This is a genomic window from Mesorhizobium sp. M2D.F.Ca.ET.226.01.1.1, assembly GCF_004022705.2.
In the GTDB taxonomy this organism is placed as follows: Bacteria; Pseudomonadota; Alphaproteobacteria; order Rhizobiales; family Rhizobiaceae; genus Mesorhizobium.
This window is the reverse complement of record NZ_RZOY02000010.1, coordinates 53,260-161,895: the sequence shown is the minus strand read 5'-3', so window position 1 is coordinate 161,895 and position 108,636 is coordinate 53,260. Positions and strand designations below refer to the sequence as shown.

General features: G+C 64.3%; 118 protein-coding genes, 1 pseudogene and 1 riboswitch. Of the genes and pseudogenes, 53 read left to right on the top strand and 66 right to left on the bottom strand.

What is annotated here, in order from left to right:
* Positions 1 to 387: 387 nt before the first annotated feature.
* The 5 genes from EN869_RS23090 to EN869_RS23070 form a co-directional block, all read right to left on the bottom strand.
* Complete coding sequence (locus EN869_RS23090; RefSeq protein ID WP_127228297.1) at positions 388 to 1,194, bottom strand: ABC transporter permease; 807 nt, start codon at positions 1,192 to 1,194, stop codon at positions 388 to 390.
* Between the two features lie 4 nt (positions 1,195 to 1,198).
* On the bottom strand, positions 1,199 to 2,032 hold the full coding sequence (locus EN869_RS23085) for an ABC transporter permease (RefSeq protein ID WP_127228296.1): 834 nt from the start codon (positions 2,030 to 2,032) through the stop codon (positions 1,199 to 1,201).
* Positions 2,033 to 2,054: 22 nt separating this feature from the next.
* Complete coding sequence (locus EN869_RS23080) at positions 2,055 to 3,170, bottom strand: ABC transporter substrate-binding protein (RefSeq protein ID WP_127228295.1); 1,116 nt, start codon at positions 3,168 to 3,170, stop codon at positions 2,055 to 2,057.
* A gap of 68 nt (positions 3,171 to 3,238) precedes the next feature.
* Positions 3,239 to 4,333 (bottom strand): ABC transporter ATP-binding protein, encoded by a 1,095-nt coding sequence (locus EN869_RS23075; RefSeq protein ID WP_127228294.1) that lies wholly within the window; start codon positions 4,331 to 4,333, stop codon positions 3,239 to 3,241.
* Positions 4,334 to 4,622: 289 nt separating this feature from the next.
* A complete protein-coding gene (locus tag EN869_RS23070; protein ID WP_127228293.1) occupies positions 4,623 to 5,510 on the bottom strand; it encodes a LysR substrate-binding domain-containing protein in 888 nt (295 codons plus the stop codon).
* Positions 5,511 to 5,607: 97 nt separating this feature from the next.
* Here EN869_RS23070 and EN869_RS23065 point away from each other — a divergent pair, with 97 nt between their 5' ends.
* The 3 genes from EN869_RS23065 (at position 5,608) to EN869_RS23055 (ending at position 9,044) form a co-directional block, all read left to right on the top strand.
* Positions 5,608 to 7,188, top strand: coding sequence for an amidohydrolase (locus EN869_RS23065; RefSeq protein WP_245489571.1), 1,581 nt, complete (start codon positions 5,608 to 5,610; stop codon positions 7,186 to 7,188).
* Positions 7,189 to 7,219: 31 nt separating this feature from the next.
* A complete protein-coding gene (locus EN869_RS23060) occupies positions 7,220 to 8,152 on the top strand; it encodes a dimethylarginine dimethylaminohydrolase family protein (RefSeq protein WP_127228291.1) in 933 nt (310 codons plus the stop codon).
* 166 nt (positions 8,153 to 8,318) lie between these two features.
* Positions 8,319 to 9,044, top strand: coding sequence for a 3-keto-5-aminohexanoate cleavage protein (locus EN869_RS23055; RefSeq protein WP_127228290.1), 726 nt, complete (start codon positions 8,319 to 8,321; stop codon positions 9,042 to 9,044).
* A 6-nt stretch (positions 9,045 to 9,050) separates the two neighbouring features.
* Here EN869_RS23055 and EN869_RS23050 read toward each other — a convergent pair whose 3' ends face one another.
* The 3 genes from EN869_RS23050 to EN869_RS23040 form a co-directional block, all read right to left on the bottom strand.
* Positions 9,051 to 9,452, bottom strand: a complete 402-nt coding sequence (locus EN869_RS23050; RefSeq protein WP_127228289.1) for a GFA family protein — start codon at positions 9,450 to 9,452, stop codon at positions 9,051 to 9,053.
* Positions 9,453 to 9,474: 22 nt separating this feature from the next.
* Positions 9,475 to 10,533 (bottom strand): Gfo/Idh/MocA family oxidoreductase, encoded by a 1,059-nt coding sequence (locus tag EN869_RS23045; RefSeq protein ID WP_127228288.1) that lies wholly within the window; start codon positions 10,531 to 10,533, stop codon positions 9,475 to 9,477.
* Between the two features lie 102 nt (positions 10,534 to 10,635).
* Positions 10,636 to 11,421 carry a ThuA domain-containing protein gene (locus tag EN869_RS23040; RefSeq protein WP_127228287.1) on the bottom strand — a complete coding sequence of 262 codons (786 nt, stop codon included), beginning with the start codon at positions 11,419 to 11,421 and terminating at the stop codon, positions 10,636 to 10,638.
* Between the two features lie 214 nt (positions 11,422 to 11,635).
* Between EN869_RS23040 and EN869_RS23035 the strand changes: the two genes are divergently transcribed.
* Positions 11,636 to 12,394: a DUF4239 domain-containing protein gene (locus tag EN869_RS23035; RefSeq protein WP_127228286.1), complete on the top strand. Its 759-nt coding sequence runs from the start codon at positions 11,636 to 11,638 to the stop codon at positions 12,392 to 12,394.
* Positions 12,395 to 12,396: 2 nt separating this feature from the next.
* Here the strand turns inward: EN869_RS23035 and EN869_RS23030 are convergent, their stop codons facing one another.
* Positions 12,397 to 13,644, bottom strand: coding sequence for a glycosyltransferase (locus tag EN869_RS23030; RefSeq protein WP_127228285.1), 1,248 nt, complete (start codon positions 13,642 to 13,644; stop codon positions 12,397 to 12,399).
* Positions 13,645 to 13,886: 242 nt separating this feature from the next.
* Positions 13,887 to 15,449 carry a tlde1 domain-containing protein gene (locus tag EN869_RS23025; protein ID WP_245489572.1) on the bottom strand — a complete coding sequence of 521 codons (1,563 nt, stop codon included), beginning with the start codon at positions 15,447 to 15,449 and terminating at the stop codon, positions 13,887 to 13,889.
* 268 nt (positions 15,450 to 15,717) lie between these two features.
* Here EN869_RS23025 and EN869_RS23020 point away from each other — a divergent pair, with 268 nt between their 5' ends.
* Complete coding sequence (locus EN869_RS23020) at positions 15,718 to 15,933, top strand: hypothetical protein (RefSeq protein ID WP_127228283.1); 216 nt, start codon at positions 15,718 to 15,720, stop codon at positions 15,931 to 15,933.
* A gap of 130 nt (positions 15,934 to 16,063) precedes the next feature.
* Here the strand turns inward: EN869_RS23020 and EN869_RS23015 are convergent, their stop codons facing one another.
* The 6 genes from EN869_RS23015 to EN869_RS22995 all read right to left on the bottom strand — a co-directional run bounded on the left by EN869_RS23015 (position 16,064) and on the right by EN869_RS22995 (position 22,205).
* Positions 16,064 to 16,543, bottom strand: a complete 480-nt coding sequence (locus EN869_RS23015; protein WP_167498642.1) for a DUF2231 domain-containing protein — start codon at positions 16,541 to 16,543, stop codon at positions 16,064 to 16,066.
* 167 nt (positions 16,544 to 16,710) lie between these two features.
* Positions 16,711 to 17,964 (bottom strand): NAD(P)/FAD-dependent oxidoreductase, encoded by a 1,254-nt coding sequence (locus EN869_RS23010; protein WP_127228282.1) that lies wholly within the window; start codon positions 17,962 to 17,964, stop codon positions 16,711 to 16,713.
* Positions 17,961 to 18,683: a methyltransferase domain-containing protein gene (locus EN869_RS23005; protein ID WP_127228281.1), complete on the bottom strand. Its 723-nt coding sequence runs from the start codon at positions 18,681 to 18,683 to the stop codon at positions 17,961 to 17,963. Before EN869_RS23005 ends, EN869_RS23010 begins: the two co-directional genes overlap by 4 nt.
* The gene (locus tag EN869_RS23000; RefSeq protein ID WP_127228280.1) at positions 18,680 to 19,747 is read right to left on the bottom strand and encodes a type III polyketide synthase; all 1,068 of its coding nucleotides are present in this window, start codon (positions 19,745 to 19,747) and stop codon (positions 18,680 to 18,682) included. Before EN869_RS23000 ends, EN869_RS23005 begins: the two co-directional genes overlap by 4 nt.
* Before the next feature lie 235 nt (positions 19,748 to 19,982).
* Complete coding sequence (locus EN869_RS34530) at positions 19,983 to 20,141, bottom strand: hypothetical protein (RefSeq protein ID WP_167498643.1); 159 nt, start codon at positions 20,139 to 20,141, stop codon at positions 19,983 to 19,985.
* A 162-nt stretch (positions 20,142 to 20,303) separates the two neighbouring features.
* Positions 20,304 to 22,205: a DUF4396 domain-containing protein gene (locus EN869_RS22995; RefSeq protein WP_127228279.1), complete on the bottom strand. Its 1,902-nt coding sequence runs from the start codon at positions 22,203 to 22,205 to the stop codon at positions 20,304 to 20,306.
* A 193-nt stretch (positions 22,206 to 22,398) separates the two neighbouring features.
* Between EN869_RS22995 and EN869_RS22990 the strand changes: the two genes are divergently transcribed.
* Together EN869_RS22990 and EN869_RS22985 are read left to right on the top strand one after the other, a co-directional pair.
* Positions 22,399 to 23,925 (top strand): multicopper oxidase family protein, encoded by a 1,527-nt coding sequence (locus tag EN869_RS22990; RefSeq protein ID WP_127228278.1) that lies wholly within the window; start codon positions 22,399 to 22,401, stop codon positions 23,923 to 23,925.
* Complete coding sequence (locus EN869_RS22985) at positions 23,922 to 24,482, top strand: cytochrome c (RefSeq protein WP_127228277.1); 561 nt, start codon at positions 23,922 to 23,924, stop codon at positions 24,480 to 24,482. Before EN869_RS22990 ends, EN869_RS22985 begins: the two co-directional genes overlap by 4 nt.
* A gap of 112 nt (positions 24,483 to 24,594) precedes the next feature.
* On the opposite strand, the gene EN869_RS22980 is transcribed toward EN869_RS22985, so the two are convergent.
* The gene (locus EN869_RS22980) at positions 24,595 to 25,077 is read right to left on the bottom strand and encodes a DUF2127 domain-containing protein (RefSeq protein WP_127228276.1); all 483 of its coding nucleotides are present in this window, start codon (positions 25,075 to 25,077) and stop codon (positions 24,595 to 24,597) included.
* 40 nt (positions 25,078 to 25,117) lie between these two features.
* Between EN869_RS22980 and EN869_RS22975 the strand changes: the two genes are divergently transcribed.
* The 9 genes from EN869_RS22975 (at position 25,118) to EN869_RS22935 (ending at position 30,617) form a co-directional block, all read left to right on the top strand.
* Positions 25,118 to 25,660 carry a phosphatase PAP2 family protein gene (locus EN869_RS22975; protein WP_127228275.1) on the top strand — a complete coding sequence of 181 codons (543 nt, stop codon included), beginning with the start codon at positions 25,118 to 25,120 and terminating at the stop codon, positions 25,658 to 25,660.
* Between the two features lie 95 nt (positions 25,661 to 25,755).
* Complete coding sequence (locus tag EN869_RS22970; RefSeq protein WP_127228274.1) at positions 25,756 to 25,989, top strand: hypothetical protein; 234 nt, start codon at positions 25,756 to 25,758, stop codon at positions 25,987 to 25,989.
* Between the two features lie 101 nt (positions 25,990 to 26,090).
* Positions 26,091 to 26,237 (top strand): hypothetical protein, encoded by a 147-nt coding sequence (locus EN869_RS34525; RefSeq protein ID WP_167498644.1) that lies wholly within the window; start codon positions 26,091 to 26,093, stop codon positions 26,235 to 26,237.
* 363 nt (positions 26,238 to 26,600) lie between these two features.
* Positions 26,601 to 27,851 (top strand): sensor domain-containing diguanylate cyclase, encoded by a 1,251-nt coding sequence (locus EN869_RS22965; RefSeq protein ID WP_127228273.1) that lies wholly within the window; start codon positions 26,601 to 26,603, stop codon positions 27,849 to 27,851.
* Between the two features lie 189 nt (positions 27,852 to 28,040).
* Complete coding sequence (locus EN869_RS22960) at positions 28,041 to 28,256, top strand: hypothetical protein (RefSeq protein WP_127228272.1); 216 nt, start codon at positions 28,041 to 28,043, stop codon at positions 28,254 to 28,256.
* A 78-nt stretch (positions 28,257 to 28,334) separates the two neighbouring features.
* Positions 28,335 to 29,039, top strand: a complete 705-nt coding sequence (locus EN869_RS22955) for an SOS response-associated peptidase (protein ID WP_127228271.1) — start codon at positions 28,335 to 28,337, stop codon at positions 29,037 to 29,039.
* Between the two features lie 215 nt (positions 29,040 to 29,254).
* The gene (locus EN869_RS22945) at positions 29,255 to 29,437 is read left to right on the top strand and encodes a transposase (RefSeq protein WP_127228270.1); all 183 of its coding nucleotides are present in this window, start codon (positions 29,255 to 29,257) and stop codon (positions 29,435 to 29,437) included.
* The gene (locus EN869_RS22940) at positions 29,434 to 29,613 is read left to right on the top strand and encodes a hypothetical protein (RefSeq protein WP_127228269.1); all 180 of its coding nucleotides are present in this window, start codon (positions 29,434 to 29,436) and stop codon (positions 29,611 to 29,613) included. The genes EN869_RS22945 and EN869_RS22940 overlap by 4 nt, the downstream gene beginning before the upstream one ends.
* A gap of 419 nt (positions 29,614 to 30,032) precedes the next feature.
* Positions 30,033 to 30,617 (top strand): hypothetical protein, encoded by a 585-nt coding sequence (locus EN869_RS22935; protein ID WP_127228268.1) that lies wholly within the window; start codon positions 30,033 to 30,035, stop codon positions 30,615 to 30,617.
* A 555-nt stretch (positions 30,618 to 31,172) separates the two neighbouring features.
* Here the strand turns inward: EN869_RS22935 and EN869_RS22930 are convergent.
* Both EN869_RS22930 and EN869_RS22925 read right to left on the bottom strand, forming a co-directional pair.
* A complete protein-coding gene (locus EN869_RS22930; RefSeq protein ID WP_127228267.1) occupies positions 31,173 to 31,433 on the bottom strand; it encodes a hypothetical protein in 261 nt (86 codons plus the stop codon).
* Positions 31,434 to 31,436: 3 nt separating this feature from the next.
* Entirely contained in the window at positions 31,437 to 31,697 is a 261-nt protein-coding gene (locus EN869_RS22925) for a hypothetical protein (RefSeq protein WP_127228266.1), read from the bottom strand.
* Positions 31,698 to 31,845: 148 nt separating this feature from the next.
* Here EN869_RS22925 and EN869_RS22920 point away from each other — a divergent pair, with 148 nt between their 5' ends.
* Complete coding sequence (locus tag EN869_RS22920; protein WP_245489573.1) at positions 31,846 to 32,013, top strand: hypothetical protein; 168 nt, start codon at positions 31,846 to 31,848, stop codon at positions 32,011 to 32,013.
* Positions 32,014 to 32,069: 56 nt separating this feature from the next.
* Here EN869_RS22920 and EN869_RS22915 read toward each other — a convergent pair whose 3' ends face one another.
* Complete coding sequence (locus EN869_RS22915; RefSeq protein ID WP_127228264.1) at positions 32,070 to 32,486, bottom strand: helix-turn-helix domain-containing protein; 417 nt, start codon at positions 32,484 to 32,486, stop codon at positions 32,070 to 32,072.
* Positions 32,487 to 32,586: 100 nt separating this feature from the next.
* Between EN869_RS22915 and EN869_RS22910 the strand changes: the two genes are divergently transcribed.
* Complete coding sequence (locus EN869_RS22910; protein ID WP_127228263.1) at positions 32,587 to 33,171, top strand: dihydrofolate reductase family protein; 585 nt, start codon at positions 32,587 to 32,589, stop codon at positions 33,169 to 33,171.
* Between the two features lie 48 nt (positions 33,172 to 33,219).
* Here the strand turns inward: EN869_RS22910 and EN869_RS22905 are convergent, their stop codons facing one another.
* The 6 genes and pseudogenes from EN869_RS22905 to EN869_RS22885 form a co-directional block, all read right to left on the bottom strand.
* Positions 33,220 to 33,471, bottom strand: a complete 252-nt coding sequence (locus tag EN869_RS22905) for a hypothetical protein (protein WP_127228262.1) — start codon at positions 33,469 to 33,471, stop codon at positions 33,220 to 33,222.
* 113 nt (positions 33,472 to 33,584) lie between these two features.
* Positions 33,585 to 35,087, bottom strand: coding sequence for a tetratricopeptide repeat protein (locus EN869_RS22900; RefSeq protein WP_281015782.1), 1,503 nt, complete (start codon positions 35,085 to 35,087; stop codon positions 33,585 to 33,587).
* A pseudogene (locus EN869_RS35545) lies at positions 35,076 to 35,402 on the bottom strand (tetratricopeptide repeat protein); the annotation flags it as partial. The gene EN869_RS22900 and the pseudogene EN869_RS35545, both read right to left, overlap by 12 nt.
* 15 nt (positions 35,403 to 35,417) lie before the next feature.
* Entirely contained in the window at positions 35,418 to 35,900 is a 483-nt protein-coding gene (locus tag EN869_RS22895) for a tetratricopeptide repeat protein (RefSeq protein WP_127228260.1), read from the bottom strand.
* Positions 35,897 to 37,723 carry a tetratricopeptide repeat protein gene (locus EN869_RS22890; protein ID WP_167507127.1) on the bottom strand — a complete coding sequence of 609 codons (1,827 nt, stop codon included), beginning with the start codon at positions 37,721 to 37,723 and terminating at the stop codon, positions 35,897 to 35,899. The genes EN869_RS22895 and EN869_RS22890 overlap by 4 nt, the downstream gene beginning before the upstream one ends.
* Positions 37,724 to 37,896: 173 nt before the next feature.
* Positions 37,897 to 39,156 (bottom strand): cytochrome-c peroxidase, encoded by a 1,260-nt coding sequence (locus EN869_RS22885; RefSeq protein WP_127228258.1) that lies wholly within the window; start codon positions 39,154 to 39,156, stop codon positions 37,897 to 37,899.
* Positions 39,157 to 39,361: 205 nt separating this feature from the next.
* On the opposite strand from EN869_RS22885, the gene EN869_RS22880 reads away from it, so the two are divergent.
* On the top strand, positions 39,362 to 40,894 hold the full coding sequence (locus EN869_RS22880) for an acid phosphatase (RefSeq protein WP_127228257.1): 1,533 nt from the start codon (positions 39,362 to 39,364) through the stop codon (positions 40,892 to 40,894).
* Positions 40,895 to 40,964: 70 nt separating this feature from the next.
* Here EN869_RS22880 and EN869_RS22875 read toward each other — a convergent pair whose 3' ends face one another.
* Together EN869_RS22875 and EN869_RS22870 are read right to left on the bottom strand one after the other, a co-directional pair.
* Positions 40,965 to 43,400, bottom strand: a complete 2,436-nt coding sequence (locus EN869_RS22875; RefSeq protein ID WP_127228256.1) for an EAL domain-containing protein — start codon at positions 43,398 to 43,400, stop codon at positions 40,965 to 40,967.
* Between the two features lie 256 nt (positions 43,401 to 43,656).
* Entirely contained in the window at positions 43,657 to 44,115 is a 459-nt protein-coding gene (locus EN869_RS22870; RefSeq protein ID WP_127228255.1) for a MarR family transcriptional regulator, read from the bottom strand.
* Positions 44,116 to 44,218: 103 nt separating this feature from the next.
* Between EN869_RS22870 and EN869_RS22865 the strand changes: the two genes are divergently transcribed.
* The 6 genes from EN869_RS22865 (at position 44,219) to EN869_RS22835 (ending at position 50,699) form a co-directional block, all read left to right on the top strand.
* A complete protein-coding gene (locus EN869_RS22865; RefSeq protein WP_127228254.1) occupies positions 44,219 to 45,052 on the top strand; it encodes a p-hydroxycinnamoyl CoA hydratase/lyase in 834 nt (277 codons plus the stop codon).
* Positions 45,053 to 45,132: 80 nt separating this feature from the next.
* On the top strand, positions 45,133 to 46,623 hold the full coding sequence (locus EN869_RS22860) for an AMP-binding protein (RefSeq protein ID WP_127228253.1): 1,491 nt from the start codon (positions 45,133 to 45,135) through the stop codon (positions 46,621 to 46,623).
* A 147-nt stretch (positions 46,624 to 46,770) separates the two neighbouring features.
* Positions 46,771 to 47,193 (top strand): OsmC family protein, encoded by a 423-nt coding sequence (locus EN869_RS22855; RefSeq protein WP_127228252.1) that lies wholly within the window; start codon positions 46,771 to 46,773, stop codon positions 47,191 to 47,193.
* Positions 47,194 to 47,198: 5 nt separating this feature from the next.
* Positions 47,199 to 47,726 (top strand): hypothetical protein, encoded by a 528-nt coding sequence (locus EN869_RS22850; RefSeq protein WP_127228251.1) that lies wholly within the window; start codon positions 47,199 to 47,201, stop codon positions 47,724 to 47,726.
* Positions 47,727 to 48,002: 276 nt separating this feature from the next.
* On the top strand, positions 48,003 to 48,746 hold the full coding sequence (locus EN869_RS22840; protein ID WP_127228250.1) for a 2OG-Fe(II) oxygenase: 744 nt from the start codon (positions 48,003 to 48,005) through the stop codon (positions 48,744 to 48,746).
* Between the two features lie 330 nt (positions 48,747 to 49,076).
* A complete protein-coding gene (locus EN869_RS22835) occupies positions 49,077 to 50,699 on the top strand; it encodes an ABC-F family ATP-binding cassette domain-containing protein (RefSeq protein WP_127228249.1) in 1,623 nt (540 codons plus the stop codon).
* A 9-nt stretch (positions 50,700 to 50,708) separates the two neighbouring features.
* Here EN869_RS22835 and EN869_RS22830 read toward each other — a convergent pair whose 3' ends face one another.
* The 7 genes from EN869_RS22830 to groES form a co-directional block, all read right to left on the bottom strand.
* Positions 50,709 to 51,836 carry a serine hydrolase domain-containing protein gene (locus EN869_RS22830; RefSeq protein WP_127228248.1) on the bottom strand — a complete coding sequence of 376 codons (1,128 nt, stop codon included), beginning with the start codon at positions 51,834 to 51,836 and terminating at the stop codon, positions 50,709 to 50,711.
* 249 nt (positions 51,837 to 52,085) lie between these two features.
* Positions 52,086 to 53,978: a molecular chaperone HtpG gene (gene htpG / locus EN869_RS22825; protein ID WP_127228247.1), complete on the bottom strand. Its 1,893-nt coding sequence runs from the start codon at positions 53,976 to 53,978 to the stop codon at positions 52,086 to 52,088.
* 59 nt (positions 53,979 to 54,037) lie between these two features.
* Positions 54,038 to 54,340 (bottom strand): DUF982 domain-containing protein, encoded by a 303-nt coding sequence (locus EN869_RS22820; protein ID WP_127228246.1) that lies wholly within the window; start codon positions 54,338 to 54,340, stop codon positions 54,038 to 54,040.
* On the bottom strand, positions 54,321 to 54,716 hold the full coding sequence (locus tag EN869_RS35150) for a helix-turn-helix transcriptional regulator (RefSeq protein WP_245489574.1): 396 nt from the start codon (positions 54,714 to 54,716) through the stop codon (positions 54,321 to 54,323). The genes EN869_RS22820 and EN869_RS35150 overlap by 20 nt, the downstream gene beginning before the upstream one ends.
* A gap of 69 nt (positions 54,717 to 54,785) precedes the next feature.
* Positions 54,786 to 55,007, bottom strand: a complete 222-nt coding sequence (locus EN869_RS22810) for a hypothetical protein (RefSeq protein WP_127228245.1) — start codon at positions 55,005 to 55,007, stop codon at positions 54,786 to 54,788.
* A 66-nt stretch (positions 55,008 to 55,073) separates the two neighbouring features.
* Entirely contained in the window at positions 55,074 to 56,702 is a 1,629-nt protein-coding gene (groL, locus tag EN869_RS22805; RefSeq protein ID WP_127228244.1) for a chaperonin GroEL, read from the bottom strand.
* Positions 56,703 to 56,763: 61 nt separating this feature from the next.
* On the bottom strand, positions 56,764 to 57,078 hold the full coding sequence (gene groES, locus EN869_RS22800) for a co-chaperone GroES (protein WP_127228243.1): 315 nt from the start codon (positions 57,076 to 57,078) through the stop codon (positions 56,764 to 56,766).
* A 212-nt stretch (positions 57,079 to 57,290) separates the two neighbouring features.
* Between groES and EN869_RS35665 the strand changes: the two genes are divergently transcribed.
* The 5 genes from EN869_RS35665 to EN869_RS22775 all read left to right on the top strand — a co-directional run bounded on the left by EN869_RS35665 (position 57,291) and on the right by EN869_RS22775 (position 61,209).
* The gene (locus tag EN869_RS35665; RefSeq protein ID WP_348630870.1) at positions 57,291 to 57,755 is read left to right on the top strand and encodes a hypothetical protein; all 465 of its coding nucleotides are present in this window, start codon (positions 57,291 to 57,293) and stop codon (positions 57,753 to 57,755) included.
* 13 nt (positions 57,756 to 57,768) lie between these two features.
* Complete coding sequence (locus EN869_RS22790) at positions 57,769 to 58,047, top strand: usg protein (RefSeq protein WP_127228242.1); 279 nt, start codon at positions 57,769 to 57,771, stop codon at positions 58,045 to 58,047.
* Between the two features lie 235 nt (positions 58,048 to 58,282).
* Entirely contained in the window at positions 58,283 to 58,759 is a 477-nt protein-coding gene (locus EN869_RS22785; protein ID WP_127228241.1) for an Hsp20 family protein, read from the top strand.
* A 78-nt stretch (positions 58,760 to 58,837) separates the two neighbouring features.
* On the top strand, positions 58,838 to 59,347 hold the full coding sequence (locus EN869_RS22780) for an Hsp20/alpha crystallin family protein (RefSeq protein WP_127228452.1): 510 nt from the start codon (positions 58,838 to 58,840) through the stop codon (positions 59,345 to 59,347).
* 437 nt (positions 59,348 to 59,784) lie between these two features.
* Positions 59,785 to 61,209: a hypothetical protein gene (locus EN869_RS22775; RefSeq protein ID WP_127228240.1), complete on the top strand. Its 1,425-nt coding sequence runs from the start codon at positions 59,785 to 59,787 to the stop codon at positions 61,207 to 61,209.
* 33 nt (positions 61,210 to 61,242) lie between these two features.
* Here the strand turns inward: EN869_RS22775 and EN869_RS22770 are convergent, their stop codons facing one another.
* Positions 61,243 to 62,136, bottom strand: coding sequence for a hypothetical protein (locus EN869_RS22770; protein ID WP_127228239.1), 894 nt, complete (start codon positions 62,134 to 62,136; stop codon positions 61,243 to 61,245).
* A gap of 192 nt (positions 62,137 to 62,328) precedes the next feature.
* Between EN869_RS22770 and EN869_RS22765 the strand changes: the two genes are divergently transcribed.
* A complete protein-coding gene (locus tag EN869_RS22765) occupies positions 62,329 to 62,778 on the top strand; it encodes a hypothetical protein (RefSeq protein ID WP_127228238.1) in 450 nt (149 codons plus the stop codon).
* Positions 62,779 to 62,782: 4 nt separating this feature from the next.
* On the opposite strand, the gene EN869_RS22760 is transcribed toward EN869_RS22765, so the two are convergent.
* Positions 62,783 to 64,438, bottom strand: a complete 1,656-nt coding sequence (locus EN869_RS22760; protein WP_127228237.1) for an acyl-CoA synthetase — start codon at positions 64,436 to 64,438, stop codon at positions 62,783 to 62,785.
* A 105-nt stretch (positions 64,439 to 64,543) separates the two neighbouring features.
* Complete coding sequence (locus tag EN869_RS22755; protein ID WP_127228236.1) at positions 64,544 to 65,242, bottom strand: YafY family protein; 699 nt, start codon at positions 65,240 to 65,242, stop codon at positions 64,544 to 64,546.
* A 148-nt stretch (positions 65,243 to 65,390) separates the two neighbouring features.
* On the opposite strand from EN869_RS22755, the gene EN869_RS22750 reads away from it, so the two are divergent.
* Together EN869_RS22750 and EN869_RS22745 are read left to right on the top strand one after the other, a co-directional pair.
* Positions 65,391 to 65,795 (top strand): VOC family protein, encoded by a 405-nt coding sequence (locus EN869_RS22750; RefSeq protein ID WP_127228235.1) that lies wholly within the window; start codon positions 65,391 to 65,393, stop codon positions 65,793 to 65,795.
* Positions 65,796 to 65,861: 66 nt separating this feature from the next.
* The gene (locus EN869_RS22745; RefSeq protein WP_127228234.1) at positions 65,862 to 67,415 is read left to right on the top strand and encodes a serine hydrolase; all 1,554 of its coding nucleotides are present in this window, start codon (positions 65,862 to 65,864) and stop codon (positions 67,413 to 67,415) included.
* A gap of 148 nt (positions 67,416 to 67,563) precedes the next feature.
* Here the strand turns inward: EN869_RS22745 and EN869_RS22740 are convergent, their stop codons facing one another.
* Positions 67,564 to 68,499, bottom strand: coding sequence for a hypothetical protein (locus EN869_RS22740; RefSeq protein ID WP_127228233.1), 936 nt, complete (start codon positions 68,497 to 68,499; stop codon positions 67,564 to 67,566).
* 74 nt (positions 68,500 to 68,573) lie between these two features.
* Positions 68,574 to 68,894, bottom strand: a complete 321-nt coding sequence (locus tag EN869_RS22735; protein WP_127228232.1) for a hypothetical protein — start codon at positions 68,892 to 68,894, stop codon at positions 68,574 to 68,576.
* 138 nt (positions 68,895 to 69,032) lie between these two features.
* Between EN869_RS22735 and EN869_RS22730 the strand changes: the two genes are divergently transcribed.
* Positions 69,033 to 70,193 (top strand): KamA family radical SAM protein, encoded by a 1,161-nt coding sequence (locus EN869_RS22730; RefSeq protein WP_127228231.1) that lies wholly within the window; start codon positions 69,033 to 69,035, stop codon positions 70,191 to 70,193.
* A 379-nt stretch (positions 70,194 to 70,572) separates the two neighbouring features.
* On the top strand, positions 70,573 to 71,454 hold the full coding sequence (locus EN869_RS35540; RefSeq protein WP_281015780.1) for a BA14K family protein: 882 nt from the start codon (positions 70,573 to 70,575) through the stop codon (positions 71,452 to 71,454).
* Positions 71,455 to 71,671: 217 nt separating this feature from the next.
* Here EN869_RS35540 and EN869_RS22715 read toward each other — a convergent pair whose 3' ends face one another.
* Positions 71,672 to 73,063, bottom strand: a complete 1,392-nt coding sequence (locus EN869_RS22715) for an FAD-binding oxidoreductase (RefSeq protein ID WP_127228230.1) — start codon at positions 73,061 to 73,063, stop codon at positions 71,672 to 71,674.
* A 109-nt stretch (positions 73,064 to 73,172) separates the two neighbouring features.
* On the bottom strand, positions 73,173 to 73,607 hold the full coding sequence (locus EN869_RS22710; protein ID WP_127228229.1) for a hypothetical protein: 435 nt from the start codon (positions 73,605 to 73,607) through the stop codon (positions 73,173 to 73,175).
* 264 nt (positions 73,608 to 73,871) lie between these two features.
* Between EN869_RS22710 and minC the strand changes: the two genes are divergently transcribed.
* From minC to minE, 3 genes are all read left to right on the top strand, one after another.
* Complete coding sequence (minC, locus tag EN869_RS22705; protein ID WP_127228228.1) at positions 73,872 to 74,762, top strand: septum site-determining protein MinC; 891 nt, start codon at positions 73,872 to 73,874, stop codon at positions 74,760 to 74,762.
* Positions 74,763 to 74,918: 156 nt separating this feature from the next.
* The gene (gene minD, locus EN869_RS22700; RefSeq protein ID WP_127228227.1) at positions 74,919 to 75,734 is read left to right on the top strand and encodes a septum site-determining protein MinD; all 816 of its coding nucleotides are present in this window, start codon (positions 74,919 to 74,921) and stop codon (positions 75,732 to 75,734) included.
* Complete coding sequence (gene minE / locus EN869_RS22695) at positions 75,731 to 76,003, top strand: cell division topological specificity factor MinE (protein WP_127228226.1); 273 nt, start codon at positions 75,731 to 75,733, stop codon at positions 76,001 to 76,003. Before minD ends, minE begins: the two co-directional genes overlap by 4 nt.
* Before the next feature lie 151 nt (positions 76,004 to 76,154).
* Here minE and EN869_RS22690 read toward each other — a convergent pair whose 3' ends face one another.
* Genes EN869_RS22690 through EN869_RS22675 form a run of 4 tightly spaced genes read right to left on the bottom strand, consistent with a single transcriptional unit; the run spans position 76,155 to position 81,224 of the window.
* Complete coding sequence (locus EN869_RS22690) at positions 76,155 to 77,948, bottom strand: ABC transporter ATP-binding protein (RefSeq protein ID WP_245489575.1); 1,794 nt, start codon at positions 77,946 to 77,948, stop codon at positions 76,155 to 76,157.
* On the bottom strand, positions 77,945 to 78,976 hold the full coding sequence (locus EN869_RS22685) for a glycosyltransferase (protein ID WP_127228225.1): 1,032 nt from the start codon (positions 78,974 to 78,976) through the stop codon (positions 77,945 to 77,947). The genes EN869_RS22690 and EN869_RS22685 overlap by 4 nt, the downstream gene beginning before the upstream one ends.
* The gene (locus EN869_RS22680) at positions 78,973 to 80,082 is read right to left on the bottom strand and encodes a glycosyltransferase family A protein (RefSeq protein WP_127228224.1); all 1,110 of its coding nucleotides are present in this window, start codon (positions 80,080 to 80,082) and stop codon (positions 78,973 to 78,975) included. The genes EN869_RS22685 and EN869_RS22680 overlap by 4 nt, the downstream gene beginning before the upstream one ends.
* On the bottom strand, positions 80,079 to 81,224 hold the full coding sequence (locus EN869_RS22675) for an acyltransferase (RefSeq protein WP_127228223.1): 1,146 nt from the start codon (positions 81,222 to 81,224) through the stop codon (positions 80,079 to 80,081). The genes EN869_RS22680 and EN869_RS22675 overlap by 4 nt, the downstream gene beginning before the upstream one ends.
* Positions 81,225 to 81,832: 608 nt before the next feature.
* Here EN869_RS22675 and EN869_RS22670 point away from each other — a divergent pair.
* The 3 genes from EN869_RS22670 (at position 81,833) to EN869_RS22655 (ending at position 84,424) form a co-directional block, all read left to right on the top strand.
* Complete coding sequence (locus EN869_RS22670) at positions 81,833 to 82,708, top strand: EamA family transporter (RefSeq protein ID WP_245489576.1); 876 nt, start codon at positions 81,833 to 81,835, stop codon at positions 82,706 to 82,708.
* Positions 82,709 to 83,046: 338 nt separating this feature from the next.
* On the top strand, positions 83,047 to 83,481 hold the full coding sequence (locus EN869_RS34520; protein WP_348632024.1) for a hypothetical protein: 435 nt from the start codon (positions 83,047 to 83,049) through the stop codon (positions 83,479 to 83,481).
* A gap of 352 nt (positions 83,482 to 83,833) precedes the next feature.
* The gene (locus tag EN869_RS22655; RefSeq protein ID WP_245489577.1) at positions 83,834 to 84,424 is read left to right on the top strand and encodes a hypothetical protein; all 591 of its coding nucleotides are present in this window, start codon (positions 83,834 to 83,836) and stop codon (positions 84,422 to 84,424) included.
* 267 nt (positions 84,425 to 84,691) lie between these two features.
* On the opposite strand, the gene EN869_RS22650 is transcribed toward EN869_RS22655, so the two are convergent.
* Together EN869_RS22650 and EN869_RS22645 are read right to left on the bottom strand one after the other, a co-directional pair.
* Entirely contained in the window at positions 84,692 to 85,336 is a 645-nt protein-coding gene (locus EN869_RS22650) for a response regulator transcription factor (RefSeq protein WP_127228219.1), read from the bottom strand.
* Positions 85,333 to 86,730 (bottom strand): sensor histidine kinase, encoded by a 1,398-nt coding sequence (locus EN869_RS22645; protein ID WP_127228218.1) that lies wholly within the window; start codon positions 86,728 to 86,730, stop codon positions 85,333 to 85,335. Before EN869_RS22645 ends, EN869_RS22650 begins: the two co-directional genes overlap by 4 nt.
* A gap of 486 nt (positions 86,731 to 87,216) precedes the next feature.
* Between EN869_RS22645 and EN869_RS22640 the strand changes: the two genes are divergently transcribed.
* The 3 genes from EN869_RS22640 to EN869_RS34515 all read left to right on the top strand — a co-directional run bounded on the left by EN869_RS22640 (position 87,217) and on the right by EN869_RS34515 (position 88,515).
* Positions 87,217 to 87,402, top strand: a complete 186-nt coding sequence (locus EN869_RS22640) for a hypothetical protein (protein ID WP_127228217.1) — start codon at positions 87,217 to 87,219, stop codon at positions 87,400 to 87,402.
* A 391-nt stretch (positions 87,403 to 87,793) separates the two neighbouring features.
* Entirely contained in the window at positions 87,794 to 88,174 is a 381-nt protein-coding gene (locus EN869_RS22635) for a YkvA family protein (protein ID WP_127228216.1), read from the top strand.
* Positions 88,175 to 88,353: 179 nt separating this feature from the next.
* Complete coding sequence (locus EN869_RS34515; protein ID WP_167498637.1) at positions 88,354 to 88,515, top strand: hypothetical protein; 162 nt, start codon at positions 88,354 to 88,356, stop codon at positions 88,513 to 88,515.
* Positions 88,516 to 88,636: 121 nt separating this feature from the next.
* Here EN869_RS34515 and EN869_RS22630 read toward each other — a convergent pair whose 3' ends face one another.
* A complete protein-coding gene (locus tag EN869_RS22630; protein ID WP_127228215.1) occupies positions 88,637 to 88,849 on the bottom strand; it encodes a hypothetical protein in 213 nt (70 codons plus the stop codon).
* Positions 88,850 to 88,908: 59 nt separating this feature from the next.
* The gene (locus EN869_RS22625) at positions 88,909 to 89,091 is read right to left on the bottom strand and encodes a hypothetical protein (protein ID WP_245489578.1); all 183 of its coding nucleotides are present in this window, start codon (positions 89,089 to 89,091) and stop codon (positions 88,909 to 88,911) included.
* Between the two features lie 243 nt (positions 89,092 to 89,334).
* Here EN869_RS22625 and EN869_RS22620 point away from each other — a divergent pair, with 243 nt between their 5' ends.
* A complete protein-coding gene (locus tag EN869_RS22620; RefSeq protein WP_112100506.1) occupies positions 89,335 to 89,484 on the top strand; it encodes a hypothetical protein in 150 nt (49 codons plus the stop codon).
* 112 nt (positions 89,485 to 89,596) lie between these two features.
* Here EN869_RS22620 and EN869_RS22615 read toward each other — a convergent pair whose 3' ends face one another.
* Together EN869_RS22615 and EN869_RS22610 are read right to left on the bottom strand one after the other, a co-directional pair.
* A complete protein-coding gene (locus EN869_RS22615) occupies positions 89,597 to 89,932 on the bottom strand; it encodes a hypothetical protein (protein ID WP_127228214.1) in 336 nt (111 codons plus the stop codon).
* A 133-nt stretch (positions 89,933 to 90,065) separates the two neighbouring features.
* Positions 90,066 to 91,010, bottom strand: coding sequence for a GNAT family N-acetyltransferase (locus tag EN869_RS22610; RefSeq protein ID WP_245489579.1), 945 nt, complete (start codon positions 91,008 to 91,010; stop codon positions 90,066 to 90,068).
* A gap of 88 nt (positions 91,011 to 91,098) precedes the next feature.
* Between EN869_RS22610 and EN869_RS22605 the strand changes: the two genes are divergently transcribed.
* Both EN869_RS22605 and EN869_RS22600 read left to right on the top strand, forming a co-directional pair.
* Positions 91,099 to 91,356: a metal-sensing transcriptional repressor gene (locus EN869_RS22605; RefSeq protein WP_127228213.1), complete on the top strand. Its 258-nt coding sequence runs from the start codon at positions 91,099 to 91,101 to the stop codon at positions 91,354 to 91,356.
* 8 nt (positions 91,357 to 91,364) lie between these two features.
* Positions 91,365 to 92,678 carry a cation diffusion facilitator family transporter gene (locus EN869_RS22600; RefSeq protein WP_127228212.1) on the top strand — a complete coding sequence of 438 codons (1,314 nt, stop codon included), beginning with the start codon at positions 91,365 to 91,367 and terminating at the stop codon, positions 92,676 to 92,678.
* 9 nt (positions 92,679 to 92,687) lie between these two features.
* Here the strand turns inward: EN869_RS22600 and EN869_RS22595 are convergent, their stop codons facing one another.
* From EN869_RS22595 to EN869_RS22585, 3 genes are all read right to left on the bottom strand, one after another.
* A complete protein-coding gene (locus EN869_RS22595) occupies positions 92,688 to 93,314 on the bottom strand; it encodes a hypothetical protein (RefSeq protein WP_127228211.1) in 627 nt (208 codons plus the stop codon).
* Positions 93,315 to 93,320: 6 nt separating this feature from the next.
* Positions 93,321 to 94,061 carry a CbtA family protein gene (locus tag EN869_RS22590; protein ID WP_127228210.1) on the bottom strand — a complete coding sequence of 247 codons (741 nt, stop codon included), beginning with the start codon at positions 94,059 to 94,061 and terminating at the stop codon, positions 93,321 to 93,323.
* A gap of 101 nt (positions 94,062 to 94,162) precedes the next feature.
* Positions 94,163 to 94,372, bottom strand: a complete 210-nt coding sequence (locus EN869_RS22585) for a CbtB domain-containing protein (RefSeq protein WP_112100494.1) — start codon at positions 94,370 to 94,372, stop codon at positions 94,163 to 94,165.
* Positions 94,373 to 94,516: riboswitch (adenosylcobalamin (AdoCbl) riboswitch) on the bottom strand.
* Between the two features lie 83 nt (positions 94,517 to 94,599).
* On the opposite strand from EN869_RS22585, the gene EN869_RS22580 reads away from it, so the two are divergent.
* Positions 94,600 to 95,172: a histidine phosphatase family protein gene (locus EN869_RS22580; protein ID WP_127228209.1), complete on the top strand. Its 573-nt coding sequence runs from the start codon at positions 94,600 to 94,602 to the stop codon at positions 95,170 to 95,172.
* A 116-nt stretch (positions 95,173 to 95,288) separates the two neighbouring features.
* On the opposite strand, the gene EN869_RS22575 is transcribed toward EN869_RS22580, so the two are convergent.
* On the bottom strand, positions 95,289 to 95,657 hold the full coding sequence (locus tag EN869_RS22575; RefSeq protein WP_127228208.1) for a hypothetical protein: 369 nt from the start codon (positions 95,655 to 95,657) through the stop codon (positions 95,289 to 95,291).
* A gap of 363 nt (positions 95,658 to 96,020) precedes the next feature.
* Between EN869_RS22575 and EN869_RS22570 the strand changes: the two genes are divergently transcribed.
* Entirely contained in the window at positions 96,021 to 96,293 is a 273-nt protein-coding gene (locus tag EN869_RS22570) for a PilZ domain-containing protein (protein ID WP_127228207.1), read from the top strand.
* A gap of 231 nt (positions 96,294 to 96,524) precedes the next feature.
* Here EN869_RS22570 and EN869_RS22565 read toward each other — a convergent pair whose 3' ends face one another.
* Positions 96,525 to 97,046, bottom strand: coding sequence for a DUF6428 family protein (locus EN869_RS22565; RefSeq protein WP_127228206.1), 522 nt, complete (start codon positions 97,044 to 97,046; stop codon positions 96,525 to 96,527).
* 42 nt (positions 97,047 to 97,088) lie between these two features.
* On the opposite strand from EN869_RS22565, the gene EN869_RS22560 reads away from it, so the two are divergent.
* From EN869_RS22560 to arsC, 3 genes are read left to right on the top strand one after another with little or no spacing between them, the layout of a single operon-like run.
* Positions 97,089 to 97,439: a metalloregulator ArsR/SmtB family transcription factor gene (locus EN869_RS22560; protein ID WP_127228205.1), complete on the top strand. Its 351-nt coding sequence runs from the start codon at positions 97,089 to 97,091 to the stop codon at positions 97,437 to 97,439.
* Entirely contained in the window at positions 97,436 to 98,128 is a 693-nt protein-coding gene (locus EN869_RS22555; protein ID WP_127228204.1) for an MIP/aquaporin family protein, read from the top strand. Before EN869_RS22560 ends, EN869_RS22555 begins: the two co-directional genes overlap by 4 nt.
* Entirely contained in the window at positions 98,125 to 98,529 is a 405-nt protein-coding gene (gene arsC, locus EN869_RS22550; RefSeq protein WP_127228203.1) for an arsenate reductase (glutaredoxin), read from the top strand. Before EN869_RS22555 ends, arsC begins: the two co-directional genes overlap by 4 nt.
* Before the next feature lie 100 nt (positions 98,530 to 98,629).
* Here the strand turns inward: arsC and EN869_RS22545 are convergent, their stop codons facing one another.
* Entirely contained in the window at positions 98,630 to 99,229 is a 600-nt protein-coding gene (locus EN869_RS22545) for a GNAT family N-acetyltransferase (RefSeq protein WP_245489580.1), read from the bottom strand.
* On the opposite strand from EN869_RS22545, the gene EN869_RS22540 reads away from it, so the two are divergent.
* Positions 99,195 to 100,388, top strand: a complete 1,194-nt coding sequence (locus tag EN869_RS22540; RefSeq protein ID WP_245489581.1) for an MFS transporter — start codon at positions 99,195 to 99,197, stop codon at positions 100,386 to 100,388. The genes EN869_RS22545 and EN869_RS22540 overlap by 35 nt on opposite strands.
* Positions 100,389 to 100,394: 6 nt before the next feature.
* On the opposite strand, the gene EN869_RS22535 is transcribed toward EN869_RS22540, so the two are convergent.
* From EN869_RS22535 to EN869_RS22500, 8 genes are all read right to left on the bottom strand, one after another.
* Positions 100,395 to 101,345: a S1/P1 nuclease gene (locus EN869_RS22535; RefSeq protein ID WP_167507119.1), complete on the bottom strand. Its 951-nt coding sequence runs from the start codon at positions 101,343 to 101,345 to the stop codon at positions 100,395 to 100,397.
* A gap of 149 nt (positions 101,346 to 101,494) precedes the next feature.
* Positions 101,495 to 101,779 carry a PRC-barrel domain containing protein gene (locus EN869_RS22530; protein WP_127228199.1) on the bottom strand — a complete coding sequence of 95 codons (285 nt, stop codon included), beginning with the start codon at positions 101,777 to 101,779 and terminating at the stop codon, positions 101,495 to 101,497.
* A gap of 138 nt (positions 101,780 to 101,917) precedes the next feature.
* On the bottom strand, positions 101,918 to 102,403 hold the full coding sequence (locus EN869_RS22525; protein WP_127228198.1) for an SRPBCC family protein: 486 nt from the start codon (positions 102,401 to 102,403) through the stop codon (positions 101,918 to 101,920).
* On the bottom strand, positions 102,400 to 102,717 hold the full coding sequence (locus EN869_RS22520) for a metalloregulator ArsR/SmtB family transcription factor (RefSeq protein ID WP_127228197.1): 318 nt from the start codon (positions 102,715 to 102,717) through the stop codon (positions 102,400 to 102,402). Before EN869_RS22520 ends, EN869_RS22525 begins: the two co-directional genes overlap by 4 nt.
* A 527-nt stretch (positions 102,718 to 103,244) precedes the next feature.
* Complete coding sequence (locus EN869_RS22515; RefSeq protein WP_127228196.1) at positions 103,245 to 103,565, bottom strand: DUF2934 domain-containing protein; 321 nt, start codon at positions 103,563 to 103,565, stop codon at positions 103,245 to 103,247.
* 78 nt (positions 103,566 to 103,643) lie between these two features.
* A complete protein-coding gene (locus EN869_RS22510) occupies positions 103,644 to 104,753 on the bottom strand; it encodes a mandelate racemase/muconate lactonizing enzyme family protein (RefSeq protein ID WP_127228195.1) in 1,110 nt (369 codons plus the stop codon).
* A gap of 5 nt (positions 104,754 to 104,758) precedes the next feature.
* Complete coding sequence (locus EN869_RS22505; protein ID WP_127228194.1) at positions 104,759 to 107,197, bottom strand: FAD-dependent oxidoreductase; 2,439 nt, start codon at positions 107,195 to 107,197, stop codon at positions 104,759 to 104,761.
* Positions 107,198 to 107,342: 145 nt separating this feature from the next.
* Positions 107,343 to 108,341, bottom strand: a complete 999-nt coding sequence (locus EN869_RS22500) for a L,D-transpeptidase (protein ID WP_127228193.1) — start codon at positions 108,339 to 108,341, stop codon at positions 107,343 to 107,345.
* Positions 108,342 to 108,636: the final 295 nt, after the last annotated feature.

The window sequence follows — 108,636 nt, the reverse complement described above, 5'->3', positions numbered from 1 at the left end:
GAGGGGCCTTCGTCCGCGCGGCGCCGGGATGGCGCGGAACCGCGAACAGACGGGCCGCGCGGCGGCGCCCGCCCGCGTTTTTGGTATAATTTGGAACCACCCGGCTGTGCCAGTCGGGATGGTTCATCACATTTGCTTGAGAGGCGCTGCCTCGAAATTAGCCACCTCCTGCAAACTATTGATGGGACAGGGGTTTCTCACGCAGGCGACCGATGCGCTCGGCCGAAGATTACAGATTTGTAAGTGGCCGGTCCGAGACCCGTTGGCTAATTTCGAGGCGATCCACCCCCGGATCATGACGGTGCCGAGCTTCCACTTCGGCTCCGTAAGAGGCTCGCCGCTCCCGGCGGGCCTCTTTCGTCTCAGCAATGAAAACTGCACAGCGGTCTATGCCGACGCCTTGCGGCGCGTGATCAGGCTGCGCGCGACGAGCACCAGCACGGTGATGATGATCAGAATCACCGATAGGGCCGCGATCGCCGGATCGATGTTGTCGCGCAGGCCCATCCACATCAGGCGCGGCAGCGTGATGGCGTTGACCGAGGTGATGAACAATGTCACGCCGATCTCTTCCCAGGAGAGCACGAAAGAGAGCAGGGCGGCGGTGACGATGCCGAACTTGATGTTGGGCATGATGACGCGCGTCGCGCGTTCCCACACGCTGGCGCCAAGTCCGCGCGCGGCAAGGTCGATGCGCCGGTCCAACTGGCTGAGCGACACCAGGATGAGCACTGTGGCGAACGGCACCGTCATCACCGAATGCGCCATGGCCACACCCAGCCAGGTGTCGTAGCCGAAGAACGAGGTGAGGCCGGAGACCGAGGTGAGCAGGAAGTAGAGTGTCACCGCCGAGACCACCGGCGGCACCACCATCGGCAACAGCACGAAGCCGACAAGGGCGGCGGTGAAGCGCGGCTGGAACATCCAGACGCCGAGGCTGAAAGTCAGCGCGAGTGCCGTCGACAGCATGCTGCTGACGATACCGATCCGGAGCGACAGCAGGATGGAGTCCAGCCAGCGCGGGTCCTCGATCAGCGAACGGTAGTGGCGCAGCGACAATTCACCGGTCGGCATGGTCAGCATGCGGCTCGGCGTCAGCGACACCGGGATGACGGCAAGCAGCGGCATCAAAAGGAACAGCGCCACCAGCACGGCGAGGGCGAGCGAGACGGGGCCGGGACGGTAGGTCGGCATCGCGCTACGCCAACTGCTTCGGTTTGACGTAGCGGAACAATAGCGCCATCAGCGCGCCGACGAACACCACCAGCACGACGCTGATTGCCGCGCCAAGCCCCCAGTCCGGGCTCTGGAAGATGCGCAGATAGATGAGCTCCGCGATCATCACGCTGCGGCCGCCGCCGAGGATCGCCGGCGTGACGAAGAAGCCCAGCGAGAACACGAAGGTGATCAGCGCCGAGCCGATGATGCCGGAGCGCGTCATCGGCACGAACACCGTCCAGAAGGTCCGAATGCGGCTGGAACCCAGCCCACGCGCCGCGAGCAGCACGCGCTCGTCTAGGCTGCGCATGGCGGAAGCCAGCGGAAACACCGCAAAGGGGATCAGAAAATGCGACATGCCGACGATGACGCCGAACTCGTTGCGCACCAGGGTCAGCGGTTCCGAGATAAAGCCGATCGATTGCAGCCATGTGTTGATCAGGCCGCGGTTGGAGAGCAGCGCCACCCAGCCGAAGGCGCGCGTCAGCACCGAAATCCAAAACGGCACCAGGATGCAGAACTCGGCAAGCACGCGCTGCACCGGGCTGCCGCGCACCCAGACCACGGTGATGGCGTAGGCGGCGGTCACCGAAACGACGGTGACGATCGCCGCGATGCGCAGCGTGCGGATGAACACCGACTGCACCAGGCCATCGGTGAGCAAAGCGTGGTACTGGCCGAGCCCGGGCGTGGGGAGCGTAAAGCTCCACTTCACCACGCCGAGGAACGGCCAGGCATAGGCAAGGATCAGGAACAGGAGCAGCGGCGCCATCAGCAGCGCCGCGCCTGTCCTGTCGGAGAGGGTGCCTCTCATCGTCAAGAAAGTCTCCGCCCGATCAGGCGGAGATGATCTTGGTGTATTCGTCGAGCGCCTTGCCGTAGTTCTTGGCGTACCAGTCCATGTCGAGCGGAATCTGCTTCTTCATGTTCTCCGGATCGACCGGGTTGATGCGCTTCTTGTCGGCCGGGATCAGCGCGTCGGCTGCCGGGTTCGCCGGGCCTTGGCCGAGCTTGTCGAACATCACCAGTTCCTTCTGCGGATCCTGGGTGCTGGCGATGAACTTCATCGCCGCGTCCTTGCCGCCGGGGTTGTTCTTCAGCACGGCGAGCGCGCCGGGCGAGATCAGGCCCTGGTCCCAGATGAACTTGATCTGGCCGCCGGAGTCCTGCTCGATCAGCGAGGCGCGGGTCGACCACACGATCGCCATCGAGGCTTCGCCGTTGAGCAGCACGCTCTGGCTCTCGGCGCCGCCGCCCCAATAGGAGACGACGTTTTCCTTGAAGGCGGCGATCTTGTCATGCGCGCGCTTCAGATCCAGCGGATAGAGCGAGGCGGGCGCAACGCCGTCCGCGAGAAGTGCTGCCTCCCAGCTCGACACGCCCCATTTGTAGAGCGAGCGCTTGCCCGGGAATTTCTTCACGTCGAAGAAGTCGGCCATGCCGGTCGGCGCGTTGGAGCCGAACTTCTTCGAGTCATAGGCGATCACATAGGAGAAGAAATAGGTGGACGCCGCATATTCCCAGCCGAAGCCCGGCCGCATCTTGCTCTTGTCGACGACCTTGTAGTCGATCGGCTCGAGCATGCCCTGGCCGCCGAGCGTGATGGCCGAGAACGGATCGACGTCGACCAGATCCCAGGTCGGCGCGCCGCTCTTGAACTGCGCAGCGATGGCGCCTTCGGTCGGGCCCGAGCCATCCATCTTGACCGGGATGCCGGTATCCTTGGTGAAGGCCTGGCCGTAAGCGGCGTCGTAAGCCGTGATGGCATCGCCGCCCCAGTTCACCAGCACCAGCCCTTTCGTTTCGGCGAAAGCGCCGGTCGAGCGCAACAGCATCGGCGTGCCCGCCAGCACGAGGCCCGCAAGCTGCGCGAACTGGCGCCGCGAGATTTCGCCGCGCTTCGCCCGCCCGGCAAGGTTTTCCATCGCCTGTTTCTTCGTATCGTTCGTCATGTCAGTTCCCCTTGTTGTCGTTGATCTGATCCGGAAGCCGGTGCGGCGAATTCAGGCCGCAGCAGCGCTCATTGTCCTCCGTCCGGAAGGAGGAAGCCTTTTTCGGCCGGCCAGGTCAGCCAGACGGAATTGCCTTTGCTCAGAGCCGCGGCCGCGACCTCGTTCGGCACCGAGACGGTGACCTTGGCGCCCTGGCGCGTGGTGAGGTCGAGCTTGGTCGCCGCGCCCAGATAGGTCGAGGCGACGGCGGTCGCGGCAATGCCGTTCTGGTTGACTGACGCTTCCGGCGCGATCGACATGTCCTCGGGGCGGATCGCGAGGATCGCGTCGCCCTTTATCGCTTCGGCCTTGCAGCGCATGTTGACCGCGCGGTCTTCGCACAGCCCGGTGGCGCCGTTGTCGGCGGGGCGCACGCCCTTCACCGGCAGCATGTTGATCTCGCCCAGGAACTCGGCGACGAAGCGGTTCGCCGGTCGGTCATAGACCTCGTCCGGCCTGCCGACCTGCAACAGCTTGCCGTGATTGAAGATGGCGACGCGCGACGACAGCGCCAGCGCCTCGCTCTGGTCGTGGGTGACGAAGACGAAGGTGGTGCCGGTCTCCTGGTGCAGCCGCTTCATCTCGGCCTGCATCTGGCCGCGCAGGCTCTTGTCCAGTGCCGAGAACGGCTCATCGAGCAAGAGCACGCCAGGTTCGAACACCAGCGCGCGGGCCAGAGCCACGCGCTGCTGCTGGCCGCCGGAAAGCTGCGCCGGCAGCTTTTTCTCATGGCCCTTGAGACCGACGCGCTCGATTATCTCGCCGACACGGTTCTTGATCTCGGCGGCGGATTTCTTGCGCACTTTGAGCGGGAAGGCGATGTTCTGTTCCACACTCATATGCGGGAACAAGGCATAGCCCTGGAACACCATGCCGGCGGCGCGCTGCTCGGCCGGCCGGTTGGTGATGTCGACGCCGTCGCTGAAAAGCTTGCCTTCGCTCGGCTGCACGAAGCCGGCAAGGATCATCAGGAAGGTGGTCTTGCCCGAGCCGGAGGGGCCAAGCAGCGTCAGGAACTCGCCGCGGCCGATATCGAGCGACAGATTGTCGAGCGCCCGGAACGAGCCGAAGCTCTTGCCGATCCCGTTCGCCTTGATTTCTGCGGCCCGGCCGGGTTGCTGCATCCTGGCTCTTTCCTCAGTTCCCGATGAAATCGTAGGCACGGCGCGCGTTCACCGCAACCGAATAGTTTTCCCCTGATCGGCAAATTTGATTCACCGGTGAAGCGGCGAAGCCCTAATCTCCCCCTCGAGGGGGAGATGTCGCCGAAGGCGACAGAGGGGGTCGCCGCGCGTGAAGCGCCAACGCCACTCGCGACGCGCAATGGCGTCGGCGTTCTACGCGCTAGGACCCCCTCTGGCCGCTTTGCGGCCATCTCCCCCTCAAGGGGGGAGATTAGCGCCCTCAATCCGCTTAAAGCCTGCTCTCCGACAGCTTCGCCCTCAGCCAGTCGCTGAAGGCGTTGAGCACCGGGTGCCTGGCCTTCGCATGCTCGAACACCAGGTAATAGGAGCGCGGCGAGGGGACTGTCGCCTCGAAAGGCTTGACCAGCCTGCCTTCGCTCAGCGCCTGGCGGCCGGTCAGCTCGTCGCCCAGCGCAATGCCCTGTCCGGCGATCGCCGCCGAGAAGACGAGGTTCATGTCGGAAAAGAAGATGCCGCCTTCGGTATCGGGATTTTCGACCTTGGACAGCGCCAGCCAGCGCGCCCAGTCCTCGGTGTCGCTGAGATGCAGCAGGCTGGCGCGCAGCACGTCGGCGGGTTTGGAAAAGCCGCCGACCTTGTTGAGCAGTCTCGGGCTGCAGAGCGGCGTGAAGGAGACCTCGCAGAGCAGCTCTACAGCCCGGTTCGGCCAGTTGCCGACGCCGAAGGCGATGAAGGCGTCGGCATCCGGATTTGAGACGTCGTCGAGCCGTCGCGGCGTGAGCACGGAGAGCGTCACGTCCGGATACATCTGCTGGAACTCCCCGATATGCGTGCACAGGAACATCGAGGCGAAGCCCGGCGGACAGGAGATGGCGAAGGAGCCGCCGACCCCGGCGCCGCTGTTTTGCGTCCTGGCGTCGCCCAGCACGGTCAGCGCCTTCCTGACATCGGCCGCGTAGCGCTGGCCGCGCGGCGTCAGCGCCACGCCCTTGCCGATGCGCTGCAACAGATCGAAGCCGAGGTCGCGTTCGAGCAGCCGCAGCTGATGCGAGACAGCGCTTCGGGTGAGGTGAAGCTCGTCGGCGGCGCGCCATACGCTGCCATGACGGGCGAAGCTGTCGAGGGCGCGCAGCGCCTGCGTGGATGGTATGCGCAAGGGGCCTCAGGTGAACCGAATTTGCACGAGCCGGGAAAACATATCACTTTTTGACGAGCCGCTTCACTGCTTTCTTTGCGGCATGGACAAACCGGTGATGAGTTCCGCGCAGGAGACCGCGCTTGCCTGCATCGACAGCATCCAGCCGCTGCTGTCGGCCTGGACGCGCACCATCTTCGATTTCGGCGAAACCGCCTGGCGGGAGTACCAATCGGCGGCCTGGTATGTCGACCGGCTGAAGCGCGAAGGCTTTTCGGTCGAGGTAGGCTCAGGCGGCATGCCGACGGCCTTCTGCGCCCATTGGACGAATGGCGACGGCCCGGTGATCGGCATGTATGGCGAGTACGATGCCGTGCCCGGCAATTGCCAGGACGCGGCCACCGTGAAACGTCCGCGCGACGGCCTCGGCGCAGAGGCGGGCGGCCACACTGACCCACATTCGGGCCTCGGCATCGGCAGCCTCGGCGGGCTTCTGGCCACCAAGGCGGCGATGCTGGAGCATGGCATCAAGGGAACGCTGCGCTTCACCGGCGAGCCGGCGGAGAAGGTGAGGGGCTCGAAGCCGATCCATGCGGCAAAGGGCTATTATGACGGCCTTGCCGGCATGATCTCCTTCCATCCTTTCTACATGCTGCCGCTCTGCAACACCGCGCGCTGGGACACGCATTGCGGCGCTGCCTATTCGATGATCTACCGCTTCGTCTGCGACGAACCCGAGAGCTGGGGCCGTGCGGCAAACGATGCAGCACCCATCCCGCAGGCGCATTCGGCGGTCAGAGCGCCCGGCGCCAACGATGCGCTGATGATGATGTACATGGCCTCCAAGGCGCTGCGCGATTCCATGCTCACCCATCAAGGCGGCTGGTCGATCAGCGAGGCGATCCTGACGGCGGGGCAGGCGACGGCAGATAACTTGCCGGCCGGCCTTGCCGAGATCCAGTACATGATCCGCGTGCCGACCATTGCCATGGCCGAGCAGGTGACCGCCGTGCTCGACCGCAATGCGGAAGCGGCGGCAAAAATGAGCGGCTGCCGGTACGAGCGCCACTGGGTTTCGAAGTCGCGGCCGGGGCTCGCCAACCACGCCATGGCCAACATCACCTATCAGGCGCTGTCGACCGTCGGCGCGCCGCAATGGAACGAAGAGGCGAGGGCCATCGCCCGCGAAGTCCAGGTCAATGCCGGCGGCGAGGCGACGGAAAACCCGTTCATCGACGAACTGGAGCGGCTGATAGCGCCGCAGGAGGCCGAAGCGATCCTGCGCCGCGACCTGCCGCCGTCGCAGGTGAACTCCACCTCGGACGATTACACCGACATGAGTTGGCACGCCCCGACATCGCGCTTCTACGTCGCCCGTCCGGCGCTGCGCGCGGCCAAGGGCCATACTTACCCGGCCTGGGTGATGAACGCGCTGGGCGGCATCCCCGCCACCATCGACCCGATGGTCACCTGTGCTTCCAAAACGGTGGCGCTCACGGCGCTGCGCCTGCTTGAGGACAAGGCCGCGCGCGATGCCGCGATGGACGAATTTGTCGAGCGCACGGGCGGCGGCGTCGGCGGCGCGAACTGGATCGCGCCGCTTTGCGACTACGAACCCCCGATCAATTTCCGCTGGCCGGAATATGTCACCACGCCGCGTGGGCGCGACTGGTGGATCCCGGCCGCTTCCACCGCATGACACGAAACAAACCAGCTCGAGGAGAACCCCCATGACCGTCCATGACCGCATCGTCGCCGAGCCATTCTCGCTGCAGCGCCGCAACCCCAATGGCGGCACCAAGCCGCTGACCGCCTGGGGCTTCGCCAACGAAACCGATGTGCTGACCGACGTGCTGCTCGGCTCGCCCAATTTCCTGCGCCATCTGTCGACCAGCTCGTTGTCCAGAAAACATCTGCGCGAGGCGCCCTGCAACGTCCAGATCGCGCAGGCGCAGCACAAGGATCTCGTCGCGGCTTACGAGCATTTCGGCGTCAACATCCATTGGCACGAGCCGACACCCGAACTGCCGATGCAGGTCTATTCGCGCGACTCCAGCGTCATGACGCCCTACGGCGCCTTCATCACCGCAATGGCCAACTGGTGGCGGCGCGGCGAGAACTACGCCGCGATCCGTACCTATGAGAAGCTCGGCATCCCGATCTACGACATGGTGACGGCCGGCACCTTCGAGGGCGGCGACTTCAACGTCATCGAGGACGGCGTGGTGCTGATCGGCTGCGGCGGCGCCCGCACCCAGGAAGAGGGCGCCCGCCAGGTGCAGGCCTGGTTCGATAAGGAAGGCTGGGAGACGCGCCTCGCTTTCATCGACGAGTATTATGTCCACATCGACCTGATGGTGGTGCCGATTGCCGAGAAACTCACCGCCGTTTGCCTCGCCTGCACCGAGCCCGGTATCGTTGACTGGCTGAAGGGCAAGGGCCACGAGATCATCGACGTGCCCTTCCAGGACACGATGGCGCTCGGCTGCAACTTCATGTCGCTCGGCAAGGACAGGGTGATCGCGCCGACCTCCAGTAAGAGCCTCATCGGCCAGTTGAAGGCGCGCGGCTTCGAGGTCGCGGCTGTCGACATGAGCGAGATATCCAAGACCGGCGGCGGCATCCACTGCATGGCGCAGGCGCTGAAGCGCGTGCCGGCGTAACGGGCTTTCAGTCCGAAACCACCGAAGGGGAACGCTTACCCCCTGGCTGTCGGGCCAGGGGGATTTTTATTTGTAGCTCCGCATGTCAGGAGACTTCGTCATATCCATTCCTGTCGTCCTGGCACTGCGTTAGCTTCCGGCCACCCGAAACAGGATTGCCGCAAAGATGATCGTACAGGCCTGCATCAACGGCGCCCGCCCCGCCACCTTCCATCCCGCATTGCCGCTCGCTCCTGAGGCGATGGCGCGCGACGCCGCCGCTTCAGTCGCGGCGGGCGCGGCCGAGCTGCACGTCCATGCGCGCGGCGCCGATCGCCAAGAGAGCCTGGCGCCGGAAGCGATGGACAGGACGGTCGCGGCACTGCGCCGCGCCTGCCCGGGCACGCTGATCGGCGTCTCCACCGGCGCCTGGATTGAGAAGGATGATTTGCGCACCCTGGTTGCCATCTCCGGCTGGCGCGAGCTGCCCGACTATGCCTCGGTCAATCTCAGCGAGGCGGCGGCGCCCGTCGTCATGGAAAGCCTGCGCCAGCGTGGCATCGGCATCGAGGCGGGGCTGGCGTCCATCGCCGATGCCGAACGGCTGGTCGGCCTCGATCATGGCGGCCGGGTGCTGCGCGTGCTGATCGAGATTTCCGAGCAGACGATTGATCAGGCCTTCGCCGTTGCCGACGGCATCGAGAAGGTGCTGGAGCGCGCCGGTGTCAGGCGCTCGATCCTGCTGCATGGCGAGAACGCCACCATGTGGCCTTTCGTGGAAAAGGCGGCGGCGCGGAAACTTTCGACGCGGGTCGGACTGGAGGACGGCAAGGCGCTGCCGGACGGCAGCGTGGCGGACGGCAACGCCGCGCTGGTCGCCGCGGCCGCGCAAATTTTCAGGGCCGCGCGCTGACCGGGATCAGCCGAACTTCGCCAACGGCTCGGCGCTTATCTCGACCCACTCGCAGCGGCGGCTGTCGTGGTAGAAGGACTGGAAGGGCGGCGGAAACGACGGGTCCGCGAACGCGCCGACCGGAATGGCGGTAAGGCCAGGCTGCGTGTCGATGCGATAATGAATGGTGGTCCCGCAATCCGGGCAGAAGCTGTAAATGACGCGGCCGCCCAGTTCGCCGACGCGCGTGAACTGCAGGGCGCGCCCTTCAATCGACACGTCGGCCTCGGCAAACCGGACGTTGTAGCTGAAGGCGCTGCCGGTGCGCCGTTTGCAATCGAGACAATGGCAAACCGAAATGCGTACAGGCTCGCCCGAGCAAGTGGCTGACAGCTGACCGCAGGAACATTCGGCGCGACGCGTGACCATGCAGGCTCCTCCCTGCGGGACATTACTGCGTATCCGCGTTGGCCCTCAACTCGGCGCGCTTCTCATCCGACACCACGGCGAGGTCCAGAACCTTCTGCAGGCCTGCTGCGCGCCGGAAGGTTGGCTCGGTCTGCACGCCGCTCTTCACCGCCTCGACGAAGCGCTGGTAGTTGGTCGGCACCGTGCCTGCATCGAGCTCCTCCCATTTGGCGCTCTCAATGTTGTCGCCGATACAGGCCTTCAGCGCCGAGCCTTCGAGATTATGCACCACCTCGACGCCGCCCTTGTCGCCGTAGATGCGCAGGCGCAATTCGTTGATGTGGCCGGTGGCCCAGCGGCTGGCATGCACCACGCCGAAGGCACCGTTGGAAAAATCGAGCGTCATGGCGAAGCTGTCATTGGCGTCGAGCTGGTATTCGCCGATGCGGTTGCCCGGCGCCTTGTCGAAGGCGCGCAGCCGGCAGAAGACATGGTCGATGTCGAGCGCGGCGCCATAGCTGGCGAAATCGAGGATATGGATGCCGACGTCGCCCAGCACGCCGTTCGAGCCGTGGCCGCGCGACAGCCGCCACAGCCATTTCGGATCGGTGCGCCAGTCGCCCCAGAATTTCGACACCAGCCAGCTCTGCAGATAGGATGCCTCGACATGACGCACCGTGCCGATCTCGCCGGCCTGTACCATCTGGCGCGCCTTCTGCAGCGCGGCCACGTTGCGATAGGTGAGGTTGACCATGTTGACGATGCCGGCGGCCTCCGCGGCATCAGCCATCTCGCTGGCCTTGCCGAAATTCTCGGCCAGCGGCTTCTCGCACAGCACCGGCTTGCCGGCGGCAATCAGCGCCATTGTGGTCGGATGGTGGATGCGGTCGGGCGTGACATTGGCGACCGCGTCGAAACCGCCCCAGTCGAGCGCCGCCTCCAGCGAGGTGAAACGCTTCGGGATCTTGTATCCGTCGGCAAATTCGCCGACCCGCTTTTCATCGACATCGGCGGCCGCCGCCAGTTCGACCCCCTCGATGGCGCCGAAGCGGCGGGCGTGTTCCTGCGCCATCCAGCCCGTACCCAATATCAAAAGCCGCATCTTTTAGATCTCCAGGCAATTTGGTTCGATTCAATATGTGAGTCGAATGTGACCCAGACGCTATTTCCACGCAATCTCGAGTGAAGGAGAGAAGCGCCTTTTTTAGCGGAAGCCGGCCTCGCCATGCGCGTGCAGCTTTGGTCCGCGCTCCTCGATCGGCTCCAGCGCCTTCTCGACCGGCACGTTCGGTGCATTCAAAATGGCGGGCTTCGACCCTTGCGGGTTATGCGCCCACTTCACCGCGTTGCGCAGCACTTTCTGGACCGTCGCATCGTGATAGGTCGGATAGGTTTCGTGTCCGGGGCGGAAGTAGAAGACGTTGCCGGCGCCGCGCCGGTAGGTCAGCCCGGAGCGGAACACCTCGCCGCCCTGGAACCAGGAGATGAAGACCGTTTCCAGCGGCTCCGGCACGGCGAACTGCTCGCCATACATCTCCTCATTCTCGAGCTCGAAGAACTCGCCGACGCCTTCGGCGATCGGGTGGCTGGGGCTCGTCACCCAAAGCCGCTCGCGCTCGCCGGCCTCGCGCCATTTCAGCGTGCAGGGCGTGCCCATCAGCCGTTTGAAGATCTTCGAGAAATGGCCGGAATGCAGCACGATCAGCCCCATTCCTTCCCAGACGCGCTTTGCAACACGCTCGACCACCTCGTCGGCGACCGCGCCATGGTCCTTGTGGCCCCACCAGACCAGCACGTCGGTTTCGGCGAGGCGGGCTTCCGGCAGGCCGTGCTCCGGCTGCTCCAATGTCGCGGTCGTAGCGGAGATCGCCTTGTCCGCATTCAGCGCATTGGCGATGGTCGCATGCATGCCCTCCGGATAAATGCCGGCGACCACCTCATTGATCCGCTCATGGATGTTCTCGCCCCAGACGACAGCGCGAATTGTCATGAATTGCCTCGTGAGTGATTGGGAGCCGCCCCGCGCCATAGATAACGCCTTCGCCCGGTATTGAAAGGTGTTTTCGAACCTTTGCTTCGCAGTGCATGGAGGCCGGCGCGAGAGTCTCCTTGTCGGCCAACGATATAGGTCCTTATGCTTCGACGCGGATTCAGCCGCCGCACAGCCGATTGGCAAGCGCCACGCCTCGGCTACAATGTCGGCCATGGGCGAAGTGCTTGTAGGGACAGCGATCTTTGCTTGCCTGGCCGGGGCCTCGCTGGTCAGCCTGATGGTGCACGAGCGCTTCCCTGCTCACCATCTTGGGGACGACACCAGCGCGGTGGTGCGGCTTGCCGCGAACCTTTTCGTGGTGATGTCGTCGCTGATGCTCGGCCTGATGATCAACTCGGCCAAGAACACATTCGAGTCTATCAACGGCAACGTGCACACCTTCGCCACCGATCTCATTCTGCTCGACCGAACGCTCCGGCACTATGGGCCGGAGGCGGACAGCGCCCGGCAGTCGCTCACGGCCTATGTCCAGCGGGTCGTCGAGACCTCAACGGCCGACAGCGACACGACCGTCGTTCCGAACAGGCTGTCGGAACTGCTGCTCAATCAGGTCGGCGACCTCATGGCGGGATTGACGCCCACGGACGCCAAGCAGATCGCTGCGCAACAGGCCGCGACACAGCAGCTGCAAAATCTGGTCGAGCAACGCTGGATACTTGCCGAGCAGTCCGAGGGCGCCATTCCCGCGCCATTGATCATCCTGCTCGTCGCCTGGCTGACGCTGATCTTCGCCAGCTTCGGTTTCAGGGCGCCGCGCAATGGAACTGTCGTCTTCACATGCCTCATTTCCGCGGCTCTGGTGGCCGCGGCGATCTATCTGATCATCGACATGGACTCGCCCTTTTCAGGTCCGATCCAGATCTCGCCGGCGCCCCTGCAAAGGGCGCTGGCGGAACTGACCACGCAATGAGTTCACCGGCTGGATTGGCTGAGCAATTCAATCAGCAGCCTTGCCGCCACCTCGGCGCCGTCGGCGCGGATCTTGCCAGCCACTGCCGCTGCACGGGCGCGGGTTTCGGGCGCCAGCGCCACGTCCAACGTCGCCGACAGTGACTCGGCCGTCGGCACCGGACCGTCGTGCGCGGCGCCAATGCCGAGCTCGGCGGCGCGCTTTGCCCAATAGGGTTGGTCGCCGATCTGCGGCACGATCACCTGCGGCGCTCCGGCCCGCGCCGCGGCGACTGTGGTGCCGGCCCCGCCGTGATGGATGACGACACCGACACGGGCGAACAGCGCCTGCTGGTTGACCTCGCCGATCTCAAGGCAGTCGTCGCCATCGTCGACGAGGCCGAGTTCGGCCCAGCCCTGCGCGAGCACTGTGCGGAGGCCCCTGGCGCGGATTGCCTCGATCGCGGCGCGCCCGGCTTCCCTGGCGACCGATATCGAACCGAAGCCGACATAGACCGGCGGCGGACCGGCATCGAGGAACGCGCTGAGCCGATCGGGCAGGGGCCGTTCATCCGGCAGGATCAAGGCGCCGGTCTGCACCGCATCGATCAGGTCCGACGGCAGCCACGGCCCGAGGACCGGATCGCAGGCGAGCAGGACGGGATCGCCAAAGACATAGTCCCGGACATTCTGCACCGGCGGCAGTCCGAGCGAAGCGCGATGGCCGTTGATCGCCTCGCCGAAGAGCGCGTTCTTGGTCCGGATATCTGCCTCCCACAGCAGCCGATTGTCGGTCACGCCGGATGGCAGCGGGTGTCCAGGATATTCGTGCGGCCGGTTGTGCGGCGACGGCAGCCAGATGGGGCAGAACGTGCCGAGCATGTAACGCATGCCGCGTCGCTCCGCGAGCATCCGGGCGGCGCCGCAGGACGGGAAGAGGCCGAACGCCACCACCGCGTCGCAGCCTTCGGCGGCCGCGCTCAGCGTCTCATACTGCCTGGCGGCGATCTCGGCCGCCTGGCCGGAAATGAGCCTGGCCCGGTCCTCGGGCGTCGCCGATCGTGAGCGGTTGACCATCTCCTTCGCCCATTCGCGCACGGGCGCGAAGGCCGGCGCAAAAGCCACGCCCGCGCGGGCGGCGAGGGCCGCGAACTCATCGTCACCCGGTGCGCTCACCCTGGCCTCGACGCCATGCGCCTGCAACGCCGCGCCCAGCGCCGCCAGCGGCTCGACGTCGCCGCGCGAGCCGTAGGTCGATAGCAAAATCCGCATTCCATGCTCCGTTGCCGTTTCTTCGGAGCAGCGTTGATACGCCATATCCAGGGTCTTGCCGCAAGCCCGGGCTGCGCCATATCTATATCCTGGGAAGGGTCGTTATCGCTTCCTCAGGTGAGGTTGCGATCGTCGCCATCGGCTCGAAGTGGCGGCAGAAACCCGGGCGCGTTTTGGCGCCAAGGCCCTTCGGATCAGCAAAGTGGGGATCAGCCGGCGACCAGCGCCGGCTCGGGTATCGACTACCCCTGGCGGCCCTCCTGGGCCACCTGGGTGGGGGACCTTGTCAGGCGCGGGACCACGACAAGGCGCTTGATCTTGCCGTTTTTGTAGGCGGCAAGGAAGCGGCGGTAGTCCTTGAAGACGACGCAGCCGTTCGACTCGGCGCGGCCGCCGCGCAGCATGTAGGTATGCGCAAGCAGGCCGTTGCGGCCGTATTTGTTGCTGCCGCTAGTCGGCGTCAGCCGGATCGCCTCGACGCCGTGGAAGCGCGATTCACGCATCGACAGATTGTAGGTGTCCGGTGGTGTCGGACCGACATTCTTGCGGTTGACGAAGCGCGGCTGGTCGACCATTGAGCCCAGTCCCGAATGGGCCTCGAGCCTCGAGCCGTCCGGCATGTAAACGGTCCTCGCCGAAATGTCGTAGACGGCGACGCCATTGCCCGTCGAGGGTCCGTTGAACAGGTTGCGGAAAGCGCTGCCCAGGTTGCCGCGCTCCGGCGTGTCCGGCTTGGCATAGGCGAGCATCTCGGATGCCTGCGCCTTGCGCTTGCCGGGTTTGGACTCGGCAACCATCGGTTTCGAGCCCGCCACGCCCGGGAGGGCCTGGTCGCCACTTCTTGGCGAGACTGCAGTCGGCATGCTCTGCGCGGTGTCGGCCGCCGTCGGCTGCGGCTTGGCTTCGGCGGTCGGCGGCTTCGCGGCTTCGGGCTTCTGCGGCTTGGCGGTGGTCTCCGGCTTCTGCGGCCTGGCCGCGTTCTGCTCGGGCGCCACAGTGGCGCGCTGCAGGGTAGTGCGCGGTCGAAGGTCGGGCACGGCAATGCTGTCGGGCAGATCGTCCTGCGGCGGCAGCGAGGCCACCTGGTACGCGCCGTCATTGCCGTTATTGTCCGTATTGTCGGCGCCATCGGGCGCGACGCCGTTTTGCAGCGCGACGGCGGTCGGAACGTCCGCCGTATCTTCAGGCGCGATGTTGGCAAGCGCCAGCGCCAGGTCGGAGGCGCCGGCGATCTCGGCCGGCTGCGGACCGAAGCGGGCTTCCGCCGGTGCGTCTGGCTGCTGCGCGCCGCCGAAGCGGCTCGCTGAAGGCAGGCTGGCAAGCAGGAACGGTGCCTTCTCGGCGCGGGCAAAGGCATCGGCAAGCTTTTGCGGCGAAAGCGCCGCGCGCTTCACCACGCCATCGAAACGGTCGACGGCCCCGGCGGCCGAAGCCACCACCACGACCTTTTCCTGCGCGACGCTGTCGGGCGCCGGCAGCCTGAGGCGCGCCATCTTGCCGTCACGGCTATTATTCTTCGGTTTTTCAGCGGCTTGGCTGTCGTGGTTGAAGATGGTCGCGAGGCTGAAGCAACCGGCATCGCAGCCGCTGGTGAGCGAGCCCGCCTTGTAGCCGCCATTGACGCCAAGACGTGGCGCCCAGGCATTGGCGATCTGCCGGCGCTGGTCGCCAAGCGCGATGTTGCGCGGCGAAAGCAGGCCTTGCGGCAATCCGTTGGAAGCAACGGTCAGCGAGGTGCTCACCGAATAAAGCCCCGCCAAAGTGGCGAAGGACCATAGGGCGAGGGCGGCGCCGACAGCAGGCACCAGGACCCAACGATGACCAGACCTTTTCGAAGTTACCTCCCCCTGAGGAGCGTCACCCCGGTTTTTCAAACGCAAAAACGCCATACGACCACTCTCAATCGGCATGCCGGTTTGCGGACCTGGCACCCGTCACGATCACAGTTCGCTGGTGCCCCCTGCACCTTCACGCGTCTGTTGCCGATTGATTCAAAAGATGGACAAAGATGGTTAACCAATCCCTCCACCAATCGCCGATTTGGCGACGGTCCATACGAAAAAAGAGCCCTCCATGGTCTTCGCCACGGTAAAAATGCTCTCCCTCACCCGACTTGCTGCCCGTTTTTCCGGCCTCTGTCAAGAAACCGTGAAGGTTGGAACCGCAACAATCCTGGCCGCGTATCGAGCGATTGGGGTCAAAATGCGGCCCGACGCCTGGCGGTGGAACAATCCAACCAAAGATGCAGTGGACCAGCCGGCAAAGCCGGCAAAAGGCATTGCGGGGTAGGGATCACCCCAAAAAAAGTCACCTGCGCGGGAGGGCGGAGGGACTGAAGGAGTAGAATCCAGGCGTTGTGGAGCCTCGTCACCGGGTGCGGAAATTCAGGTGCTCCTTGACCGCGACCACGCTGGCGCCCTCAGCGCGTTTCGTCCGTTCCATCGGCGACGCCGACATGATGCCGGTAGACCATTCCCCAGCCTTTCCAGCCGGTGAACAGAAGAATGAGGACGACGACCAGCGAGAGGAGCAGGCCGACAGGGACCACCGCGGCCGCCGCGTGGGCGTAGCGCGAGTACCAGTTGTAGAGTTCGATCAGGACGACGATCACGTTGCCGCCGGCATGAAGCCATGCGTCCTGAAGATTGCGGATCTGGGTATCGCCGAGCACATCGGTGAGGCCGGCAAGTGCCGCCAGCGCGGCCATGATCAGGCCCGCGCCGAGAAGCCAGAGCGAAGCGGAAACCCAGCCTGGATTGCCGGTCCGCCAGAAGATGAGGTCGCAAACGAAGGTCGCGACGAAAAAGGCGATCGGGAACGGGATCAGCATTGCATGGATAGGGTGGCCGGCAATGCTTGCCGTGCTGTGCGGATTGTGGGGGATCGTATGCTGGACCATGGCACTGCCTCCCGCGGCGTGGCGAGCGCCGCCCTCGGGCCACATCACTACGCATTGCGGGCTTGGCGGCAAAAAGCCGGACAATATGCAACTCCGGATGGCCCGGAATGTTCCATAATCCCGCGTCCACAACGCCGCTTCGTCGCGAACTGACGGGGGTGGCAGGCTCAGCCGCCCTCCGCCTGGGGTGCCTCGGCCAAGCCGGGGACGGGTTTCGTCTTGCCGCTGAGCCGAGCTCCCAAGGAGAGCGTCCGGGGAAAATTGCGGACGACCGCCCTCATCATGGCGGCACCGCCGGAACCAAGGGCAATGCGCGCGATGGCCTCTGCGGCCAGGACACGGGTCGAGAACAATTCTCTCCAGGCCGCCTCATACCGTCTGCCGGCCGCCTCCCGTCCTTTCTGCCCGCTTGCGGCCTCGCTCAGTTCCATAGCCAGGAGCCAGCCGGACTGAAGCGCCATCGATATGCCTTCGGCGATGATCGGATGCGACTCCCCGGCGGCGTTGCCAACGCGGAAGATGTCCGCTGCGTAGCCAGGGCGGATGCCTGGGCGGATCGGGCCGGCGGCAAGCCATGGACCGTCGAGACGCGCTTGCGCCAAGGCTTCCCGCGCGCCCCGGCATCTCGCCACGATATGATGCTCGACGGTTTCGGCCGCGGAGACCTGGCCGCCTCGCTCTCGGGCATGGCTGCCGCGCAACCGGGCGAGCACATCGCGCCTTATGCAGCAGGAGAGGGACATGCGCTCATGGTCCGCGAGCACCATGCCGCCATAGCCGCCGGGAAACGTCAGCAGCGGCATCAAGTCGGGCGGCAGCGTCGATCCTGAAAAATGCGCCTTGAAGCCGAGCAGGTCCGAAGGGTGGCTTTTCTTCGCGAGTTGGCTGGGCAGCGACCCCGGCTCCCACGAGCCGTGCGCGGCGACGATCACCGGCGCCCGCAGGATCGTCGCTTCGTCGCGGGAATTCGCGGCTCCTGCCTGGAGCCGCACCGTCTGGCAGGCGCCATCGCGTTCGATGGCGGCGGCGCGGCACGGCTGGAAGACTTCCGCGCCGGCCGATCGGGCCGCATCCAACAGCAGGGAGTCCAACACGTCGCGGCCGAGCGCCCGGCCAAAGCCGTTTCCTGCCATGGACCCGGACTTCGGCATCGGCGCCTCGACGCTGGTGTCGCCGGAAAAGAGGCCGACCCGGCGAATTTCGGGGCCCGCCTCGGCCCGCCACGCATCGCCGATCTCCAGCCGCTCGAGGAGCGCGAGATTGCTTGCCGAGATATATTCGCCGCAGACCTTGCGACGCGGAAAAACGCTCCTTTCCACGATCGCCACGGCCCAACCGCGCCGGACCAGCGCCAGCGCCGCCGAGGTGCCTGCCGGGCCGGCGCCGATGACGATCGCATCATGGGTCGATGCCGGTCTCATGGCGCATTTGCGGCAGGCATCGACGCGGCGCCGGCAAAGACATGGGAGAAGGGACCGGCGCGCCGCTCCTTTAGCGGCCGCCCACCCGCGGCGCTCCAGAGATCGGAAAGTTCGCTGCCGTGGAAGCCGGCGCGCACGCTCTGGGCGGCGTCATGCCTGGTCACGTCATTGGCGCCGATCGCCGGCAGAAGGCGGGTGGCCGCGAGCGCCAGGCCCTTCCTACGCGGTTCTGTCGCCAGCAGCAATGGCGCCCTGCGAACCAGCAGCGAAAACAGGCGCAGCAGTCCGGCGTCGTCGAAATGATGCAGAAACAGGTTGACCGTGATCACATCGAAGGCCTCGCCATCCGCCTTCTGCGCCCAGTCGAAGACATCGTCGGTGACGGTTTCGAGCTTCCATCCCAGACCGGCGAAATCCGCCGTGAGGTCAGGGGTGACGAGGCCGACGCGGTCGAGCATCGTCAGCTCCACCTCCGGCCAGTCTCTTGCCATGCGCCGCGCCACCTTCAGCATGAAGGTGCCGTCGCCGGCGCCGATCTCGAGGATGCGGCCGGGCGCCTTGGGCATGAATGTCCTCATAAGTGAGACCATGATCGGCGCCTGGAACATCAGCGCGTTGATGCGGGCGAGGTCGCGCCGCGAGCGGAGCGCCCGCGGATCGTCCGCGGCAAGGCCATCGAGGATTTCCGGGACGAGTGTCCGTTGATCGAGCGTGCTCATGACACGGTCCGGAACAACATGGTCTCGGCCGTCAGCCCGGGTCCGAACGACATGCCGCAGCCGAGCTGTTCGCTTGGCGCCTTCAGCATCTCTTCCATCACGAACATGACCGTGGCCGACGACATGTTGCCGTATCGGCGCAGCACCTCGCGTGACGGCTGGAGCGCGGCGGGCGCGAGATTCAGCGCCCTCTCGACGGCGTCGAGAATGGTGCGCCCGCCGGGATGCACGGCCCAGAGGTCGATCGCGTCCGGTGGCCGGCCACCGAGGATGGCGTCCTGGTTGCCGCGCAGGGCCTCCTGGATCGCCGCGGGCACTTGGCCGGAGAGAAACATGTCGAAGCCATGGTCACCGATATCCCAGGTCATCAGCTCCCGCCGTTCGTCCGCGACGGTGCAGCGGAAGCTGTTGAGCTCGATGCCGAGCGGCTCGCCGGTGACGAGCGTTGCCGCGCAGCCGTCGCCCCAAAGGCAGAAGGACAGCAGCTTTTCCAGCTCAGTGGTTTCTCTCAGATGCAGGGTGCAGACTTCGATATTGACCAGAAGAATCCTCGCCCGCGGGTCGGAGCGGACGATGTGGCGGGCAAGCTTGAGGGCGTTGACCGCGGCGTAGCAGCCCATGAACCCGATCATCGTGCGTTCGATACCGTCCGGCAGGCCGCAGCGCGCGGCAAGGTCGAGGTCGATGCCGGGCGCGGAGAAACCGGTGCAGGTGGTGATGATGAGATGGGTGATGCGCGATGCCTCGTCCCCGAGGCCCAGTCCGTCGATTGCCTTTTGCGCCAGAATGGGGGCTGCCTGGCCGAACATAGCCATCCTGGCCGCCGTTCCGGGAAACGCGCCGCGCTTGAAGGTGCCGGCAAGGTCGGCCGACGGCCCTTCGGGATCGAGAGCGGGCGCAAAGCAGGAAAAGCGATGCTCGATGCCGGCAAGGCCGGCCATGCGTTGAAATATCCTACGGCGGTCGGCGGCCAGCATTGAGGCCGCGTAGCTCAGGTAGAACTGATGGACTTCATGCTCCGGAACCGCTGTCGCGATCCGGTTGATATAGGCGTTGGCGGACATGGACTGTCTCCCTTGGCCTCGGGCGCGGTACGCGCTTGTTGCCGGAAGGGTTTCTTGCTCATGAGCGCTTTGTCATGCGCCGGGCGCTGAGCGTTGCCTGTTCGATAAACGTTTCGGAAAACCTGTTTCTTCCCCGGCATGCGATCCCGAACCTAAAAGATTTGCGAGGGATGACAGGCAAAATCAAAGTGTTACAGCCCTTTCCACACCCTGGCGGGCAAGGACTTCGAGCCGGTCACTTGCTGCCCTGCGCCGCTCCGGGCACGATCAAGGCTCCCTGATCGGGCTCCGAATATCTGAAGCCGATAAAGAACAAGGCGATGATGATGAGGCAGATCGCCAGCACGGTGGCGAGGATCCTTCCCGGGTTTTCGGCAGGCGGTTTGTCTTCCATGGCGGTTCGCCTCGCCTATTAACCCCGCGGGAGCGGCAAGGGTTCCGAACTCCAGGGCGAGTCCGTCGCTCTATCTCCTTGTTTTGTCGCAATTCCGGGCGGAAAAACCGCTCACACTTTTCCTGGAATTGCGTCTGGCGAATGCCGAGCGCTCTGCCTCGTTCACGTGACATCGATCACCACCATCAGTCCGCCGCCGCCTTTCTCCTCGACATTGTTGTTCGTCGTGTGGTGCGGGATGTGGCAGTGGATCAGCCATTTGCCGGGGCGCTGCGCCTTCCAGACGACGTCATAGCGCTGACCGGGTCCGACATTGATGGTGTCGGCAAGGAAGCGTGCGGTGGCGGGAATCGTCTCGCCGTCGCGCGCGACGACCTCGAACGGCCCGCCATGGATGTGCATCGGGTGGATGAAGCCGTTGTTGGTGCCGATGAAGCGGACTTTCAGCGTCTCGCCGACCTTCATGCGGATCGTCTCGGTCGAGGGATATGCCCTGCCGTTGATGGTGAAGAAGTTCGGCGTGCCGCCGTCCATCGGCATCGAGGGATAGGTCAGGCCTTCGCGCACCAGCCATTCCTGCAGCTCGATGACGTAATCATGGTCGGCGCCGACCTCATCGGAAGGATCGGCCGGATCGATGATCAGCGCGCCATAGAGCCCGAGCGCCTGGGTGCGGTCCGGCTTGGCATGCGGGTGGTAGAAATAGGTGCCGTGCTGGGTGGCGGTGAATTCGTAGGAATAGGTCTGTCCGGTCTCGATTGGCGGCTGGGTGATCTCGGCCGGCCCGTCCATCTGGTTGGGCAGGATCAGGCCGTGCCAGTGCACCGTGGTTTCCTCCGGCAGGCCATTGGTGACGTTGATGCGCACGCGGTCGCCCTGGCGGATATGGATGCGCGGTCCCGGGATCTGGCCGTTATAGGCATAGGCGTCGACCGTGACATTTGGCAGGATCTGCCAGCGGATCACCGACGGTCTGAGCTCGAACACCTTCACGCCGTTTTCCATGCGGAAGGGCAGCTCCTGGTCGCCCTTCGCCGCGAGGTCGTAGGAGGCGGTGACGAGGCGCGGATCGGCCGCCGCCATGTCGCGCATGGCGTCGGCCGGCGTGTCGCGGTCCATGATCATGCCCTGCGGCATGATTACCCCGCCGACATCGCGGGCCGAGAGCCTGAGGTTCAGCCAATTCGCCGGTGCCGCCATGCCGATCGCCAGCGCCAGCGCCGACACCGCGCCGAGCGCCGCGATCTGCGGCGTGGTCGCGTCCGAGCGCATGTGATGGCCGCCGCCCTTGCCATTATGAGAGGTCGTGCCGTGTTTGTGATCGCCGCTGCTGGCGTCGGCTTGCTGCATCTGCATGTGCGCATGCCGTTCGCCGGCAGGACGATGGGCTGCCGCCGTCGCCCGCTCGGTCATCAGCCCGTGTTTCAGGCCGCGGGCGACCAGCCAGACATTGGCGGGATAGGCCAGCGTGAACCCCGCGATTACGCCAATCGACATCACGCCCCAAAACAGAAGCTCTGTCGGCTCCATGGCGCGCATGTCGCGGCCCATCATCAGAAAGCTCATGACCGGCGCCATCCCGGCCATCATGAAATTCATGGAGATGAATTCGGGCAGGAAGCTCTTCCTCACATTCTCCCAATAGCTGCCGCCCATCATCGATTTCATGAACAGCGACTGGAAGATGAACAGGCCGAAGGCGAAGCCGGCAAGGTATTCGACGATGAGGTCGAGCCACATCGGCAGGCCGAGCGTGGCGGTGACGACGGCGGCCAGGATGATGCCGGTGGCATCGCCGGCGACGCAATGGATGGTCGAGCCGACGCCCTGCTTCCACAGAGGTTTTGTGAAGACCTCGTGCTCGCCGGGGCGCGGTTCCTTGTCGGCGAGCACGTAAAGCAGCAGTCCAAGCGGGCCCATGTAGAGCGTGACCAGGATGAAGCCCCATTTCATCACCACCGGCTCGGGATTGTTGCGGTACTGGTCGAAGCCGACATAGAGCGTCGACGCGGCCGCCATCGCGAACCATACGACGAGGAAATAATCGATCGGTTGGATAAGCATCCGACCTCTCACGCCGCTGGATGAAACGGCAGGTTGTGCCAGCCCTTGCGGATGAACGCGGCTGCGGCCGATATGATCCCGCCCGTTCCCGTCGGCGCGCCGGAATGCTCGACGCCTCTTGACCTTCCAGCCGCTGGAACCCTTAGCGTGCCGGAATCCGGGGGCGGATTTCATGGATATCCAGGAGCGAAAAATGCATCGACGCGGTTTCCTGGCGGCAGGCCTGGCCACGGTTCTGGCAGGCCCGCGCGCGCTGGCGCAGATGAAGATGGATGGCACGTCGAATATGGACTCCATGCCGGGCATGGATATGGGTGGTCATTCCGGCCACGACATGGGCGCCGTGGCGAAAGCGCCCGCCGCGCTGCCCGAGGGCGAGGCGCTGCGCGAGTTGCCGCTGCTGGCCAACGAGGCCGGCCGGCCCGGCCTCTTCAAGGCGCGGCTCACGGCCGAGTCCGCCACGGCGCGCTTCACGGCCGACCAGGACACGCCGATCCTCGCCTATAACGGCATGAGCCCGGGGCCATTGATCGAGGCCTATGAGGGCGACCGCGTTGAGATCACCTTCGCCAACCGGATCGCGGGCGAGGCAAGCACCATCCACTGGCACGGCATGCCGGTGCCCGCCGACCAGGACGGCAACCCGATGGACCCGGTCGCGCCGGGCGCCGACCGCGTCTACGCCTTTGATCTGCCCGAGGGTTCGGCCGGCACTTACTGGTATCATCCGCATCCGCATGGCCGGACGGCCGAGCAGGTCTATCGCGGCCTTGCCGGCGCCTTCGTCGTCAAGGCAAAGGCCGATCCGATCCCGGCAGCCTATGGCGACACCGCGCTCGTCTTCACCGACCTGCGCCTTGCCGCCGACGGCTCCATGCCGGACAACACCATGACCGATATGATGAACGGCCGCGTCGGCGACCATGTGCTGGTCAACGGCCAGAAGAACCCGAAGCTGGCGGTGGCGATGGGCGCGAAGCGGCGCTTGCGGCTTTACAACGCCACCAATGCGCGCTTCCTCAGGCTCGCTTTCGACAACGCCGCGATGACCGTGATCGGCAGCGACGGCGGCCTCCTGGAGAAGCCGGTGGCGGCCGAGGAGATCCTGCTCAGCCCGGCCGAGCGCGTCGAGTTGGTCGTCGCCTTCGACCGGCCTGGCGCCGCCACGCTGACCACGCTCGACTATGATCGCGGCTGGATGGGGCCGGGCCGGCCTGCGGATGCCGGGCTCACGCTCCTGGCGGTCGATGTCTCCAACACTGCGGCCGAGGCAATGCCGCCGCTGCCCGAGCGGCTGCGGCCGATCGTGCCGCTTAACGCTCCCACGGTCAGCCGCCGTCTCGTCTTCACCGAGACCATGGCGATGAACCCCACCGGCATGGAGATGGGCTTCCTGATCAACGGCAAGGCGTTCGAGATGGGCCGCGTCGATATCGTCGCCAGGGCCGGCGACACCGAGCTGTGGGAAATCGTCAACCAGGCCGACATGGACCACCCGTTCCATCTGCACGGCACGCAGTTCCAGGTGGTCGAGCGCGAGCGCGGCGGCAAGGTCGCCAAGCCGCCTTATCTGGCATGGAAGGACACGGTCAACGTGGCGCGCGGCGAGACGGTGCGGCTCCTGACGCGCCAGGAGCGGCCGGGCGCGCGCATGTATCACTGCCACATCCTCGAGCATGAGCAGCTCGGCATGATGGGCATTGTCGACGTGCGGGCATGAGGGATCGCATCGTTGTCGCGGCGGCGATGCTGGCGCTCGCCGGCCTGTTGATCCTAACTCCGTCGCTGGCGGCGGGTCCGGGCGATCCCATCGTAGCGGCGCGCCAGGCCTCGATGAAACAGATGGCTGCCGCCGCCAGGGCGATCGCCGAAATGTTCGACGGCAAACGCGCCTATGAGCCGGCGGCCTTCAAGGCGGCGGCCGACACGTTGAGCGCCCGCGCCGGCGCCCTGACTGGCGAATTTCCGCAGGGCACACATGGCGCGCCGTCGGCCGCCAGACCGGAAATCGACGACGCCCGGCCGGAATTCGAGGCGCTCGCCCGCCATATCGGCCGGCTCGCCGATGCGCTCGCCGACAAGGCCGGGAACGCGCCGCCCGGGATCACCGCCGACATGCGCATGAGCGGCCCACCGATGGATGGCGGCAGCCTGCTTGGCAAGCGCCCAGGCGCGGTCGAGGCCGACCCGGCCAAAATGCCGGCGGAACACCTCCTGCACCTGATCCTGCAGGACTGCACGAGTTGTCACTCGAAGTTCCGGCGCAAAGCCGAGTGAGACCGGCGCGGCGAGCATGATCCCGAAAAGTGGGAACCGGTTTTCGGAGAAAGATCATGCTCCGGCAAAAGAGTTAGACCGTGATGGCGATTTAACGAAACGCCATCACGATCTAGGGCGTGATATGGCGGCGCACCGTCTTCCACTCCTGCCAGATCAGCCACATGACGATAGCGTCGAAGACGGTCAGCACGAGCAGGCCGGGCGAATGCGTGTAGGAGTAGCGATAGACCTGGTAGGCCATGAAGGCGCCGAGCGCCATCAGCGAGGCAGGGTAGGACCACAGCTTGCCGCGCAGCAGGCCGATGACCAGCAAAAGCTTAATCAGCCCGTGGCTAAGCAGATAGAAGGCATAGAACTCTTTGCTCGCGACGGAGAACTGGCCTGCCATCTGCGACAAGTGGCTGGCTATGAAATCGTTTGGATCTTCGATCAACTCCTCCTGGGTGAACATGTTGACCCAGGAAGCGATGGTGTCGGTGGTGACGAGGTAAAGCAGGATGCCGCCGACGCACTCGATCAAGGCATGGGCACCTTTTAGCCATACACTGACCTCAAAGAGCTGGTGAATGCGGTGCTCGCCGGCGGGCTTCAACGATCGATCTCACTTCTAAATCAGGGGAAGCAAGCAAAGAATGGATGTTTCTCTCACGCACTGGATCAACGCCGCTGCCGGCATCAGCCCGCTCCTTGATAGGACAATGATCACCATCTCACAAATCGGCGTGCCGCTGATGGTGATTGCCGTCGCTCTGCAATGGTGGTCCAGGAACGACCGCCTCCATGTGCGTCATGCCTGCCTGTCCGCCGGTCTTTCCTTCCTGCTCGGGTTGGCGATCAACCAGGCGATCCTGCTCTTCGTCCACCGGATCAGGCCTTACGACGCCGGCGTCACGCATCTCTTGATCGCGCCCAGCGCCGACTGGTCGTTCCCCTCCGATCACGCGACCGCCAGCATCGCGATCGTCGCCGCCTTCGCCATGCAGGCGCTGCCGCGCCGCACGCTTGCCTTGCTTGTGATGGCGGTGCTCATCTGCTGGTCGCGGCTGCATCTCGGCATCCACTATGCCGGCGACATTGCCGGCGGCGCGGCCACCGGAATTGCCGCCGCCCTAGCGGTGCGGCTGTGCTATCGCGAGAATTCGCGGCTGGACGCTTTCGCGACGAAGGTCCTCTAGGGAATCCCGCTCCAGCTCACCGGAGCGCATCACAAAAGTGATGCGCTCTCCCAACTATATGCTAGGCTCACGCCGCCAGAACAGGGTTCATCGTTATGGATGCCAGCCAAATGCAGGCCATAGGCGATACGCTGATGCGCCTCGTCACCCCCGACATGACGCCGAAGGATCTGGTCAAGGCGGTGCGCAAGGAACACCCCGATGCCAGGAAGAAGGACATCGCCCGCGCCGCCTTCCACGCCATCATCGCCAATGCCGACCAGGATCCCGGCAAGTCGCGCAACCTCCAGGCCTTCGCGCTTGCCGAGCGCACCCAGCGATCGGAATAAGTTGCCGCGAATTGTAACGATGGCCTTGCCGGAAACTTAATAAGCAGTTGCTAATTTAATGACTCAGCCGGCAGCTAGCCCCCAAACCGGTAACGAGCTTCATGACCAAAAATCTAGGCAATGCCAAGCCCAGCGCTCCCGCCAAGGAGATAAACCCCTCGCTGTTCAGCAGGGCCGCGCCGGCGCTGTTTCCGCTGGTCGTCGCCGCGCTAGGCTACCTCGTCGGCCGGCATTTCCTCGGCTTTTGACGCGGGCGGCGTCGCCGCGCGATATTTTCCGGGTCGATCCGCGCCATAGGCCAATGACAATTGGTCCCTCTCGGCCACGCCCTTTGCAGCTTTGGTCTTAGGGCCTAGGTCGTTCTTGCCCTCGCATGGGCGCAAGCGCATCCTTTCTGACAGCCGGCGGCCTCGCAAACTCCGGTCAGGCCCGGCCGCCGAACCCAGTATCACCCCCCCAAGGCTGCCGGGCCGCTGCCGCCTCCGCAAATTCGTCAGCGCTCCCGCGTGGCCGGGTACTGTCCGTTCCCCCACGCCTTTTACCGAATTTTCAGCCATGCCTCGCATTCTTCGCCGCCGGGCGCGGGTGGAACTGGCAATGAGGCTGACGCCATGCACCGGGTACTCACACAAACGCCGCCGCTGGCGATGGAAGACCTCGCCGAGGCGGGACGCCTGGACGCCCTCGATCGCTTCGACGTGATCGATACGCCGCGTGAGGAGGCCTTCGACCGCATCACCAGGCTGATCAGGAACATCTTCGACGTGCCGATCGCCATCGTCTCGATGATCGACGGACACCGGCAGTGGTACAAGGCCTATGAGGGGCTGGAGAACCGCGAGGTCAGCCGTGACGAGACCTTTTGCAAATACACGCTGCAGGACAGGTCGCCGCTGGTGGTGCCCGACGCGCGCGACGATGCGCGCTTCGCGCAGAACCCGATGGTGACGGCAGGCCCGCAGATCCGCTTCTATGCCGGCGTGCCGTTGCGCACCAATGACGGCCACAACATCGGCACGGTATGCGCCATCGGCTTCGAGCCGCGCTCCTTCAGCCAGCGCGAGATCGCCATCCTGTCGGATCTCGCCGCGCTTGCCATGGACGAGCTGGAACTGCGCCAGCTGGCTTCCGTCGATCCCTTGACCGGCGCGCTGTCGCGCCGCGCCTTCAAGGAGCAGGCTGCCACTGCCCTTGCGCTCGCCCAACGCCACAAGCACGGCCTGGCCTGCATCGCCTTCGACCTCGACCATTTCAAGTCGATCAACGACAATCACGGCCACGCAATCGGCGACAAGGTGCTGGCCGCCGCCGCCGAAGCCTGCCGTAGCCAGTTGCGCGGCACCGACATTTTCGGCCGCCTGGGCGGCGAGGAGTTCGCGCTGATCCTGCCGCATACCGATCGCGCCCATATGGGCGGCGTGGCCGAGAAGGTCCGCGAGGCGATCGAACGGATTGCGATCCGCAACGACGGCGCGGCGGTTCCGGTCACCTCGAGCTTCGGCTTGGCGGCGCTCGATGCCCGCACCGGCGACATCGACGCGCTGCTGGCCAATGCCGATGCTGCACTTTACGAAGCCAAGGCCGGCGGCCGTAACCGCTGCGTCGCCTGGCGCCCGCCGAGCGACGCGCCGGCCGGACCGCGCCGCCGCGTGCTGAAAGCGGGGCGCATCCTGTTCAACGACCGCAGGTCGTCGATCGACTGTACGGTGCGTACGCTGGGCGAGGACGGCGCCGGCCTCGACGTCACCAGCTCGATTGGCGTGCCGGAGACATTCAGCCTGCAGATCCGCTCGGACGCCTTCGAAACTCGCTGCCGCGTCGTCGGTCAGGCCGAACGCCACCTTGAAGTCGAATTCTGCTGAATTAGGCGCGATAACGGGCCAGCTCTTCACAAATCGTTTTTATTCATTAGTCATCGCAAATATATCGAATATTGGCGGGCAAATTTGCACTAAAGGCCAATTAGCCAAGCTCTTTCGGCCGCTCCGGCCGCGCTAGATCATATTGGGCCGGAGAAACCAATTCTTCGGCTAAGGAGCAGGGGGCTGTATATGGTCACGGGAGAACCAGACAGTGTCCGTGTAAAGGCCATCAACGGCCAATGGATCGTGCGCATCGTCGACGGCGGCAGGCTGACGCAACAGGTGTTCGACATTCACGCGCAGGCCGAGACCTTCGCCGAGGAGGAGCGGCTGCGATTGGGACTGCCCGGAGAGCCGCCGGCCGACGAACCGGCCGGGCCCGTGCGGCGAGGGCGCGCCCGCTGAGATTGTCGACGTCGCCTCGTGCAGTTTGCGCTTCGTGCGGAAATGCGGGAAACAATCGGCGGACGGGGAACGCTGCCGATGTGCAATCTCTACAACATCACCACCAGCCAGGAGGCGATCCGCCAGTGGACGCGCGCGTTGCGCGACATCTCCGGCAACCTCGAGCCCTCGGTCGACATCTATCCCAACCAGCCGGCGCCGGTTGTGCGCAATGCCGCCGATGGCAGCCGCGAACTTGCCAGGCTGCGCTGGGGCATGCCGACGCCGCCGGAACGGATACGCGGCAACGCCGATTCCGGCACCACCAACATCCGCAATCCGCAATACGCCCACTGGCTGCCTTATCTCGGTGTGGAGAACCGCTGCGTGGTGCCGGTGACGAGCTTCGCCGAGCCGTCGCCGACGCCCGGCGACAAGGACCCCGAAACCGGCGTACAGAAGAATTTCTGGTTTGCGCTGAGCAAAGAGCGTCCGCTGTTCTTCTTCGCCGGCCTGTGGACTCCCTGGCACGGCGTGCGCAAGGTGAAGGAGGGTCCGGGCGATCACGAGCTCTACGGCTTTCTGACCACGCGGCCCAACGCGCTCGTCGCGCCGATCCACGAGAAAGCAATGCCGGTGATCCTGACCACGCAGGAACAGACCGAGTTGTGGCTGACCGCGCCATGGTCGGAGGCAAGGAAGCTGCAGCAACCGGCGCCGGACGATGCGCTGGTGATCGTGGAAAAGCCGGCGACGCAGATCAAGTTTCCTGCCGAGCCGCCGGCGCAGCGATCGTTGTTTTAGAGACGCAGATGCTGACCCGGAGGCAAATCCTGAGGGCAGATCCGGCCACTGAAGGCGGCTGTAGAGGCTCACGTCAAGGAAGGCTCAATCGTTCTGACCGACGAGTTCTCCGGTTACAGCGGCCTGTCTGACACCTATTATCATCAGACCGTCAACCACTCCGGCGGCGAATACAGCCGTGGCTATTATTTCCATATCAATTCGATTGAGGGCGCGTGGTCGCTATCAAGCGCCAGATTTACGGCATACACCACTGGATTTCCGACAAGCATCTCGGCAATTACCTTTCCGAGATGACGTGGCGGTATAATCGCCGTGAGGTGGCCGAAGGCGATCGGATGAACGAGTTCTTCGGCCGCGTTGACGGTCGCCTTCGTTATCGGGAATTGATCGCATGACCGGCAAGAAATACGAGCCGCCGCTTCACCTCGACATCGACTTCGCCGAAGCACTTGAACGGTTCGGCGCCACCGACAAGAAAGAGGTGGACGAGCTTATCGCTCAGGCAAAAAAGAAGAAGCCGCCGAAGGACAAGCCCCCGGCGGCCAAGAAGAAGGGGGGCGACCCCGGCTAGCCGCAGCACCTCCAGTATCCCTGCACCGCGACGAGGCGGCCATTCTGGATGCGGAAGTGCGGGCGCACATAGTGACAGACCCGTACAAGCAGTCCGTTCAAAGTTTTCATTAAGGCAGTCCTTCTGGCCTGTGGCCGTTGGGTGCCTTTGCCGCCGTGAGGCGGTTGCGTCCTCAAGCAAATCAGTGTACTAAAAAACTCTCCAAATCACTGCTGCCTTCGCTCTCGGTCAGGCACTAACACGGTCCCCGAGAGACGCTGGCAACCCAAGAAAGACCCGGTCGCAACCCGGGTCTTTTTGCGTTTACCAGGCGACGCAAGAAACCATTAACCTGAATCTGCGCGCCTGCATAGCCTGAATGTGGCCTTGAATGTGGCATCTCCCCGGCGTAATGTCAGCCATTCACAGGGAGATTAGCTATGTCAGACGTGGCATTGGAAAACGCTAAGGCGCTGAAAATAAAAGCTCTTTCGGAAATTTCACGGCTCGAAGCGGAATTGCGCGGGTGGCACGACCGTATCTTGATGGCCGACCAATTCATCGACCAGTGGAACGCTTTTGCATCCGGCGAGCCTGTGATTCCTGTGGAAAGCGTATCCGCCGAACAGAACAAACCGGCACCATCGTCGGTTAAGCGCAAGGCGATTCGCAATTCAAAAAAGGAAGATGTTGCCGAAGCCGCGCGTGCGGTGATCCGTGAGCGAGGCGAACCCGTATCTCGCAGCGAACTCTTCAAGGCGCTGATCGACCGTGGCCTGACAATCGAGGGATCGGACCCTGAAATGGTCCTGTCAACCATGTTGTGGCGGATGAGAGACCGTGTCGTACGGTTCAAGACCGGGGGATACTGGCTATGCGAGGTTCCGTATGAACCGGAAGGTTACCAACCGGTACATTTGATGGGCGCTCTTGCGGATGCCGCTGCGCGGCGGCCTGACGTGGCAAGGATGCTCATTGACGGTCACAAGGACGACAAGGACATCGAACCCGAAGACTTGATCTAAGGATCGCCAGCATCGCGCCTTGGTCCGCCATCTTGAATTGGGTCACTCTCGTATATAGGTCCCTTTTTTTGGCCGCCCGCTGCCAACGAGGTCGCTCATGCCCATCAGCTCATTGGAAGGGGGGTGCTTAAGGAGTCCTTCCTGCAAGGGCTGCCCGCCTACATGGCTGCCTGCAGTGCCACGAGCCTTGTATGGTTGCTTTGGTTGTCGTGGAGGTTGTACCGGGATGTGCGTGATCAAGGCGGCTACATCCCCACGTTCGATGAAGGCGGTACACCTGGACTGGAAATAAAAATTCTCCAGATCATTCTAGGGTGCCTTTTCACGGCAATTTTGTCATTCACAATGGCTTATCTAAACTTATTCGAGTTTCATTCTCTCCGACCGCCGACCATATATGACGCCCCTTTTTCTTATACCCTTAAGAAGTGTATCATGTTGTCCGGCGGATATTGGGCGCTTGGGGTCGCATCTGTCCTATCTTCGATATTCGTCAGAAATAGTCGGAGACTGGAGAGCTGAGACGTTGGTGAGGGCGAGGGACTGGGATCCCTTTCATCCTCGCGCCTTCTGCAGCACCCATATATAGCCCTTGGGCGGATGATCCTGGTCGATGAACTGGGTCTTCACCTCGGTGTCCTTGCGGCCGCAGCGCTTGCAGCGGAAGCGGATGGCTTCGAGCGGCTTGTTCCAGCCTACCACCTTGGCCAGGTCGTTCGCCTTGAAGCGGCCGGCGTGGTAGCAATGGCGGCATTCGACGACGAGCAGCATATTGGCCTTGGCCGCGCGGCCGACGCTGTCCATGGGTCCGGCCATCCGTCATGTCCGGTCGCAATAATCCTCGGGCAGTGGCAAGAGTCCTAGCCAGGCGGCGCGGAAGTCGGGTTCCTTGCCGGCCACGGCGCTCATCACCTCATGCAGCCTGTCCGTCAACCCATTGAGCCGCCAATACATTTCGCAATTGGTCTTGAGGTTGAGCTGCGCCGCCAGCGCTGTCTCGCGCAACGCCAGCGCATCGCGGATAAGCGCCTCGGCGTCCGAATGGAACAATCTGTCATAGCGGCTTTTCCGTCTGCCCAACGTAGCTCTCCGTGGATATAGCAACCGCCCCATCTCCTGGAAAAATAGGAATCCATTCCTCGGTGAGTCAATTCGCTATTGACATTTTTGTTCACTTTTTGTTCGCTTACTAATGTAGGCGACGGGGGCAAGTGTTATGGATCATGTCGTGAGATTGGACAGCCGCCAGGAAGCCGCGCTTCACGCGGTCGCCGAGAGTTTCATTGCCCGGCATAACGGCGACCCGGTGAAGGCGCTGAAAGAAATGATCGTGCTGAATGGCCATCTGCAGGAGCGTCTCGATGCGCTCAGCGCGCCACGCAAGGCGGCGCGCTGAAAACGGCGCTTGGAAATAGGCAGTTGGCGTGGGGGAGAGCGGTCTATACCGCCGGCTTACCCCAGGTGCTCCACTCTGAGTTTCTCCTTCATTCGCTCAAGCGCCGACTCGCCGCCGGCCGCGAGGTCAATGGCGATCCGGACGAGCTTATCGTCGGCGTTGCGATATCTGCTGCCCCAGGCGCCGAGCGTCGCCAGCACCGGCAAAAGGTCGATGCCCGCTTCGGTCAGCCGGTAGATCGCCTTCAGCCCATGTGTCGGGTCGTCGCTGCGGGTGAGGATGCCTTCGTTCTGCAGCGTCTGCAGCCGCTCGGCCAGCGTGCGCGAGGAAATGCCTTCGTCCGATTGCAGGAACTCGCGAAAATGCCTTTTCCCCGCGAACACCAGATCGCGGATGATGAGTAGCGTCCAGCGGTCGCCGAGCAGTTCCAGCGACAGGCTGATCGGGCAGCCGGACCGTCCCTTGCTCGACATCAATATGCTTCCATTTTTAAATCACTTTACTATTGACACCATTCGGGTCTTGCGTCAATTGGTTTCAAAAGTAAATCAATAGTGCAGGAGGAGACCGGACATGAAAAAGCTCATCCTTCAGATGCAGATGTCGGTCGACGGTTTCGTCGGCGCCGAGGAGGACCACCGCTGGCAGCTCTGGGAATGGGGCGACGACAGCGCCTGGGACGATGAGCTCAAGCAGGACTTCAACGCCGTCTTTCCGGGTATCGACACCATCCTGTTGAGCCGCAAGATGGCCGAGGAGGGCTATCTGACCCATTGGGGCAAGGCGGCCAGGAAATATCCGAAAGACCGTTTCTATGCCTTCGCGCAACGCATCGTCGAGGCGCAGAAGGTGGTGGCAAGCGACAAGCTCGAGACCTCACGCTGGGAGCGAACGCGGGTTGTCAATGGCGACCTGCCGCGTGAGGTCGCCGCGCTGAAAAAAGGCAAGGGCGGCGACATCGCCGTGTTCGGCGGCGCCGGCTTCGCCTCGGCGCTGATCGCCGCCGGCCTCGTCGATGAATTCCAGCTCTTCGTCAACCCGGCGGTGCTGGGCGCAGGCAGGCGCATCTTCGACCAGGGCGGATTTGCCAGGCTGAAACTCCTCGGCTCCAAGGCCTATGCCAGTGGCATGGTGGTGAGCCGCTACGCGCCGGCGTGATGAAAGCCTGAGGCCCCGCGGCCTGAATCAATCCGGCAGCCCAACTCTCTAACCGCCTGTCTGGCTGTGCCTTTCCTGGATCGGAATGGGCCCGCCAGCTTCAACCAACCGCAGTTGCGGGGCTGGCCGGCTGTATTGTGGCCAGCCGGAGCGGTCATTGCCCAGGGCGACGAACCAGCGGGCTTCGCGCCACGTCAGGCCGATAAGCACGCGACCGGCATATTCGGCCGGAGCGCCATTGCCTGCATCGAACACCGCCCAGCTGCTGCCAGGCGGCTCCTGCACCGCGATGAACCTCATGCGAGACCCCCGTCCCGTGAAGAGCCGCTAATATAGCAGACGCTGCTTGGCGTTCCTATGACCTGGTTCACACATGCCGATCTCCATCGTTGCCAGCTGCTGGGCTCCGTTCGTCACGGCGAAGTGCCGAGTGCGCGCAAAGCCATCTTGGCGGCACGATACTCGACGAAATTCCTGGGGCAATCGCTGACGGCTAGCCGGTAGAGCCGCAAGGCGTCTTCGTCATGCCCCTGCAGCCGGTCGAGTTCGGCCGTATAGAAATTCGTCTCGCACACTTTTCCGGTTCTCTGGGTTAGATCCACAGCGTTGGCATCCGAAAGAGCTTCGGCGGGCGTCTTTCGACCTAGCAGCATGCTGACCAGCGGCGCCGGCCACTTCGTCATGTCGAGCTTGGTTTCCGCCTGCTGCAAATGGCTCGCCGCGCCATTGCGCCTCGTGGCAATATCCAGCCAGATGGCAAAATAGGCATTCTCGGGCACGAGTGCCGCTGCCTGCGAAAGATCGACCTGCGCCTTCGTCAGTTGCCCGGTGGAATAGAGATAAAGCACGCCCCGGCCGGCATAGGTGCGGGCGTCTTTCGGATCGAGCTGGACCGCTTCGCCGTAGTCGGCGATTGCGCGGTCATATTGACCTTTTTCCACCCAGGCAAAGGCTCGGTTCTGGTAGCTCTTGATGCTCTTGGCATCGAGTTCGATAGCGCGGTCGTAGTCCGCGATGGCAAGATCGTAGTTGCTCTTATTGCTCCAGGCGAAACCCCGGTCGTTGTAGGCAATTGCCATCTTTGGGTTGAGCGCGATGGTCTTGTCGTAGTCGGCGATGGCGCGGCTATCGTAGCCTTTTTCAAGCCATGCCGATCCGCGCCTGTAGTAGGCGACTGTCAGTTTCGGATTGAGCTCGATAGCCCGGTCATAGTCGGCGATGGCTTTGTCGGCATCGCCTTTGGCGGCCCAGGTGATGCCTCGGTTGAAGAACGCAGCAGGGTTTTTGGGATCGAGGTTGATCGCCTTGTCGAAATCGGTAATGGCACGAACAGCGTCATTCTTGCTGCCCCAGATCGTGGCCCGATCATAGTAAGTGGAGGCGTCCTTGGGGTCGAGGACGATCGACCTGTCTAGATCAGCAATGGCGCGATCCGGTTCCCCTTTGCCGAACCAGGCGAGACCGCGATTGTGGTAAGCAATCGCGTGGTTTGCATTGAGGCCGATCGCCTTGTCGTAATCGGCGATGGCGCGATCAAGCTCCTGCTTGCGAGCCCACATCAGACCTCGCCCGCTGTAGCTGTCGCTATATTTCGGATCGAGGCTTATCGCCTGGTTATAGTCGGCAATGGCGCGATCGTTGTCGCCCTTGTTCGCCCAAGCGAGCGCACGGTTGTAATAGGCCTTGGCGTTTTCCGGATCGAGGTCGATTGCCTGGTCGTCGTCAGCAATGGCAAGATCATACTCGTGCTTCGCGGACCAAGCGATGCCCCGATTGTAGTAGACGCTGGCATTTTTCGGATCAAGGCTTATCGCCTGGTTATAGTCGGCAATGGCGCGATCGTTGTCGCCCTTGTTGGCCCAAGCAGAACCTCGATCTTGATAGGCGAGGGCATGTGTTGGATTGAGTCTTATCACCTCGCTGTAATCAGCGATAGCACGCTCCTGGTTACCTTTGGCCGCCCGGGAGAGGCCACGGTTGTAGTAGGCGTTGGCATGTTTGGGATCGAGCTGAATTGCCTGGTCATAGTCGGCAATGGCACGGTCGTAATCGCCTTTGTGCGCCCATGCGGAGCCTCGATTGTTGTAGGCGTTGGCAAGCGTAGGGTCGAGGCGGATTGCCTGGTCATAGTCAGCAATGGCGCGGTCATCATCGCCCTTTCTTGCCCAGGTCAAGCCCCGGTTGTGAAACGCCCTGCCGTCGTCCGGGTTGAGTTCGATCGACTTGTCGTAGTCGGCGAGAGCAAGCTAGTCCTCACCTTTGTAGGAATGGGCAACGCCGCGATTGTAGTAGTAGTCGCCGTTGTTCGGTTCGAGACCTATCGCCGTGTCGAAATCCGCGATGGCCTTGTCGTAGTCGCCCTTGAAGACCCAGCTTACACCGCGGTTGTAGTAGCCATTGGCAAAGTTTGGATCGAGGTCGATCATGGCGCGGAAATCAGCGATGGCGCGACCGTATTCGTGCCGTTCCGCCCACACATTGCCGCGCTTGAAATAGGCGATGGCATGGTTTCTTGCTGGCTCTGTCGCGTCGTCGATAATGCGCGTGCAGGCCTGGATGCGCACGGTCTGATCCACCTCGTCGTCACTGACGCAGTCGCTGCTGGCGGCGAGGGCAGGGAGCATGGAAGCGAGCAGCAATACGCAGGCGGCGAAGAACGGCCCGCCGAAGCGGAGGCCATTCAATCCCAAGCCCAGCACCGGAGATGGCATGTCCATCTTCGCGTTCATGGCGCCAACTCGTGCAACGCGGCTTTGGCCGCGGCACTCTCGTAATAGGCATTGGGGCAGTCCCTGGCTGCGCCGCGATAAAGCCGCAGCGCCTCGTCGCCCCGTCCTTCAACATGCGCGAGCTCGGCGGCGAACAAGGTTGCCTCGCAGCGGTTGCCGCTTTGCTTGAACGGATTCGAGTCCGCAGCCGCCGCCATTGCTTCCGCCAGGGTTGTTTCGCCAAGCAGCATGCGCACGGCTGGCGCCGGCCATTTCTTCATGTCGAGTTTGGCCGTCGCCTCGCGCAGATGGCCGGTGCCGCCGCCAAGTTGCTCGGCAAGAGCGAGCCAGATCGCAGAATAGGCATCGTCCGGCTTGAGCGCGGCGGATTGCCGGAAATCGGCGGCCGCCTTGCCGGGCGCGCCGGAATGGAAACTGATGATGCCACGTCCGAAATAGGCATAGGCAAATTTCGGATCGAGTGCGATTGCCTCGTCGTAGTCGGCGACCGCACGCGAATATTCACCCTTGCCGAACCAGGTCAATGCACGCCCGTCATAGCCTCGGGCATTTTTCGGCTCGAGGCTGATTGCCCGATCGTAGTCCGCGACGGCCCGTTCATAATCGCCTATTCTTCGCCACAGTGCTGCACGCCGGCGATAATTGGCGGCATAGCCCGGCTTGAGCGCGATGGCCTCATCATAGTCGGCGATGGCGTGGCCGGTATCGTCCTTCCTGAACCAGGCGTCGCCCCGGTTAGCAAAGGCGCCTGGAGAGTTCGCGTCGATCGCGATCGTCCTGCCGAAGTCGGCTATCGCAAGGTCTTCATCGCCTTTTTGCGCCCAGAGAAGCCCTCGGCTGTTGAAGGCGTCTGCATCCTTAGGATCGAGATTGATCGCCTGGTTGCAGTCAGCCATCGCCCGGTCGAGACTTCCCTTGCGCCGCCATGCAAGGCAGCGGTCATCGAAGAGGTCAGCGTTTTTCGGGTCCAGGCTGATCGCCTTGTCGTAGTCGGCGATCGCGCTGTCGTAGTTGCGCTTGTTGTTCCAGACCAGCCCTCTTTCATGGTAGGAGTTGGGCTTCCAAGGGTCGAGGCTGATCGCCTTGTCGTAATCGGCGATCGCCTTGTCGTCGTTACCCTGGTGCTTCCAGGCTAGGCCGCAGGTGGCATAGGCGTCGGCGTTCTTGGGGTCCAGAGTGATGGCACGGTCGCAATCGGCAATGGCATGCTCAGTGTCGCCGTCACGCAGGCGAGTCAGCGCGCGGACGATGTAAATCAGCGGATCGTTCGGACTCAGCACAGCCGCCTTATCGAAGTCGGTTATGGCGCGGTCGTCCTGGTGCCTGTGCCTCCAGGATATCCCTCTGTTGAGATAGACGCCGGCATCGTTCGCTCCGAGATCGATTGCCTTGTCGAAATCCGCGATGGCTCTATCGCTTCGTCCGATATCGTCCAAAAGAATGCCGCGCCCGTACCATGCGTCTGCACCCCTCGGATTAAACTGTATCGCCTTGTCGTAGTCGGCCAGCGCGCGGTCCGGTTGCTTCGCGCGCATCCAGGCTACGGCCCGGTTATAGTACGCGTTCGCGTTTGTCGGGTCGAGTTCGATCGCTTGATTGTAATCGTCAATGGCGAGGAAGTAGTTTTCCTGTGCGCCGAACGCGTTGCCGCGTATGACGAAGGCCGCAGCGCGGTTGTTCTTCGTCTCCGAGCGGTCCTCGACGATCTGCGTGCAGGCAACGATGCGCCGCGCCGGATCGACCGTCTGGCCGCCGCAGGCCGGATGGTCGTCGTACTCCTGGATGGCGGCCGCCGCCGGCGCGGCAAGCATAAGCGGCAGCAACAGGCTTGCCCACCATGAAGGCCTGAGCCAAATCCGGATCAATTCCACCCACCCCGCCGACCGAAACCCGCAGCGCCGCTGCAAGCGGCGTCGATGCATTCTAGCCGAGCCGTTTCAGCGAGCAATCGCTGGTTGCGTTCGTGGATCGATTATCGAGCGGCGCTGGCGCAGCCTCACTGCCCCGCCTGATCGGCATCCGTTAGGGTGCCGAGGAAGGCGACGATGTCGTCGATCTCGGCGTCGGTCAGCGCCGGCTTGTCGCCGGGTTTCTTGCCGTTGAAGGGCGGTTCGGTGTTGAGGTTTGCCCAGTAAGCCTTTGGCAGGTCGTCGAATTTGTTCACCGTGCCGTCGGCCTTCTTCGGATACCAGCGGCCGGGATCGCTGTCGCGGCTGGCATAGAAGGCCACCGCCTCGCGCAGCGTGTGGAAATAGCCATTATGGAAGAAGCTTTTGCGCAAGGCCACGTTGCGCAGCGTCGGCGTCTTGAACAGGCCGCAATATTCGTTGCGGCCGCTGAAATCGGTGCGCAGTGGGCCGCACAGCCCAAGGTCGACATAAGCGGGATCGGCATTGGCGGGGATCGCCGGGTTGCGCGGCACGGCAATGGCGATCAGGCCGTAGTCGGTGAATTGCGGGGGTTCGCCGTCATTGGCCGGCTCGCTAAGATGGCAGCTCGCGCAATTGCCCTTCGCCTCGTCCTCGAACAGCATGCGGCCGTGCAATTCCTGCGCCGAGAGCTGTGCCTTGCCGGCCAGGAAGGCGTCGTAGCGGCTGGAATAGGGGTAGAAATCCGCGCTGCTCTGCTCAAAGGTGCCGAGAGCTTCCACCGCCGCGTCGAAGGCGTCGCGAGGGTGATCGAAGACATCGGCGCCGAAGGCGGCCTTGAAGGCATCGGCATAGGGCGCCTTGCGCAGGCTGGCGACCACCTCGGCCTCGTCCTTGTTGCCCATCTCGAAGGGCGACAGCAGCGGGATCTTCGCCTGGTCCTTGCCGTGATCGGCGCGGCCGTCCCAGGTCAGCCCGCCGGTCGGGCCATTGTCGACGCTCTCGTCGCCTTCGTCCTCGGAATCGTAAAAATGCTCGCTGAACGCGGGCGCCGCCTGCAAATAGCGCAGCGACGGCACCGCGCGCACGCCGGGCTGGTCGAGCTTCGCCCCGCCCATCTCGACCGGCGAGGCCGAGGCCGGTCCGAAGGCGTGGTTTGGATCATGGCAGGACGAGCAGGCCTGCTTGCCCGAGCCCGAAAGGGCAGGGTCGAAGAACATTTTTCGCCCGAGCACGGTCAATGCCTCGGCGCGCGCATAGGCCTCCTGGCGTGTCATCGGGCCGGGATGGAGACCGGAAGGCTCCGTGGTGTTTGCGGGCGCGGTGAAGCCGACCAACGAGGTCGCTGCAAGGACGAGCGTCTGGCTTTTCCATCTTCCCATCGTCATCGGTGCCATCCTGAATTCTGCCGGGAAGTAAGGAGGCAGTGCAAAGGATTGATGACCAGTCTTCGCGCTCACGAAACCGTGTTCGAGACGGTGCCAAATGTCACAAAGGTGATAAGGCATCGAAGTAGCTGGGTCCATGCCTGTACGTTATTCTCGCACAGGCATTGCCGTCCTCCAGCCACTCCCCAGCCACGAGGCACTTCCAATGATCCGGTCCTTTCTCTCGCTTTGCCTCGCCAGCACGGCGCTGGCAGCGCTCACCGCGGCTGCCCATGCCGCCCCTGCCGGCTATGACAAGATCGACACCGTCGTTGTCATCTTCGCCGAGAACCGCAGCTTCGATAACCTCTATGGCGGCTTCCCGGGCGCCAATGGCCTCGCCAACGTCTCGCCCGAGCAGGCGCGCCAGCTCGACCGCGACGGCAAGCCGCTTTCCGAGCTGCCGCCGGCCTGGGGCGGACTGACCGGCAAGGGCGTCACGCCGGCGGTGACGGAAGCGCAGACCGCCCATCTGGCCAACGCTACCTTCGCCATCGACGATCCCAAGAGCTTCAACGAGGGCACCAACGTCATCACGCATGACCTGTGGCACCGCTTCTACCAGGAGCAGATGCAGATCGACGGCGGCAAGAACGACAAATTCGTCGCCTGGGCCGATTCCGGCTCGCTGGTGATGGGCCATTATGACGGTTCGAAATTGCCGATGTGGGCGATCGGCCAGAAATACGTGCTCGCCGACAATTTCTTCCAGGGCGCCTTCGGCGGCTCCTTCCTCAACCACTTCATGCTCGCCTGCGCCTGCGTGCCTTACTACCCGCACGCCGACACTAGCCCGATCAAGGGCCAGATCGCGGTCGTCGAGCCCGACGGCACGACGCTGAAGGTCGCCGACAACTCGCCGCCGTCGGCGCTGGGCGGCGTACCGAAATTCGTCAGCGACGGCGCCATCACGCCCGACTTCTACGCCGTCAACACCATGCAGCCGCCTTACCAGCCGAGCGCCAACAAGCCGGCCGCGGGCGGCGACGCGGCGCTGGCCGATCCTGCGGCGCCGACTACGCTGCCGCCGCAGCATGAGATCACCATAGGCGACCTCTTGTCGCTGAAGGGCGTTTCCTGGGCCTGGTACTCTGGCGCCTGGCAGGCGGCGCTCGACGGCAAGAACGCGACGCCCGTGCCGAACTTCCAGTTCCACCACCAGCCCTTCAACTATTTCGCCGCCTACGCCCCGGGCACGGCCGCGCGCGCCGAGCACATCAAGGACGGCGGCCTGGGCGGCACGGAATTCATCAAGGCAATCGACGACGGCAAGCTGCCGCAGGTCTCCTTCTACAAGCCACAGGGCAACCTCAACGAACATGCCGGCTATGCCGACGTGACCTCGGGCGACCAGCATCTGGCCGACCTCGTTTCGCATCTGGAGAAGAGCCCGCAATGGGCCCATATGCTGGTGGTCGTCACCTATGACGAGAATGGCGGCTTCTGGGACCATGTCGCGCCGCCCAAGGCCGACCGCTGGGGCCCGGGCAACCGCATTCCGGCCTTCATCATTTCGCCCTATGCCAGGACGGGCACGGTCGACCACACGCAGTATGACACGACCTCGATCCTGCGCTTCATCACCAACCGCTACGACCTGCCGGTGCTGCGAGGCATCGTCGCCCGTGACAAGGCGCTGACCGCCAACGGCCAGCCGCCGATGGGGGATCTGAGCGCCGCGCTGGATCTGACGAAGTAGGTTTAAGACATCTCGTGCAAAGGGCCCGCTTTGGCGGGCCTTTTGTCGTTGCGCCGGCAAGATCGCCTCGTCAGGCGGTAAGGGCGCGCGGTGCCTCGAAAAGGGCTGTGAGCTCGGACGCCGGCATTGGTCGTCCGAACAACCATCCCTGCACGTCCGTGCAGCCGTTCTCCTTGACCAGGCGGTACTGATCCTCGGTCTCGACTCCCTCGGCGGTCGTGGTCATGCCGAGTGTTGAGCCGAGATCGGCGACAGCCTTGACGATTGCTCGGCTTTCGCTGCTTTCGCACATCAGGCTGACGAAGCTGCGATCGATCTTGATGCGGTTGAACGGAAAGGACCGCAGATAGCTCAACGACGAGTAGCCGGTTCCGAAGTCGTCCATGGCGATGCTGACGCCGAGATCGCGCAGGCTGTGCAGGGTCTGGATCGTGTGTTCATTGTCCGCCAGCAACACCGACTCGGTGATCTCGAGCTCGAGCCGCGACGGCAACAGATTGGAAGCGGCGAGCGCCGAGGCGACCTGAAGCGGCAGTCCCTGTTGCTTGAACTGGGCGGGCGACAGATTGACGGCGACCTTGACCGGCAGCGGCCATTGGGCTGCATCGGCACAGGCTTTCCGCAGGATCCATTCGCCGAGCGTGTCGATCACCCCGATCTCTTCGGACAAGTGGATGAATTCCGACGGCGGCAACTGGCCAAGCCGCGGATGGTTCCAGCGCACGAGTGCCTCGAAGCCGGTAAGTTTGGAAGTCTCCGCATCGTGCAGCGGCTGATAGTGCAGCACGAACTGATCCTTCGCCACGGCAAGCGCCAGTTCGGCTTCGAGCAGACGGCGCTCCTGCAGACGCGCGTCCATCCCGGGCTCGAATGACCGGCAGGTGCCTCGGCCCTCCATCTTGGCCTTGTAGAGCGCGAGGTCGGCATTTCGGATCAGGATTTCCGAGCTCTGTCCGTCGTCGGGAAACACGGCGATGCCGATGCTGCCGCCGATATTGATGGTGTGGCCCTGTATCGGGAATTCGCTGGAGAGCGCATGGATGACGCGGCTCGCCAGCGCGCCGGCCTGGTCATCGCCATCGAACAGCAACTGCAGGATTATGAATTCGTCGCCGCCGACCCTCGCCACCATGGCGGTTTCCCCGGCCTGCTGCTTCAGCCGCGCAGCCACGGCGCGCAAAAGCTCGTCGCCGACCGGATGGCCGAGCGTGTCGTTGACCGGCTTGAAGCGGTCGAGATCGATGCAATGCACGGCCAGCTTCTCGGCGTCCCTGAGACTGCGCAACGCCTCGTCCATCGTATCGGCCAGCAGCCCGCGGTTCGGCAGGCCGGTCAGGATGTCATGGGTGGCCAGGTGCTGGATCTCGGCTGTGCGTTCATCCACCCGTCGTTCCAGTGTCTCGGCGGCCTCCGTCTGCATCGACATCGTGCGCCCGATCGCATACCAGCACACCAGTGCCAGCAAGGTGACGATGGCGGTTGCGGCGTAGCTCGCAAGTTCGAACTCCCGCACCGACTGGACATCGACATCGTTCTCGAACCGGCTGTTCGGGAATCCGGCCCAGAGCCGCCACGCGCTTCTCGGATCGTTGAGGGAAAGCGGGATCACTTCCGAATAGATCAGGTTTGGATCGGGCGCGGTGAAGGAACTTGTATCGGCGGCCAGCGACGTCGAAAGCCGATGCTGGTCGGATTCGAAACCGTAGTCCGCATTGACGATGACATAATCGGCGCTGGGCAGAAGCTTTCTCAGCGCCGAGGTAAGCATGATGGCCGAAACCGAGCCCCGCAGGCTGCCGTCGGCCGCGAAAACCGGAACCGACAGGATGAAGCCCGATCGATCGGCGTCGTTGCCGCTGTGGATGAAATCCGTGTTGTCGCAGGTGATCAGCTCTTTCGTGCCGATGATCGGTACGTTGAGCCCTTCGATGTTGCTCGAAGTCGGATAGTTCGCCTTAAGCCAGGCGAGCTGCCTGGCGAGTTCGTGGTATTCATAGGTCTCGACCTCTTCAGGCGGACGCGTCAGCGATTGATCGTCGAGCGTCGCGAGTTTTTTGGCGCTGGTGGCGTCGATCCTTGCCCTGGCGTTCACAATCAACTGGTCGAACTGGAGGATCGGCTCCTCCAGCTTTCCCGTCACTGGATCGAAGCGATCGGGGTCGAAGTCCAGCGGCAGGAAGTAGACTTCGGAGATGGAAACGTTGTTGGCCAGGTTGTTGTAGATCTGCTGGATCGTGGCGCGGCCTTCCTCGCCGAGATTCGTGCCATGGCGATCGAGGTTTTGCACGCTCGGCAGGTAGGTGAGGGTCCGGACGTTCTCATAGATGGCGTGCAACGCGTCTTCGACGGTTTTGGCGGTTGCCCGCGATGCCGCCTGAGAGTTCTCGAGGTAGCGTTCCTTGGCGAGCGCGAAGTCGCGCTGGGAACGGATGTGCAACGCGGCCAGCGTCGCCGCGCCGGTCACCACGATCAAAGCAAATCCGGTCATTCGCCAGAAGGCGTTCATCCGCAAAGCCCCCTACAGTCTGCAAGAGATAGCGCTTCACGGTTTAGGAACCGCTAATAGGCCTCAGCCCTTCGTCGCAACCCGGATCGTGCGATCGATTCTCGAGCCAACGCGGCCAGTGGCCGAAAGAGGTGGGAAGCCGTTCCCGCCAGCTTTTCCAACGTTTCGCCTGCGCCACAGCCTGAATCAATTCGGCAGCCCGCGCCGCCATCTCCTTGCTTGCCTGGGATATTTCACAAGTCGAGGCGCCGACCCTTCACTCCGCCTCGTCCACCCAGATCAGCCGCAGCAGCCGCAGCAGCGTCGCCCGTTCCTTGCTGCTGAGACGCTGCAGGAATCGGTTTTCGTGCCGGCGCACCTTGAGCCGCCACGCGGGCATTGCCGCTTTGGCCGCCTCGGTCAGGCTGAGTTTTCGCACGCGCCTGTCTTCTGCATGATCATCGCGCTCGATCAGGCCGCGCTCCTCCAGTTCGGCGAGCAGCGGCGCCATGTTGGCGCTCTTCATGCCGAGCAGCCGGCAGAGCTCGGCGGCGCGGATGCCCGGCCGCTCGTCGATCAGCGCCAGCATGGCATAGGTCACCGGCCGCAGTGACGCTTCCGCCATCTCCACGGAAAAATCGTTGAGCGCCAGCGCCGATGCGCGCCGCAAATTGTAGCCGATCTGTGCGTCGAGCGCGTCCTCGCCGGGGACATCGCGAACCCTGGTCTCGTCCATGCCCGATCGATCGCCGCAACCCATCCCCTTGTCAAGGTAAAAATACTATGCGACATAGCAAATATAAAGCTATGCAACATAGCAATCGGAGGAGGAGACCGACATGACCGAGAAGACCAGCGAAGCCGAAGACGCGGTTGCCTTCGATGTCGAGGGCGGCATCGCCTGGGTGCGCTTCAACCGGCCGGCCAAACGCAACTCGATGAGCCCGACGCTCAATCGCCGCATGATGCAGGTTCTCGACGAGCTCGAATTCCGGGACGATGTTGGCGTTCTCGTGTTGTCAGGTGAGGGCGCCGCCTGGTCGGCCGGCATGGACCTCAAGGAGTATTTTCGCGAGACCGAGGCGAAAGGCCTGGGCGCGGTGCGCAAGGCGCAATCCGAAGCCTATGGCTGGTGGCGGCGGCTGCGCTGGTATCGGGTGCCGACTATCGCCATGGTCAATGGCTGGTGCTTCGGCGGCGGCTACGGCCCGCTGTTTGCCTGCGACCTCGCCTTCGCCGCCGACGAGGCGCATTTCGCGCTCTCGGAGATCAACTGGGGCATCCTGCCCGGCGGCGGCGCCACCAAGGTGGTGGTCGAGCTCCTGTCCATGCGCGATGCCATGTATCACGCGCTGACGGGCGAACTGATCGACGGCCGCAAGGCGGCGGCCTGGAAGCTCGTCAACGAGAGCGTGCCGCTCAGCGACCTCAAGGCGCGCGTCGCCGAAGTGGCCGGGGTCCTGTTGAAGAAGAATCCGGTCGCGCTCAAGGCCACCAAGGACGCCATCCGCCGCGTCGCCGAGATGACCTACGACAATGCCGAGGACTATCTGGTGCGCGCGCAGGAGGCGGCGAATTCCTTCGACAATAAAGGCCGCAAGGAGGGCATTCGCCAGTTCATCGACGAAAAGAGCTACAAGCCCGGCCTCGGCGCCTACGACAAGGCGAGATGACCCGGAAATGACCTGACGCCGTGGCGGCACTGATGCCGGCCGGCAACCGATACGGCGCGTGACACGGGAGGAGAACGCAAATGCCGGCCTGGACGACCCCGGACCCGGTTGCCATGCATGCCCGGGCGCAGCCAGACCGCCTCGCTTGCGTCGACCTTGCATCCGGGCGCAACTGGACCTACGCGGCGCTCGACGACGCCATCCAGCGCGCGGCCGCAGTGCTCGAAAGCCATGGCGTAGAGCAGGGGCAGCGGATCGCCGCGCTCGCCCGCAACAGCGCCGACCTCGTCATCCTGCAGCAGGCGGCGATGCGCCTCGGCGCCATCTTCGTGCCGGTCAACTGGCGGCTCGCGGCAGTCGAGCGACAGGTGATCCTGGCCGATTGCGGCCCCTCGCTTCTGGTGCACGACGCCGACCTGGACATCGCGGCGCCGTCCGGCTGCGCGGCTGTCGCGATCGCGCGCTTCGCGGCGGCGGTGGAAGCGGCGACTCGGGCGGCGCGCCATCCCTTGCCGGAAGCCGACCGGCCTTCGATCATCCTCTACACTTCAGGCACGTCGGGCCGACCCAAGGGCGTCATCGTGACGGAGGCCAATGCTTTCGCCACCGCCGTCAATTTCGGTGTCGTCGGCCGCGTCGGCCATGACAGCATCGTCCTGTGCGACGCGCCGATGTTTCATGTCATCGGGCTGATCACCAATCTTCGCCCCGTGTTCCTCAAGGGCGGCACGGTCCTGATCTCCTCCGGCTTCGATGCCGGCGTCACCAATCGTCGGCTGGCCGACCCCGATGTCGGCGTCACCCATTATTTCTGCGTGCCGCAGATGGCGAAGATGCTGCGCGAGCATGCGAGCTTCGCGCCCGCGCGCTGGACGTCGCTCAAGGCCCTTTTCACCGGCGGCGCGCCGAACCCCGCCGCGGATGTGCTTTGGTGGCTCCAGCAGGGCGTGCTCATGGCCGACGGCTACGGCATGACGGAAGCCGGCACTGTGCTCTGCGTCCCGCCGGAGGCGGATCGTATTGCCGTCAAGGCGGGGTCCGCCGGCTTGCCGGCGCCGTCGGTCTCGCTGCGCATCGTCGATGACGCCGGCAGCGATGTCGCGCCTGGCGATACCGGCGAGATCTGGCTTGCCGGCCCCAACGTCACGCCGGGCTATTGGAACCGGCCGGACGAGACGGCGAGCGCCTTCAGCGGGGACGGTTGGTTCCGCACCGGCGATATGGCGCGGCGCGACGACGACGGTTTCGTGACCCTGGTCGACCGCCGCAAGGACATGTTCATCTCCGGCGGCGAGAACGTCTTCCCGGCCGAGGTCGAGACGGCACTGCTTGCGCATCCCGATATCACCGAGGCGGCGGTGATCGGCATCGCCGACGCGCGCTGGGGTGAGGTCGGCCGCGCCTTTGTCGTGCTGCGGCCCGGCCGCGCGCTGGACTCCGAAGTGCTGGCCAGCCACTGCGCCGCGCACATCGCGCGCTATAAGGTGCCCAAGGAATTCCGGGCGGTGGAAGCGCTGCCGCGCACGGCGTCGGGTAAGGTTCAGAAGCATGTGCTGCGGGGGCTGGCATAAGGAGCGCAAGAGGGGAATAAGCGCGGCGACCAGTTCCAAGATGCCTGCGTCCGCCTGCGTTGCCTCCTTCGCATTCAGCGATTGCCCTGTTGAATTCATGCCCGCTATGACAGATCTGTCAGCCATGCCGGCCGGAAGGATTTTGCAATGAGCGAGCTGAAGATCAGAACCCGCAACACTGGCGCGCTTGCCGTCATGCTCCCGGGAAGCCTGCCGACAATAACCACCCCCACCGGCGGCACGATCGACGTCGTCACGCAGGTCAGCGCGCCAGGGTTCAATCCGCTCGATCTGCTCTACGCTTCGCTGGCCGCCTGCATGGTGCTCAGCGCCCGCATCGCCGCCACCCGTCTCGGCGTCGCCGATCGGTTGGGTGAGGTGAGGGCGGATGTCGGCGGCGATAAGGCGAAGGACGAGGCCTCGCGGGTTGAGACATTCACCATCAAGCTGGAAATCACCGGCGATCTCGACGCCGCGACGAAAGAGCGAATCCTCGCGGACGCGGAGGACATCTGCACCGTTTCCAACACGCTGCGCGGCGGGCCGGCACTGCACGCAACGCTGGGGTGAAGCTGATGGCGCATCTCTCTGTGATCGACTATGCGACCGCCTCCGAAGACATGCGCGCCGAGCATGACCGCGAACTCAAGCTGCGCGGCCGCATGACCAACATGAAGCGCATCCTGCTCCACTCGCCCGCCGCGCATCGCATCTACGCCGAATGGTTCACCCTGCGCGATCTTCTCAAGCCCGCACTCGACGACCGAGCGATCTGGCTGCTCTCGAAGGCGATCGCCGAGACGATGCGTGCCGAAATCCCGGTGACCTTCTTTCGCCGAGCGCTGATCGAGAGCGGCCTAGATCCCGAAGCGATTGAGCCAACAGCCGAAGAAGCGCTGCTGATGCGGTTCGGCAAGGCGGTCGCGGCCGATGCCAACTCCGTTCCGGATGAAACCTGGGCCGCGCTCAAGGCGCGCTATGACGAGACGCTGCTGGTAAACCTCACCGCCTTCGCCGGCATCATGGTGGCGACCTGCGTGTTCACCAATGCGGTGAAGGTCGATCTCGATCCGGAGCTGGAGAGGTATCGCAAAAAAGACTAAGGCCGAGATCCTTCGCGCCCCCCTCTGTCCTGCCGGACATCTCCCCCACAAGGGGGGAGATTGGCGGTTTCGGCGCTCCGCCATTCCTACGACGTTGGTGATTGGCGAAAGCCAGCGCGACAGCTGATCTCCCCCCAAGTGGGGGAGATGTCCGGCAGGACAGAGGGGGGCGCTGTCCCTCCAGCTTCTCCAATGGATCTCACTCACATCCGCAGGAATCGGGTGGCCGACGCACCTCCTTCGCCCCACTTTGATGGCAAGCAAGGAGCCAAGCCCATGACCATCCACTCCCTCAACACCAAACGCGCCAGCCGCTCCGCCGAATCCCGCGTCGCCGCGCAGGATTGGCGCGGCATCGTCTCCGACCTCAATACCCATGGATGCGCCGTCATGCCCGGCCTGCTGTCAGCGGAAGAATGCGCCGATATCGCCGGCCTCTATCCGCATGAGGAGCATTTCCGCAGCCATGTGATCATGGCGCGTCACGGCTTCGGCAAGGGCGAGTATCGCTACTTCAAATACCCGCTGCCGGATCTGATCGAGGGCCTGCGCTCGGCCCTCTATCCGCAACTGGCCACGGTCGCCAACGACTGGAACGAGAAAATGGCCGTATCGCTTCGCTATCCGGCCGACCACGCCGCGTTCCTCAAGCGCTGCCATGACGAGGGTCAGACGAAGCCGACGCCGCTTCTCCTGCAATACGGCCCCGGCGACTTCAACTGCCTGCACCAGGATCTCTACGGCGCGCTCGCCTTTCCGCTGCAGGTAGCGATCCTGTTGTCCGAACCCGGCGAGGATTTCACCGGCGGCGAATTCGTGCTCACCGAACAGCGCCCGCGCATGCAGAGCCGCGCCGAGGTGGTGCCGCTGAAGCGCGGCGATGCGGTGATCTTCGCCGTGCACAACCGACCGGTGCAGGGCACGAAGGGATATTACCGGGTGAACCTGCGCCACGGCGTGAGCCGTCTGCGCTCGGGCCGGCGGCATACGGTGGGGATCATTTTTCACGATGCGAAGTAAGGCGCGGCGACGAAGCAGCTGATCTCCCCCCTCGTGGGGGAGATGCCCGGCAGGGCAGAGGGGGGCGCGAAGGATCACGGCATTCGATTTATTCCTTATCCCGGCCATACAGTTGGCGGAAGAACGCGCGGCAGAAGTTGAAACGTCGGCGCGAGGCGCTCCCCTCTGGCCTGCCGGCCATCTCCCCCACAAGGGGGGAGATCGGCTGCCACGCCGGCCTTCGCCAATCTTCAGCGCTCTGCGGCGCTTCTACCTCTTCCCCTGCCGCCTGCATTCGCGTACACGCCCGGGCAAATCCCGCCACATCAGCGCAGTTGCCCGGACCGCCCCATGATCCGTCTCGAAAACATCGGCAAGCAGAACGGCCGACAGATCGTCTTCATCGAAGCTTCGGCCGCCTTGCAGAAGGGTGAGAAGGTCGGCCTCGTCGGCCCGAACGGCGCCGGCAAGACGACCTTGTTCCACATGATCATCGGAGAGGAGCAGCCGGACGAAGGGCAGGTCTCCGTCGATCGCGGCGTCACCATCGGCTATTTCAGCCAGGATGTCGGCGACATGGGCGGATTGAGCGCTGTCGCGGAGGTCATGGAAGGCGCCGGGCCGGTGAGCGCGGTGGCGGCTGAGATGCGCGAGTTGGAGCACGCCATGGGCGATCCCGAGCGCGCCGGCGAGATGGATCGGATCATCGAGCGCTATGGCGAGTTGCAGCATCGCTTCGAGGAGCTCGACGGCTACGCGCTGGACGGCCGCGCCCGCGAGGTGCTGGACGGCTTGGGCTTCTGCCAGGAGATGATGGACGGCGACATCGCGAAGCTTTCCGGCGGCTGGAAGATGCGCGTCGCGCTCGCCCGCATCCTCCTGATGCGGCCCGACGTCATGCTGCTCGACGAGCCGTCGAACCATCTCGACCTCGAAAGCCTGATCTGGCTGGAGAAGTTTCTCAAGGATTATGACGGCGCGCTCTTGATGACCTCGCACGACCGCGAGTTCATGAACCGCATCGTCACAAAGATCATCGAGATCGACGCCGGCGCGCTCACCTCCTATTCCGGCAATTACGAATTCTACCAGGAGCAGCGGGCTCTCGCCGACAAGCAGCTGCAGGCGCAGTTCGAGCGCCAGCAGGCGATGCTGGCCAAGGAGATCGCCTTCATCGAACGCTTCAAGGCGCGCGCCTCGCATGCCGCGCAGGTGCAGAGCCGGGTGAAGAAGCTCGACAAGATCGACCGCGTCGAGCCGCCCAAGCGTCGCCAGACAGTGGCCTTCGAGTTCCAGCCGGCACCGCGCTGCGGCGAGGACGTGGCGACGCTGAAGGGCATCCACAAGGCCTATGGCAGCCGCTCGATCTATTCCGGCCTCGACTTCCAGATCCGCCGCCGCGAGCGCTGGTGCGTGATGGGCGTCAACGGCGCCGGCAAGTCGACGCTTTTGAAGCTGGTCGCCGGCGCCTCCGAGCCCGACGAGGGCTCCGTCGCACGGGGCCCCAGCGTCAAGATGGGCTATTTTGCCCAGCACGCCATGGAGCTGCTCGACGGCGAGCGCACCGTCTTCCAGACGCTGGAGGATAACTTCCCGCAGGCCGGCCAGGCGCCGCTTAGGGCTTTGGCCGGCTGCTTCGGCTTTTCCGGCGACGAGATCGAGAAGAAGTGCCGCGTGCTGTCAGGCGGCGAGAAGGCGCGGCTGGTGATGGCGCTGATGCTGTTCGACCCGCCCAACCTTCTGGTGCTCGACGAGCCGACCAACCACCTCGACATCACCACCAAGCAGATGCTGATCGAGGCGCTGTCGCAGTATGAAGGCACGATGCTTTTCGTCTCGCACGACCGCCATTTCCTCGCGGCGCTCTCGAACCGCGTGCTGGAACTGACGCCCGACGGCATCCACACCTATGGCGGCGGTTACACCGAATATGTCGCGCGCACCGGCCAGGAAGCGCCGGGGCTGAGGGGGTAGGGGTCTTATTCAGAGCGCGTCGTAGACGGCGTCGATCAGGGCCTTGCGGCGCGGGTCCAGGTCGTCGAAGCCCAGCATGCGGTTGGTGACGTAGCCGAACCCGACGGCGGCGCCGGGATCGGCAAAGCCGACGGCGCCGCCCCAGCCGGTGTGGCCGAAGGTCTGCGGCGAGGCGCGGCCGCCATAGACAGGGTCCTCGATCTGATAGCCCGCGGCGAAGGCGGCCGGCAGCGCGAAGCTGTCGTCCATGCCGCGAAAGCGCGGCCTCGTGGCCTCTTCGATCGCCGCGCGGCCGATCAGCGGCGTGCCTTCAAAGGCCCCGCCCGTCGCCATCATGCCATAGATGCGCGCCAGCGCATGCGCTGTGGATTGGCCGTTGCCGCCCGGCACCTCGGCGGCGCGCCAGGCGCGGTCGTTCGGCGCCAGGGCGCGGGGCGCCGGGTTGTCGCACGCCTGGGGGAATGGAGAGGCGCGCACGAATTCGACCCAGTCCGACGTCTTCGGGCCTTCGATCATCTCGGCGACGCGCGAATCCTCTGGCTCCGGCAGGCCGATGTGGAAATCGGCTCCAATCGGGCCAGCGATCTCTTCCGCGACGAAGCGGCCGACGCTGCGCCCGTCGACGCGCCGCAGCACTTCGCCGGCGAGATGGCCGTAGCTGAGCGCGTGGTAGACGCAGCGGCTGCCGGGGTCCCAAAGCGGCGGCATGGCGGCAAGCGCATCCGTATAGGGCGTCCAGCCGAGCAGGCCTGCCTCGTCCATCGACACGGCGAGGCCGTTCAGCCCGGACTGGTGCGACATCACCTGGTCGAGTGTGATCCTCTCCTTGCCGCCGGCCGCGAATTCCGGCCAGTAGCGCGCGACCGGCGCGGCATAGTCCAGCTTGCCACGCTCCACCAGCATGGCGATCGCCAGCGCCACGACGCCCTTGGTCGAAGACCAGACATTGATCAGCGTGTCACGCCGCCACGGCCGGGTGCGGGCGGCATCGGCGTGGCCGCCCCAGAGATCGACCACGGTCCGGCCCTCGACCACGACCGAGACGCCGCCGCCATGCTCGAGGCCCTGGGCGAAACTCCAGGCAAATGCATCGCGCACGCCGGCAAAACGCGGATCACAGTTGCCGTCTACGTTCATGCGCGAATTCCCACCAAAAGCGCCTTATCCGAACAGCTTGGTCACAAAGCTCTTGAACCAGGCAAGCTGCGCCGCGTGGTGGGCTCCCATCATCCGGTCCTGTTCGTCCCGGTCCTGGGCGCCGAGCGTTCCACAAGGGGCGCCTTGGCGGTCCTGCCAGCAACACTACGGTACAGCTTAGCGGGCTGTCGCAAATGTGCCAGCCTCCAGTTCCAGCTGGACGCTGGCGGGCGGCGCACGCGCCGGGCCTCACCCCTTGGCCAAGCCGCGGTCGATCAGCCGTGCCAGGCGCGCTGAGAACGCCTTCGCGTCGGCCGGCTTGTCGCCGTCGAGCACGCGCGCTTCGTCATAGAGCAGATGCGCGGCGTCTTCCTTGAACGCCTTATCGTCGTCGCCGAGTTTTGCCAGCGCCGCGACGCGCTCATGGCGCGGGTTGATCTCGAGGATCGGCTTGGCGGCCTTGTCGAGCCGGCCGGCGGCGTTGAGCAGGCGCTCGAACTGGCGGTCGGGGCCATGCTCGGGCGCGACGAGGCAGACGGCGCTTTCGGTCAGCCGGTCGGAGGCCTTCACGTCCGACACCTCCTCGCCAAGCGTCGTCTTCACGAAGGCAAGGAATGTCGCGATATCCGATGACGTCTCGCCCTTGGGCTTCGCCGCGTCCTCGGGCAGCGGAATGTCGGCAAGCTCCGCCGCGCCCTGCGTCACCGACTTGAACGGCTTGCCGTCAAACTCCGGCGCCATCGTCACCCAGAAAGTGTCGACCGGATCGGTCAAGAGCAGCACCTCGATGCCGCGCGCGCGAAAACCTTCGAGCTGCGGCGAGGCTTCCAGCCGGGCGCGGTCGTCGCCGGCCATGAAGAAGATCGCCTTCTGGCCTTCCTTCATCGCTCCGACGTAGTCGGCAAGGCTGCGCCCGCCTTCGCCGGAGGTCGTCGAACGGAAGCGGGCAAGCTTCAGCAACTGCTCGCGCCGCTCATAATCCTCATAGAGGCCTTCCTTGAGGACGACGCCGAAATTCTCCCAGATCTTCGCATAGGCTTCCGCGTCGTTTTCGGCCGTTTTGGCAAGGTCGCCCAACACGCGGTTGGTCACGCCCTTGCGGATCGATGCGAGCAGCGGGCTTTCCTGAATCATCTCGCGCGAGACATTGAGCGGCAGGTCGGCGGAATCGATCAGGCCCCGCACGAAGCGCAGGTAGCGCGGCAGGAGATCGGCATCGTCGGTGATGAAGACGCGCCGCACATAGAGCTTCATGCGGCCCTTGCGGTCCTGGTCGAACAGGTCGAACGGCCGCGATCCGGGCACGAAGGCAAGCACGCTGTATTCCTGCCGGCCCTCGGCACGGAAATGGATGGTCGAGGCGGGCTCGTCATACTGGCCGGCAATGCTGCGGTAGAAGTCGGTGTATTCCTCCGGCTTGATCTCGCTCTTTTGCCGCACCCAGAGCGCCGTGCCGTCGGCGATGTCGCGCGGCTCCGCGTCGGGTTTTTCGACGAGCGTGATCGGCACCGGCACATGGCCCGACTGCGATTTCGCCAGCCCTTCCAGCCGGTAAGGCGTGGTGTAGGAAGAGGCGTCTTCCATCAGATGCAGCACCACGCGCGTGCCGCGTCTGGGCGCCGCCTCGAGCGGCGCCGGCGCGATTTCATAGGTGCCCTTGCCGTCGGACGACCAGCGGAAGGCCTCGTCGCTGCCGGCTTGGCGGCTGATGACGTCGACCCGGTCGGCGACCATGAAGGCCGAGTAGAAGCCGACGCCGAACTGACCGATGAGCTGCGTGTCCTCCGCCGCCTTGCCGGCCTCGACGCGCTCCAGGAAGGCGCGCGTGCCGGAGCGCGCGATCGTGCCCAGCGCCTCGGCCATCTCGTCGCGGCTCATGCCGATGCCATTGTCCGCGACGGAAAGCTGCCTGTTGTCAGGATCGGCGGCAATCGTGATGCGCGGCTTCGGATCGTCGCCCAGAAGCTCGGGCCGGCTGACCGCCTCGAAGCGCAGCTTCTCGCAGGCATCGGCCGCGTTGGAGATCAGCTCGCGCAGGAAAACGTCTCGGTCCGAATAGACCGAATGCACCATCATATGCAGCAGCCGCGAGACGTCCGCCTCGAATGTCCTGGTTTCCGTCGCCTTGGTGTCCATCGTCATTCAGAATTCCTGGGTTGGTCGTTTGCCCGCCGCGCCAGCACGCGCCGGTTTTCAAATCTTCAGTCATTGTTGCTTGTGGACGCACGCCCTGCCAGCGCTGCGGGCGCCAGCGAAACCATGTCCGGCGCCAGAATATCGTGGCGGCGGGCGAAGGCAACAAGGGTTGCCCGCACCGTTTCCGCGTCGACCTCGCCGGCAATGCCGGCTTTGCAGGCGTTGAGCGCGATCGCATGTGCGCTGCTCCTGCTCGCAGCCGGCCAATCCTGCAGCAGGGCATAGGCTTCCGCTACGGTCTCCAGCTGCACCGGCAGGCCCATGCCGACGAGCACAGTGATCGGCTCTTCAAAGCGGTCGTGGCTCATGGTCTGAACCCTCTTTCGGGCGGATGCCTATCGAGCTCGGGCGAAGGCCGGTCGCGAGCGCATGCCGGCGCGGGTAGGGCGGTTGCAGGACGACGCCGTGCGGCCGCGATTGGCCTATGCCGGTGAAGGCCTGCAAATTGACCGGGCCCGCCGGCGTGGTGTGCGTCGCTGAGCTCTGCTGGTTCAGGCGCGGCGGCGGCAGCGCGCTATGCGCCTTGGCCAGGGCCTCGAGCCAGGCGGCGACCGCCAGCGGCACCGGCGCGCGCCCCTCGATCCAACGCGTCGCATCGTTCCTGGAACAGCCAAGCTCCTGCGCAAGGTCGGCGGCTTCCCACCGCAATGCTCTCAGGCATTCCCGCAAACGTCCTGCAATCATGGCAATCGCAATTCCCTTCGCTGGCATCCAAATCGGACGACCCCGCCGCGGGGGCGGGGTCCATTTCGCTCAGCTTCGCGCCGATGTTTCGGTGGTCGACACCTGCTGTGCAGCAAGGAACATCAGCGTCGAGGCGACGGTCCGCCGGTTCCATCCGGCGGATTCGGCCGCGTCGAGCAGGCCTGCCAGCAGCGGCTTCAGCGCGCTCCGGCATTCGCCTTCATAGGCGAGGAATTCGCTTGCCGGATGCGTCGGCGCGGGAATCGAGCCATCCCCGCTCATCATGTTCATGACGGCCTCCCATAGTTCTGGTGAAAGGCCCGCTCCCGCTACCGGAAGCGGGCTCCTGTCAGCCTCTCAGAAGTCCATGCCGCCACCCGGCATGGCCGGAACCGCGGGTTCCTTCTTCGGCTTTTCGGCCACCATCGCTTCCGTTGTTACCAGCAGGCCGGCAACCGATGCCGCGTCCTGGAGCGCGGTCCGCACCACCTTCACCGGATCGATGACGCCTTCCTTGTAGAGGTCGCCGAAGGCATTGGTCTGTGCATTCCAGCCGTAACCGAATTCCGGTTTCTCGCGAAGCTTGCCGACGATGATCGAGCCTTCTGCACCGGCGTTCTCGGCGATCTGCCGCACCGGCGCCTCGATTGCGCGACGCACGATCTCGATACCGTGCTTCTGGTCCTCATTCTCGGCCTGCAAGCTGTCCAGTGCCTTGGCGGCCCGCAGCAGGGCCACGCCGCCACCTGGCAAGACGCCTTCCTCGACCGCAGCGCGGGTCGCGTGCATGGCATCGTCGACGCGGTCCTTGCGTTCCTTGACCTCGACCTCGGTTGAACCGCCGACGCGGATCACCGCGACGCCGCCGGCGAGCTTGGCCAGCCGCTCCTGCAGCTTCTCGCGATCGTAGTCGGAGGTGGTCTCCTCGATCTGCGCCTTGATCTGCGTGACGCGGCCCTGGATCTCCTCCTTCTTGCCGGCGCCGTCGACGATCGTGGTGTTCTCTTTTTCGACCACAACCTTCTTGGCTCGGCCAAGCATCTCCAGCGTGACGTTTTCCAGCTTGATGCCGAGATCTTCGCTGATGGCGGTGCCGCCGGTCAGGATGGCGATGTCTTCCAGCATGGCCTTGCGGCGATCGCCGAAGCCCGGAGCCTTGACGGCGGCGACCTTCAGCCCGCCGCGCAGCTTGTTGACCACCAGCGTCGCCAGCGCCTCGCCCTCGACATCCTCGGCGATGATCAGCAGGGGTTTGCTGGACTGGACCACAGCCTCAAGCACGGGAAGCAGCGCCTGCAGGTTGCCGAGCTTCTTCTCGTGGATCAGCACATAGGGCTCGTCGAGTTCGACGCGCATCTTGTCCTGGTTGGTGATGAAGTAGGGCGAAAGATAGCCGCGATCGAACTGCATGCCTTCGACGACTTCCAGCTCGGTCTCCGCGGTCTTTGCTTCCTCGACGGTGATGACGCCTTCGTTGCCGACCTTCTGCATCGCTTCGGCCAGGAAGCGGCCGATCTCGGCATCCCCATTGGCCGAAATCGTGCCGACCTGGGCGATCTCGTCATTCCTGGTCACCTTGCGGGCGTTGGTCTTCAACTCCTGGACGAGAGCCTCGACGGCTTTGTCGATGCCGCGTTTCAAATCCATGGGATTCATGCCCGAGGCAACCGCCTTGGCCCCTTCCTTGACGATGGCCTGGGCGAGAACGGTTGCAGTCGTGGTGCCGTCGCCGGCGATGTCGCTGGTTTTCGAGGCAACCTCGCGCACCATCTGGGCGCCCATGTTCTCGAACTTGTCCTCGAGCTCGATCTCCTTGGCGACGGTGACGCCGTCCTTGGTGATGCGCGGGGCGCCGAACGACTTGTCGATGACGACGTTGCGGCCCTTGGGGCCCAGCGTGACCTTCACCGCGTCGGCGAGGATGTTGACGCCGCGCAGCATGCGCTCGCGCGCGTCGGAATGGAATTTGACTTCCTTGGCAGCCATTGGATCACTCCTTGTTTAGGCAGTTTTCATTGACTGGTTGCGGTTCGGTCGAAGCCCCCGGTCAGGCGGCTTTCTCCAGCGTCGCGGCCTGCTCGATCACGCCCATCACATCGCTTTCCTTCATGATGAGCAGATCCTTGCCGTTGAGCTTGATCTCTGTACCTGACCACTTGCCGAACAGGATTCGGTCGCCGACCTTCACGTCGAGGGGCACGAGCTTGCCACTCTCGTCACGGGCGCCCGGGCCGACGGCGATGACTTCGCCTTCCTGCGGCTTCTCCTTGGCAGTGTCGGGGATGATGATGCCGCCAGCCGTCTTCTCTTCGGCCTCGATGCGGCGGACGAGTACACGGTCATGCAATGGACGGAACGTCATATCGTTCTCCTTCAGGACAAACAGATTGCGAGAGGTTCCTCCGCTCCGGGCCGGCAGGACCGGAGCGGGGCTCGCGCGACCCTTTCGGCGTCGCGCGCATGTGGAACTAATTTTGCCTTCTTCTACTTTCAAGGGGGTGCCGCAAAAATTTTGGCACTCTCGGCGGCTGAGTGCTAGCGCGCTGAAAACATGCGGTAAATTCGATCGCGCCGATGAAGGAAAGGCTTGAATCCGCGATTGAGCTGAACAAGATTATCGGCGCCCGGCAGCGCCGGGTCCGCCGAGAAATTGAACCCGAAACAAGGAGTTTTTGGACACGGAGGACAGAAATGGACCGACAGAAGCTTTCGCCGATCATTCCTTCCCTAGCTCCCGAAATATCAGACCTCTCGCTCGACCGGCTGCTGTCGCCGGCCAGCCATTTTCAGCAGCCGCGGGATGTGCTGGAGGACGGCTCGCTCGACACATGGGAAAAGCGGGCGATCCTTTCATCCTGGGCATCCGACGCCTGCGCCGTGGAATCGATGCCGGCGCTGCGCCAGCCCCCGGGCACCGGGCAGCCGGTGTCCTTCGACGACATCATGGATGCGCTGCGCCGGCTTGATGCGCTCGCCCCGCCGCCCAGTGGCCCTGCCGATGACGACCACCGGCAGCTGGTCGACCGGCTGAGCGCGTGAGGCGCAGAAGGCGATGGCGAACGCGGTCAGCAGGGAATTCCGCTTGCAGATGAAAGGCTATGGCTTGACCACTGCCGAGATCCATTATCATCTGCCCGACCATCCCAGCCTGCTCCAGCTCTACGTCTGGCAGGACTATGATCTCGCCCCGGATTTCCCCGCGCTGAGGGGCTTTCTGGGCTTTTGGCAACGCGAGCTGGCAGGCGCCTTGCATTCCGTCCGGGTCGCCCACCATCGGCTGATCAGGCCCTCGGAATGGCGGGCCGTCGACGGGGTCATCGCGATCCATTGAGGATCAGCAAGGCGGTCGTGTTGTGCGGCCGCCTTCATTTCATCATTTGCCCTCCTGCATGCAGACGAAAAGCGTGACTTTTCAAGGCTTTGAAGGCGAATTCGAGGCGGGGCCTTGACGTTCCGGCGTTGAATTCCCAGATGGGTTTTGCCGGGTCTTGAGAGACCGGCAAGGTCAAGGAGCGCTGCTTCCTTGGCGCTCCTCGTATCTATGTTGCTCAATGGAGGATGTAGCTATGAGAACCAACTTTGACTTCAGTCCCCTGTTCCGGTCGAGCATCGGTTTCGATCGAATGTTGAACGCGCTCGAAACGGCGAGCCGGATCGAAACTGTCGACAATTGGCCACCCTACGACATCGCCAAGACCTCGGAAGATGACTACCGCATCAGCATGGCGGTGGCCGGCTTCGCGCAGGACGAACTGGCCATTACCCAGGAGCAGAACATGCTCATGGTCTCGGGCCAGAAAGCCGGCGAGGATAAGGGTGAGTACCTGCATCGAGGCATCGCCGGCCGCGCATTCCAGCGCCGTTTCGAGCTTGCCGACCACGTCAAGGTCGTCGGCGCCAGCCTGGTGAACGGCCTGCTGACGATCGATCTGAAGCGTGAAATTCCGGAAGAGATGAAACCGCGCCGGATCGAGATCGCAGCCGACAAGGCGACGCCCAAAGACGCGACGAAGAAGATCGAAGCCGAGAAGCACGCGGCCTAAAGGCCTCCCTGTCGCGCCGGGCATATGGCCCGGCGCATCAGGAAGCCTTTCAGACCGATGAGCAGAAAGGAGGAAACCATGAGTGTCCGTGATCTGATTCCCTGGGGCCGGAGCAACGGCAACCAGGTTCCAAGCATATTCCATGACGGCGAACGCGATCCGTTCCTGTCGCTGCATCGTGAGGTGAACCGCCTGTTCGACGATGTTTTCCGCGGCTTTGACAGCCGGCTGCCGTCTTTTGGCGGTGTCTCCGCCCTCGGCGCCGGTTGGCCGAGCGTCGAGATCTCCAACGGAGAGAAGGAGATCAAGGTGACCGCCGAAGTGCCCGGCCTCGAACAGAAAGACATCGAGGTCCTCTTCGACGACGGCGTGCTGACGTTGCGAGGCGAGAAGCGCTCCGAGACGGATGACCAAGAGAGGCAATTCTCAGAACGCTACTATGGCCGCTTCGAACGCCGCATCCCGGTCGGCTACGAAGTCAAGGAAGACGAGCTGGAGGCGCGCTTCAGGAATGGCGTGCTGACTGTGACCTTACCGAAGAGCGAGAAGGCGCAGTCGCAAGTCAAGCGCATCGAAATCAAGAGTTGATGCACCGACGCGGGGGGGCCGATGCGCCTCCCGCGTCGCGATCCAGGAAAGCCACGGCGACCAGATGCCCGCGCCACGCAGCTCTTAGCGATCGAGCAGGGGCGGCTGAGGGATAGAGAAAATTCGTGCGACGGGCGCTTCTCTTTTTCTGTCCGAAAGTCTTCGCATCCGTCATCTGAATGATGACAAGCAGCGCGCTGTCTTTCCCTGTTGCGGCGCGGGCTTTCAGCGCCAGGCCCGAGAGAAAAAACTAACATATAAAACTAACATATGTTGGGAGCGGAAGAGAGATCACCTGGCGGCGGTTCCGCATAAGATTGCGACCGGCGATAACCTTAATTTCGGTTTCGTTTGCATAGGCTTCCCGAACGGAAGGTAAAGGGATAGATTAGCAATTCGTTAAGTACGCGTGGGGCGCGAGTAAGGGATGTGTGGTGATGAATTTCAAGTCTCTGATCAAGCGGGCCGAGGACGTCGATAAGGAATTTCAGGAGCTCCAATCGGATCTGGCGGAAGCATTCGAGGACGTTCTGAAAGATGATGAACAACCGCCGTCGGGAGACGATGCCGTTGCCGGCCAGGAACTCGTGGCAAGCGACGAGAATCCGCCGCCTGCAGAGCAGCCCGAGGCAGCTCCGTCGCGGCTGACGCCGCATACCCAGACGCGGCTCGCCGCGCTGGAGGCGGTCGCCGGGCTTTTCCGGGACGGGCAGGGCCATCTCCAGGAGATCGAGGCGAAGCTGGCGGAGATCGCCACCGCGCATCATATGACGCGCGAAGTCCTCAACGTCTTCCATCGCGACGTGTTGCGCTCCAACGAGCTGGAACTGGCAAATCTCGCTCTCACCACCGAACACAAGACGCTCTCGGAACAATTGCTCGACGCCGCCCGCAAGCAGCGCGAACGCGACGGCGCGGCCGAAGCCTGGCAACAGCGCGAGGCAAGCCTCGTCCAGGACCGGGAGCAGCTGCGCACGGCGCTGGCAGCCGTGCGCCTGGAACTGGTGGAGATGAGCAATGAGAGCGCCAGGCGCGAGACGGAGTTCGGCGAGATCGTCAAGGCTCTGACCGCCAAGACCGTCGAAGTCGACAGGCGCGGCGCCGAGAACAAGCTGCTGCGCGAAAAGCAGGTCGGCCTCTCGGTCGACCTGGAGCAGGCGCAAAAGCGCGAGGCGGAAGCCCGGCACAAATTCGACGAGTTCGCGGCAACCCACGCCCGCGAAACCGCCCATATTGCCGAGCTGATGGCGCAGATCGGCAACCACGAAAAGGAAGAAACCCGGCTGCAGAAGGCGCTGGAGGCAACACAGGCCAGGCTTGCTGAAACAACCGAGGCGGCGCGCATCGCCGAAAGCGACAGCGCGGCCGAATTGGCGCGCGCCCAGGCGGAAATGCGCGGTTTGCGCTCCGAAATCCAGGAATTGCAGGCGCGCATGGATCAGGCTGCGACAACCAATGGCGAAGCCTCAGCCGAGATCGTCAGGCTGAAGGCCGAGCTGAGCGATGCCGTGACCGAACGCCAGATCGCGCAGGAAAGGCTGGCCGTCCTCAAGGACGAGAGCGAAGCCGACAAGAAGAGCCTGTCGGTGGTCATTACCAATCTCTCGCAGCTGTCGCTGCAGCAGGCGTCCGAGCAGATCCAGCTCGATATCCAGAAGCAGGAATGCGAGGATTTGCACGCCGAGATCGAAGCGCTGAACGCCCGCATTCGGGAATTGCTGCCTTACGAGCGGCTGCACCGGGTGACGGACGCGCGGTCGCGCAAGGATGCAGCACTTCCGGCCAACGGGATCATCGCGGAAACGGCCCGTCCTGCTCCGCGGCGTGTCCCGCGGCGCAACCTGCGCGCCAACGCAGGCTGAGAAGGCCTCTTAGCCTGGAATTGCTTTGGCGGGCTACTTCCCCGCCATGCTGTCGGCAAGGTTCTGGGCCTGCTTGAGCAACGCCGGGAAGGATGGATCGCCCGGCAGGCGCTCAGCCATGCAGGCGCGGTAGTCCGCGTCGCCCTTTTCCCAGGCGGCGTTGGCCGGATCGGAGGCCGACGCATCGTCCTGGTCCGATCCTTGATTTTCCTGCTGCGTCTTCTGCGCGGCGGCGTCGGCGGCTGCCCAGATCGAATCGCATGCAGCGATCTTCGGCACGGCAGGCGAGGCGGGCGCCTCGGCGATCAGCACGCGGTCGCCTTTGACGACCGCCACGACGACGCGCTGGTCGTAGATCGGCCCGGCATCCTGCGTCCAGCCGCCGAGCCGGGCGACGACCATGTCCGCGCGGTCGGGCTTCTTCAGCGAAAAGTCGAGCGTACCGGAGAACGCCGCGTCGCTGCCGATCGCCTGGGTGTAGAAACTGTCGAGCTTCAGCGCCGAGCCGATGTCGGCGGGCAGCTTGAAATCCGCTTCCGTCTCGGAGGATTTGGACTTCAGCCAGCGCTCGGTCAGCCCGCGCGTCGAAGCGACGATGCTCGGACCGTCGTCGCTCTGGGTATAGCGCAGCCCGTCAAGCATGCCGTAGCCGATATCGGAGGCGTTGAGGCTTTGGACATTCATGGTGCCGGTCGCCGGAAAACCCTTGACCGAAAGCGGGCCGAGAAGGGCGGTGAGCCGCTGCTGCAGGTCGGCCAGCGCCTTCTCGTTCTGGGCGTCGATGGTTTCGATGGCCGTGTTGGCGCTTTGCTGCGCGGTGATGTCGGCAATCGCCTTGTCGCGCGCTGCGATATAGTCGTCCTCCGGCGAGGCTGCATATGCCGCGCTGCCCGCCAGCGTGAGGAGAAGTGTCAAAACCAGCCGCATGCTACAAACCCCAAATTAGCGATCAAAAGCCCTAAGCAGCCTTGGCTCGGCTTGGCGGCTTTTGCGTGGCAGAAATCGAGGAACCGAATCTTTATCGCCATTCTCTCGCAGAGGAGAGCCGCAAGTCTCTCAGTGTCCTCAGAACGCAAGTCTGATATGGCAACATGCCGGGAGAAGCAGGTGATTTTGTCGATGGCCGATGATGCAGATGGCGAGCGAGCACCCAAAGTCACCGGGCGAGCAATCTCTGATATCGTCCTCAACCAGCGATATCGAAACCAGCTGATCGGCTACTTCGAGTGGGTATCGTCCTATGACGAACAGCGGAGATATCAAACGGCTGTTCCGTATGTCCACGTCCCGAACGAGGCTTTAAATCAGTGGGACGACTGGGCCTCCGACGGGGTACTCGAGCGCTATGTCGAACCGGTGTTCTCAGTCGAGGAACAGCAAGCGCTTCGAGATTATCGGGCCGTCCTGAATAGTTTTTGCGACGACACGCCGCAGACGTTGCCGCCGCTTGAGCAGTTGATCGGAACAGAGCCCTGGGCGCGGCTGAGACTTGCCGCCAAGAAAGCGTTGGAGATTTTCATGCACCGCGGAATTCTCGACCGGGAGGTTGAACAGTTCCCGAAGCACTGAGGTTTCACCCCTTCCGCTTCTCCACCTCCGCCTTCCTCAGCAGAAACCGCTGGATTTTCCCGCTCGGCGTCTTCGGCAGCTCGCTCACGAACTCGACCTCGCGCGGATAGGAATGCGCCGAGAGCCGCTTCTTCACATGCTGGGCAAGCTCCTCGGCCAGCGCCTCGCTACCCGTGAAGGCCGGCGCGAGCACGACGAAGGCCTTGACGATCTCGGTGCGCTGCGGGTCGGGCACGCCGACCACCGCCGCCTCGTTGACGGCCGGATGCTCGATCAGCGCGCTTTCGACATCGAACGGCCCGATGCGGTAACCGGACGAGGTGATGACGTCGTCGGCCCGGCCGATGAAGGAGACCGAGCCGTCCGGCTCATATTCCACCGTGTCGCCTGTGCGGTAATAGCCGCCGGCGATCGCCGGCGTCTCCGCCTGGTGGTAGCCGTCGAACCAGCGCAACGGCGAGTTCGCGATATCGACGGCAAGCACGCCGGGCTGGTTGGGGCCGAGCTCGTTGCCTGCCTCGTCCAGCACCACCATGCGGTAGCCCGGCATGGCGAATCCGGCCGAGCCCGCGCGGACCGGATGCTTGAGCCCGTGATGGTTGTTGACCATCATGCCGTTCTCGGTCTGGCCGTAATGGTCGTGGATCGGCGCGGCGAGATGCGCATCGAACCAGCGGATCACCTCCGGGTTGAGCGGCTCGCCGGCGCTGCTCACCACGCGCAGCTTTCCTTTGACGCGGGCCGCGGCCTCGGGCCCTTCCGCCATCAGCAGGCGATAGGCCGTCGGCGAGCCGGCAAGGCTGGTGACGCCCAGGCGCTCGATGATGTCGTAGGTCGATCTGGCATTGAACGCGCCTTCGTAAAAGGTGCTGGCGATGCCGAGCTGCAAAGGGCCGGTGATGGCGTAATAGAGCCCATAGGCCCAGCCGGGATCGGCGATGTTCCAGAAGATGTCGTCGGGCGTGAGCCCGATCGCGTCGCGCATATAGGCGCCGAAGGCGGTGAGCGCGCTGAGCGGTACCGGCACGCCTTTCGGATGCCCGGTCGTGCCGGACGTCGACATCATCATGAACAGGTCCGAGCCCTTGCGCATCACCGGCGCGCAGTCGGGCGAGGCGGCGGCAAGCGCGGCGCGGAAACCGATGTCGCCTTCGGGCAGCACGTCACCCGCGCCCAGGATGGTGGCGATGCGCGGGCGGTTTTCCAATTCGTCGAGCTTGCCGCGATTGGCGGGGTTGGTCACCACCAGCTTCGCCTTGCTGTAGCTCAGCCGGTGCTCGATCGCCTTAGGGCCGAAGGCGGTGAACAGAGGCTGGTAGACCGCGCCGACGCGCCATGTGCCGAGGATCAGCGCCACCAGCTCGGGGATGCGCGGCAGCATGCCGGCCACCACATCGCCGGGCCGCACACCAAGCTCCTTGAGCATGGTGCCCACGCGGCCCGACAGGTCGGCGAGGTCGTCAAAAGAATATTCGCGCAATTCGCCGCCGGCCGAGATCGCGCGCAGCGCCAGCCGGTTCGTGCCGGCATAGCGGCCGCAGCATTCAACATACGCGTTGATGCTGGTGGCGGGATCGCCGTGCAGGCGCGATATCTCGTCCTCGATGCGGAATTGCGCGACGGCATCCTCATAGCGCGGCAGCGCTCGCGTCGTGGTCATGGCGGTCCTCCCTTGGCGGCGGATCATCTCCCCATGATCGCCGCCAACCAAGATTGCCTGAAAAGACGGCGCGGGTCGATTGCGGCGAAAGTCGGTGCCCGCTTGTCAGGGCAGTTGGATGCCCTGCGCCTGCATATGGCGCTTCCAGCGGCTGCGCAGCTCGGCCGGCCGGCAGCCGATGCGCTCGTCGAGGAACTCCGCCGCGCCGATGCGGTCGGTGCGGAAATGGCGGAAATCCTGGCGCAGCTCGCACCAGGCTGCGAGCAGCCGCACCGTCTCGGCATAGCCGATCATGGTCGGCCAGACGACGCGCTCGCTCTCGTCGCCCTGTTCGTTGCGGTAGCGGATCCGGATCTTGTGGCCTTTGCGGATCGAGGCCCGCGCCTTCGCGATATCCAGCCCGTCCGGCAGGCTTGCGCGGCTGAGCGGCGCGCCGACGGTTGGATTGCTGATGAAGGGGCGCAGCCGCTCGGGCACGACGGTGGTGATCTTGGCGATCAGGTCACGCGCCGCGCCCGCCAGTACCGCGTCGCCCTTGCCGGCCACCCACTGCGCGCCGAGCACCGCCGCCTCCAGTTCGTCCGGCGTCAGCATCAGCGGCGGCATGTCGTAGTCGCGGTCGAGCACATAGCCGAGACCGGCCTCGCCCTGGATCGGCACGCGCTGTCCGATCAGGTCGGCGATGTCGCGATAGACCGAACGGCGCGAGGTTTCGAGCTCTTCGGCGATCTGACTGGCGGTGATCGGCCGGCTCGAGCGCCGCAGGATCTGGATGATCTGGAACAGTCTGTCGGCGCGGCGCAAGGCAAGTCTCCTGTTGCCACTATGGTGGCAGCAGGCCTGATCCACAAGTCGCGGCACGGCGCCTGAACGGGAGCCTCCAGCCACGGAGACTTTCTCCGTCGGCCAGCCGACGAAGAGAGTCTTCGCGGCCAGTTCACGGAGAAGACCAATGAATTTCGTTTCGACCCGCATCATCACCGCCGACGTCAAGCGGCTCGTCGACTTCTACGAGACGGCGACGGGCATCGAGCTCACGCTCTACACCGAGGATTTCGCCGAGCTCGTCACGGAGGCCGGCACGTTGGCGATCGGCAGCACGCGCACACTTCAGCTCTTCGGCTGCGACCACGTGGCAAGCCCGGCGGCAAATCGCACCGCGATCATCGAGTTCCGCGTCGCCGATGTCGATGAGGAATACCGCAGGCTTGCCGGGACTCTGGACGAAGCGCTGGTGCAGGCGCCGACGACGATGCCCTGGGGCAATCGCTCGCTGCTGTTTCGCGATCCCGACGGCAACCTGGTCAATTTCTTCACGCCCGTGACGGCGGAGGCGATTGCCAAGTTCGACAGGTGACGGGGATTGGCCCCGCTGGCGCCGGCCTGTAACATCGCAAGATGAATGCGGAGAGGGGGCGCAAGCATGCGGCTTGATCGGAATCTCTGTCATCTGAGGATATGGGCTTTCGTCCTGATGGCCCTTTGGCCGCCTGCCGTGTGGGCGGACCCGATCTCGCCGGAGCGCATGGCCACCGCCCTATCGAAGCTCGAAGCGCTGGCGCAGGGCGCTGTCGAGGCCGGTGCGGTGCCCGGCCTCGCCATTGCGGTCGTGCATGACGACCAGGTGATCTTCCTCAAGGGTTTCGGACATCGCGAGGCCGGGAAGCCCGAGGCTATCGACGCCGATACGGTGTTCCAGATCGCCTCGCTGTCCAAGCCGGTCTCTGCCACCGTCGTCGCGGCCCTGGTCAGCGACCGCGTGGTGTCCTGGGATTCGAGGATCGCCGACCTCGACCCGGCCTTCCGACTGGCCGACCCCTATCCGACGAGCCAGCTCACGATACGTGACCTGTTCTCGCACCGCAGTGGCCTTCCAGGCACCGCCGGGGACGACCTGGAGGACATCGGCTACGACCGCGCCACGATCCTGCATCGCCTGCGCTTCGTACCGCCATCGTCGAGCTTTCGCGCCGGCTATTCCTACAGCAATTTCGGGCTGACCGAGGGCGCCGTCGCCGCCGCGATGCCGACCGGAAAGTCTTGGGAAGAAATCGCCGAGGAGAAGCTCTACCGTCCGCTCGGCATGGCCTCGACCAGCTCGCTCCATGCCGATTTCCTCAAGCGCGCGAACCGCGCCGCGCTCCACATCAGGGTCGGCGGCGCCTGGGCCGCGAAGGTCAAGCGCGATCCGGATGCGCAGGCTCCGGCCGGCGGCGTCAGCTCCACCGCGCGCGATCTTGCGCAATGGGTGCGCCTCGTGCTCGGCGACGGCGTCTATGCCGGCAAGACGCTGATTGCCGCCGATGCGCTCGACCAGACGCATATCCCGCTGATGACGCGCGGCAAGAACCCGGTGTCCGGCGGCGAATCCTTCTACGGCCTCGGCTGGAATGTCGAATTCGGCCGGCACGGCGTGAGCTGGGGCCACGCAGGCGCCTTCAGCGTCGGCGCGCGCACGGTGGTGACGCTGTTCCCGAAGGAGAAGCTCGGCGTCGTCGTCCTTGCCAACGCCTTCCCGACCGGGGTGCCGGAAGGGCTCTCCGACAGCTTTGCCGATCTGGTCTTCGACGGCAAAGTCGAGAAGGACTGGATCAAGGCATGGGACACGCTCTTCGCCGGCATGTTCGGTCCGGCGGTCGAGGCGGCCAAGGCCAGATATGCCGCGCCGCAGTCGCCGGTGAGGCCGGCGGCGCCCGCCAGCGCCTACGCCGGCCGCTATGCCAACGACTTCATCGGCGAGGCGACCGTAGCGGGCGAGGGCGGGGGGGTTGTGCTCAAGCTCGGGCCGGGTGGAGCCAGATCCTATCCGTTGACGCACTACAAGGGCGATCTGTTCCTGACCTATCCCGATGCCGAGACGCCGGAGAGGCCGACCGGCGTCAGCTTCGTCGTCGGTCCGGATGGCAAGGCGTCGTCGATGACCATCGAGTTCCTCGACGACAATCACCTCGGCACGCTGCGGCGCGTGGGTGACTAAAGCATGTCTCCCGAAAGTGGGAACCGGTTTCGGGATGAAGACATGCGTAAAACCGAAGACCTAAAGCGCATGGGAGCGAATCCGAAGGATCGCGACGCGCTTTGGGCCGGCCGCCGGAAAGGCGCGTCGTCCGGCAAACGCGCAGGGGTCAGGATGGCTGCCCGTAGCGCAGCAGCTTGAAGCAGTCGCTGCTGCCCGACTTCGACTGCGTCAGTACCGGTTTCGAGCGGTCGATCCATTCCTGCTGCGACTTGGCGTCGGCCTCGATCGCGTCGGTCGGCGGCAGAGCGACGAAGCCTCGCCCCTTGCTGAAGAGCCAGCACGCGCGGCCGAGAAACCGCCTGCTGCGCTGGCGCAGGAGATCGGCGTCATAGAGGATGTCGAGCACCTCACGCTTGATCTTCTGTCCCTTGTCAGGCTTGGCGACCGCCGCTTCGACCGGCTCGTCTCCGATCGCGTCATGCAGATCCTTGTAGTCGAGGCCGAGTTGCGTCGTGGCATATTTGATGTCGTTCTCGTCGCGCACGATGTCGAACCACAGCGTCGGATCGAGCTCGTTGACGACAAAGGTGGCTTCGAGATCGCGCGACAGGTTCAGAATGTCAAAATCCCGAACATCGACATCACGTTCGACCAGCAGGATCTTTTCGACCTGCTTGCCGAGCTCGGCTCCCTCAGCACTGATCGCGGCGTTGTTTCCGCCGTGTTCGGGGCCGACATAGGCGCCGCCCACATCGAGAACCTCGTCGAATTCGCCGAGCGTTTCGACGACCGGCGCGCCGCGGGCGACGCGCGCGGCGAGCTTGGCGAGCACTTGCTGCAGCTCGGTCTCGCGCCTGCGCTGGTCCTGATAGTTCTGCTGGAAGAAGAAGATGAACAGCGAGACGCCGATGCCGATCAGGATCACGCCGAGCTGCGAGAAGATGTTGCGATAGTATTCCAGCAGTTTCTCGCGGTGGCGCACGTCGTCGCGCACGCTGTGGGCCACGCGCAGATTGACGATCAGCGAAATGATCAGCAATCCGGCGCCGACAAGGATGAGACCGCCAATGAGGAGGTAGCCATGTCCCGCACTGAAATCCATAAGTATCGCCCCAAAACCCCAGGCTGGCCAGACTAATACCATTTTTGATTCAACACATTCGCTTTGACGCCAGGTCAGCCTGAATTTTCCCTCCGGAACGACTTGGCTGCGATCATAATTCCGGCGGTCGATCCGGCTATGATGGCAGCGATTGGCGTGATGCCAATCGTCAGGTAGGCGAATGCTCCAATCGCGAACCCGAGGGACTTGATCCAGTCGGGCAATGATTGACCTACGTGACGTTCGAGTATGATTTCTCCAAAGAATAAAGAGCAAAATTGCAATACAAAGAGCCAGAATATACACGCAAAAATTCCAAACCTTCTCACAAAATAGAATCTCTCAAGACCGTACGGGATGGCGACTGCCGCAAAGGAGAAGAGCAGGAAATACATCTGGCTGAAGTAGCATGGCGCACTGGAATGGCCAATGGCCAGGATGGTTCTCCGCAATTTGACGAATGGAGTGGTTCGAAGGCTTTTGCGCCTTGGCGCGAATGCTGTATCAGGCCCTTCGAATTCAAGGAGTCTTCGATGATCTTCAACGATGCCAGGAGGGGCGACGAACCGATCGGGGCAAGCTGCAAATCGGCCGATGATCGGAACGTCCATCCGGCCGCGCCCGACGCTGCCTGGCAGGACGACGTCCGCGCCGGCGTGCGACATGTGCGCGACCTCGCGCCCCTGCCGCTGTCGCCCGGCGAACGCGCCGCGGCGCAGGAAGCCGCCGCCGCGCACAAGGTGCGCGTGCCAAAGCCCTATCTCGACCTAATCGACTGGAACGACCCCAACGACCCGATCCGCGCCCAGGTGATCCCGTCGCCGGACGAACTGGTCGCCGCCGAGGGCGAGCTCGACGATCCGATCGGCGACCATGCCTTCAGCCCGGTGCCCAGGCTGACGCACCGCCATGCCGATCGCGTGCTTCTGTTCCCCACCTATCAATGCGCCGTCTATTGCCGCTTCTGCTTCAGGAAGGAATCGCTGACCGCGATCGGCCGCGGCTACACGCGCGAGGCGCTGGAGCCGGCGCTGGCCTATATCGCCGACCACCCGGAGATCCGCGAGGTGATCCTGACCGGCGGCGATCCGCTGTCGCTGCCCGACAAGGCGCTTGCCGAAATCCGCGCCCGTCTGGAGGCGATCCCGCATCTCAGGCTCCTGCGCATCCATACCCGGGTGCCGGTGGCGCTGCCGTCGCGCATCACGGCGGGCCTTGTGGCGGCGCTGCAGGGCCGGCTGATGGTGTCGGTGGTCACCCACTTCAATCACCCGCGTGAGCTCACCGACGCGGCCGAAGGTGCCTGCCGCAGCATGCGGCAGGCGGGCTTCGTGCTGCTCAACCAGAGCGTTTTGCTGAAAGGCGTCAACGACAATGTCGAGGTGCTGGAGGAGCTCTGCCGCGAGCTGGTCTATCGCCTTGGCGTCAAGCCCTATTATTTGCACCATGGCGACCTCGCGCGCGGCATGGCGCACCGCCGCACCACGATTGCCGAGGGCCAGGCGCTGGTCGCCGAACTGCGCCGGCGGCTCTCCGGCATCTGCAATCCAACCTATGTCATCGATCTGCCCGACGGCGGCGGCAAGGTGCCGCTGGCGGCGAGCCATATCGAGGGCTGCGAGGGCGAAACCTGGCGTATTCGTGGCCAGGACGGGAAGGTGCGGGAATATAGGGAAGTGGTGGCGGGCCGATAAGGCGCGGGCCTCGCGCCGCTCGAAGGCGGTCCGACAGCCCTGTTGGGGGCAAAGGATGCCGGGCCGCCGGGCCGTTTGCATACTCCTCCATTTGCACGATGCAGCGACCTGGAAAAAGCCCGATACTGGCGATGATCCTTCTGGACCACCGTTGATCCTCTTGGATCATCAAGAAGTCTGTAACTGTTCAAGAAGTCTGTAACTGTAAAGAGTCCCCAGCTAGGTTCCCCTCCTGGCGATCCTTGAGCCTCGCCTGCTTCTCCCCGGAGCATGCGAGGCTCTCCCGCTTATGCCGCGCGGGGTCTCAACATTGCCCTCTTCTCGTGGGAACTGGAGCGCGCCCCCCGCATTCTATCAGCGGGGACTGAAGGAGCGTTGCGTGAAGGCTTTGTTGGGAATTGTCGGCGGCTTCGTGCTAACGCTCGTCGTGTTCGCCAGCGGACTCGCCTTCGCCACCTGGCTGCTGGCTGCCAAGCCGGTGCGCCAGGCCACGCCCGCGATCGGCGTTTCCGAGCTCTGGACGAAGGACGCCCAGCCGGTCGATCCGCAAAAGCAGAACCTCGAGCGTATTCCCGCCCAGCAGGCAGCAGCAGCGCCCGCCAAGCCGGGCGAACCGGCCGCACCGCCTAAGCCGGATGGCGCCGGGCAGGCCACGGCACTTGCGGCGCCTGCAGCGCCGGCGCCGCCTGTGGCGCCACGGCTGCAGCCATTGCCGGGCATTTCTCAGCCGGGCCAGCCCGCTCTCGACGCCAACACGAACCAGCAACCGCCCGCGCCCAATCAGCAGGCCGAGCAGCAACTGCCCGTCGCCCATCTGCAATGGTGCGCCAGCCGCTACCGCAGCTACCGTCCGCAGGAAAACAGCTACCGTTCCTACAGCGGCGAGCTGCGTCCCTGCATCTCGCCCTATTACGACCCCGGCGGCGACCGTACCGCCTCGACCGGTGAGCAGGGCCAGAACGATCAGGCGAACGGCGAGCCGGGCGCGAACGACCAGCAAGATGCCACGACCGACGACCGGATGATCGACGACCAGGCCGAGATGCAAGGCTACGCCACCTCGCGCGGCGGCTACGCCAGCACCTATGGCGGCCCGCCGGAAGAGATTTCGCCCGAGGCTGAAGCCGCCCGGAGACAGGCGTCGGGCCGGCAGTTCTCGGGCGACCATGTTGACAGCTGTTTCAGCCGCTACCGCTCCTACGACCCGCAGGACAACACCTACCAACCCTTCGACGGCGGCCCGCGCCGGCAATGCGAGTAAGAGTTGCGTTTCTCAAAGGCTGGCGCGAGGCACCCCCCTCTGTCCTGCCGGACATCTCCCCCGCAAGGGGGGAGATCAACTGTCACACCGACCTTCGCCAATCACCAGCGTTGCAGAAGAGGCGCCGCGGACGGAACTGCCAATCTCCCCCCTTGCGGGGGAGATGGTCGGCAGACCAGAGGGGGGTGCTGTCCCGCAGGCCTCTCGGGCGTAGCCCTCACTCCGTGGAAATAATCTTCCCCGGATTGAGGATATTGTTGGGATCGATCAGCCCCTTGATCGCCCTCGCCAAATCACGCTTCACCGGATCCGCGTGCCGCTCATAGGCCTCGCGCTTTTCCAGCCCCACGCCATGCTCTGCCGAGAACGAGCCGCCGGCCTCGCGCAAGCCGTCGTAGAGCACGTCCTCGATCGCCTGGTGCCGCTCATGCGGGACCGGACCGTCGCAATTGATCGAGATGTGCAGATTGCCGTCGGCGAGATGGCCGTAGACATAGGGCGCGTAGGAAGCGTCGAGCGCCTTCAGCCCCGCCTCGATGCGCGCCACATAGGCGTCCAGCCCGCCGCCCGGCACCGAGACGTCGAAAGAAGGCGCCATCGGGTGCGCGCGCCCGATCTCAACGGTCTCCTCGCGCAGCCGCCACATCTGGGCGGCTTGGGCGTCGGAGCTCGCGACCAACCCGTCGATGATGCCGGCCTCTTCCCAGATTGCCGCCAGCCCATCCTCCAGCGCTGCCCGCGCGGCTTCCATCGAGTCGGCGCCGAGCCCCAGCACCAGCAGGCAGGGCGCATCGAGCGGCAGCTGCCCGGGCGAATAGCCCAGTGCCCGCTGCATGAACGAAGCAAAATTGCGCCACAGGATCTCGGCGGCGGAAAGCCGTGCGCTGGTCGAGCCCAAAAAATGCCGCACGATCTGCTGGGCGCTTGCCGCATCCGGCACGCCGACCAGCGCCGTGGCGCTGGCGCCTGCCACCGGATCGAGCCGCAGCGCCACGCGGGTGACGATGCCGAGCGTGCCCTCAGCGCCGATAAAGAGATGCTTCAGATCATAGCCGGCGCTGGTCTTCAGCACGCGGGTGAGATCGCAAAACACCCGCCCGTCCGGCAGCACGGCCTCGAGGCCGAGCACGCGGTGGCGCATCGTGCCGTTGCGAAACGCCATGATGCCGCCGGCATTGGTGGAAACCATGCCGCCAATGGTGGCGCTGCCGCGCGCCGCAAGGTCGATGCCCGGGTCGAGCCCATGCTCAGCCGCCGCCTCCTGCAGCGCCCCCAGGGTCACGCCCGCCTGCACGATCGCCACCCGCGCGAACGGATCGATCTCCTCGATCCGGTTCAGCCCGCTAAGATCGCAGATCACCTGACCGGCGGACGTTGACGCCCCGCCCGCCAGCCCGGTGCGCCCGCCCTGGGCGACGAGGCTGACGCCGTGCTCCGCGCAGAACTTCACCAGCGCGGCGACGCCGCCGGTGTCGGTAGGGCGCACCAACGCTGCGGCGCCGAAATTGCGCGCGTCAAAGCCGGGATCGCGCGACGCGAGCTCGGCGGCGTCCCAGATGGTGGCCGTGGGGAGGAGGGTGCGGAGGGCGGGCAGGAGGGAGGCGGACATAGACGAGCTCCGGTAAGCGGGAGAGCTCTATCCTATAGATGCGGGAGCGCGCAGGTGCCACGCCGAATACTGAGACACCGAGCCGCCCGATACCATCCGCTCCAAGAATCTAACCCACCCACACCGAGCATCCAACCCTCTGGCCGCTCGCCGCATCCCGTACCTCCTTCGCGAACACCCGCTTCAACCCGACCCGGTTGGCCCGCACTTCCTTGCTCGCAAGATAGGCCGGGTCGCCCACTTCCCAATGGTAGCGCGCGTTTGCGGGCGCTCGTTTCCAGGTGAATTTCGAGACATAGGCCACCTGTCCGGGCGTCGTGTCGGCGAAGCGGCAGTCGATGGTCGCCGGGATCATGCCTTTGGCGGCCATCGCGTTGACGACCTTGTCGGCGTCGGCTGTCGCCAGCCATTGGTCGATGCCGCTTGTCTGGTAGGCGTCTATGCCCCTCGGCAGGTGCGTCATGCATCCGCCAAGCAGCATCAGCGCGGCAAAAGCCGCGCCTGCCTTGCCTGCTCGCTTATAGTGTTCCCGATAAATGCCCATTGCCCGTCTCCTTGTCCCGAAAGAGTGGAAAGTCCCGGGCGGAAGATGGTCCGCAGGCGTCGCTTCGTATATTAGCCGTTCTCACATGCTTGGCTCGTCGGGGGCCTCGCCCTTCGACGGGCAGCAGCCGGCGCCGCGCCCCTGTGACCGCTTCGCCACAGAAGTTAGCCGCGTCACCTGTTAACGGCCCCGATCCCCAAAATTAACCTTTTGTTAACCATTGCCCCGGCACCCTTTAATCATTGAGTAAGGATTCGCCTGGTCGTGACCTTCGCCGCCCCTTTGCAGAACAAATCCATCCGCTTCCGCGCCCGTTCCTTCGTCGCCTTCACGTTGTCGCCGGAGGCGCCGATCGCCGACTGGCTGGAGGGGCTGGATCACTGGATCGCCAATTCGCCGGGCTATTTTGCCGGCCGCCCCGTGGTGCTGGATCTGAACCTGCTGCAGCCGGGGCCCGAGGAGATCGCCGCCCTTGTCGGCACGCTCGCCCGGCGCGGTATCCGCGTCTATGCGATCGAGCTCGAGGGCGCCGAGCTCGGGCCTGAGCTGCCGCCGCTCTTGGCCGGCGCCAAGGAGGCGACCGCCGAGGGGCTGCTGGGCCGGGCCGCCCGCAAGGCGCGGGCCGAGGAGCTCGAAGCCGCCGCCGGGGAGCAGGCCCAGGCCGCTCGGGAGACCCAGCCGGCCGCGGAGGCGGCGCCGGCCGAAGTTTCCCCTATCGAGATGTCCGGCGACGAGCCGGTCGACCCCGAGCTGGCGCGGCTCGAAGCGGTCAGGATCGAGCCGGCGCAAGCCGCAAGCGCGGGCGCCGAACCGGCGCAGCCTTCGGCCGGCACGCTGATGATCAAGGCGCCGATCCGCTCGGGGCAGTCGGTGTTCCATCCGCATGGCGACGTCATCGTGCTCGGCTCGGTCGCGTCCGGCTCGGAGATCGTCGCCGGCGGTTCGATCCATGTCTACGGCACGCTGCGCGGCCGCGCGATCGCCGGTTCGGAAGGCAATATTTCGGCGCGCATCTTCTGCCGCAAGAACGAGGCTGAGCTGCTCGCCGTCGACGGCTGGTACACCACCGCAGAGGAGATGGAAGGCGTCTCGCGCGGCAAGGCCGTGCAGGCCTTCCTCGACAATGATGCGCTGTGCGTGGTGCCGCTTGGCTGAGGCGCAAGCTTCGGACCGGTTTCGCGTGCGAAAGTGACAGTGCATGTCGCCCAAAAGTGCCCAGCGGTTTTGGGGCAACGACATGCACCAAGGAATGAACAGTCCGCCGTGCCCGGCACGGCCAGAGAATAAGAATCGCCAACGGAGGCTGGATATATGGGCAAGGTAGTCGTGGTCACTTCGGGCAAGGGGGGCGTCGGCAAGACGACCTCGACGGCCGCGCTCGGCGCTGCCGTGGCCAAGACCGGCAAGAAGGTGGCGCTGGTCGATTTCGACGTCGGCCTGCGCAATCTCGACCTCATCATGGGCGCCGAGCGCCGCGTGGTGTTCGACCTCGTCAACGTCATCCAGGGCACCGCCAAGCTGTCGCAGGCGCTGATCCGCGACAAGCGGCTGGAGACGCTCTATCTGCTGCCCGCATCGCAGACCCGCGACAAGGATGCGCTGACCGAGGAGGGCGTCGCCGAAGTCATCGCCCGGCTGCGCTCGGTGTTCGACTATGTCTTCTGCGACAGCCCGGCCGGCATCGAGCGTGGCGCCCAGCTTGCCATGCGCTTCGCCGACGAGGCGGTCATCGTCACCAACCCGGAAGTGTCGTCGGTGCGCGACTCGGACCGCATCATCGGCCTGCTCGACGCCCGCACCATGCGGGCCGAGCAGGGCGAGCTGGTGCAAAAACACGTGCTGGTCACGCGCTACGACGCGGCGCGCGCCTCGCGCGGCGAGATGCTGTCGATCGACGATGTGCTGGAGATTCTCTCCACGCCACTGCTCGGCATCATCCCGGAAAGTCAGGATGTGCTGCGGGCCTCTAATCTCGGCTCGCCCGTCACGCTCTCGGAACCGCTCAATGGTGCCGCAAAGGCTTACCTCGAAGCGGCAAGGCGCCTGGAAGGCGAAGACCTGCCGGTGGTCGTCCCCTTCGAACGCAAGGGCTTCCTCGACCGGCTTCTCGGAAGGAGGGCCGCATGAGCATCCTCGACCTCTTCAAGCGGGGCACCAGCGCGCCGGTGGCGCGCGAGCGGCTGCAGCTGCTGCTCGCCTATGAGCGCCAAAGCCGCGGCCAGCCCGACCTCGTCTCCATCCTGCGCGAGGAGATCATGGCGGTCATCGCCAAGCACGTGCAGATCGACCAGGACTACCTCCAGGTCTCGATGGACCGTGGTGCCACCATGTCGACGCTGGAGATCGACATCCAGATCCCCAACAAGAGCGCCGTGCCGCTCGCCATGGCGGGGTGAGAAGCTGATCTCCCCCCTTGTGGGGGAGATGCCCGGCAGGGCAGAGGGGGGCGCTGTCCCGCCAGCCTTGTCAATCTTGGGGCCTACACACCCCGGGACTATCGTCTTCTGAAGGCGCGGCGCCACTTCTGCAACGCCCGGCAAAACCCCCTCACTCCGGCTGATACAGTTCGTCCATGCTGCGCGCCGCGAGTTCCGCAAACGGCACCTGCTTCCTTACCCGACCATGCTCCAAAATCACCAGATCGTCGCAGAACGAGATCGTCGAGTGGTGGTGGCTGATGACGATGGTGGTGCGGCGGCCGGCGCGCGACTTCAGCGTTTCCACGATCGCCGCTTCGGAGAGCCCGTCCACCGCGTTGGTGGCCTCGTCGAGGATCAGTATGTCGGGGTCGCGCACCAGGGCGCGGGCGAGCGCGATGCGCTGCCTTTGCCCGGCCGACAGGTTGACGCCGCGATAGCCGACGACCGTCTGGTAGCCCTGCGGCAGGCGCTCGATGAATTCATGCGCCTCAGCAAGCTCGGCCGCGCGCCGCGCCTCCTCGACGCTCGCTGTGTCCTTGCCGTAGGTGATGTTGTCGAGGATGGTGCCGTCGACCAGCTCCAGCTCCTGGCTGGCTAAAGCGATATGCGCCCGCCAGGCGACCGGGTCGATCTCGCCGAGCGCCGTGCCGTCGACGAGGATCTGGCCCCCGTCCGGCTCGACGAAGCGGCAGAGCAGGTTGACGATGGTCGTCTTGCCCGCGCCGGAGCGGCCGATCAGGGCGGTCGAGCGGCCGCTTCTTATGTCGAAGCTCGCCGCATGCAGCACCGCCGCGCGCTGCTCCTCATTGGCATAGCTGAAGCTCACACCCTCGAAGGCGATTTTTTCGCTTAAAATGGCGAACGGCCGGCTGCCTTGCGGCGGTGCCGGCTTGCCCTCGGGGTCGAGCAGCCAGGTCACCTCTTCCAACGAGCCGGAAAGCCCCTGCAGCTGGCTCCAGGTCATCTGCAGCGCCCGCACATGCGGCTGCAGGCGGTAGAGCAGGATCAGGAAGGCGGCGACCAGCGGGAAGCTCAGGCCGGTGAGCCAGGCGCCGATCACCACAGCCAGGAACAGCATGGCGTGCAGCACTTCGGTCAGCGGTGCCAGCGCGCCCTGGCGGTTGGAAAGCTGGAAGGCGGCCCGGCGCACGCCGTCCGACGCCGCTTCGAACGCCGCCTTCTCGCGCGCCTCCTGGCCGAAGATACGGATCAGCCGGCCGGCATGGACGAGGTGCAGCATCCGCGAGGCGAGCGCGCTGTTGCGCGCCGCCACGCTGCGGCTCGGCTTCCGCAGATGCGCCGACAGCGCCATATGCGCCATCTGCACCAGCGCCAGTCCGAGCATCACCAGGAGCGTCATGCGCCAGGAAAGCAGCATCAGGAAGACGAGCAGGATCAGCGCCGCCGAAGCGCTGACGATCGAGCCCAGCATCGCCTGGATCGCGTCGGACGCCCGCCAGGATTCGCTGGAGATGATGTTGAGCAGCCGCCCGGGGCTCTCCTTCAGGAAGAACGGATAGCCGACATTGAGCAAGCGTCCGGCGAGCGCGCCGCGGATCGCCTGGCTGGCCTTGCCGTAGATATGGGCGGTCAGCACCGAATTGGTGAAGGCGAGCAGGTTCTTCATGACGATCGAACCGAGGATCGCGGCCGCGAGCGCGATCAGCCGCTCGCGCTCGCCAAGTCCCGCGCCGACCTTCTGCAAGAGGGCCGAGAAGCCCGCCATGCCGGCGGCGTCGCCATGTCCCATGATGATGCCGAGCAGCGGGATGATGAGGCCGATGCCGAACCCTTCGAGCGCCGCGCTCGCCAGCCCGAGCGCGACGACGGCGGGCAGCAGGCCGAACTGCCGGCGGCCGAGCGCCTGGCGCAGCATCGGCAGCCCCAGCGTCTTGCGCCCACTCGTCGTGCGGCCGCTCATTGCGCGCTGGCCTCCGCCCTGGCCTCGGCGGTCTCCGCGCCCGGCTGGGATCGCCGGTCCGGCCGTCTGGTGAGCAGGAGAACCATGAATTTCACCGCGCCAGCGACGTTCATGGCGACGATCGGCCAGTGCGACAGTTCGAGGTCCCGGTCGAATTTGGGGCCGCCCACAAGCTCGCGCAGCGCCGCCCGCACCGCCCAATAAAAATGGCGAAACAGCCAGGGCGCGCGGCGGATGTGCTTCACGCAGAGCGCGCCGTTGCCGAAATGATAGTCGCGGTGCAGCCGGTCGATCGCCTTGCGGTCGCGCCGGCCATGATGGTGGAAGATCGTCATGTCGGGCACGTATTCCACCGCCATGCCGGCAAGGATGGCGCGCACCAGATAATCCGTGTCCTCGGCCGAGCGCAGCGCGCCGCCGGCGCCGAAGCGCTCGTCGAAGGGGCCGATGCGGGCGGCGACCTCGCGATGCATGGTCATGTTGCAGCCGAGCACGAAGCCGCCCGGATGGACGGCGTGCGTCAGCCGCTCGCGCTGGTCGCAGCGCTTGACGGTGAAGGGCAGGTCGAGCGCGTCGCCGATCTCGACGCGGCCGCCGCGGATCAGCCATTTCTCGCCGCTCGCATAATGCCGCTCCAGGTCGGCGAGGTAGCTGCCGTCGAGCCGGCAGTCGTCGTCGACGAACACCAGCACCCGCCCGCGTGCCCGCGCCAGCCCCGCATTGCGCGCCGCCGCCAGTCCGGGGCGGGGCTCGTGGATCGCGGTCAGCGTGATGTCGGACGTTGCAGCGATACGCGAAAGATAGCTGGCCGTGCCGTCGCACGAGCCGTTGTCGACCACCACCAGCTCGGCGGTGAAGGCGGGATGCGCCCGGCAGGCGGCGAGGATCGAATCGACACAGGTCTCGAGCACCGCCGCGCGATCGCGCGTGCAGATGATGAAGGAGACCTGTGGCCGCTGCCCGGGCCACGGAGGAGCGGGCAGGGCGGGGCGCAGGTGCCGCAGCAACGGATGGCGCTCGGCGTTCATGCCGCCCCCATTCTGTAAGGCGCAAGCACCGACGCCGCCGGCGTGGATTTGAAGCGGTAGGCCATCCAGTCCGCGCGCTTGCCCGCCCACATCGAGGCCTGGCTCAGCCAGGGCGCCCAGGCGCCGGGGCCGAGCGCGTATTTCTCGCGGCGGCGGATCGCGTTCCATTTCCCGGTCAGCGTCAGCAATTCATGCGACAGCGCCGGCCGCTCCTCGTCGTTGACGAGTTGGTAGAGGAAATAGAACAGGTTGAGCGCGCCGGCCTCGAAGGAGGGTCGCGTCGGATCGGGCAGTGTGGCAATCCGCTCCTCCAGCGCCCGGATGAAGCCGGCTGCCCGCCGCACGGTGTCGAGGCAGACCCGGTCGCCGATGGCGCGCAGGTCCGCGCTGTCTTCCGCCAGTCCCAGACGACCGAGATTTTCGGCGACAATCTTGAGATGCGTGCGCCGCATCTCCTTGCCGTGCCGGCTGGTCACGCTGCCGGGATGGACGCGGTAGACCAACAGGCTCTCCGGCATCAGCGCCGCCGGATAGCGCTCGGCCAGTCGCCGGAAGAGGTCGAAATCCTCGGCGTGCCGATAAGCGCCGTCGTAGTGCAGGTCGGCCTCGCCGATGACTTTGCGGTTATAAACCACCGTCGGGTGCAGGAAGATCGTGAAGAATTCTGCCAGCACGGGGAGGCTGAGACGGAACACCGGGTCGAGCCGCCCCTTAAGGATGCGGCCGTGGAGCAGCGTATCGACCAGCGCGCCGCTGAAGCCGAGCTCCGGCCGCGCGGCAAACAGCGCCGCCTGGCGCGACAGCCGCCAGGGATAGGCGAAGTCGTCAGCGTCCATGCGCGCCACGAGCTCGCCACGAGCGACCGCCAGTCCCTCGTTGAGGCTGGCAACGAGGCCGCGGTTTTCGCGTGAGATTATGGAGACCCGGCTGTCGTCCCGGCGGCAGCGGTCGAGGATCTCGAGCGACCGGTCGGTCGATCCGTCGTCGATGGCGATAATTTCGAGCCGGCCGTAGTCCTGCCGCAGGATCGACTGCATCGCGGTGGCCACATAGGGCTCGGCATTGTAGACCGGCAACAGCACGGAGATGAGGGGCGCGGCGGTCATGGTCGACTCCGATCCGTCGGCTGCAGATCGAGCACCGGTGCGCCGCCGAACCGGCGGGTGTTGTCCGGCGCGCGCGTGCCCCGCCGCGCGACATACGGAAAATAGCGCTTGAGACTGTTGAGCGGCTTCTCGAACAGCATCCAGGAGATCGAGGCTACGACCAGCGTCGCGGTGCCCGCGACGAGGAAACGGCCTGGTCCCTGTTCCGAGACGTTGAGCGGGATCCATGGCTGCGCCTTGACGGCATAGGCAAGCAGGATCGGATGGTAGAGATAGACGCCGTAGCTGATGCGGCCGAGCCCGAGCAGTGGCGGCAGTTCGGCCAGCCTGCCGAGCGTGCCGCCGAGGCCGTTCGAGCAGGCGGTGACGATCGCCGTCAGCGGCACCAGCGGCAGCACCTGCACCAGCATCCAGCGCGGCCACTCCCAGGCCGAATTCGCCGGCCCCGGATCGGACCAGACGACGAACAGGAACACCGCCGCCAGGGCCGGCCAGCCGAGCCGCATCCAGCGCGGCACATCCGCGCCCCTGGCGCGGCGGACTGCAAGCAGCGCACCGCAGCCGAGCGCGTCCATCGAGGCCGGCGGCAGCAGGTCCCTGGCGAGCGCCGGGTCGGCGGCGATGGGCCAATAGAAGCGATAGGCGAGCGAAAAGCCGATGACGCCAATGGCGATCGCCTCGATGCGCCGGCGCGGCGCCAGAAGCACGATCAGCGGCCAGGCGAGATAAAACTGCTCCTCGATGCTGAGGCTCCAGAAATGGCAGAGCAGCCAGGGGTTCCAGTCGTTGCGCAGCGCGTACCAGAAGTTCGAGAGGTAGAGCGCATGCCAGGCGAGCGACGACCTCGACTGTTCCAGATCGGTGAACCAGACCAGCGCCAGCACCGCGAGATAGGGCGGGAAGATGCGGATCACGCGCCGCGCATAGAAGGAGCGCAGCGCCGGTCCGGCGGCGAATGCATCGGCATCACGCGCGTCCAGCAAAAGCCGTGTGATCAGAAAGCCGGAGAGCACGAAGAACAGCCTGACCCCGAGATGGCCGAGGAAGGAGGTGCCGTTTGGCGCAAGGAAATGCGCATAGAGCACCAGCGTCACCGCAACGGCCCGCAACGAGTCGAGTTGGATGTCGCGCGCGTTGGCCATCAGCGGCGTCCGCCAGGTCGGTCACGCCACGCGGCAGAGGGCGAGCGAATCTCGCCGCTGCGGGCCGACCACGCACCGTCCGGGCCGGGGGCGCAATCCCTGCCGGCCGGCGGAATGCCCATCCGAGTCACAATAATGGCATCCTCCAACAGGCATGCCCCCGCTCCACGATTGTCGCGGTGGATGTTGCGGTGCAACACAAAATGCTTACGGTTCTGAAATAAGATGTGATGCGGTTGTGAGACGTAAATGGTTGTGTTGTGAAAATATCCGCGCGGCCCATCCAATGGTCCTATGAGGTCATGGGCAATTGGTCTGATTTTCAAAAAGTATCAATCGCCAGGGATGCCGGGGAGTTTTTCCGGCAACCATAGCGAGTACGATCGGATTATTGCAGGAAAGGCTAATCAGACGCCAAATTGCCCAGTAGGGGCCCGTGAAAACATTTTGAATTTTCAAGTTCTTGTGCGGTGCAGCAGGCCTGCCGCCCGCGGGAAGGGGCCGCCTTGTCCTACCATCCGTCGCACGCTGCCTCATGACGGCGCTGCCGCAAAAGCCTTATCTCCGACCTCGACCGGGGCAGGGGGAACGGAAAGCAAGTGACGTCGATGCCGATTGCAAAACCGCAGGCGCATGTCGGCGCCATGCCCATCCTCGGCCTGCTCGGCTCCATGCTGTCGGTGCAGGTCGGCGCCGCTTTTGCCAAGAGCCTGTTCCCGGTGCTGGGGCCGGAAGGCACGACCATGTTAAGGCTTGTCATGGGCGCGCTGATGCTGGCGGCGGTGCTGAGGCCATGGAAGGTGCTGCCCTCGCGGAAAAGCCTGCCCTGGCTCGCCGCCTATGGCATCACCGTCTGCTCCATGAATATGCTGTTCTATGCCGCGCTCCAGCGCATTCCGCTGGGCATCTGCGTGGCGCTGGAATTCACGGGGCCGCTCTTCGTTGCGACCATCGGCTCCAGGCGCCTGCTCGATCTGGTCTGGATTGGCTTGGCGATAGCCGGCATTGCGCTGCTCTCGCCCTTTGCCGATGCCAGCCGCGGGCTCGATCCGCTGGGCGTGGCGCTGGCGCTTGCGGCCGGCGCCTGCTGGGGGCTCTACATCATCTTCGCGCAGAAGGCCGGCGCCGGGCTTGGCGTGCGCACCTCCGCCTATGGCATGGCGATCGCCGCGATGCTGGCGCTGCCCTTCGGCTTCGGCGCCGCTCAAGCCCATCTCGCCGATCCGCACGTCATGGCGGGCGCGGCCGTGGTCGGCCTGTTCTCCACCGCGCTGCCCTTCTGCCTGGAAATGCTGGTGCTCGCCCGCATGCCGGCCAAGGTCTACGGCATGCTGGTGTGCCTGGAGCCGGCCGGCGGGGCTTTGACCGGCTTCCTGTTTTTGGCAGAGAAACTCAGCCTTCCGCAATGCGCCGGCATCGCCGCCGTCATTGCCGCCGCCTTCGGCGCGGCGGTCGCCGCGCGGCAATCCGCGCCTTCGGCCTGACTCTGCGCGGAAGCCGTCGCGCGCACCCGAATCCATTTCTGAGCGGCGCGCTCCAAAGCGTTGCCCAGCTTAGAGAAACCGAGGCGGGCAGCGGCAATATCCGACCACATCCGGTGGTTGAAATAAGACTTAGGTCCTATCGAGAATAGCAATAAGTCCGAGTGGACAAGACAAGGGTCGTGGGCCACTTCCTAATCATGGGCTGATTGGGGATGCTTATGCTGCGACATTGCCAGCGGGGTAGTTCGGCCGACGGGCTGAAGGGTTGGCGTTGGGAGAGCGGGATGCGCGCATCGCGCAGGGGCTGCAAGCTGGTCTTGCGAGCGCTGGTTGCGTTGGTGCTGGTTGTCGCGCCTTTCAGCCTCTCCGTCGATGGTGTCGTTGCGACCAAGGCCTTTGCCGGCAAAGGCGGCAATGGCGGCGGGAACGGCGGCGGCAATGGTGGTGGAAACGGCGGGAACGGTGGCGGCAATAGCGGCGGCAACAGCGGAAACGGTAACAGCGGCGGCAACAACGGGAACGGAAACGGCAATAGCGGGAAGGGCAAGAGCAGCGAGAACAACAGCTCGAGCACTGCCGATGTCGACAGCCACGTGAACCCGGCGACCGGCGACAAGGTCGAGGCCACCGCCGGCAGCATCCAGGTCACGCACCGCAATGGAATGAAGGAGACGATCGAGAACGGCCGGTTCAGGATGGAAGACAAATACGGACGCACCATCGTCGACCGCAAGGCCACCATGGCCGATCTCAATCGCCTGAAGAGTTTGTGAGAGCAGAGTTTGTGAGAGCGAGGTTTTATCCGGATTAGATCTTAAGGGACCGAAGGTCAGCGCTGCAAAATCAGGTTGCCACCTTTTGCTTCGTCTCTGCGGTCCTGATCGTCTTGCGGTAGAATTTGGCTACTCACCTTACCCCCGCCTCCGTGCGGGGGTAATTTTTTGTGCAATTCAGGAAAAGTGCGAGCGGTCAGTTTCGTCGACTTCGCCGTAGCATTTGCGTGCGGATGCCTTGCCGGCGATAGCCTGAAGCTTGCGACATTGGTCCCCATATCGGCGGAAATGGTCTGAGTGATGGGGGCATGGGTCGTGGGCCGCTTTTATCGCTTCGCCCGAATGTGAATCCTTGCCCGGTCAAGAAACCGGTTCGCCCGCCTGCCGAGAGCGGAACTTTGGCCATAGCGAGGTGGAACCGAGGAAAAAGGACAGAATGCGCCTACCCGCCCGCACCAGGCTTGCCCCTCTCACGCTGCGCGTCGCTGCCGCGCTGGCGATTGTTGTCGCGCCCTGTCTGTCGGTGCCTGGCAAAGTTTCCAAGCTGGTGTCCACCGCCTATGCCGGCAACGGCAATGGGAACGGCGGTAACGGCAACGGCGGCAACTCGGGCTCGGCCGGTGGCTCGAATTCCGGCAACAGCGGCAACAGCAACGCCGGTGGCAACTCCGCAAACAGCAATGCCGGCGGGAACAACCCCAATGCCGGGCCGGGCAACAACAACGGCAAGGGCAATACCAATCCCGGTGGCAAGAACAGCTACACCAATGCGGCAACCGGCGACACGCTCTCGATCGACGGCAACAAGATAACCGTCGTCCATCGCAACGGCATGAAAGAGCAGGTCCAGAACGGGCGTTTCGAGATGACGGATGCGCAAGGCCGCACCATCATCGAGCGGCAGGCGACGGAGGAGGACTTGAATCGTCTGCTGAGCCTGTAAGGGCCAGGAAAGGCTACCCCCTTTTCCGACGCCCTTGCATGTCACCCCCGTCCCTTGAGGCGGGGGTGATTGCGTTTGAGGGGCGGGGAAGGGGAGCTGGGAAGAGGAACTGGAGAATTGAAGGGGAACTGGAGAATTGAAGAATTGAAGAATTGAAGAAAAAGGAAGCCTAGCCTACCAATTCCTCAATTCCTCAATTCCTCAATTCCTCAATTCCTCAATTCCTCAATTCCTCAATTCCTCAATTCCTCAGTTCCTCAAGTTCCCCTAATTCCTCTCCCTCGCCTCATGCATCAGCAGCGCCGCCTCGGTGCGGTTGCGCACGTTGAGCTTGGCGAGCACCCTGGTCATGTGGTGCTTGACCGTCTTTTCCTGCAGCGACAGCCGGGCGGCGACCTCCTTGTTGCTCAGCCCCTCCGCGACCAGTTTCAGGATCTCGGCCTCACGGCCGGTGAGCTGGCTGAGCGGATCGGGCTTGCTGCCGGTGGGCTGCAGAAGGTCGGAAAGCAGCCTGGCCGACAGACTCGGCGATACATAGCTCTGGCCGCTGGCGACGTCGCGCAGGATCTCGGCCAGCGCCTTGGAGCCGACGCCTTTCAACACATAGCCGCGCGCGCCGGCTTTCAGCGCCTGGGCGACGTCGGAATTGGTCTCCGAAACCGTCAGCATGACGATCTTCTGGTCGGGCATCGCTGAAAGGATGCTGGCCAGCGCGTTGAGGCCGCCGCCAGGCATGCTGATGTCGAGCAGAAGAATATCGGGCGTGCTGGCCCGCGCCAGCCTTTCGGCGTCCTCGGCGCTGGCGCCTTCGCCGACAAGTTCGAAGCCGCCGATTTCGCTGAGGCTGCGCGCCACGCCCTCGCGAAACAATGGGTGATCGTCGACTATTGCGATGCGGATGGATGTGCTCACGGTTGCTCCTCGACAGACAAGGTGATCACCAGTCTAGTTCCTCCCGGGCCGGACAGCGTCTCGAACTGCCCGCCTATGCTTTCGATGCGCTCCCTGAGGCCCGCAAGCCCAAGGCCCTCGCTTCGGGCGGGGTCGAAGCCGGGGCCGGTGTCCAGCACCTCGACAAGGAGCTTGCCCCCCTTCGTCGTGGCCCTGACCTGCTGGCCCTTGCCCTTGCCGTGGCGGTAGGCGTTGTTCAGGCCCTCCTGCACGAATCGGTAAATGCTGATCTTTTCCGAGGTGCCGAGTTCCGGCAAGCGCTCGGGCAAAGTTAACAACACTTTGGTGTCGGTGCGGCGCTCATGCTCGGTCACCGCCAACCGCAAAATGTCGGTTACGGCCTGGGTTTCGATCTGCGGCAGCACCAGCCCGTTGCAGATGCCGCGTATTTCGCGCATCGCTTCGCCGAGCGTCTTGTGGATGCCGGCGATCTCGGCTTCGCGCAACGTGCTCGACGTGGCCGGGTCGACCAGCATCGGGCTGTCCATCCTGAGCGCGGCGAGCGCCACCAGTTGCGCAGGCCCGTCATGCAGGTCGGCCCCGATTCGGCGCAGATACCGCTCGTTGATGGCGGTGGCGCGGCGCGAGGCGCGCTGCACGCGCTGGCGCAGCGACGAGTTTTGCGCCAATGCCATCTGCAATTCGGAAACCTTGGCCTCGAGCGCTTCCTGCTGGATGGCGATGGTGCGGCTGCCGCGGAAAACGATGCCCGAAAGCAGGGCAAGCGCTGTCGCCGTGGCGGCCGCCACCACCAGCCAGCTCCACCACAGGGCGGAGTTCAGCGATTCCTCGAAGTCGCCCGACAATTCGTAGAATTCGCTGACGGCCACGACCTCGCCCGACCAGGGTTCGCGTACCGGGTTGTAGATTTCGAGCAGCGGAGCGTTCATCGACCGTTCCTCGTCGTCTTCCTCATCTTCGAGCTTGTTGTACTTGACCATGACATTGCCGGCGAAAGCGGCAACGAGGTTGGCGTTGGGCTTGATCTGCTTGCCGATGAGCTCGGCATTTTTCGAATAGAGGATCGTGCCGTCGCGCCGCCACAACTTGAACGATACCAGTCTTTTTCCGAGCGCGCCCTGACCCAGCGTCTCGTCCAGGGCCCGCTTGACGGTGTCGTCGAGCTCCTGGCTCTTGCGCATGTCGGGCAGCAGCGGCGCAATCACGCTGTCGACATAAAGTGCGGTCGTGGCGGCGGAATTGTGCATGACGCCGTCACGGATCTGCGATGTCACCCACAGCCCGACCACGAGCATCACGGCCAGAAGTCCTATGCCGCCGGCGATCACGAACTGCCAGGCCAGGGAAAGCCCGCTCCAGATTCGTGCAAGTCGCTTGAAATATCGGCCAAACATCGGCACCGCTCACCCACCCGTCGGCGAGAGTATAGGCGAGGCAGGGCAATTGCGACACCGACCTTGGTCTGTGCCCGCGGCGAAGGTTAATGGCCGGCGGTTGCCCGCGTAGACGGGCGGGGCGCAGATTCGCAAGCGGCGAGGCTGCTCTCGATCAAGAACGGCAAAGGCCCGCGCCACTCCTGTTGACGGGGGAAGACGCGGGCCGGTTGCCACCTGAAACTGCGGATTATTTTCGCGACGCAGACACAACCACCAATCGAGCCCCGCGTCCATACCAAAAGTCCTATTCTTCGCCCTATACGGTGCCGGACCCATCGGATGGCCCGGTTTTGGAAGCCCGTCAAAGACCGCCAGGCCGTCCGATGGCAAGGCGCGACCGCCGCGGCGGAATTCGCCCCAAAATAAGTCAGGCCCGGGGCCTTGCTGGTTCGAACGACCGCCGTTTATACAATGTTATGACCTTGCTGTTCGTGGCAACGCAGTATGGACGCCGGCACAAAAAAACATAAAAGAACCCAGCGATTGTCGATTTTTGAGCTCGAGGCACTGCGGGAAGCTTTCCGGCAGTCCGTTCGCGACAACGACGTCACGGAAGCCGAATGGGCGCGGCACGCCGAGCTTTTCGTCAAAGCAGCGCTGCAAAAAGGCGACCGTCCCACGCGGGTTTGAGCGTCCAGCGCGTTTCAGCGGATCGCCGAACCGCTCTAAGCCTTTGTTTTCGCGCGGTTCCGGACGGAAAGCCCAACGCCTCTCCTGCAAATTACCTGGCCGATCGGACCTTTGCGTTGCCGCATAGGACCTCAGCCAAGATTGCGGGCGCAAGGCGAAACGGACACTGTGTCCCCCGCGCCGGCTCCCCCCAAGGAAACCCAAAGCCGGCGCTTTAGCCCGGCTTGTCCGTCAAAGAGCCGTACTCTTTTACCGCCAAGGCAAGCCGGGCTACCCACAATTGCTTATCCCGGTGCTCCTTCCCGCTCGACATCGTCTCCAGTCGCGGTGCCAAAGGCTTCGAGAGCAATCCTCGGTTGGCCTGGCGGCCGGCGCAGCCCTATAAAGGCACATGTCGGCTCTCGACTCGGCAAAGCAATGGGCGCGGGCGATCAAGCGCGATGTGGTGGCGCTTTGGATTGCCGCGCGTGACCCGCGCGTGCCCTGGTACGCAAAGGCAACCGCGGGCGCCGTCGCGGCCTATGCGCTGAGCCCGATCGATCTCATCCCGGACTTCATCCCGGTCATCGGCTATCTCGACGATCTGCTGATCGTGCCTCTCGGCATCATGCTTGCCGTCAGGCTGGTCCCGCCCGCCCTGATGCAGGAATTCCGCGTGGAGGCCACACGCCGCGAGAAGCCCGTGAGCAAGGCTGGTCTCGCCTTCATGACTGCGGTTTGGGCGCTGGCGGCGCTGGCGCTCGCCTGGCTGTTCTGGCCGAAGCCGGCCTAGCTATCCGCATTGGGCTCAACTGACCCGCCGACGGCCAATCGAAAAACGGCAGGAACATCCCGCCACCCCTCCTTGATAATCAAACTATTAGCAACCTCTTGTATTTGTTGCAAATCAGGATCATGCTTGTCGAGTGCATGAAACGACATGCGCGTGGGGTGGGTAAAAAGGGGTCAGGCGTGATGGAATTTGCAGTCTGCTACGACCACAGCGGGTTGAATTTGGCGTGGTCGATCTTCGTCGACATCACCGCGTTCTTTGCGCTGATGGCGCCGTTGGCGATGGCGCGGCTGATCGAGATATCGCGAGAAGATGCCGGGGCTGAATTGCAACTCGCGTAGGGGCTGTAGGCCGCGGTCCTAAGCATGTCTCCCGAAAGTGGGAACCGGTTTCGGGATAAAGACATGCGCAGAATCAAACGCCTGAAGCGCATGGAGCGAATCTGAAAGATCGCGACGCGCTTCAGTCTTCGCGGACGACCTTTCGGGCCGACAGGTCGCCGAGCAAGGCCGAACAGTCGATCTCTTCCTGGAAATCCGCTTGAGGATCGAGCACCAGCCACGAAGCGTGGGTGCGCAGGTTCCTCAGCCGGGCATTCTTTTGCATGCGGGCCTGCCGCTCGGCCTCGTCGATCGAAGCCCTTTCGGCCTTGTGGTGGTGAGAGATCCTCGGCATCGTCGCGCAAAACGCGCTTACCTTGCCTTCCGTTCCATCGAAACCGGCCGGTCGGCCTCTCAAGCGCAGTCCTTCAATTCGACCACCTCGACGCCGAGGCGAAAGGCCTGGCCATCGGCATAGGAGCGCGCATACTGCTCGGCTTCGAAGGGGAAGGTCAGCGTCGTGCCGTAGGCGGTGACACGCACCGTCCACTTCTGGCCTCGCACGAGTTCAACACCGTGAAGCTTCGCCGTCACCATCTCGCCCTCCTCAGATCCGGCACGCTCGCGACACCCGCATAACGTCGCGAAAGTCATTTGAATACAAATAATTCGACCCAATCGTGTCGTTACGATGTCGATTCCGACATTGGGTCGTTTGCGTCCGTGAAATGGTTCACCGACGGCAACACTTTTTTGGCGACGGCCGCGAGCAAGCGAGATGTCCCGCCCGGAACCGCTCCGGCTCCAGCGGGTTGGAGTCCTGGAAGAGGAGGTCGCCCTATGATCCGCAAGCTGAAGTCCGGAGAATACCGGCTCTATTCGCGCAAAATCGATCCCAGAACCGGCAAACGCCGTAATCTCGGCACCTTCAAGTCGCGCGAAGCGGCCGAGAAACACGAGCGCGAAGTGCAATATTTCAAGCGGCATTAGTGCATGTCGCCCAAAAGTGCGCAGCGGTTTTGGGGCAGCGACATGCATAAAAACAACTAGCTAGCGCGTCGCATGAGGCTGTTCAGACGCGACGCGCTTTAGGCCGACAACCTTACCCGTGCGGGGTCGGCGGGGTGCGCGGGCGAGGGTGGCCGGGCACATTCGAGCCGATATGGTCGAGGTCGCAACGTTTCGTCACCATCTCGACCGACTTGGTGTCGACGGTCACGCGTCCCAGCACCTGAACGGTGGTGCGTTCGAGATCCTGATCGACATGGACGACATCGCCCTCCAGTCTGAGCTTGTCGCCTGGCTTGGCATTTGGCTCGATCATCGAATAGCGATGGGCATCGCTCTCGATCTTCAGCGTCACGCGGTCGCCGACGCGCTTGACCACCGTGGCGATGACAGCCACGCGGTCACCTACTTCCACTGCCGGCCGTGTCATTGCGGCCTCCTTTACGCTCCGAGCGGTTTTCTCGCCGCCGGAGCAGGCTGTCGACGAAATCGGCAGCCGCAGAAATAAACGGGAAAACAAGCGTTTGGTTGCCGGGGGATTGCCTGTCGCCCAGCTTGGCGGCTCACATGAAGCCGGGATTTCGCGGGAGATACTGTTTCAAGTCGCCATAGCCGGGCGATGCCATCAAGAGCATCGGAAAGGTGATGCGCATGCCTTGATCGACCGCAAGGTGGAGCGCGCTGTCGCATGTGCCCGGCAGGAAGGCGGATACCTTTTCGGCCGAACGATCCGCCGCCAGCCGCAACGCCGTTGCGAAGGCATCGCGAAGACGATCGGGCCGCACCACCGCCAGGGGGCCGATATGCCCGTTGGCGCTGAAATAGCTGTAGCCTACGGCGTCGCCGCCGGCGTAGAGCAAAACCCCTGTCGTTGCCGGGTCGGTGCGCAGGTAGCGATGATGCTTCTCTCGCGAGACGCCCAGCGCGCGACGATCGATCTCGACGAGTTTTTCCATCGTCGCGGCGCTGTCGTCGATTTCGACGGCGCGCAACGGCGGCTCCGGCAACGCCTTCATCACCCGTTCGCGCGCGGCACCGAGAAGGTAGACCGGCGTTTTGGGAAACAGGCCGTGCCGCATGTAAAGCCCCTGCGAGACAGGGTTGAAGGTAAAGGTGATAAGCGCTTTGTCGGCGGCGCCCGATTTGCGGGCGTGTTCCACGGTTCGTTCCAGCAGCGCATTGCCGATGCCGTGGCCCTGCCGGGCCGGATCGACGAACAGCTGGGCGAGGAACCATAGATCGTCGCAGGCCCAGCTCCAGGCGAAGCCCAGGATATCGCCGCCGTCTTCCGCGACCCACAGGCCATCGGGGTCGTCCTTGAGCGAAAACAGCTGGAAGTTGGGAGGGCTTGCCGCCGCCATCGGGCCAAAGCCATGCCGAACGGTGAGTTCGTTGATGCTGGCGACCACCAGCGCATCGGTCGCGGCGAGATCGTCCGCGCGAGCAAGCCTGTAAATGAGCGACATGGAACCACCCCCGGCGATATTTTGAGCCGCGACGCCGACCATAGCAGCTGTTCATGCGTGCCGTCTTGGCCGCCGGGCAACGACCGCATTGCTCGTTTACAATATCCTACCCTGGGGGATAGGATATTGTATGACGATACACAGCTCCCATCCCGATATCATCGCCCGGCTCAAGCGCGCGCATGGCCATCTCGCCGCGGTGCTCACCATGTTCGAGCAGGGCCGCTCCTGCCTTGACCTCGCGCAACAGCTCCACGCCGTCGAAAGCGCCGTCGGCAACGCCAAGCGCGAGCTGATCCACGACCATATGGAGCATTGCCTGGTCGAAGGCGGCGGGCCGACCAGGGACACGCTCAAGGAGCTGAAGCAGCTCACCAAATATCTGTGAGGCCGTTCATGCTGACGAAGATTCTCGACTGGTTCGGCTTCGGCTCGCACGGGCATGACCATGGCCATCATGAGCCGCATGGGCACACGCATGGCGTGATCGACGCGACGATCGCCACGACGGAGCAGGGCATCTGGGCGATCAAATGGTCGTTCGTCATCCTGGCGATCACGGCCGCGCTTCAGGTCGCCGTCGTCGTTTTCTCGGGCAGCGTGGCGCTGCTTGCCGACACCATCCACAACATCGCCGACGCGACCACGGCCATTCCGCTCTGGATCGCTTTCGCGCTGGCCCGGCGCAAGCCGACCCGCACGTTCACCTACGGCCTCGGCCGAGTCGAGGACCTGGCCGGCATCGTCATCGTGCTCATTATCTTGGCGAGCGCGCTCGTCGCCGGCTATGAGGCGGTCAACCGCCTCTTCAATCCACAGCCCGTGCAGTTTCTGGGCTGGCTCGCCGCGGCCGGCGTCATCGGCTTCCTCGGCAACGAGGCGGTGGCCGTGTTCCGCATCCGCACTGGTCGCCAGATCAACAGCGCGGCCTTGATCGCCGACGGCTATCATGCCCGCACCGACGGGCTCACCAGCCTCGCCGTCGTTGCCGGTGCGATCGGCGTCTGGCTTGGCTACCCGCTCGCCGACCCGATCATCGGCCTCATCATCACCGTCGCCATCTTCGGCATCGTGTGGCAGTCGGCGCGTTCCGTGCTGACGCGCATGCTCGACGGCGTCGAGCCGGGGCTGATCGACGAGGTTCATCACGCCGCCGGCCATGTTGCCGGGATCGACAAGGTGGTCGACGCGAGAGCCCGCTGGCTCGGCCACAAGCTGCATGTCAACGTGGAGATCGCCGTCAATGACGGGCTGCTGCTTGCCGCCGCGAACAACATCGCCGCGTCGCTGAAGGCTGAACTTTTCGCGCACATTCCCGCGCTCGACGTCGCCACGGTGCGCTTTGCCGAGGCGGCAGTAGAGGGCGGCCACCATCATGCGCCGGATCCGTTCCTGGTCTCGGGCAGGCTGGCCAGCGGCCTGCTCGAAATCGTCGACACACCGCAAGGTGAACGCATGCGGCTGCGCCTCTCGCGCCATGCCGAGGGCCTGCTTGCCAATGTCGCCATCGAAAGAGCCGGCGGTGCGGTCGAAAGCCTGCCGCTGTCGCCCGTCTGTGGCGACCATCACGATCTGCAAAGCCTGATTGCTCCGGCCGAGCCGCATGAGTTCAGCGCCAGGCTGCAACTGGCCGCGGGTAGCGACACGGAGGACCTTCCCTTCGCCATGGCCGAGCCGGAAGGTCACCGCAACGAGCACGCGCATGGATGATGTACGCGACTAGGCTGTGCGCGGACGCCGGCCGCCGAAGATCGACCATGCGGCGGCAGTGAGTGTTGCCACGGTGCCAAGCAGCGCCGCGAGGCTGGGCAGGTGGAAGACCATATCCCGCCACCTGGGCTCGACGACCGCGCCGGTGCTGAAGGCCTCGCCACTGTACTGGCAAAGAATCCACGAGGCGCCGCTGCGCACCATGTCGGCATCGATGTCGGAGATCAGCGCTTTCGCCTGGCGCTGAGCTGTCGGCATCGTCGCCATATAGGTGAGCAACGCCTTGGCGGTTGCGAGATAGGCATGGCTGCATTCGTTGAACGGGCTCTCCTCGTCGCCTTGGCTTCCAGGCATCAGGCCCCAGAGGCAATAGGTGAATTGCAGATTGCCGTGATTGTAGAGCCGCCTGAAAGTCGGGTCGGTCACCGTCTGTGCTTGCGCGAGGGCAAGAATATCGCCGCGGTAGCCCGCGATGACCGCCATCTGGCCGTGGGTCAGGCTGGGTATCTGGATGCCGGGGGGAGGCGGGGTCGACGAGCCGCTATGCGCTTGCGCCGATGCTGCCAGCGTGACCAGCAGGGCGCTCGCCAAAAAGAAATTGGCCGCCAGGGCAAAGAACCGCGGCGGCCAACGCATGGGATTTCAGGCGTAGCGGCGTGCCGGGCCGCGCTGGTCGCGCGCCGCGACCACGCGCTCGGCAACCGCGCCGAAGCCAAGTCCGACGACGGTCCACAGCACGAGTTGGATGCCGAGCGAAGCGACGCGGAACTGCCACAGCACCGTCGCCGAGAAGTTCTCCGGCACCTCGTTGATATCGGGAAGTGCTGCCTTCACCAGCGCGAAGACGACGAGGAAGGCGAGCCCGGCCACGATCGAGGCGTTCCAGGCGCCGAGCCGGGTCCACAGCCGCTGCGCCAGGCCCACAGCCGCCACCATCGCCGCGATCGAGACCACGATCATGATGAAGAACAGCTCGGTGCGGTAGGCGATGGTTTCGGGATTGCCGACCGCCGGCGGGTTCGCCGGGTATTTGAGGCCGGGCACCACGATCACGGCGAGGAAGCCGAGCAGCGCAAGCAGCGCCGAGGTGCCACGCGGACCGAGCGAGCCCAGCCGGCCATAGGCGTAAGCGAAGACCAGCGAGAACAGTCCGCCAAGCGCCGCGCCATAGACCAGCACGCCGGTTGCGAGGCCAATGCCCGCCTGCGTGGCGCGGCTGACCATCTCTGGCTCCGGCGCCTGGCCTGCGGCCTGTGCCTGCTGTTCCTCGAAGGCGATCGCCTTGTCGACCTGCGGCTCGCCATAGACGCGCGCGAAGGCGAACGCCAGAATCCCCGCCACCAGCCCGACAAGCATGCCGCGCAGCAAAAGTTTTCCGACCATGTCAGAGTCCCTTCAAGCAATTCCCGCAAAGATACGAGCGTTTTTCCGACCGGAACTGCGTTAGACCAAAACTCGGAACGGTTCGGCGATGCCGAACCGTTTTAGTGGCAGGGGAAGCCGAGCAGGTGGCGGCCGTCATGCACGAATTCGTGCACCGCCGTGCCGCGGATCAGCGACGTCGCGCCTTCTTCCGCGCCGACGAAATAGATCATCAGCATCAGCATCAGGCCGGCGAAGATCGCCCAGGGCAGAAGCTCGCGAACCGGAATCGCAACCGGACCGTAGCTGGGGGCGAAGGTGGTGTCGGACATATTGAGCTCCCTTGGGATCCTGCGTCCCGTTGATCGAACAATGCTGCGGAATAAGGCCTGACTCTCGGCTGGTGCCGATCACAGTGGCGCGACCGTGCCGGATTCGCACCGGCTTCCAATCCCGTGTAGCGCTAAAACACTTGTCAGCACTTCGTTCGCCTGTCAACGACATGTAATGGCGGGCACGGCTCGTGCCGCCAAAATTTCATCGGGCCACGGAGTTCTGGATGCTCGCCCGCCTGACGATGATCGCATGCGGGGCGACGCCCGGCATGCGCAAGGGTCGCTTCCCAAGCGATGAGCCGCTGGAACCGCGAGCCCTTGAGCGCGCCGCCGGGCTGGGCTCGTCGCTGCGCCGCGCCGATCGCGTCTGGACAAGTCCGGCGCTCGCCGCGCGGCTGGCGGCTGAGGCGCTCGGCCTCGAGGCAACGGTCGAGCCGCTGCTTGCCGAGCAGGATTTCGCGCGTTGGGCCGGCAGAAGCTTCGAGGAAATGCAGGCTGAGGATCCGCAAGGCATGGCGGCCTGGTTCTCCGATCCGGACGCGGCACCCCATGGCGGCGAGTCGCTTGCCGCCGTCGCCCGGCGGGTTGCCACGCTGATGGAGCGCCTGGCCGGCGAGAGCGGCCACACGATAGCGTTCACGCATGCCGTGCCGATCCGCGCCGCGATCGTGCATGTGCTCGGCGCGCCGCTCGCCTCTGTCTGGAACATCGACATCGAGCCGCTGTCGCTGACCGAGTTCCGAAGCGACGGCCGCCGCTGGGTGCTGCATGCGAGCGGCGTCACTGTTGCCGGCTAGACAGTCGGGCACGATTGGTCTCGCACGCGAACGGCACGATACGCAGCCAGCAGACGGGCGGGGCAGACCAGGCAGGCGGAAAGAACGGCGACACCGAGGATTCTGCTCATCGTGGTCTACCGGTAAAGGTGTGGGTACCTGGCCTTCTCGGTCTGGCAACTGTCCCCTCTCTGGGCCGCCATCGCGAAAGCTCTTTCATAGGTACGTGCAGCCCTCTTGAACTTGGGAGGATTGGACGTCAGGTGTTTATCGATCCCGTCATACAAAAGGACGGGAACGGCTATCATAGCTTTTCCATCCTCATTTAGCCTCAGCGCCGGGCACTTTTTCATAACACCGACGAGGTTGCCGGCGATTGTAGCGGCCAAATTTAACTTGGCGTCGGGCAGTCCAGCCAGATACTCGATGTTTGACTTCGCGGCCCAAGCAGCCGAAGGCGCGAATGAAATTACTGCGATTGTAGCGAAAGCGAGCCTAAGTTTCATTATTCTTCTCCCCAAGCTTTACCTGAGCGAAGCACGTTTGAGCCTTTGTCGATAGCCGAAGGCGAGCCATCGTGTTCCATATCCACAAGCGGCTTAGATTTCGCGTCGCGCCGGCGATCATTGCTCCAATCGATCGATTGGAGCAGCTATGCCGCGCGCTGGTGCGCTTGTTCGGTTCTTGCAAGGAAGCAACGAGCGCATCGAACAAAGCAGCCCGACGCCCTCCCGCCAAGCCGCAACGGCAATTAGGTCAGGATATCGAGCCGCTTTGCCGCTTCAGCGATTGCTAACGGAACGGAAACGCCTCGCTGCTATCGTGCTGCCCCATGGCGAGGAGAGCCTTGCCGGAGGAGCCCGCCGCCCATGGCCGAATATCCCGAGATCGAGCGCCGTCTTCGTGTGCGCGAGTTCGTGCTCAAGGAAGCCACGATCATTGCCAATGGCGTCAGGATCGGCTGCTCGGTGAGGAATCAGCACGAGCAGGGCGCCGAATTGCGCGTCGCCGCCGACGCGAAAATCCCGGAACGCTTCCTGCTCGAGGTTCCAGCCGACGATACCGCCTATCGCGCCCTGGTGCGGTGGCGCCGCAACGACCGCGTCGGCGTGGCGCTCTACAGCAATACGCTGAAGGACTGACGCGCGGCCCGCCGTTCAGCAATTCGTGACTTGAAGTTGTCCGCGGCGTTCTGCAACCGCCTACCTGATGGAACGCAACCAGTGCACGTGCGTTCATAGCTGCCGATCAACAGGGGAATTCAGGCATGAGCAGGACAGCCGTCTGGGTAGCGATAATCGCCATCGTCGTCGTGGCTCTCTACCTGCTGCAGGCCAATGGCATGATCAGATTCTAGGGCGCTGATCGCGGCGTCAACAGCAGCGGCTCCCCCCGCTCAATGATGCGCTCACGGCCGCCTGTTCCTTCAGCCAGCGGTCGCGCGGCTTGCAGCTCGACGGTCGAGGCGACAGTTCAACCTCGACGACATCGCCAACGAGGCTTGGCTGAGCCGCCCGGTGCAATTCCATGGGGCGGACGCCGTCGCTGACCTCGAAGGTCAGCTTCGCCGCCTGGTCGAGCGCTACATGGTCCGAGACTTTGCGGATGATCGCGGCGAACTTGCCGGCTGGCATATGCACCGGCCCGCCTTCGTCCACGTCCCATAGCTGGACGAAGATTTCCGACCATGATTCCGGATTGGCCTCGCAATCCAGCGCCGAGAACTCTCCCGCTTTCACCTCGGTGACATGGTAGCCCGGCTTTACCGGTCGTCCATCATAGCGGAACACCAGCGGCCTGTCCTTGTGGTCCGCCAGAGCACCCAGCAGGTCGCCGATGGTCAGGTCGGACGGGTCGATCGGCACGATTTTTTTGTGATTGTCAGAAGACAGCATGTCGGCTATTCCTCATTTCAACATTTCAAGGATTATTGAAACGTGGATGAACGTCAAGCCCTGATCGCCTTTGGCGCGCTGTCGCAGGAAACACGGTTGCGCCTGCTCCGCCTTTTGGTCGTTGCCGGACCGGAAGGCATTGCCGCCGGCTCGCTCGCCGAACAGGTCGAGGTCTCGCCCTCCAATGTCAGCTTTCATCTCAAGGAACTGGAGCGCTCCGGCCTCACAAGCGCGAGACGTGACGCCCGCTCCATCGTCTACAGCGCCGAGTACGACGCGCTGTCCGGCCTGATCCGCTTCCTGATGGAGGATTGCTGCTCGGGCCATCCGGAAATCTGCGCGCCGGCGCTTGCAGCACCTTGCTGCCGGCCGGGCGAGGGGGCCTTGCGGTGAATATGTTCGACCTGCCGCGCCGGTTCGCGGCCGAAGCCCTGGGCACCGGTCTGCTGGTGGCGACGGTCGTCGGCTCCGGCGTCATGGCCGAGACGCTGACGCATGACACGGCGCTGGCGCTGCTTGGCAACACGCTGGCAACCGGCGCCATGCTGGTGGTGCTGATCACCATCCTCGGACCGATCTCCGGCGCGCATTTCAATCCGGCCGTTTCGCTGGTGTTCTGCCTCAACCGGTCGCTGCCGGCCCGCGATCTTCCGGCCTATGTGTTGGCGCAGGTCGCAGGCGGCATTGCCGGCACGTTCGCGGCGCATCTCATGTTTGGTTTGCCGGTGCTGGAGGTCGCGACGAAGCTGCGCACCGGTCCGACGCAGTGGTTCTCCGAAGGCGTCGCGACATTTGGGCTGGTCGCCGTCATTCTCGCCGGCCTCCGCTTCGAGCTGAAGGCCGTGCCGTGGCTGGTCGGCCTCTACATTACCGCCGCCTACTGGTTCACCGCCTCGACGTCCTTCGCCAATCCAGCCGTCGCGCTGGCGCGCTCGCTGACCAACACCTTTTCCGGCATCAGGCCACTCGATCTGCCCGGCTTCATCATAGCCGAGCTGCTCGGCGCCTTGATCGCGCTTGCGCTGATGGGCTGGCTGCTGCGGCCGGAGATCATCCAGCAACCCTTGAAGGCAGAGCCATGACGGTCACGATCTATCACAACCCGGATTGCGGCACTTCGCGCAACACGCTGGCCATGATCCGCGCCAGCGGCGAAGACCCGACAGTGATCGAGTATCTGAAGATGCCGCCGAACCGCGAACGGCTGATCGAGCTGATCGGCGCGATGGGCATCGCTCCACGCTCGCTGTTGCGGGAGAAGGGAACGCCTTACGCCGAGCTTGGCCTCGCCGACCTGAAATGGAGCGATGGCGAGCTGATCGATTTCATGCTCGCTCATCCGATCCTCATCAACCGGCCGATCGTCGAAACGCCGAAGGGCACAAGGCTCTGCCGGCCATCGGAGGCGGTGCTGCCGTTGCTCGAACATCCGGTGCGCGAGTTCGTCAAGGAAGACGGCGAGAAGGTCGTGTATACGTCTTAAAGCATGTCTCCCGAAAGTGGGAACCGGTTTCGGGATAAAGACATGCGTAAAATCAAAAACCCAAAGCGCATGGAGCGGATCTGAAAGATCGCGACGCGCTTTAGGGTGTCAGGTGCTTCATGAAGTAGATGGACGCCCTTGGTTTGCCGAACGGATCGACGAAATTATGCGGCACGACGCCGACTTGCCGCCAATTCATGCGCCGATAGAGCCGCTCGCTCGCTCCGCCCTCGGCTGTGTCGAGAAGGAGAAGGCTGCGCTTTCTCTTCCTTGCTTCGTCTTCCACCGATGCCATGAGCGCGGAACCGATGCCTTGCCGCTGGAAATCCCGATGCACGAGCAGCATGTAAACCTCCGCCCGGTGCAGCGCATTCGGTTCCGGCGACAGATAGAGCTGCACGGTGCCGACGAGATTGTCCTCGACATAGGCGCAGATGAGCAGGCGTTCCCCGTCCGCCAGCGCGGGGAAGATGCCCTGCCAATAGGACCGGGCCTGTTCTGCGTCGAACGGCAGGACGAAGCCGACGAGCGCCCCATGCTCGATGCTCTGCATCAAGAGCTCGGCGAGGGCGTCGAACCGCGCCGTTGCCTCGGCTTCGTCGATTACCGCGATACGCATGTGCTCTCCCTTCGAGGCTCGATTGATAATGGGCTTTGAGCGATCCGTGAAGATCGAAGCGCCTGCACCGGCCGCGCGCAATCGCCATGTCCTCGTTTCGGCGCTCGGCGTCACGCAGATCCTCGCCTGGGGATCGTCCTATTATCTGCCTGCGGTGCTTGCGGCGCCGATTGCCAGGGATACCGGCTGGTCGCTCGCCTCGGTCGTGGCCGGGCTGTCCTGCGGACTCCTGCTTGCCGGGTTGGTGTCTCCGATCACCGGGCGGCTGATCCAACGCCAAGGTGGCCGGCCGGTGCTTGCGGCAAGCTCGCTCCTGCTAGCTGCGGCGCATTCGCTGCTGGCGACGGCAACGGTCTATCCGTTCTACCTGCTGGCCTGGCTGCTCATGGGCCTGGGCATGTCGAGCGGTCTTTACGACGCCGGCTTCGCCACGCTCGGCCGCCTCTATGGACAGGGCGCGCGCGGCGCCATCACCAACCTGACCCTGTTCGGCGGCTTTGCCAGCACCGTCTGCTGGCCGCTCAGCGCTTTTCTGGTCGAGCATGGCGGTTGGCGCATTGCCTGCCTTTCCTACGCCGCCATCCATTTGGCGATCTGTCTGCCGCTCCACCTCTGGGTCATTCCGCCGCCTCCGACCGCGGCGCCCGAGCCAGCGGAACCGGGGTCGAAACAGCTGACAACTAGGAGCAGGACGCGGACACGCTTCATATTGCTTGCCTCCATCCAAACCTTGGCCGCGATGATCGCGTCCATGCTCTCCGTCCACCTGCTCACCTTGTTGCAATTGCGCGGCGTCGGCCTTGCAGCCGCCGTTGGCCTTGGCGCCCTGGTCGGCCCATCACAGGTTGGCGCGCGCGTGGCCGAGCTTCTGATTGGCCGCAATCGACACCATCCGATCTGGACAATGCTGACATCCGTGTCGCTGCTGGCGGCCGGAGTCTGGCTGCTGCTGACGAGCCAGACCTTTGTCGCGCTCGCACTGATCCTTTATGGCGCCGGCAACGGCATCCACACGATCGCGCGCGGCGCGCTGCCGCTAGTGCTGTTCGATCCTCAGCAGTACGCAGCGCTGATGGGCAAGCTTGCGACGCCCAGCCTCATCGTCCAGGCGGCGGCGCCCTCGATCGGAGCACTGCTCCTTGGCATGGGCGGCGGCAATCTTGTCCTGACCACGCTGGCGTTGGCCGCGACCGCCAATGTCGGACTTTGTGCCTGTCTCATCGCGGCCGTGCGCCGATGACCGGGCTTATTTATCGGCGGCCAGCGTCTCGTTGAGCACGGCGGCCAGGTGCAGGCCGCCAAGCGCGAGCTGCTCCACCGCCACCGGCGAGAACTGGTCGAAATAGGCCTGGTCGAGGATCACCGCATGCGGGTTGTCGGCCTTGATCTGCGTGCCCTTGGGCAGCGCGCGATAGGCGTCCTCGGCCTTTTCGTGGCACTCGGCCAGCCATTTCTCCGGCGTCTGGTCGGCGGCGGGCATGGCGGGCAGATGCGGGATGACATCGGTTTCGAGGTCGAGCGCGACCTTGCCCCAGTCATAGTATTTGAACAGGATCAGGCTTGAATCCCACACCGCGTGGAAGGTGGTGAGGTCGCGATAGGTCGAGCCGTCGGGCTTGGGCCGGTAGACGTTGAAGCTCACCGTCAGCGTGTTGCCGCCCTGGTCGCCCTGGCTGCCGTCCAGGCGCTCGACGCAATGCAGCGGCTGCGACAGATCGCCGACCAGGTGGATGACGAAGGCCAGCGCCTGCCAGCGTTCCTCGTCGCTCTTGGCCGGATCGGCCAGGATCTTCTCCTGCGCCGGCAGCGCCCGCATCAGGCAGACGCCGAAGCTCGCATTGTCCTTGCAGTCGCGCGCCGGGTCATAGGCCGTGGTGCTGGCGGTCGCGTCGCCGGGCTTGGAGGCCAGCGGAATGTCGATGAAATGCCAGTTCGACGTCTCCTTGTGGTTGTCGGCGCGATAGTCGTCGGCCCAACTCGCCACCGAGGCCAGCGAGACGGTGGCCGGCGGTTGCAGCTTCAGATGCGAGCGCAAGAGCTGCTCGATCACGTCATAGGCGTTCTGGCTGAGCCGGTGCTGCGCGATCTCGGCGATCACCGCATGCCCTTCCTGGCCCCAGGCCAGCGCCTGGCCGCACATCGCCCCACCTGTCGACACCGCCGCCAGGGAAAACGCCGCCGCAGCTTTCCACCTCATCGCCTTGCCTCCCCCAGACCAGAAGTTTCGATATGCAAGTACAATGGAAGCTTGTGACGCGGACATGAACGATCTCACGGACGCTACGCAGAAACCCGGGCCGGCAATCGCCGGCCCGGGTTCTTATTCGCCTACGATCGCGAAGCGCCTTAGTCGCGATGCTCCGGCATCGCCTTCAGCTGGTCCTTCGTCCAGTTGGTGACGGCATGCACGTCGCCATCCGCGTCGCGCATGAAATCGAGCTGGCTGGCGGCGACGGCCACCGGCTTGGCGCCGATGCCGAGAAAGCCACCGACATCGATGACGACCTGGCTGCCGTGCAGATGGTCGACCGAGCCGATCTTCTCGTCATCGGGGCCATAGATGGTGGCGCCTTCGAGCATGGCGGGCGTGAGTTCGGCATTGGTCAGTCTTACGTGGCTTGTGTGGTCCATGGCGCATCTCCTGTGGGTGTACAGGGATGAACCTCTGATACGGCCGAGGGTTCCGCCGACGGAGCGAAAAGCGGCGTCCAGCGAAGTGCCGTCCGTGAAGTCGGATCGTCGTCAATCCGCCGATGCGGGATGCTGCTGTCAGGCCGCCCGGGAAAAGAGCTCCTGGTACCGCTGCAGGTAGAGCGGCCAGCCCTGATCGCTGTCGACCCCGCCGCGCACGCTTTCCCAGCCCTGGCCATGCCGTTCGATATGGCGGTGCTCGATCTCGACCAGGGTGCGGTTTTCCGCCTCGGCGGTGAAGCGGACTTCCCACTCGCTCGTCCTGGCGAGGTCGGTTTCGATCTGCCAGCGCGGGCTGATGTCCCAGCTCAGAAGCAGCCTGTGCGGCGGCTCGTAGGCCAGCACCCGGGCGAAGCGGCATTCTGAGCCGTCGACGCCACGGTCAAAGACATGGCCGCCGACCCGCGGCTCGAAGATCGTTTCCGCGATCGGGACGGCGAGCAGATTGTGCTCACGCGGCTTGAAGCTGCCGAAATCCTCGGTGAACACCTTGAAGGCGCGCGCGATAGGCGCGGCGACGACGACTGAGTGTTTCACGGGCGCGGGTGCCGGCTGCTTGATCATGTTTCGTCCTCCGTCGGTTGGTCGACAACCCGCGCGTAAGCCGCGAGCGCCTTGCTCCAGAACTGGTCGATCTCCGCCCGGAAGGCCGCGAGGCCGTCCGGGTCGATCCGGTAGATGCGTTCCTTGCCCGAGCGCGTGTCGGCCACCAGCCCGGCATCCTTGAGAACCTTCAGATGCTGCGAGACCGCCGGCCTTGTGACAGGCAACACATTGGCCAGCCCGCTGACCGAGCTGGGGCGGTCGACCAGCAGTTCGAAGATGGCGCGTCGCGTCGGATCGCCGAGCGCTGTCCAGTATTTCGCGTTAGTGGCCACTAACGCGAAAGCTAGAGCGGTGTGTCTGCCCTGTCAAGCGGAAGCACGGGTGGTGTCTGGAGCAGGGCACATTATCGTGGCGGTGCGATGCTATACGAACCCGCACATATGGTCTGGGATTGCTGGGATGGAGTTCGGACCGGCGTGGCCGATCTAACGGAAGGTCACACTATTTCGCGGCGCAGTTTGACCACAATGCCGACGAGGGGTCCGAGATTTTCAAGCTCACACCCGTCGGGCCGGAATTCATGCAACGCGCGCGGCGCAATTGGGTCATCTTTCGTACCTGGGAGCGCAAATATCGCGCCGGAGAAGCAGATCTTCAATCTCATCCCGGTCGCGGTGGGGTCGATGCTGAATACGACGAACTCAAAGCCTGGCTCGACGATCAGATAGCACGGCTTCCCGCTTTGCCATCGCTCTACAGAACCGAGTTCCGCAGAAGGCCCGGCCGAGAAGGCCTCATAGCCAGCATGATGCGGGACTGGGAACTAGCTTGGTCGCCGTTCCAGAACGTATTGACTGAGCTAGCCCCGCTTCGCCTGCAGGCTCCGCGCTGCCTGCTCGATCGCCGCGCGGTCGTTGCCCAGCCGGTCGAGCAGCTCCTGCGCCTCGTCGCCGGAAATGCCGGTGCGCATGGCAAGCGCCTCCACCGTCAGCACATCCGCGCTGTCGATCTCGCGCGTTTCGGGCAGCGCGTCGCCAGCCGTCAGCGGCAGGGCCGCTTCGCGGTCGATCTCCATCTCGGCCTGTTGCCAGTGCCGTTCGTGATGGCCAAGGATACCGCCCTCGCGCTGAAAGATCTCATAGGCACGCTGCCTGATCTTCTCGGTCCGATCGTCGTCCATCGCCGTTCCTCCTTGCGTGTCACAAGAACGCGGGACAGGGCGGAACGATCCACGGCGTCGGCGAAGTGATCGAACGGCTTACGGTCCGTATATCGCCAGTGGCTTGCCGAACATACCGGGCTCCGGCTTCACGCCCAGCCCCGGCCGCTGCGGCACGGCGATGTGGCCTTGCTTGATGACGATCGGCTGCTTCTGGTCGAAATGGCCCTTGATGTATTCCTGCGCGATCCAGGCGCCTTCCATGCGGCGCGGCTCTACCGTGGCGGCCAGATGCACGCAGGCCGCCGCGATGATATCGCCGCCCCAGGCGTCGTCGCAGCTGTGCGGCAGCGAGCGGATCGCGCAGAGGTCGCGCACGGTGGTCATTTTGGTCAGCCCGCCAAGGCGGGTCACCTTGAAGCCGAAGCCGTCGGCGATGCCGAGCGAGATTGCCCGCAGCACCGCGTTCGGGTCCTCGGTGCTCTCGTCGAGATAGACCGGGTGGGTGACGCGGCCTTTCAGCGTCGCGATCTCGTCCATCGTGTTGCAGGGCTGCTCGAAGACGAAGGGGATCGCCTGGCAGAGACGGTCGAGATTAATGGCGGCGGCCACGGTCAGGCCCCGGTTGCCGTCCACCGCCAGCCGGGCCTTGTAGCCGACCGCTTCCCAGACCTTGTGGACGACCGCCACGTCCTCTTCCAGATTGCGCCCGCCGATCTTCACCTGCAGGCGCGGATAGCCGGCCTTCAACTTGTCGGCGGCGATCCTTGCCGTCTCCTCCGGCGGGCCGACGATCAGCGAATAATAGGCCGGCACGCGATCGGTCAGCGCGCCGCCCAGCAGCGTCGAGACCGGCACGCCGAGCTTTTGTCCAAGCAGGTCGAGAAAGGCCATGTCGAAGGCGGCCTTGGCATAGCCGTGACCGTTGAGCCGCTCGTCCATCTGCCTGGCGAGCAGCCTGATCGAGGCGACCTCCGCGCCGACGAGGCCGGGCGCGATTTCGGCGATGGCGGCGCGAGCGCCCAGCGCATGATGCGGCTGGTAGACCGGGCCGATCGGGCAGGTCTCGCCCCAACCTGTGAGCCCGTCATCGGTGACGATCTCGACCAGTGTGGAGTCCAGCGCCTCCACATCGGCGCTGGCCATGCGGTAGGTGCCGTTCTTGACCGGCAATTGGGCAGAATAGACGTTGATCCGCTCGATGCGCATGGCGGCTATATCCGCGCCCTGGCCGAGGTCGGATCGTAAGGCGAATCCGCGACCACTTCGGCGACCTTCCAGTCGCCGAGGATCGCGACGTCGAGCTTCGTGCCGGGCCTGGCAAAACGCTCGGGCAGCAGCGCCAGCGCCACGTCGTGCCCGAGCGCGTAGCCGTAGCCGCCGGACGTGATGCGCCCGACCAGCTTGCCGTCGCTGTAAAGCCCCTCATTGGCTAAAGTGCTTGCGCCATCGGTCTCGATCTTCAGCGTCACCGAGCGGCGCTGGTCGTTGCGCTCCTTGTATTTCAGAACCGCCTCGCGGCCGACGAAATCGCCCTTGTCGAGGCGGATGAAGCGCTCCAGCCCGCTCTCCAGCGCGTTGAGCTCCGGGTTCATGTCGCGATACATGGCGCGATAGGATTTCTCGAGCCTCAGCGACTCCAGCGCGTGCAGCCCGACCAGCCGCATGCCGTGCTTCTCGCCTTCTTTCAGGATCGCGTCGAGCAACTGCCGCTGGTAGGGCAGGGGGTGGTAGAGCTCCCAGCCCAGCTCGCCCTCATAGTTGAGGCGCAGCAGCCGCACGTCGCTGGCGAGGGCCACGCTGCCGCTCTTCACGCCGAACCACGGAAAACTTTCGTTGGAAAGGTCGATCTCGGTCAGCGGCTGCAGCACCTCGCGCGCCTTGGGGCCGACGACGGTGAAACAGCCGCGGTCGTTGGTGACGTTCTTCAAGACCACGCTGCCGTCGGCGGGCAGCAGCCTGGACAGATCGTCGAAATTCCAGCGCTCGGCGCGCGGCGTCGAAATCAGGTAGAACAGGTCTTCGCCAAGACGCGCCACCATGTATTCCGCCTGCACGCCGCCGTTGGCCGTCAGATGGTGCGCCAGCGTCACCTTGCCGATCGCCGGCAGGCGGTTGGCGATGATCCTGTCCAACCATGCAGCCGCGGCCTTGCCCGACACCTCGAACTTGGTCATCGGCGTCATCTCGACGAGGCCGACGGCGTTGCGCACCGCCAGCACTTCCTCGCCGACGAGGTTCCCCTTGGGCGTCCAACGCCAGCTATACTGGTCCTTGGCCTCGACCCCGTCGCGCACGAACCAGTTGGGCATCTCCCAGCCGTTGAGCACGCCCCAGACCGCGCCCAACTCCGTCAGCCTGTCATAGGAGGGCGCGGTCTTCTGCGGCCGCGCGGCGGGCATGTCCTGCCCCGGATATTTCTGCTCGGCATGCGTGCCCCAGGCCTCGCGCACCTTCTCGCGCGTCCATTCCTTGTTGGCGTAATCGCCGAAACGGCGCGGATCGAGGTCGGAGGTGTCGAGGCTGTTGCAGCCTTCGACGATCCGCTCCGACAGGTAATAGCCTATTGTCCCGCCCCACAGGATGCCGCCGGGCACGCCTTCGGCGAGCCAGACATTGGGCAGGCCCCAGGCCGGTCCCATCAGCGGCAGCTCGTCCGCCGTCATCTGGAAAGGGCCGCGCACATTGGCCTTGATGCCGACGCGCCCCAGCGCCGGAACCAGCCGCAAGGCCTGCTCCCAGTTCCAGGACACCGCCTCGAAATCCTCTTCGAGAAGATCGGCGCCGAACCAGGCGGGAACGCCGTCCTCGGCAAACAGCTTCAGGTTGGCGGTGCGCTCATAGGGCCCGAACATCAGCCCGTCGCCTTCCTCGCGCAGATACCCCTCGAAACCCTCGTCGCGCAGGATCGGCATTTCGGGCCGGCCCGCGCGCTTGCGCTCCACCACCTCCGGCACCGCTTCGGTGATCCAGTACTGATGCAGGATCGGGATCGCCGGGATGTCGAGGCCGAGCAGCGCGCCGGTCTGGCGCGCGTAATTGCCGGTAGCGCAGATCACATGCTCGCAGGTGATGTCGCCCTTGTTGGTCTGAACCAGCCACTCGCCGCCCGGCGTCCGCTTGAAGCCGGTGACCTCGGTGTTGAGATACACCTTGGCCCCCAGGTCACGCGCGCCTTTGGCCATGGCATGCGTCACGTCGGCCGGCGCGATATGGCCGTCGTCGGGATGATAGAGCGCGCCGAGCATCTCCTTGTTGTCGAGCAGCGGCCAGAGCTTTCGCGCTTCGTCGGGCGTCAGCAACTGCGCCCGCATGCCCTGCACCTCGGCGACGCTCATATAGCTCTTGAACTCGTCGAACCGGTCGCGCGAATTGGCGATGCGCAGCTGCCCGCATTTATGCCAGCCGACCGGCTGTCCGGTCTCGGCTTCCAGCCCTTCATAAATGTCGATCGTCGTCTTGATCATGCGCCCGATATTGATGTTGCGGGCATAGGACGGGATCAGCCCCGCCGCATGCCAGGTCGAGCCGGCGGTAAGCTGCGTGCGCTCCAGCAGCGCCACGTCGGTCCAGCCGCGCTTGGCCAGCCCGTAGAGAATTCCCGCGCCGACGCATCCCCCGCCAACGATCACCACCCGCGCATGTGTCTGCATCAAACCACCAATTTCTGACCGAGCCGAGAAAGAGCGCCGTCGAAGCTACAGGCGCGAAAAGCCCGTGTAACGTCTTCAAAAATGAGGGGTCATGATAAGCTGGATTTATGCAGCGGACCTGCGTACCGGCTCGCGGTCTGCGGCATTACTGGACCTGTCCCTCTTGTGCGGCCTCGTCCTTGAAGTCGACCTTCGTGCCCGGCTTGACCATGGCGGCGAGGTCCTCGGCATCCCAGTTGGTCAGCCGGATACAGCCATGCGAGAACGTCGTGCCGATCTTGCCCGGGTCGGGCGTGCCGTGGATGCCGTAGCTCTCGATCGAAAGGTCGATCCACACCGATCCGACCGGATTGTTCGGTCCCTTGGCAATGGTGAAGGGTCGCTTGGTCTTCACGCCCTTGAAGGCGAATTTCGGATTGTAGTGATAGGTCGGATTGTGCACCACGCGCCTGACCTCCGCCGTACCGCTCGGCGCCGGTTTTTCCTCGCTGCCGATCGAGGCGGGGTAGATAGCAATCGCCTTGCCCGACGGATCGAGGGCGCGCACCTGGCGGGATGCCTTGTCGATCTCGACGCTGGCTATCGGTGAAGGCGGATCGCCGCGGCCGACATCGGGCACCACCAGAGACGTATCGGCCTTCCTGAAACCCGCTTTGGGATTGAGCATCCTCAGCAATTGTTCACTGACATGGAAACGCTCTGCGAGCTTCTCCTGCGCATTGCGATAGCCGAGGCGATTGAGACGCGCCATGCTCTCCATGCGAACCGGAATGCGCCTGGTGAAGGGGCCGCGCACATCCTTTGCGGTAGTGTCATATGTCGTCAGCACCGGGCCGGCGAAGGTTGCCGAAAGCTTGTCCCACGTCTCTCGCGTAAGTTTGCCGTCCGAGGGCAGCCCGTTCGCCGCCTGGAAGGCCGCGACCGCCTTGGTGAAGTTCTCCGAAGCACGGCCGTCGATCAAGCCGGGCGAGAAGCGGGCGCGGTCCAGGAGCACTTGGGCCTTAAGCAGCATGGGGCTGACGCCGCTGGGCTGACCTTCGGTGAATTGAGCCTGATTGACCGTATCCGAATCCAGCTTGGCAGCCCGCGTGCCGCCACAAGCCAAGGCGAGTGCCGCCGCAACGATCAAGACGAGCCTGGCCATCGACATCACTCCGCGACCGCGACAAGGAACTCTGTCTATGACGCTGCGGGACTGATCTTGTTCCATCGCCGCGACGCCCCGCCGAACAGGTCTGTCACAAGTGGCTCGACCTGGCGGTCTGAGCACGCGCCCTTATGATGCGGGCCTCTCGCAGAAGCGACGGGCGGTCGCGCCCTATTGCCTTTATGAGCCTTCTGGCCTGAGCGTCCGAGATACCTGTTTTCTCTTTCAGCAGAATTACGAGTTGCTTGTCGTCAATTCGGCCACGGGAACCTTCACCGGGTTCAGTCATGTC

What these genes read in the sequence shown, in the direction of transcription:
- EN869_RS22530 (WP_127228199.1), bottom strand. Translation starts at nt 101,779, where the DNA reads ATGGACCACACAAGCCACGTAAGACTGACCAATGCCGAACTCACGCCC.
- EN869_RS35150 (WP_245489574.1), bottom strand. Translation starts at nt 54,716, where the DNA reads ATGATTGCAGGACGTTTGCGGGAATGCCTGAGAGCATTGCGGTGGGAA.
- EN869_RS22685 (WP_127228225.1), bottom strand. Translation starts at nt 78,976, where the DNA reads ATGAACGCCGAGCGCCATCCGTTGCTGCGGCACCTGCGCCCCGCCCTG.
- EN869_RS22850 (WP_127228251.1), top strand. Translation starts at nt 47,199, where the DNA reads ATGGCGCATCTCTCTGTGATCGACTATGCGACCGCCTCCGAAGACATG.
- EN869_RS22995 (WP_127228279.1), bottom strand. Translation starts at nt 22,205, where the DNA reads ATGCTTATCCAACCGATCGATTATTTCCTCGTCGTATGGTTCGCGATG.
- EN869_RS22675 (WP_127228223.1), bottom strand. Translation starts at nt 81,224, where the DNA reads ATGGCCAACGCGCGCGACATCCAACTCGACTCGTTGCGGGCCGTTGCG.
- EN869_RS23020 (WP_127228283.1), top strand. Translation starts at nt 15,718, where the DNA reads ATGGTCTTCGCCACGGTAAAAATGCTCTCCCTCACCCGACTTGCTGCC.
- EN869_RS22930 (WP_127228267.1), bottom strand. Translation starts at nt 31,433, where the DNA reads ATGGCCGGACCCATGGACAGCGTCGGCCGCGCGGCCAAGGCCAATATG.
- EN869_RS22510 (WP_127228195.1), bottom strand. Translation starts at nt 104,753, where the DNA reads ATGCGCATCGAGCGGATCAACGTCTATTCTGCCCAATTGCCGGTCAAG.
- EN869_RS23050 (WP_127228289.1), bottom strand. Translation starts at nt 9,452, where the DNA reads ATGGTCACGCGTCGCGCCGAATGTTCCTGCGGTCAGCTGTCAGCCACT.
- EN869_RS34530 (WP_167498643.1), bottom strand. Translation starts at nt 20,141, where the DNA reads ATGGAAGACAAACCGCCTGCCGAAAACCCGGGAAGGATCCTCGCCACC.
- EN869_RS22500 (WP_127228193.1), bottom strand. Translation starts at nt 108,341, where the DNA reads ATGGCCAGGCTCGTCTTGATCGTTGCGGCGGCACTCGCCTTGGCTTGT.
- EN869_RS22905 (WP_127228262.1), bottom strand. Translation starts at nt 33,471, where the DNA reads ATGAGGTTCATCGCGGTGCAGGAGCCGCCTGGCAGCAGCTGGGCGGTG.
- EN869_RS22790 (WP_127228242.1), top strand. Translation starts at nt 57,769, where the DNA reads ATGGCGAACGCGGTCAGCAGGGAATTCCGCTTGCAGATGAAAGGCTAT.
- EN869_RS22515 (WP_127228196.1), bottom strand. Translation starts at nt 103,565, where the DNA reads ATGGACGACGATCGGACCGAGAAGATCAGGCAGCGTGCCTATGAGATC.
- EN869_RS22640 (WP_127228217.1), top strand. Translation starts at nt 87,217, where the DNA reads ATGGACGCCGGCACAAAAAAACATAAAAGAACCCAGCGATTGTCGATT.
- EN869_RS22535 (WP_167507119.1), bottom strand. Translation starts at nt 101,345, where the DNA reads ATGAGGTGGAAAGCTGCGGCGGCGTTTTCCCTGGCGGCGGTGTCGACA.
- EN869_RS22625 (WP_245489578.1), bottom strand. Translation starts at nt 89,091, where the DNA reads ATGGTGACGGCGAAGCTTCACGGTGTTGAACTCGTGCGAGGCCAGAAG.
- EN869_RS23035 (WP_127228286.1), top strand. Translation starts at nt 11,636, where the DNA reads ATGGGCGAAGTGCTTGTAGGGACAGCGATCTTTGCTTGCCTGGCCGGG.
- EN869_RS22915 (WP_127228264.1), bottom strand. Translation starts at nt 32,486, where the DNA reads ATGTCGAGCAAGGGACGGTCCGGCTGCCCGATCAGCCTGTCGCTGGAA.
- EN869_RS22745 (WP_127228234.1), top strand. Translation starts at nt 65,862, where the DNA reads ATGCGGCTTGATCGGAATCTCTGTCATCTGAGGATATGGGCTTTCGTC.
- EN869_RS22525 (WP_127228198.1), bottom strand. Translation starts at nt 102,403, where the DNA reads ATGATCAAGCAGCCGGCACCCGCGCCCGTGAAACACTCAGTCGTCGTC.
- EN869_RS23005 (WP_127228281.1), bottom strand. Translation starts at nt 18,683, where the DNA reads ATGAGCACGCTCGATCAACGGACACTCGTCCCGGAAATCCTCGATGGC.
- EN869_RS22835 (WP_127228249.1), top strand. Translation starts at nt 49,077, where the DNA reads ATGATCCGTCTCGAAAACATCGGCAAGCAGAACGGCCGACAGATCGTC.
- EN869_RS22940 (WP_127228269.1), top strand. Translation starts at nt 29,434, where the DNA reads ATGACCGGCAAGAAATACGAGCCGCCGCTTCACCTCGACATCGACTTC.
- groL (WP_127228244.1), bottom strand. Translation starts at nt 56,702, where the DNA reads ATGGCTGCCAAGGAAGTCAAATTCCATTCCGACGCGCGCGAGCGCATG.
- EN869_RS22730 (WP_127228231.1), top strand. Translation starts at nt 69,033, where the DNA reads ATGATCTTCAACGATGCCAGGAGGGGCGACGAACCGATCGGGGCAAGC.
- EN869_RS23015 (WP_167498642.1), bottom strand. Translation starts at nt 16,543, where the DNA reads ATGGTCCAGCATACGATCCCCCACAATCCGCACAGCACGGCAAGCATT.
- EN869_RS22615 (WP_127228214.1), bottom strand. Translation starts at nt 89,932, where the DNA reads ATGACACGGCCGGCAGTGGAAGTAGGTGACCGCGTGGCTGTCATCGCC.
- EN869_RS22870 (WP_127228255.1), bottom strand. Translation starts at nt 44,115, where the DNA reads ATGGACGAGACCAGGGTTCGCGATGTCCCCGGCGAGGACGCGCTCGAC.
- EN869_RS22505 (WP_127228194.1), bottom strand. Translation starts at nt 107,197, where the DNA reads ATGCAGACACATGCGCGGGTGGTGATCGTTGGCGGGGGATGCGTCGGC.
- EN869_RS23080 (WP_127228295.1), bottom strand. Translation starts at nt 3,170, where the DNA reads ATGACGAACGATACGAAGAAACAGGCGATGGAAAACCTTGCCGGGCGG.
- EN869_RS22820 (WP_127228246.1), bottom strand. Translation starts at nt 54,340, where the DNA reads ATGAGCCACGACCGCTTTGAAGAGCCGATCACTGTGCTCGTCGGCATG.
- EN869_RS22570 (WP_127228207.1), top strand. Translation starts at nt 96,021, where the DNA reads ATGGCCGAATATCCCGAGATCGAGCGCCGTCTTCGTGTGCGCGAGTTC.
- EN869_RS23030 (WP_127228285.1), bottom strand. Translation starts at nt 13,644, where the DNA reads ATGCGGATTTTGCTATCGACCTACGGCTCGCGCGGCGACGTCGAGCCG.
- EN869_RS23055 (WP_127228290.1), top strand. Translation starts at nt 8,319, where the DNA reads ATGATCGTACAGGCCTGCATCAACGGCGCCCGCCCCGCCACCTTCCAT.
- EN869_RS22860 (WP_127228253.1), top strand. Translation starts at nt 45,133, where the DNA reads ATGCCGGCCTGGACGACCCCGGACCCGGTTGCCATGCATGCCCGGGCG.
- EN869_RS22895 (WP_127228260.1), bottom strand. Translation starts at nt 35,900, where the DNA reads ATGAACGCGAAGATGGACATGCCATCTCCGGTGCTGGGCTTGGGATTG.
- EN869_RS22590 (WP_127228210.1), bottom strand. Translation starts at nt 94,061, where the DNA reads ATGGTCGGAAAACTTTTGCTGCGCGGCATGCTTGTCGGGCTGGTGGCG.
- EN869_RS22630 (WP_127228215.1), bottom strand. Translation starts at nt 88,849, where the DNA reads ATGCCGAGGATCTCTCACCACCACAAGGCCGAAAGGGCTTCGATCGAC.
- EN869_RS22855 (WP_127228252.1), top strand. Translation starts at nt 46,771, where the DNA reads ATGAGCGAGCTGAAGATCAGAACCCGCAACACTGGCGCGCTTGCCGTC.
- EN869_RS22840 (WP_127228250.1), top strand. Translation starts at nt 48,003, where the DNA reads ATGACCATCCACTCCCTCAACACCAAACGCGCCAGCCGCTCCGCCGAA.
- EN869_RS22610 (WP_245489579.1), bottom strand. Translation starts at nt 91,010, where the DNA reads ATGGTCGGCGTCGCGGCTCAAAATATCGCCGGGGGTGGTTCCATGTCG.
- minE (WP_127228226.1), top strand. Translation starts at nt 75,731, where the DNA reads ATGAGCATCCTCGACCTCTTCAAGCGGGGCACCAGCGCGCCGGTGGCG.
- EN869_RS22645 (WP_127228218.1), bottom strand. Translation starts at nt 86,730, where the DNA reads ATGTTTGGCCGATATTTCAAGCGACTTGCACGAATCTGGAGCGGGCTT.
- EN869_RS22765 (WP_127228238.1), top strand. Translation starts at nt 62,329, where the DNA reads ATGGCCGATGATGCAGATGGCGAGCGAGCACCCAAAGTCACCGGGCGA.
- EN869_RS22740 (WP_127228233.1), bottom strand. Translation starts at nt 68,499, where the DNA reads ATGGATTTCAGTGCGGGACATGGCTACCTCCTCATTGGCGGTCTCATC.
- EN869_RS22595 (WP_127228211.1), bottom strand. Translation starts at nt 93,314, where the DNA reads ATGCGTTGGCCGCCGCGGTTCTTTGCCCTGGCGGCCAATTTCTTTTTG.
- EN869_RS22710 (WP_127228229.1), bottom strand. Translation starts at nt 73,607, where the DNA reads ATGGGCATTTATCGGGAACACTATAAGCGAGCAGGCAAGGCAGGCGCG.
- EN869_RS22565 (WP_127228206.1), bottom strand. Translation starts at nt 97,046, where the DNA reads ATGCTGTCTTCTGACAATCACAAAAAAATCGTGCCGATCGACCCGTCC.
- EN869_RS22750 (WP_127228235.1), top strand. Translation starts at nt 65,391, where the DNA reads ATGAATTTCGTTTCGACCCGCATCATCACCGCCGACGTCAAGCGGCTC.
- htpG (WP_127228247.1), bottom strand. Translation starts at nt 53,978, where the DNA reads ATGACGATGGACACCAAGGCGACGGAAACCAGGACATTCGAGGCGGAC.
- EN869_RS23060 (WP_127228291.1), top strand. Translation starts at nt 7,220, where the DNA reads ATGACCGTCCATGACCGCATCGTCGCCGAGCCATTCTCGCTGCAGCGC.
- EN869_RS22885 (WP_127228258.1), bottom strand. Translation starts at nt 39,156, where the DNA reads ATGACGATGGGAAGATGGAAAAGCCAGACGCTCGTCCTTGCAGCGACC.
- EN869_RS22760 (WP_127228237.1), bottom strand. Translation starts at nt 64,438, where the DNA reads ATGACCACGACGCGAGCGCTGCCGCGCTATGAGGATGCCGTCGCGCAA.
- EN869_RS22670 (WP_245489576.1), top strand. Translation starts at nt 81,833, where the DNA reads ATGCCGATTGCAAAACCGCAGGCGCATGTCGGCGCCATGCCCATCCTC.
- EN869_RS22985 (WP_127228277.1), top strand. Translation starts at nt 23,922, where the DNA reads ATGAGGGATCGCATCGTTGTCGCGGCGGCGATGCTGGCGCTCGCCGGC.
- EN869_RS23065 (WP_245489571.1), top strand. Translation starts at nt 5,608, where the DNA reads ATGAGTTCCGCGCAGGAGACCGCGCTTGCCTGCATCGACAGCATCCAG.
- EN869_RS22680 (WP_127228224.1), bottom strand. Translation starts at nt 80,082, where the DNA reads ATGACCGCCGCGCCCCTCATCTCCGTGCTGTTGCCGGTCTACAATGCC.
- EN869_RS23040 (WP_127228287.1), bottom strand. Translation starts at nt 11,421, where the DNA reads ATGACAATTCGCGCTGTCGTCTGGGGCGAGAACATCCATGAGCGGATC.
- EN869_RS22830 (WP_127228248.1), bottom strand. Translation starts at nt 51,836, where the DNA reads ATGAACGTAGACGGCAACTGTGATCCGCGTTTTGCCGGCGTGCGCGAT.
- EN869_RS22735 (WP_127228232.1), bottom strand. Translation starts at nt 68,894, where the DNA reads ATGTATTTCCTGCTCTTCTCCTTTGCGGCAGTCGCCATCCCGTACGGT.
- EN869_RS23075 (WP_127228294.1), bottom strand. Translation starts at nt 4,333, where the DNA reads ATGCAGCAACCCGGCCGGGCCGCAGAAATCAAGGCGAACGGGATCGGC.
- EN869_RS22575 (WP_127228208.1), bottom strand. Translation starts at nt 95,657, where the DNA reads ATGAAACTTAGGCTCGCTTTCGCTACAATCGCAGTAATTTCATTCGCG.
- EN869_RS22965 (WP_127228273.1), top strand. Translation starts at nt 26,601, where the DNA reads ATGCACCGGGTACTCACACAAACGCCGCCGCTGGCGATGGAAGACCTC.
- EN869_RS23000 (WP_127228280.1), bottom strand. Translation starts at nt 19,747, where the DNA reads ATGTCCGCCAACGCCTATATCAACCGGATCGCGACAGCGGTTCCGGAG.
- EN869_RS22875 (WP_127228256.1), bottom strand. Translation starts at nt 43,400, where the DNA reads ATGAACGCCTTCTGGCGAATGACCGGATTTGCTTTGATCGTGGTGACC.
- EN869_RS22605 (WP_127228213.1), top strand. Translation starts at nt 91,099, where the DNA reads ATGACGATACACAGCTCCCATCCCGATATCATCGCCCGGCTCAAGCGC.
- groES (WP_127228243.1), bottom strand. Translation starts at nt 57,078, where the DNA reads ATGACGTTCCGTCCATTGCATGACCGTGTACTCGTCCGCCGCATCGAG.
- EN869_RS34525 (WP_167498644.1), top strand. Translation starts at nt 26,091, where the DNA reads ATGACCAAAAATCTAGGCAATGCCAAGCCCAGCGCTCCCGCCAAGGAG.
- EN869_RS23010 (WP_127228282.1), bottom strand. Translation starts at nt 17,964, where the DNA reads ATGAGACCGGCATCGACCCATGATGCGATCGTCATCGGCGCCGGCCCG.
- EN869_RS23090 (WP_127228297.1), bottom strand. Translation starts at nt 1,194, where the DNA reads ATGCCGACCTACCGTCCCGGCCCCGTCTCGCTCGCCCTCGCCGTGCTG.
- arsC (WP_127228203.1), top strand. Translation starts at nt 98,125, where the DNA reads ATGACGGTCACGATCTATCACAACCCGGATTGCGGCACTTCGCGCAAC.
- EN869_RS22580 (WP_127228209.1), top strand. Translation starts at nt 94,600, where the DNA reads ATGCTCGCCCGCCTGACGATGATCGCATGCGGGGCGACGCCCGGCATG.
- minD (WP_127228227.1), top strand. Translation starts at nt 74,919, where the DNA reads ATGGGCAAGGTAGTCGTGGTCACTTCGGGCAAGGGGGGCGTCGGCAAG.
- EN869_RS22775 (WP_127228240.1), top strand. Translation starts at nt 59,785, where the DNA reads ATGAATTTCAAGTCTCTGATCAAGCGGGCCGAGGACGTCGATAAGGAA.
- EN869_RS22690 (WP_245489575.1), bottom strand. Translation starts at nt 77,948, where the DNA reads ATGAGCGGCCGCACGACGAGTGGGCGCAAGACGCTGGGGCTGCCGATG.
- EN869_RS22960 (WP_127228272.1), top strand. Translation starts at nt 28,041, where the DNA reads ATGGTCACGGGAGAACCAGACAGTGTCCGTGTAAAGGCCATCAACGGC.
- EN869_RS35665 (WP_348630870.1), top strand. Translation starts at nt 57,291, where the DNA reads ATGAAGGAAAGGCTTGAATCCGCGATTGAGCTGAACAAGATTATCGGC.
- EN869_RS22955 (WP_127228271.1), top strand. Translation starts at nt 28,335, where the DNA reads ATGTGCAATCTCTACAACATCACCACCAGCCAGGAGGCGATCCGCCAG.
- EN869_RS22880 (WP_127228257.1), top strand. Translation starts at nt 39,362, where the DNA reads ATGATCCGGTCCTTTCTCTCGCTTTGCCTCGCCAGCACGGCGCTGGCA.
- EN869_RS22935 (WP_127228268.1), top strand. Translation starts at nt 30,033, where the DNA reads ATGTCAGACGTGGCATTGGAAAACGCTAAGGCGCTGAAAATAAAAGCT.
- EN869_RS22585 (WP_112100494.1), bottom strand. Translation starts at nt 94,372, where the DNA reads ATGTCCGACACCACCTTCGCCCCCAGCTACGGTCCGGTTGCGATTCCG.
- EN869_RS22990 (WP_127228278.1), top strand. Translation starts at nt 22,399, where the DNA reads ATGCATCGACGCGGTTTCCTGGCGGCAGGCCTGGCCACGGTTCTGGCA.
- EN869_RS22975 (WP_127228275.1), top strand. Translation starts at nt 25,118, where the DNA reads ATGGATGTTTCTCTCACGCACTGGATCAACGCCGCTGCCGGCATCAGC.
- EN869_RS22865 (WP_127228254.1), top strand. Translation starts at nt 44,219, where the DNA reads ATGACCGAGAAGACCAGCGAAGCCGAAGACGCGGTTGCCTTCGATGTC.
- EN869_RS22810 (WP_127228245.1), bottom strand. Translation starts at nt 55,007, where the DNA reads ATGAACATGATGAGCGGGGATGGCTCGATTCCCGCGCCGACGCATCCG.
- EN869_RS23045 (WP_127228288.1), bottom strand. Translation starts at nt 10,533, where the DNA reads ATGCGGCTTTTGATATTGGGTACGGGCTGGATGGCGCAGGAACACGCC.
- EN869_RS22780 (WP_127228452.1), top strand. Translation starts at nt 58,838, where the DNA reads ATGAGTGTCCGTGATCTGATTCCCTGGGGCCGGAGCAACGGCAACCAG.
- EN869_RS23085 (WP_127228296.1), bottom strand. Translation starts at nt 2,032, where the DNA reads ATGAGAGGCACCCTCTCCGACAGGACAGGCGCGGCGCTGCTGATGGCG.
- EN869_RS22600 (WP_127228212.1), top strand. Translation starts at nt 91,365, where the DNA reads ATGCTGACGAAGATTCTCGACTGGTTCGGCTTCGGCTCGCACGGGCAT.
- EN869_RS22970 (WP_127228274.1), top strand. Translation starts at nt 25,756, where the DNA reads ATGGATGCCAGCCAAATGCAGGCCATAGGCGATACGCTGATGCGCCTC.
- EN869_RS22635 (WP_127228216.1), top strand. Translation starts at nt 87,794, where the DNA reads ATGTCGGCTCTCGACTCGGCAAAGCAATGGGCGCGGGCGATCAAGCGC.
- EN869_RS22785 (WP_127228241.1), top strand. Translation starts at nt 58,283, where the DNA reads ATGAGAACCAACTTTGACTTCAGTCCCCTGTTCCGGTCGAGCATCGGT.
- EN869_RS22910 (WP_127228263.1), top strand. Translation starts at nt 32,587, where the DNA reads ATGAAAAAGCTCATCCTTCAGATGCAGATGTCGGTCGACGGTTTCGTC.
- EN869_RS22620 (WP_112100506.1), top strand. Translation starts at nt 89,335, where the DNA reads ATGATCCGCAAGCTGAAGTCCGGAGAATACCGGCTCTATTCGCGCAAA.
- EN869_RS22715 (WP_127228230.1), bottom strand. Translation starts at nt 73,063, where the DNA reads ATGTCCGCCTCCCTCCTGCCCGCCCTCCGCACCCTCCTCCCCACGGCC.
- EN869_RS22770 (WP_127228239.1), bottom strand. Translation starts at nt 62,136, where the DNA reads ATGCGGCTGGTTTTGACACTTCTCCTCACGCTGGCGGGCAGCGCGGCA.